The 82929-nt window shown below is 54.6% G+C and carries 93 protein-coding genes; 30 read left to right on the plus strand and 63 right to left on the minus strand.

Going from position 1 to position 82929, the window contains the following annotated elements:
• Positions 1–349 (plus strand): calcium-binding protein (locus HMPREF9098_RS11550; protein WP_306425523.1); only part of this gene is annotated, 349 nt, incomplete at its 5' end.
• Between the two features lie 331 nt (positions 350–680).
• Here the strand turns inward: HMPREF9098_RS11550 and HMPREF9098_RS09000 are convergent.
• The 4 genes from HMPREF9098_RS09000 to HMPREF9098_RS11815 form a co-directional block, all read right to left on the minus strand.
• The gene (locus HMPREF9098_RS09000) at positions 681–926 is read right to left on the minus strand and encodes a hypothetical protein (protein WP_003784112.1); all 246 of its coding nucleotides are present in this window, start codon (positions 924–926) and stop codon (positions 681–683) included.
• Positions 923–1651, minus strand: coding sequence for an AAA family ATPase (locus HMPREF9098_RS09005; protein WP_003784113.1), 729 nt, complete (start codon positions 1649–1651; stop codon positions 923–925). Before HMPREF9098_RS09005 ends, HMPREF9098_RS09000 begins: the two co-directional genes overlap by 4 nt.
• 99 nt (positions 1652–1750) lie before the next feature.
• The gene (locus tag HMPREF9098_RS09010) at positions 1751–3931 is read right to left on the minus strand and encodes a Mu transposase C-terminal domain-containing protein (protein WP_003784114.1); all 2181 of its coding nucleotides are present in this window, start codon (positions 3929–3931) and stop codon (positions 1751–1753) included.
• On the minus strand, positions 3928–4176 hold the full coding sequence (locus HMPREF9098_RS11815; protein WP_115324757.1) for a helix-turn-helix domain-containing protein: 249 nt from the start codon (positions 4174–4176) through the stop codon (positions 3928–3930). The genes HMPREF9098_RS09010 and HMPREF9098_RS11815 overlap by 4 nt, the downstream gene beginning before the upstream one ends.
• 584 nt (positions 4177–4760) lie before the next feature.
• Here HMPREF9098_RS11815 and HMPREF9098_RS09020 point away from each other — a divergent pair.
• Complete coding sequence (locus HMPREF9098_RS09020) at positions 4761–5354, plus strand: S24 family peptidase (protein WP_257004625.1); 594 nt, start codon at positions 4761–4763, stop codon at positions 5352–5354.
• Positions 5355–5650: 296 nt separating this feature from the next.
• Here the strand turns inward: HMPREF9098_RS09020 and HMPREF9098_RS09025 are convergent, their stop codons facing one another.
• Together HMPREF9098_RS09025 and HMPREF9098_RS09030 are read right to left on the minus strand one after the other, a co-directional pair.
• A complete protein-coding gene (locus tag HMPREF9098_RS09025) occupies positions 5651–6061 on the minus strand; it encodes a PepSY domain-containing protein (protein WP_003784117.1) in 411 nt (136 codons plus the stop codon).
• 78 nt (positions 6062–6139) lie between these two features.
• Positions 6140–6448, minus strand: coding sequence for a PepSY domain-containing protein (locus HMPREF9098_RS09030; protein WP_003784118.1), 309 nt, complete (start codon positions 6446–6448; stop codon positions 6140–6142).
• Between the two features lie 249 nt (positions 6449–6697).
• On the opposite strand from HMPREF9098_RS09030, the gene HMPREF9098_RS09035 reads away from it, so the two are divergent.
• From HMPREF9098_RS09035 to HMPREF9098_RS09055, 5 genes are all read left to right on the plus strand, one after another.
• On the plus strand, positions 6698–7666 hold the full coding sequence (locus tag HMPREF9098_RS09035; protein ID WP_003784120.1) for a hypothetical protein: 969 nt from the start codon (positions 6698–6700) through the stop codon (positions 7664–7666).
• A gap of 64 nt (positions 7667–7730) precedes the next feature.
• Positions 7731–8099 (plus strand): CrcB family protein, encoded by a 369-nt coding sequence (locus tag HMPREF9098_RS09040; RefSeq protein ID WP_040564413.1) that lies wholly within the window; start codon positions 7731–7733, stop codon positions 8097–8099.
• A 113-nt stretch (positions 8100–8212) separates the two neighbouring features.
• Complete coding sequence (locus tag HMPREF9098_RS09045; protein WP_040564414.1) at positions 8213–8815, plus strand: hypothetical protein; 603 nt, start codon at positions 8213–8215, stop codon at positions 8813–8815.
• Between the two features lie 84 nt (positions 8816–8899).
• On the plus strand, positions 8900–9142 hold the full coding sequence (locus HMPREF9098_RS11555) for a hypothetical protein (protein ID WP_003784123.1): 243 nt from the start codon (positions 8900–8902) through the stop codon (positions 9140–9142).
• A 29-nt stretch (positions 9143–9171) separates the two neighbouring features.
• Positions 9172–9993, plus strand: a complete 822-nt coding sequence (locus HMPREF9098_RS09055; RefSeq protein WP_081457179.1) for a YaeF family permuted papain-like enzyme — start codon at positions 9172–9174, stop codon at positions 9991–9993.
• A gap of 235 nt (positions 9994–10228) precedes the next feature.
• Here HMPREF9098_RS09055 and rpsT read toward each other — a convergent pair whose 3' ends face one another.
• Complete coding sequence (gene rpsT / locus HMPREF9098_RS09060) at positions 10229–10492, minus strand: 30S ribosomal protein S20 (RefSeq protein WP_003784126.1); 264 nt, start codon at positions 10490–10492, stop codon at positions 10229–10231.
• A 180-nt stretch (positions 10493–10672) separates the two neighbouring features.
• Here rpsT and rsmA point away from each other — a divergent pair, with 180 nt between their 5' ends.
• The 3 genes from rsmA to HMPREF9098_RS09075 all read left to right on the plus strand — a co-directional run bounded on the left by rsmA (position 10673) and on the right by HMPREF9098_RS09075 (position 13321).
• Positions 10673–11452, plus strand: coding sequence for a 16S rRNA (adenine(1518)-N(6)/adenine(1519)-N(6))-dimethyltransferase RsmA (rsmA, locus tag HMPREF9098_RS09065; RefSeq protein WP_003784127.1), 780 nt, complete (start codon positions 10673–10675; stop codon positions 11450–11452).
• Between the two features lie 49 nt (positions 11453–11501).
• On the plus strand, positions 11502–12389 hold the full coding sequence (locus HMPREF9098_RS09070; RefSeq protein WP_050781249.1) for a DUF6348 family protein: 888 nt from the start codon (positions 11502–11504) through the stop codon (positions 12387–12389).
• A 203-nt stretch (positions 12390–12592) separates the two neighbouring features.
• On the plus strand, positions 12593–13321 hold the full coding sequence (locus tag HMPREF9098_RS09075) for an amino acid ABC transporter ATP-binding protein (protein ID WP_040564907.1): 729 nt from the start codon (positions 12593–12595) through the stop codon (positions 13319–13321).
• A gap of 94 nt (positions 13322–13415) precedes the next feature.
• Here the strand turns inward: HMPREF9098_RS09075 and recC are convergent, their stop codons facing one another.
• The 10 genes from recC to HMPREF9098_RS09130 form a co-directional block, all read right to left on the minus strand.
• Complete coding sequence (gene recC, locus HMPREF9098_RS09080; protein WP_003784133.1) at positions 13416–16886, minus strand: exodeoxyribonuclease V subunit gamma; 3471 nt, start codon at positions 16884–16886, stop codon at positions 13416–13418.
• Positions 16887–16905: 19 nt separating this feature from the next.
• Positions 16906–17229 (minus strand): hypothetical protein, encoded by a 324-nt coding sequence (locus HMPREF9098_RS09085; protein WP_003784134.1) that lies wholly within the window; start codon positions 17227–17229, stop codon positions 16906–16908.
• 60 nt (positions 17230–17289) lie between these two features.
• On the minus strand, positions 17290–17706 hold the full coding sequence (locus HMPREF9098_RS09090) for a S24 family peptidase (protein ID WP_003784137.1): 417 nt from the start codon (positions 17704–17706) through the stop codon (positions 17290–17292).
• Between the two features lie 13 nt (positions 17707–17719).
• Entirely contained in the window at positions 17720–19996 is a 2277-nt protein-coding gene (locus HMPREF9098_RS09095; protein ID WP_003784140.1) for a Tex family protein, read from the minus strand.
• Positions 19997–20051: 55 nt separating this feature from the next.
• Positions 20052–21596, minus strand: a complete 1545-nt coding sequence (locus tag HMPREF9098_RS09100; RefSeq protein ID WP_003784141.1) for a DMT family transporter — start codon at positions 21594–21596, stop codon at positions 20052–20054.
• 145 nt (positions 21597–21741) lie between these two features.
• Positions 21742–23151 carry a surface lipoprotein assembly modifier gene (locus tag HMPREF9098_RS09105; RefSeq protein WP_003784144.1) on the minus strand — a complete coding sequence of 470 codons (1410 nt, stop codon included), beginning with the start codon at positions 23149–23151 and terminating at the stop codon, positions 21742–21744.
• A gap of 73 nt (positions 23152–23224) precedes the next feature.
• The gene (locus tag HMPREF9098_RS11560; protein ID WP_003784146.1) at positions 23225–23842 is read right to left on the minus strand and encodes a Slam-dependent surface lipoprotein; all 618 of its coding nucleotides are present in this window, start codon (positions 23840–23842) and stop codon (positions 23225–23227) included.
• A 564-nt stretch (positions 23843–24406) separates the two neighbouring features.
• The gene (locus HMPREF9098_RS09120; RefSeq protein ID WP_040564417.1) at positions 24407–25213 is read right to left on the minus strand and encodes a Slam-dependent surface lipoprotein; all 807 of its coding nucleotides are present in this window, start codon (positions 25211–25213) and stop codon (positions 24407–24409) included.
• A 151-nt stretch (positions 25214–25364) separates the two neighbouring features.
• Positions 25365–25709, minus strand: coding sequence for a DMT family protein (locus HMPREF9098_RS09125; protein WP_003784152.1), 345 nt, complete (start codon positions 25707–25709; stop codon positions 25365–25367).
• A gap of 118 nt (positions 25710–25827) precedes the next feature.
• Positions 25828–26742, minus strand: coding sequence for an FKBP-type peptidyl-prolyl cis-trans isomerase (locus HMPREF9098_RS09130; RefSeq protein ID WP_040564909.1), 915 nt, complete (start codon positions 26740–26742; stop codon positions 25828–25830).
• Positions 26743–26893: 151 nt separating this feature from the next.
• On the opposite strand from HMPREF9098_RS09130, the gene prmB reads away from it, so the two are divergent.
• Entirely contained in the window at positions 26894–27793 is a 900-nt protein-coding gene (gene prmB / locus HMPREF9098_RS09135) for a 50S ribosomal protein L3 N(5)-glutamine methyltransferase (RefSeq protein ID WP_040564910.1), read from the plus strand.
• Between the two features lie 332 nt (positions 27794–28125).
• Here the strand turns inward: prmB and HMPREF9098_RS09140 are convergent, their stop codons facing one another.
• The 10 genes from HMPREF9098_RS09140 to HMPREF9098_RS09185 all read right to left on the minus strand — a co-directional run bounded on the left by HMPREF9098_RS09140 (position 28126) and on the right by HMPREF9098_RS09185 (position 36278).
• Complete coding sequence (locus HMPREF9098_RS09140; protein WP_040564911.1) at positions 28126–28764, minus strand: alpha/beta hydrolase; 639 nt, start codon at positions 28762–28764, stop codon at positions 28126–28128.
• A gap of 79 nt (positions 28765–28843) precedes the next feature.
• Entirely contained in the window at positions 28844–29278 is a 435-nt protein-coding gene (locus HMPREF9098_RS09145; protein WP_003784160.1) for a hypothetical protein, read from the minus strand.
• 65 nt (positions 29279–29343) lie between these two features.
• Positions 29344–29787, minus strand: a complete 444-nt coding sequence (locus HMPREF9098_RS09150) for a hypothetical protein (RefSeq protein WP_003784161.1) — start codon at positions 29785–29787, stop codon at positions 29344–29346.
• Between the two features lie 53 nt (positions 29788–29840).
• Positions 29841–30857 (minus strand): UDP-glucose 4-epimerase GalE, encoded by a 1017-nt coding sequence (galE, locus tag HMPREF9098_RS09155; RefSeq protein ID WP_003784162.1) that lies wholly within the window; start codon positions 30855–30857, stop codon positions 29841–29843.
• Positions 30858–30905: 48 nt separating this feature from the next.
• Positions 30906–31313, minus strand: a complete 408-nt coding sequence (locus HMPREF9098_RS09160; protein ID WP_003784163.1) for a nuclear transport factor 2 family protein — start codon at positions 31311–31313, stop codon at positions 30906–30908.
• 84 nt (positions 31314–31397) lie between these two features.
• Complete coding sequence (gene nagZ, locus HMPREF9098_RS09165; protein WP_003784164.1) at positions 31398–32480, minus strand: beta-N-acetylhexosaminidase; 1083 nt, start codon at positions 32478–32480, stop codon at positions 31398–31400.
• A gap of 50 nt (positions 32481–32530) precedes the next feature.
• On the minus strand, positions 32531–33091 hold the full coding sequence (locus tag HMPREF9098_RS09170) for a hypothetical protein (protein WP_003784165.1): 561 nt from the start codon (positions 33089–33091) through the stop codon (positions 32531–32533).
• A 207-nt stretch (positions 33092–33298) separates the two neighbouring features.
• A complete protein-coding gene (locus HMPREF9098_RS09175; RefSeq protein WP_003784167.1) occupies positions 33299–34672 on the minus strand; it encodes a hypothetical protein in 1374 nt (457 codons plus the stop codon).
• Between the two features lie 89 nt (positions 34673–34761).
• The gene (locus HMPREF9098_RS09180; RefSeq protein ID WP_003784168.1) at positions 34762–34989 is read right to left on the minus strand and encodes a hypothetical protein; all 228 of its coding nucleotides are present in this window, start codon (positions 34987–34989) and stop codon (positions 34762–34764) included.
• A 254-nt stretch (positions 34990–35243) separates the two neighbouring features.
• Positions 35244–36278, minus strand: a complete 1035-nt coding sequence (locus tag HMPREF9098_RS09185) for an SEL1-like repeat protein (protein ID WP_003784169.1) — start codon at positions 36276–36278, stop codon at positions 35244–35246.
• A gap of 48 nt (positions 36279–36326) precedes the next feature.
• Here HMPREF9098_RS09185 and HMPREF9098_RS11820 point away from each other — a divergent pair, with 48 nt between their 5' ends.
• Positions 36327–36584, plus strand: coding sequence for a hypothetical protein (locus HMPREF9098_RS11820; protein ID WP_147285375.1), 258 nt, complete (start codon positions 36327–36329; stop codon positions 36582–36584).
• A gap of 139 nt (positions 36585–36723) precedes the next feature.
• On the opposite strand, the gene HMPREF9098_RS12405 is transcribed toward HMPREF9098_RS11820, so the two are convergent.
• The 3 genes from HMPREF9098_RS12405 to HMPREF9098_RS12410 form a co-directional block, all read right to left on the minus strand.
• Positions 36724–38832 (minus strand): SEL1-like repeat protein, encoded by a 2109-nt coding sequence (locus HMPREF9098_RS12405; RefSeq protein ID WP_003784171.1) that lies wholly within the window; start codon positions 38830–38832, stop codon positions 36724–36726.
• Positions 38833–39448: 616 nt separating this feature from the next.
• Positions 39449–40096, minus strand: a complete 648-nt coding sequence (locus HMPREF9098_RS09200; protein WP_003784175.1) for a hypothetical protein — start codon at positions 40094–40096, stop codon at positions 39449–39451.
• Between the two features lie 181 nt (positions 40097–40277).
• Entirely contained in the window at positions 40278–41321 is a 1044-nt protein-coding gene (locus HMPREF9098_RS12410) for an SEL1-like repeat protein (protein ID WP_040564915.1), read from the minus strand.
• A gap of 35 nt (positions 41322–41356) precedes the next feature.
• On the opposite strand from HMPREF9098_RS12410, the gene HMPREF9098_RS11825 reads away from it, so the two are divergent.
• A complete protein-coding gene (locus HMPREF9098_RS11825) occupies positions 41357–41719 on the plus strand; it encodes a hypothetical protein (RefSeq protein ID WP_147285374.1) in 363 nt (120 codons plus the stop codon).
• Between the two features lie 42 nt (positions 41720–41761).
• On the opposite strand, the gene HMPREF9098_RS09215 is transcribed toward HMPREF9098_RS11825, so the two are convergent.
• The 6 genes from HMPREF9098_RS09215 to HMPREF9098_RS09240 form a co-directional block, all read right to left on the minus strand.
• Positions 41762–42685: an SEL1-like repeat protein gene (locus HMPREF9098_RS09215; RefSeq protein WP_040564419.1), complete on the minus strand. Its 924-nt coding sequence runs from the start codon at positions 42683–42685 to the stop codon at positions 41762–41764.
• Positions 42686–42830: 145 nt separating this feature from the next.
• Positions 42831–44717 carry a tRNA uridine-5-carboxymethylaminomethyl(34) synthesis enzyme MnmG gene (mnmG, locus tag HMPREF9098_RS09220; protein ID WP_040564916.1) on the minus strand — a complete coding sequence of 629 codons (1887 nt, stop codon included), beginning with the start codon at positions 44715–44717 and terminating at the stop codon, positions 42831–42833.
• Between the two features lie 103 nt (positions 44718–44820).
• On the minus strand, positions 44821–45825 hold the full coding sequence (gene dusA, locus HMPREF9098_RS09225; RefSeq protein ID WP_040564420.1) for a tRNA dihydrouridine(20/20a) synthase DusA: 1005 nt from the start codon (positions 45823–45825) through the stop codon (positions 44821–44823).
• A 331-nt stretch (positions 45826–46156) separates the two neighbouring features.
• A complete protein-coding gene (locus HMPREF9098_RS09230) occupies positions 46157–46747 on the minus strand; it encodes a hypothetical protein (RefSeq protein ID WP_003784188.1) in 591 nt (196 codons plus the stop codon).
• 182 nt (positions 46748–46929) lie between these two features.
• Positions 46930–48291, minus strand: a complete 1362-nt coding sequence (locus tag HMPREF9098_RS09235; protein ID WP_003784191.1) for a CitMHS family transporter — start codon at positions 48289–48291, stop codon at positions 46930–46932.
• Between the two features lie 194 nt (positions 48292–48485).
• Positions 48486–48959, minus strand: coding sequence for an OsmC family protein (locus HMPREF9098_RS09240; RefSeq protein ID WP_003784197.1), 474 nt, complete (start codon positions 48957–48959; stop codon positions 48486–48488).
• Positions 48960–49172: 213 nt separating this feature from the next.
• Here HMPREF9098_RS09240 and HMPREF9098_RS09245 point away from each other — a divergent pair, with 213 nt between their 5' ends.
• Positions 49173–49580, plus strand: coding sequence for a hypothetical protein (locus HMPREF9098_RS09245; protein ID WP_232618006.1), 408 nt, complete (start codon positions 49173–49175; stop codon positions 49578–49580).
• Positions 49581–49670: 90 nt separating this feature from the next.
• On the opposite strand, the gene HMPREF9098_RS09250 is transcribed toward HMPREF9098_RS09245, so the two are convergent.
• The 5 genes from HMPREF9098_RS09250 to HMPREF9098_RS09270 form a co-directional block, all read right to left on the minus strand.
• Entirely contained in the window at positions 49671–50075 is a 405-nt protein-coding gene (locus HMPREF9098_RS09250; protein WP_003784200.1) for an SRPBCC family protein, read from the minus strand.
• Between the two features lie 45 nt (positions 50076–50120).
• Positions 50121–50777 (minus strand): DNA alkylation repair protein, encoded by a 657-nt coding sequence (locus tag HMPREF9098_RS09255; RefSeq protein WP_003784201.1) that lies wholly within the window; start codon positions 50775–50777, stop codon positions 50121–50123.
• 85 nt (positions 50778–50862) lie between these two features.
• Complete coding sequence (locus tag HMPREF9098_RS09260) at positions 50863–51228, minus strand: hypothetical protein (protein ID WP_003784202.1); 366 nt, start codon at positions 51226–51228, stop codon at positions 50863–50865.
• A gap of 42 nt (positions 51229–51270) precedes the next feature.
• Positions 51271–51735: an Imm63 family immunity protein gene (locus tag HMPREF9098_RS09265; RefSeq protein ID WP_003784203.1), complete on the minus strand. Its 465-nt coding sequence runs from the start codon at positions 51733–51735 to the stop codon at positions 51271–51273.
• Positions 51736–51968: 233 nt separating this feature from the next.
• The gene (locus tag HMPREF9098_RS09270; protein ID WP_003784204.1) at positions 51969–52823 is read right to left on the minus strand and encodes an EamA family transporter; all 855 of its coding nucleotides are present in this window, start codon (positions 52821–52823) and stop codon (positions 51969–51971) included.
• A 255-nt stretch (positions 52824–53078) separates the two neighbouring features.
• Between HMPREF9098_RS09270 and HMPREF9098_RS09275 the strand changes: the two genes are divergently transcribed.
• The 4 genes from HMPREF9098_RS09275 (at position 53079) to HMPREF9098_RS09285 (ending at position 56870) form a co-directional block, all read left to right on the plus strand.
• Positions 53079–54332, plus strand: a complete 1254-nt coding sequence (locus HMPREF9098_RS09275) for an SIR2 family protein (protein WP_003784205.1) — start codon at positions 53079–53081, stop codon at positions 54330–54332.
• Positions 54325–55089 carry a helicase HerA domain-containing protein gene (locus HMPREF9098_RS12130; RefSeq protein WP_003784206.1) on the plus strand — a complete coding sequence of 255 codons (765 nt, stop codon included), beginning with the start codon at positions 54325–54327 and terminating at the stop codon, positions 55087–55089. Before HMPREF9098_RS09275 ends, HMPREF9098_RS12130 begins: the two co-directional genes overlap by 8 nt.
• A gap of 351 nt (positions 55090–55440) precedes the next feature.
• On the plus strand, positions 55441–56049 hold the full coding sequence (locus HMPREF9098_RS12135) for an ATP-binding protein (protein ID WP_232618041.1): 609 nt from the start codon (positions 55441–55443) through the stop codon (positions 56047–56049).
• 458 nt (positions 56050–56507) lie between these two features.
• Complete coding sequence (locus HMPREF9098_RS09285; RefSeq protein ID WP_003778828.1) at positions 56508–56870, plus strand: nuclear transport factor 2 family protein; 363 nt, start codon at positions 56508–56510, stop codon at positions 56868–56870.
• Positions 56871–56958: 88 nt separating this feature from the next.
• Here HMPREF9098_RS09285 and HMPREF9098_RS09290 read toward each other — a convergent pair whose 3' ends face one another.
• The gene (locus tag HMPREF9098_RS09290; protein WP_232618009.1) at positions 56959–57369 is read right to left on the minus strand and encodes a carboxymuconolactone decarboxylase family protein; all 411 of its coding nucleotides are present in this window, start codon (positions 57367–57369) and stop codon (positions 56959–56961) included.
• A 296-nt stretch (positions 57370–57665) separates the two neighbouring features.
• Entirely contained in the window at positions 57666–58331 is a 666-nt protein-coding gene (locus tag HMPREF9098_RS09295; RefSeq protein ID WP_003784213.1) for an NAD(P)H-dependent oxidoreductase, read from the minus strand.
• 103 nt (positions 58332–58434) lie between these two features.
• Here HMPREF9098_RS09295 and HMPREF9098_RS09300 point away from each other — a divergent pair, with 103 nt between their 5' ends.
• From HMPREF9098_RS09300 to HMPREF9098_RS09315, 4 genes are all read left to right on the plus strand, one after another.
• A complete protein-coding gene (locus HMPREF9098_RS09300; protein ID WP_003784215.1) occupies positions 58435–58932 on the plus strand; it encodes a MarR family winged helix-turn-helix transcriptional regulator in 498 nt (165 codons plus the stop codon).
• 173 nt (positions 58933–59105) lie between these two features.
• Positions 59106–59867: an SDR family oxidoreductase gene (locus tag HMPREF9098_RS09305; protein WP_003784216.1), complete on the plus strand. Its 762-nt coding sequence runs from the start codon at positions 59106–59108 to the stop codon at positions 59865–59867.
• Positions 59868–60026: 159 nt separating this feature from the next.
• Positions 60027–60860, plus strand: coding sequence for a bifunctional transcriptional activator/DNA repair enzyme AdaA (locus HMPREF9098_RS09310; RefSeq protein ID WP_040564421.1), 834 nt, complete (start codon positions 60027–60029; stop codon positions 60858–60860).
• The gene (locus HMPREF9098_RS09315) at positions 60850–61476 is read left to right on the plus strand and encodes an alpha-ketoglutarate-dependent dioxygenase AlkB family protein (RefSeq protein ID WP_003784220.1); all 627 of its coding nucleotides are present in this window, start codon (positions 60850–60852) and stop codon (positions 61474–61476) included. The genes HMPREF9098_RS09310 and HMPREF9098_RS09315 overlap by 11 nt, the downstream gene beginning before the upstream one ends.
• 184 nt (positions 61477–61660) lie before the next feature.
• Here HMPREF9098_RS09315 and HMPREF9098_RS09320 read toward each other — a convergent pair whose 3' ends face one another.
• The gene (locus tag HMPREF9098_RS09320; RefSeq protein WP_003778834.1) at positions 61661–62341 is read right to left on the minus strand and encodes a type 1 glutamine amidotransferase domain-containing protein; all 681 of its coding nucleotides are present in this window, start codon (positions 62339–62341) and stop codon (positions 61661–61663) included.
• A 192-nt stretch (positions 62342–62533) separates the two neighbouring features.
• Positions 62534–62764 (minus strand): DUF2798 domain-containing protein, encoded by a 231-nt coding sequence (locus HMPREF9098_RS09325; RefSeq protein WP_003784226.1) that lies wholly within the window; start codon positions 62762–62764, stop codon positions 62534–62536.
• Between the two features lie 107 nt (positions 62765–62871).
• Here HMPREF9098_RS09325 and HMPREF9098_RS09330 point away from each other — a divergent pair, with 107 nt between their 5' ends.
• On the plus strand, positions 62872–63738 hold the full coding sequence (locus tag HMPREF9098_RS09330; protein WP_003784228.1) for a LysR family transcriptional regulator: 867 nt from the start codon (positions 62872–62874) through the stop codon (positions 63736–63738).
• A gap of 122 nt (positions 63739–63860) precedes the next feature.
• On the opposite strand, the gene HMPREF9098_RS09335 is transcribed toward HMPREF9098_RS09330, so the two are convergent.
• The 3 genes from HMPREF9098_RS09335 to HMPREF9098_RS09345 form a co-directional block, all read right to left on the minus strand.
• Positions 63861–64013 (minus strand): hypothetical protein, encoded by a 153-nt coding sequence (locus HMPREF9098_RS09335; protein ID WP_003784229.1) that lies wholly within the window; start codon positions 64011–64013, stop codon positions 63861–63863.
• 69 nt (positions 64014–64082) lie between these two features.
• The gene (gene ygiD / locus HMPREF9098_RS09340; RefSeq protein WP_003784230.1) at positions 64083–64868 is read right to left on the minus strand and encodes a 4,5-DOPA-extradiol-dioxygenase; all 786 of its coding nucleotides are present in this window, start codon (positions 64866–64868) and stop codon (positions 64083–64085) included.
• A 414-nt stretch (positions 64869–65282) separates the two neighbouring features.
• A complete protein-coding gene (locus HMPREF9098_RS09345) occupies positions 65283–65639 on the minus strand; it encodes a winged helix-turn-helix transcriptional regulator (RefSeq protein ID WP_003784232.1) in 357 nt (118 codons plus the stop codon).
• Positions 65640–65743: 104 nt separating this feature from the next.
• Here HMPREF9098_RS09345 and HMPREF9098_RS09350 point away from each other — a divergent pair, with 104 nt between their 5' ends.
• Positions 65744–66760, plus strand: coding sequence for a zinc-binding alcohol dehydrogenase family protein (locus tag HMPREF9098_RS09350; RefSeq protein ID WP_003784233.1), 1017 nt, complete (start codon positions 65744–65746; stop codon positions 66758–66760).
• A gap of 196 nt (positions 66761–66956) precedes the next feature.
• Here the strand turns inward: HMPREF9098_RS09350 and HMPREF9098_RS09355 are convergent, their stop codons facing one another.
• From HMPREF9098_RS09355 to HMPREF9098_RS09385, 9 genes are all read right to left on the minus strand, one after another.
• Positions 66957–68864, minus strand: a complete 1908-nt coding sequence (locus HMPREF9098_RS09355) for an ATP-binding cassette domain-containing protein (protein ID WP_040564422.1) — start codon at positions 68862–68864, stop codon at positions 66957–66959.
• Positions 68865–69040: 176 nt separating this feature from the next.
• Positions 69041–69532, minus strand: a complete 492-nt coding sequence (locus tag HMPREF9098_RS09360; RefSeq protein ID WP_003784236.1) for an Imm26 family immunity protein — start codon at positions 69530–69532, stop codon at positions 69041–69043.
• A 115-nt stretch (positions 69533–69647) separates the two neighbouring features.
• Positions 69648–70115: an O-methyltransferase gene (locus tag HMPREF9098_RS09365; RefSeq protein ID WP_232618013.1), complete on the minus strand. Its 468-nt coding sequence runs from the start codon at positions 70113–70115 to the stop codon at positions 69648–69650.
• On the minus strand, positions 70016–70354 hold the full coding sequence (locus HMPREF9098_RS12310; RefSeq protein WP_003784243.1) for a hypothetical protein: 339 nt from the start codon (positions 70352–70354) through the stop codon (positions 70016–70018). The genes HMPREF9098_RS09365 and HMPREF9098_RS12310 overlap by 100 nt, the downstream gene beginning before the upstream one ends.
• A 106-nt stretch (positions 70355–70460) precedes the next feature.
• On the minus strand, positions 70461–70694 hold the full coding sequence (locus HMPREF9098_RS12315; protein WP_003784245.1) for a hypothetical protein: 234 nt from the start codon (positions 70692–70694) through the stop codon (positions 70461–70463).
• Positions 70688–71113, minus strand: coding sequence for a class I SAM-dependent methyltransferase (locus HMPREF9098_RS09370; protein WP_003784246.1), 426 nt, complete (start codon positions 71111–71113; stop codon positions 70688–70690). The genes HMPREF9098_RS12315 and HMPREF9098_RS09370 overlap by 7 nt, the downstream gene beginning before the upstream one ends.
• A 60-nt stretch (positions 71114–71173) precedes the next feature.
• On the minus strand, positions 71174–71719 hold the full coding sequence (locus HMPREF9098_RS09375; protein WP_003784247.1) for a DUF4303 domain-containing protein: 546 nt from the start codon (positions 71717–71719) through the stop codon (positions 71174–71176).
• A 244-nt stretch (positions 71720–71963) separates the two neighbouring features.
• A complete protein-coding gene (locus tag HMPREF9098_RS09380) occupies positions 71964–73043 on the minus strand; it encodes a hypothetical protein (RefSeq protein ID WP_003784248.1) in 1080 nt (359 codons plus the stop codon).
• Between the two features lie 89 nt (positions 73044–73132).
• On the minus strand, positions 73133–73882 hold the full coding sequence (locus HMPREF9098_RS09385) for a class I SAM-dependent methyltransferase (protein ID WP_003784250.1): 750 nt from the start codon (positions 73880–73882) through the stop codon (positions 73133–73135).
• Positions 73883–74119: 237 nt separating this feature from the next.
• Here HMPREF9098_RS09385 and HMPREF9098_RS09390 point away from each other — a divergent pair, with 237 nt between their 5' ends.
• A complete protein-coding gene (locus HMPREF9098_RS09390) occupies positions 74120–74479 on the plus strand; it encodes a hypothetical protein (RefSeq protein ID WP_040564424.1) in 360 nt (119 codons plus the stop codon).
• Positions 74480–74504: 25 nt separating this feature from the next.
• On the opposite strand, the gene HMPREF9098_RS09395 is transcribed toward HMPREF9098_RS09390, so the two are convergent.
• The 4 genes from HMPREF9098_RS09395 to HMPREF9098_RS09415 form a co-directional block, all read right to left on the minus strand.
• Positions 74505–75698: a sugar transporter gene (locus HMPREF9098_RS09395; protein ID WP_003784252.1), complete on the minus strand. Its 1194-nt coding sequence runs from the start codon at positions 75696–75698 to the stop codon at positions 74505–74507.
• A 58-nt stretch (positions 75699–75756) separates the two neighbouring features.
• Positions 75757–76413, minus strand: a complete 657-nt coding sequence (locus HMPREF9098_RS11830; RefSeq protein ID WP_147285373.1) for a hypothetical protein — start codon at positions 76411–76413, stop codon at positions 75757–75759.
• Between the two features lie 443 nt (positions 76414–76856).
• Positions 76857–77534: a hypothetical protein gene (locus tag HMPREF9098_RS09410; RefSeq protein ID WP_003784255.1), complete on the minus strand. Its 678-nt coding sequence runs from the start codon at positions 77532–77534 to the stop codon at positions 76857–76859.
• A 16-nt stretch (positions 77535–77550) separates the two neighbouring features.
• Complete coding sequence (locus tag HMPREF9098_RS09415; protein ID WP_003784256.1) at positions 77551–78621, minus strand: hypothetical protein; 1071 nt, start codon at positions 78619–78621, stop codon at positions 77551–77553.
• Here HMPREF9098_RS09415 and HMPREF9098_RS11835 point away from each other — a divergent pair.
• The 4 genes from HMPREF9098_RS11835 (at position 78620) to HMPREF9098_RS09430 (ending at position 81145) form a co-directional block, all read left to right on the plus strand.
• Complete coding sequence (locus HMPREF9098_RS11835; RefSeq protein WP_003784257.1) at positions 78620–78775, plus strand: hypothetical protein; 156 nt, start codon at positions 78620–78622, stop codon at positions 78773–78775. The two genes, HMPREF9098_RS09415 and HMPREF9098_RS11835, sit on opposite strands and share 2 nt — an antisense overlap.
• A 136-nt stretch (positions 78776–78911) precedes the next feature.
• Entirely contained in the window at positions 78912–79988 is a 1077-nt protein-coding gene (prfA, locus tag HMPREF9098_RS09420; RefSeq protein WP_003784258.1) for a peptide chain release factor 1, read from the plus strand.
• Positions 79989–79991: 3 nt separating this feature from the next.
• A complete protein-coding gene (locus HMPREF9098_RS09425) occupies positions 79992–80366 on the plus strand; it encodes a hypothetical protein (protein WP_003784259.1) in 375 nt (124 codons plus the stop codon).
• A gap of 47 nt (positions 80367–80413) precedes the next feature.
• Entirely contained in the window at positions 80414–81145 is a 732-nt protein-coding gene (locus tag HMPREF9098_RS09430) for a tetratricopeptide repeat protein (RefSeq protein ID WP_003784260.1), read from the plus strand.
• Positions 81146–81220: 75 nt separating this feature from the next.
• Here the strand turns inward: HMPREF9098_RS09430 and HMPREF9098_RS09435 are convergent, their stop codons facing one another.
• The gene (locus HMPREF9098_RS09435) at positions 81221–81727 is read right to left on the minus strand and encodes a hypothetical protein (protein ID WP_003784262.1); all 507 of its coding nucleotides are present in this window, start codon (positions 81725–81727) and stop codon (positions 81221–81223) included.
• A 57-nt stretch (positions 81728–81784) separates the two neighbouring features.
• Positions 81785–82276 carry a hypothetical protein gene (locus HMPREF9098_RS09440; protein WP_040564429.1) on the minus strand — a complete coding sequence of 164 codons (492 nt, stop codon included), beginning with the start codon at positions 82274–82276 and terminating at the stop codon, positions 81785–81787.
• 76 nt (positions 82277–82352) lie between these two features.
• On the opposite strand from HMPREF9098_RS09440, the gene HMPREF9098_RS09445 reads away from it, so the two are divergent.
• Positions 82353–82874, plus strand: coding sequence for a hypothetical protein (locus HMPREF9098_RS09445; RefSeq protein ID WP_003784266.1), 522 nt, complete (start codon positions 82353–82355; stop codon positions 82872–82874).
• Positions 82875–82929 lie beyond the last annotated feature (55 nt).

An 82929-nucleotide genomic window follows, 5' to 3' on the forward strand; every position in this document is an offset into this window, starting at 1 on the left:
TGTCCATAACTACCATGTGGATAAAAATTCTGACACTATGCACTTTAAAGGATTTAAAGCAGCAGATGTTCATTTTATCCGTTCCGGAAGTGATTTGGTGCTTAGCACTTCTGAACAAGACAATGTACGTATTTCCGGATTCTTCTATGGTGAAAACTATCGTGTAGATACATTTGTCTTTGATGATGCAGCCATCAGTAATCCTGATTTTGCCAAGTATATTAATGCTGGCAATAATTTGGTACAGTCTATGTCCGTGTTTGGTTCCAAGACTGCTGCGGCAGGAGGAAATGTGGATGCTAATACACAATCCGTACAACAGCCGTTATTGGTAACGCCATCTGCATAAGGAGCCTAATTACATTAGTGGCTTAAACTGAAAAACAGCAATCAAGTTTATTTTGATTGCTGTTTTTTTAATATTGGGATAAGGGTCGTATTTTGATTAGCCTTAATCGATGCGCTTCTAGCAATAATTAAGTTAATGATAAATCTTTAATATTTTATGACTTTGCGGCTGTTTTGCCATTGCGTAATAAAACGGTGGGGAAGTGATGATAAAGTGATGATAAAGTGATGATAAAGTGATGATAAAGTGATGATAAAGTGATGATAAAGTGATGATAAAACGTGTGTGTAACTATAAAGGCCATATTTAAGATAAGCTTGTCGGATAACACTCATCGGCTCAGTTTCCTAAAAATCGGTGCCCGCGCGGGGGCAAAGCTGCTCAGTTGGTAATCGTTGCGGTGGCGGTGCAGCAGCCCCTGCGCCGCCAGCCGGTTCACATAGCGCGATATGCGCTGCGCGGTGCACGGGTGGGTCATGTTCACATGGCGGTGCAGGCTGCCCTTGTCAAACACCCGCAGGATTTTGATGGTGCGCCACATCGTCTCCTCAATCGGCTCTTTCCGCGGCGCACTCATGCCTTAACCCCCCGCTTCGGGCTCTCGCCGCGGTAAAACTCAAACCCCGGCAGCCGTTTCAGCCCCGCCATATCCAGCGTATCCACACCCGCCACCGCCGCCGCTTCGGCCAGATTGACCAAGTTCACGGTCACGCGCCGCACCGAGCCGTGGGCAATGTCCACAATATGCGCCAGCACGTCCGCGCCGATGGCCACGTCGGGCGCATACGCCTGCGCCAGCAGCGCGGCATCGTCCGCCGATACCGGCTGCGCGGGCAGCCAGTTGAGCACGCGCCCGTGGAAGCGCTCGTATTTTTTCAGCTTGTTGGGCAGCATCTCTTCGCCCACCAGCATAATCGGGCTTTGGCTGCCCTCGTAAATGTCGCGCACCAGCTCCACCATGCCCGCCTTGGCCACCAAATAATCCGCCTCGTCCAAAATCAGCGGCCGTTGGCTGGCGGCCAGCTGCTCGCAAATCAAATCCAGGTTGGCCGCGGTGGTTTTGGCGGCGGGAATGCCCATTTCAAAGCAGATTTTTTCCAGCAGGGTTTTTTTGCTCCACGCGCTCCTCAGTTGCACGTAATACGCCTGCGTGCTGTTGGCCACCGCCACCGTGGCCGTCGTCTTGCCGTAGCCCGAAGGGCCGTACAGCACGCCCAGGCCGGGCAGCCCGTCGGGGCGGTTCATCAGCCGCTCCATGGCAATGGCGACCAGGGACAAATTGTTGATATTGGCAATTTTCATGATAAAATCACTCCGTTGTTAAATGTTGATGCCCTTAGGGTTGATGCCCTTAGGCGGTTTGACACACGCGCAGAAAGTTCGGTTTTCTGCGCTTTTTCTTTAACCATACATCTGCCGCATCCGCTCCAGCACGGCCGCTTCCTGCTGCACCTGCGGCGTGGCCATAAACTTGGCCTGTTCCGCCGTCCAGCTTTCGCGCGGCAGCGCGGATAAGCGGGCAAACTCAGCAGCGCGCGCCTGCGGTGTGGCGGGGCGCACCCAGCCTTCGGGCGGCGGCTCGGACGGCCGGAAGGCTGTTACCTTGGCCTTGGGCGGTGCGGGTTCGTCCGCCTTCGGCTGCATTTTCGCCATCGCCAGCTGCGCCTGCTGTTGCAGCGCCTGCATGTCCAGCGTGCGGCCGCCCAAATTCATGCGGCCCTGGTGCTCCAGCACCCGCGCGGGACGTGCCGCCGCCAAAATGCTCTGCTTGTTGTCCAAACGTTTGATTTGTCCGGCCACACGCTTCTCTTTGGCCTGCTCAATCACGCTCACCGGCATATAGTCGATGCGGTTGCCGTTCCAATCGGCATGGCACACATAGCGCCCGTCGTCGTCAAACAGCCACACGCGCTCGGCGTTGTGCATGTCAAACGCCACCCGCAGCCGGTCGCCGTTGTATTCCTGCAATGCCGCGCTGTAATACACGTTGCGCCGCAGCGTCACCTGCCCGCGCTGTACCACGCGCACTTCCTGCGGCATAAACAGGTACAGGCTTTCGGCTTCGTCCACCGTTTGGATTTCCGCCCCCTGCGATTCCTTTAGCGCCCAAAGCTCGTTCGGCGTCATGTGGCGCGGACTGCCGGATATATCGGTTATTTTCGGCAGGCTGCGGTGCGGGCGGTTGTTGTAGTCCTCCACCGCCTGCGCCGCGATGCGCCGGAACTCGTCAAAGTCCGGCAGCAGGTTGGGCGACAGGCTCAAGATATTGCCCAGTGCGGGCACGCCTTTGAGCGCCGCTTCCTGCTTCATCAGTTTTCGCCCGGCCTTGTGCACCGCCTGACCCGCCTGCTTGTCCATATCCGCGCCGATATAGCTTTGCAGCCGCTTGGCCGCCTGCACCCACACCGTTTGGTGCAGCCGCTCAATCACGCCGCGCGCCTGCGAGCTATACGGCAGCGAGTGCCGCATGGTAATGCCCAACCGCCCCATTAGGCCGGTGGCTTGGTCGCTCATCAGCGCGTTTTTATAGCCGCCGCCGTTGTCCACATAAAACACCGCCGGAATGCCGCCCGTTTTAACCGCATGGCACACCGCCGACAGCACCGCATAGCCGCTCTCCGCCAAATCCACGCTCCAACCCACAATCTTGCGCGTCGCCACGTCCGCCACCGTCGTAATTTCAGGGCGGAACGGCTTGCCCGAATCGGGGTGCAGCACCTCCGCGTCAAACGTATGGCCGTCGGCGGTATAAATGTCCGTCGGTTGCAGGTTTTTAAAGTCGCGCACCTTGTAAGGCTTGACGGTTTTTAACTCGCGGCTGCCCAGCCGCCCGTCCTCGCGCGCCACATTGCCCAGCTTGTCCAGCCAGCGCCGCGCCTGATGCACGCTCGGCAGCTTCGCCAGCGGTTGCTGCGCCAATTCCGCGCGTGCAAACAGCTCGAAAGCAGCCTGCACACTCGGTTTTTGCGGCGTGCGGTAAAACACCAAAAAGCGTTTAAACCATTCCGGCAGCGACAAATCCTTTTGCGGCACCTTCGGCAGCAGGCTGCCCGATTCCTCGCGCTGCTTAAACCAGCGGTGGATGGTGCGCTTGCTCGGCAAAGCCGCACCGCCGCCGCGCCTGTCGTTGGCCAGCCGCAGCATGTGCGCCAAATGCGGCATGTCCGGATGCTGCGCGCTCACCAAAAAGCCCGTAATCGCCTCGTCCTTGCCCACCTTGGTTTCCGCCATCAGCCGCTCAATCGCATTCAGCACGCCCAAACGCGCCCCCTCGCGCTGCCGCTGCACCTCCGTGCTGCCGTCCGCCACCGGGGCGGTATCGGCATCAGGCAGCGCCGCCACCGGCAGCGCGGCAAATTGCGCCGTTGCCAGCACCTGTTCCTGCTGCTGCCGCATAATGGCCGCCTGCACCTCCGGCGGTGGCATATATTCGCGTTTCTTGCCGCCCTTGCCGCCGCGCCCTGCTACTTCGCGGAACTGCCACGCGCCTTCTTTCACACGTTTAATCATTCCTGATTTACTCATTGGTAATTCAGGCAGCCCCATATCCAGTAATTCCTGAATAGAAAAATACGCTTTCATACCGCACTCTCTTCATACAAATAACGGTAGCGCGGGCGGATACGCCGCCCGTCGGCCGTCCACCGTTCGGGGAACAATTCGTGCAGGGGCTTGCCCATAATCTGGGCAATCGCCTTTTCTCCCGCCAAACTTGGCTTGCGCAATGCCAGGCGCACCGTCGATGGGTCGGTTTGCGTTTCCCGCGCAACATCCGCCAGCGTGTAGCCCGCCATCCGCAGCCGTGCCTTAATCAACTCTGGGTGCATATTGCTACTCCTTAAAAACAACACATCTTTTATAAAGGTAAAAAACCACTCAATCGGCCGCCCGCCACATGCAGGCGGCCTGTTCAGTAGTCTCCAATCCCGGGGAACAAACAATCCCCGTTTATTCGGCTTTTTGTCCAAATTGTTAAAGAGCGGTGCAAATCGGTTATACTGTTTTAAACTTCCCGTTTGCGAGATGTAAACAATGATAAAGTAGTACACCAAAGTACGCAACTTAAATTTACAAGTATTTTGCATATATTTTATATACCATTGTTTTAAAACGGATTAAAGTTTACAACAAAGTGTACTACTTGGTGCACAACCTTGTGATTTAGTAGTACACCTTTTATTGAGAGATTAGTATGGAATTAAGCGCACAAGAAATTGTGAATTTAGTGAAGAGCGCCGCCGATAACGGCGTAATTATTGATTTGCCCGGTAGCAAAGTTGGTGTAAAGATACGTGCTGAAAATCAGAATTGGGAAAGAAAAACAGTACAGGGGAAGGGGGGCAAGGGTGGAATAAAAACTGTTTATACATTACCGCCTTATGTCATTCAAGAGCTTAAAGAAAAAGACCTATTGCACCTATTGGATACCCCCACCACCGCCCCACCACCGGCACCGGCCAAACTCCACCGCTCTTTCCCTAAAACACCCGCGCGCACCGGCGGCGGCATTCCCGAATTCATGCGCCCCATGGTCGCCGAATACGACGACTGGGCGGCGGAGCAGGGCACGGACAGCATCGTCCCCGTGCGCTACCACACCAACGTGTTCGGCAGCGCAGGCAATGGCTATGCGTTCGGCGAGGAGCTGCGCACCGAGGCCATGTGGTTTCGCAGCTCGTTCTTCGATGTGCTGGGCGTAAAGCCGGCGCATTGCTTCTGTACCCGCGTCAAAGGCGACAGCATGTACCCCACGCTCACCGACCGCGGCACGGTGCTCTGGCAGATGACCTCGCGCTATACGGGCGCGGGCATCTACCTGTTCCGGCAGGTGGACGAGCTGCGGATTAAGCGTTTGCAGCAGATTAACGGCCACACGTTCAGCGTGATTAGCGATAATGCCAACAAGGATATTTATCCGACCGAAACACTGGATTTGCGCGAAATGCAAGATTACGAGTTTGAGGTGTACGGCCGCTACTTGTGGGATTGCAGCATTAAGCCGTGATGGTGTTTTGATGGTTTTTGATAATTTGCTGATAGCTTTATGACAAAAAACGCGCAAAACCTGCCAGAAATCTGCTCATTTTTGCGCGTTTTTTTTGCAATTTGTTTTTTGCACGTCCATTAGGCTGCGTGCTTGTGTTTTCGGGTGTTTTGCGCCTTTTTTGGCGTGCTGTTTCTTATGACAAAACTATCACCCCCCCACACGTACTATTTGTACGCCTTGCGGCTCGCCGCCTTGTCTCATTTTTATTTTAATCCACTATAACGAGCCGCGAATACGGCGTGAAGCCGTCTGTTTTAATCATACGGGTCGATTTGTGCCCGGCCGCTCATCGCATCCACATCCACATCGTATTTCCTGCCGCCGCTGAGGATTTCGAATTCATAACGGCTGCCGTGTTTGCCGATGTCGAATTCTGCTTCGGTGATGATGCCGCCGTTGGTGGCCGAAAAAGCAGCCTGCGCGGCTTCCACTGCCGTAATGTTGCTTTGCCCTGCCAGCTTGGGCAGATAATTGGCGCCCGCTCCTGCGGCGATGCCGAGCAATACGGCCGCCGCACCGCTTTTCAGCAGCAGCGCGCGCGAGGGCTTGAGTTTCCGCACGGCGTGCCAAAGCCATAAACCGCCTTGTTTGCCGTATGCCCAACCTTTTTTGGCAGCCTGCACCGCTTTTTCTTTGCCTTTCGGATCAAATTGGATGTTTATCATTGCATCGCTCCTTAAATTCTGTTTCAGGCAGCCTGCAAAACCGTGCCGCTGCCCGAATATCGCGTGTCAATCTATTTCTCAATCGTCCAAGCGGGAAGACAAAACTTCGCCTGTTCTTGCATTGACTTCCACATCGTATTTGCGGCCGTCCGCCTTGCGTATTTCCACATCGAAATGGTCCGGTTTGCTGCGGCTGCGGTCAAATTCCACTTCTACTGCCGTGCCGCCGCCCACTTTATTCGAGGCGATTTGCGCGGCTTTTTCGCGTGTGATGTAGTTGCCGCGGTTGTGTTCGTAATACTGGCGGTCCGACCCTGCCGATGCGGGCAGTGTGGCGGCAATCAGAGTAGCGGCCAAGAAAGCGGCTGTGGTTTTTGAAGTTTTCATGGGATAATCTCCGTCGGTTGAAAAAAATGTTGTTGAACAACGCTTCGCAGTATAGGGCGCAAAAATTAGCTTAAAATTAGGCCATTGTTAAAAAAACGTAAACCGTTCTTCCAAACGGCATGCCATCCCGATAATGCAATTTCAATCCCCGCCAAAATGTCTGTACAAAAAGGTGCAGGCTGCTTTTTGGGATTCGGAAAGCAGCCTGCACGTTCACCCGCTCATGCCATGTTTTAGAAAGGCAAAACCATGTTGCCCGTCCCCAAAACCCCGCACGCGCTCTACCGCGCCATGTTCCTCTACATCGTTGCCGCATTCGGTATCGGCTGGCTTCTGCCCGTGAACGGCGCGCTATGGGGCATCTTGCTGGCGACTGCGCTGGTGCTGTATCTGCAAATCCGCTCGCTGGCACGCGGCGAAAACCGGCTGTACGACCGATTCCGCGCCAGCAAAAGCGGTATCTCTTCGCTGCAATGGCTTTATTTGATGATTGCCGTTACGGGTATGGTCATCGCCTTTTACGGCAACACGGCGGCCTCATACGGCGAATTGCGCGAAGCACGCGGCATCGTGCCCGCCAAACCGTATAAAGAAAGCACCGAATGTTATGCCCGGCAGGAGGCCTTATCCCAAAACGAGTTTGTCCAATTCCTACTCGGCCGCCCCTGCCGCCATGTGAGCGATACCAGCTACCTTCCTTTCCCCAACGGCGGCGAAACCCTGTATTTGAGCTGTTCTGCCGACCTGCGCGACGCCTGCGAATCCGCCTACGCCCACGCCGGCAAACCGGCCGTGGTGAAATACAGCGGCTCGCACCTGTATGAAATGGAAGTGGACAGCGTGCCAATCTACCGTTATGCCGACCAAGCCGCCCGATTCAACCGCGAGCGCAAATCCGCCCTGCTGGACGCGCTCATCGCCGTGCCGTTGTTCGCCCTGCCGCTGATGTGGTTCCACCGCCGCTTCGACGATTGGCAGAACGCGCTGGCCGAAGGCGAAACCGTGCCAGATGAAACGCCGCAGTGGTGGAAATACACCGTGTTGTGCTGCTGGTATCTGCCGCTTGCCGCCGCCTTTGTCTGGGCGGGCATCGGCTGGTGGCGCAACATTGACGAGCCGATTGCATTGACCATCGGGCTGCTGTTCATCGGCGCGTTGCTGTTGTTCACCCTGCGCGGCGCGTATCGCGTGTTTCATCCAAAGCAGCCTGCACGCTGACCGAACAAGTGCAGGCTGCTTGGCCATTGCCGTATATCTGCGGCCGAAATCTTGGAGAAACCCCATGCCTGTTTCCATTCCCCCAATCGTTCTCGTCTGCATTGGCGCGTGTTTCGGTGCGGCGGCGCGCTGGCAGCTCGGCATCGTTCTTAACCGTTATGGGCAGGTGGCAACCCTCGGCACGCTGGCGGCCAACTGGCTCGGCTGCTTTTTGGCGGGCGCGGTGCTCGGTTTGTCGCCGAACCAGATGTGCAGGCTGCTTTTGGTGACGGGATTTTTGGGCAGCTTCACCACGTTTTCCGCTTTTTCCGCCGAAGTGGCAGAAAAACTGCTTGCTGCACGATATGCGGAAGCGGCGGTGGTGTTGCTGCTGCACATGGCGGGCGGTATTGCATTGACGTTGTTGGGGTTTGCGCTGGCACGGCAGGTGTAGCCGTTTCGGTGGCAAAAAGCAGCCTGCACGTCGGCTGTGCCCGTCCGTCAACGGTGTGTGCGCCGACGCATCGGGTGCAGGCTGCTTTTTCATTGGCCAATAGGGAAAATATATTGAAAATATTATTAAAATTCAAAACGCTGATATTCCTTTCCGTGCTGTTTGTTGCGTTGGGTGGCTGGCTTTTGCCAAAGTATTACTATACGCATACCTACAACAAACCGGGCGACAAGACGGACGAATTTCCTGTGCTGATGTGGCGCAGGCATCCGCCATCACAGGCAAACCCACATCCGAACATGGGCGCTCGGCCGATTTTGGAAACTTTAGGCGGCGTAGAAGAGGCGCGGAAATACAACAACGGTGTGTCCCATTATGTGCCGTGGACAGGGCCGTTGGAAGATATGACGGTCAACAATAACCGCGTTGTCCTGCGGAGGCTCGCATCGGACAACGGGCAGTCGGCTTTCGAGCTGGACATCAGCAATGAGCTGTACACCGTCACGGCGGCGTACCGCGTAGAAAATGACGAGGTGTATCCCGAATTGACGCGCATTTCAGGGCCGTTCGTGTGGGGCGTGGCCTTTGTCCACACATTGATTGTGGCGGTGCTGATTGCCGTGCTGCAAGTTGTGCTGGGATTGGGGCGGTCGCTGAGCGTGCCGCCGCACAACCGGAAAAAGCTTCGTGCATACCAACATGGGAAAAAACGATGAGAAAACCGTTGGCCGCCTTAATGTGCAGGCTGCTTTCGGCCGTGTAGAAAAGCAGCCTGCACTTTGCAACACAGGGTTTGCCCCATGAACATGAAATATTTTTTATACATTACTGCCGCCGTGTTCCTGCTTTCGCTGTGGGTTTGGCCGCAAATCAGCATTTTGATACTGCTGGTCCTGCTGGCGGCTGGCGAACGATATGTCCGCCGCGCTCCGCTGCCCGATGCATGGCGGAAAAAGGCGTTGCAGGCGTATAAAATCATCGGGATATGCGTTTTGGTTTCGCTGGTTTGGGGCGTTTGGTATATGATGCGGCGGCTGGGATAAAAAGCAGCCTGCACTCGATAGGATGGAAGATGAAATGGAATAAATTGGCGGCTTTGTGTGCCGCGGTATGGCTATCGGCCTGTGCCACCGAATGGCAAAAAGGGCACGCGGAAGACGGTCGCGACGTGATGCGGCTGCAGACGGTGCGCAACAGCACGTTGCCCGAAAGCGGCATGATTAAAATCGGCGAACAGGATTTGCAGGCGGGCGACATATTGTTTTCGTCCGAAGCCAGCGTGCAGTCGCTCGGCATCCGCCTGTTCAGCAATGCCGCAGTGAGCCATGTGTTTCTGTATTTGGGCGACGGAGAAATTGCCGAAGCCGTCGGCGCGGGCGTGCGCATCCGCCGGTTGGACGAGGCATTGAAAGAAAGCAATCTCACCGCCGCCTTCCGCCGCCCTGATTTGACCGAGGAAAACATCGCCGCCCTGCGCGATTTCGCCCGGCAGCAAAACGGCAGGCGCTACAATTTTCTCGGCATTGTGAAGCAGGTGCCGTATTCCCTGGCGCGCAATGCGTGCGAACTGCCCGTGATTCCGCGCCGAATCCGCCGTTTCTGCCTGAATACCATGGCCGCCGTGATGATTCCGTCGTTCGGCAACCGGCGGTTTTTCTGTTCGCAGTTTGTGATTGAAGCGTTCAACCGCGCCGGCAAGCCGCTCACGTCCAAATCGCCCGAATGGCTCGACCCTGCCGACATCCTGCACATGCGCGAAGGCGACGTGGCCACGTTCACGCCCAAAGTGCGGCTGAATTATGTAGGGCATTTGCAGTGCAGCACGTCAATATGGAATGCGGATTGCCATGAAAACACAGCGCTGCCATTGTCGGCACGGCAGGCGAAACGATGATATAGTGGATTAAAATCGCAATGATACGGCGTTGGCTCGCCTTGACGTACTATTTGTACGCCTTGCGGCTCGCCGCCTTGTCTCATTTTTATTTTAATCCACTATAGAATCCACCGCAGAATAAACGTGCAGGCTGCTTTTCGGAACACGGAAAAGCAGCCTGCACTTTATGATGCGCACAAAAAAAATACCGCTGGCGGACAACGGTATTTTCATTGATGCGTCAATCGGCAAATTAAGCCATTGCTTTCACTTTTGCCGCCAAACGGCTTTTGTGACGGGCCGCTTTGTTTTTGTGGAACACGCCTTTGTCGGCGATGCGGTCGATGATTTTGGTGTTTTCTACAAAAGCGGCTTGTGCGGCAGCTTTGTCGCCGGCTTCAACGGCTTTCAAGATTTTTTTCACCGCAGTGCGGAACGCAGTACGCAGGCTGGCGTTGTGTGCGCGGTTTTTCACAGATTGACGGGCGCGTTTGCGTGCTTGTGCGCTGTTGGCCATAATGTTTACTCCTGAATTCGGGATAGTTGGATATTAAAAACGCGCTATTCTAAACGTTAAGCTATGGCAAGGCAAGTGTTTTATTTGCCGTCTTCGCGCCGCCGCGCACATCAAATTCGGGCAAAATCCCTGTTTTTCAGTATAATGCCGCCCAGTATCTTCAAAAACGGCCAATGATTGATGAGCACAGCACACAAAGCCCGCAAACGCTTCGGACAGAATTTTCTTCAAGACACGCGTATTATTACCGACATCGTGAATGCCGTCCGCCCGCAACCCGATGATATCGTGATTGAAATCGGACCCGGATTGGCGGCGATTACTGAGCCGCTCACACGTCATCTGCGGCAGTTGCACGTGTGCGAAATCGACCGCGACATTATCCGCTTTTTGAAAGAGCAGCCGTTTGCCGACAAGCTGGTGATTCACGAAGGCGACGTGTTGCAATTTGATTTCGGCAGCATTGCGGGGCGCAAAAAAATCGTCGGCAATCTGCCCTACAATATTTCCACGCCGCTGCTGTTTCATTTGGCGGAAGTGGCGGACGAAGTGGTCGATATGCACTTCATGCTGCAAAAAGAAGTGGTGGAGCGCATGGTGGCGCAGCCGAAAACTAACGATTACGGCCGCCTGAGCGTGATGCTGCAATATTTTTTCGATATGGAAATGCTGATTGAAGTGCCGCCCGAATCGTTCGACCCCGCGCCGAAAGTGGATTCGGCGGTGGTGCGCATGATTCCCGTGCCCAACCGCATCGGCACCGCCGCCGATTTTGCGCATTTCAGCAATTTGGTGCGCGATGCCTTCCACCAGCGCCGCAAAACCATCCGCAACAACCTTAAAGGCATTGCCGACGACGAAGATTTGCAGGCGGTCGGCATTTTGCCGCAGCAGCGTGCCGAAGAAATTGCGCCCGAATTGTATGTGCGCCTGTCGAACCATCTGGTGGCGAAAGGCTGAAAAAAGCAGCCTGCACCCTATTTTTATTTGAAAAACAAAGGATAATTCAATGTCCGAATCGATTCAAACACCTTCTTCACAAGATACAGAAAAGCAGCCTGCACCTTTGTTCCCACAGATGGAAAGCAATCCGGGGCAGGGCACGGAGCTCAAACTCACGCTCACTAAAGACAACGGCAACGAATCGTTCGAACATGTCGTCATGGCGGAAATCCTGCAAAACGTGTTGGCAGAAGAAGGCTGGGCAACCGAAATGATGGACACGGGCTGGCTGTACCAACCCGATACAGGCTATTATCTGTGGCCTTTGATTTGGGATTTGTCGATTGACGAAGACGATGGCAGCGTGCAAACCGCCAGCACCATTCAAATCCACCATAGAGAATTGTTCCCCAAAGGGATTTTTGAATACCAATATTCCTTCGGCCAATACGATACCGTGCACGAAGCCTTGGCCAGCGGCTTTGACACTTGGCTGAAAACTGATTGGGAAACCCTGCTGGATGCGGCCGACCCGCAAGAAGCCGCGCACCTGCGGCTGACCATCACGCCGAAGGGCGATGTGCCGAAACGCCTGGTTCTGCTCGGCTCGGTGGGCTTTTTCCCCGCGCGGGAAGACGATGGCGATGAAGCAGAAGCGGAAGAATGCAGCCTGCACGGCGAATTTTGCGAATGCTGCCTATTCACCCGCAGCATGGAAGCGTTCGAGCCGCTCATCAAATCGCAGGAAAACTACGCCATCCGCATTTTTGCTTCGCGCGACGATGAGGGCGAAACAGATGCCGATTGCCGCGTAAACGGCGAAGATTGGGACGGCGCGCTGGAATCGCTGAAAAATTATGCGGCCACCTGGCAGGGGAGCGGCACGATGTTCCGCAAGCAATACATCATTATCCGCAATGCGCCCGACGATTGGCCGGAAGAGGCGGAAGAATAAACGTGCAGGCTGCTTTTGAATATAGTGGATTAAAATAAAAATGAGACAAGGCGGCGAGCCAACGCCGTATCATTGCGATTTTAATCCACTATAAAAAGGCGGCTTCGGGAAAAATCCATTACAATAGCGCGCATTCAATGCAGGGCGGACGCCGCCTTCATCAACGGAAAGAGAAAATGACGATAACCAACGAACAAAAAATCATGGTGAGCTTCAAAAACGTTCACAAATATTTCAAAGATTTACATGTGATTAACGGTGTGAACCTGGACATTAAGCAGGGCGAAGTGGTGGTGGTATGCGGGCCTTCCGGTTCGGGCAAATCCACGCTCATCCGCACGGTGAACCAACTGGAAACCATTGCTTCGGGCGAAATTTGGGTGGACGGCGTGAACGTGGCCGACCCGAAAACCGATTTGAACAAAATCCGCACCGAAGTGGGCTTCGTGTTCCAGCATTTCAACCTGTATCCGCACCTGAGCGTGTTGGACAACATCACCCTGTCGCCCATCAAAGTGAAGGGCATGAACAAGGCGGACGCGGAAAAACTGGCGGTGGAGCTGCTGGAAAAAGTGGGCTTGTCGCACAAAAAAGACGCGCTGCCGACCCAATTATCGGGCGGTCAGCAGCAGCGTGTGGCGATTGCGCGCGGCTTGGCCATGCAGCCTGCCGTGATGCTGTTTGACGAACCGACTTCCGCGCTCGATCCGGAAATGGTGGGCGAAGTGCTGAAAGTGATGAAGGATTTGGCGCAATCGGGCATGACGATGATGTGCGTTACCCATGAAATGGGCTTTGCGCGCGAGGTGGCCGACCGCATTATTTTTGTCGATGCGGGGCAGATTTTGGAAGACCGCACGCCCGATGAGTTTTTCGATCATCCGCAAACGGAACGCGCGAAACAGTTTTTGAGTCAGATTATGTCGCACTGATAAAGCGGTAAATACACGCCGAAAGACGACAGATAAAAGCAGCCTGCACTTGAACATTCAAAGTGCAGACTGCTTTTTTGTTGTCTGCACTGCTTCAAACGTCTTTCATTGCTTGCAGGCATTCGGCCAGCGGTGCGAACAGTTGCTCGGTCAGCGTGTGGAACATGGGCAGCAGGTAGGGCGGGGTGCCGTCTTCCTGCCGGCCGAACACGAGTTTGACTTCGGGATAGTCTTCCTGCGCCATGCCGGTAAAGCCGCCGTGGTATTTTTCAATGGCTTGGCCCAGTGCGTCCTGCCATCGTTGTTCGGGCGGGGCGTCTTGTTTTTTTGCGTTGGGCGAGTAATAGGCGGTGGCGGCGGCCCAGTTCACGCGCGCGAAATAGGGCAGCGGGGTGTTTTGCCCGATGCGGTATGCGGTCAGCCAGATTTTTAAGGCTTCTTGCGCGTCGGCTTGGGCAATGGGCGGCAGGCTGCAGGTCTGGTTCAGGCCGATGTATTGGCTTTGGCGCGGCTCGGCGGCGTTGTCGGGCGTGGCGGCGCAATAAATCAGATGATGCAGCAGGAGTTCGATTTTGTCGGCGGCGGCGAGTTTGCCGTGCTGGTTGTGTTCGGCCAGGAATTGGTGGGCGAAGAAGATTTGGCCGGCGGCGTGGTTGTGCTGCAGTTGGTAGTGCAGGCTGCTTTCGCCCAAATGCAGCGTGCCGAAGCGGTGCGGCAGTGCTTGGCTGTGCAGGTCGCTGTCAAGCATGGCGGCGCGGATGGCGTAATCTTGGGCGGTGAGTTCGCCGATTTTTCCGGCGGGCAGCAGGCTTTGGGCTTTCAGCCGGGCGGCGGTGTCGGCAAAGTCTTGGTGTTGCAGGCGTGCGGTCAGATAGGCGTTGTCCAGGCGGCGCGGCTGGTCGGGTAGGAAGGGTTCGCTGCTGGGCAGTGCGTCGTTGAAATGTGGGCTTTGCCAGTTGAGATGGTGTTTGAGCCAATAGCGGACGGGGTTGCGCCAGAAACGCAGCAGGTCTTTTTGTTCGACGGGGTGTGCTTCGGCGGTGCAGGCTGCCTGGTTGGCAAACGGTGCATAGGCAGCCTGCGGATGGTTGAGCGCGTCGGCAAAATCTTGGCGGGTACTGAACAGTTGCAGGCTGCTTTCGTCTTGGAAATAGCGCGGGGAAAAGGCTTGCAGCGGGTGGTGGGTTACCCAGCGGCGCATGAGGTATTGGCTGCCCAAATCGGTGAGCGAGGCGATGCAGTCCACCAGTTCGCCCAAAAGTGTGGACGGGGCGCGTTCGGCATCGGTGCGGATGTCGCGGCCGATGTAGGACAGATACAGGACATGCCGCGCGGACAACACGGCTTCCAAAAACAGGTAGCGGTCGTCGTCGCGCCGTGCACGGTCGCCGGCTTGGGGCAGCTTGGCAATCAGGTCGAACGAGGCGGCTTTGGTTTGGCGGGGGAAGATGCCGTCGTTCAGGCCGAGCAGGCAGATGGCGTTGAAGGGCAGCGAGCGCATCGGCACCATGCTGCAAAAGGTAATGCCGCCGCGCAAGAAGCCGGCTTCGCTGGATTGGTGCAGGAAGTGTTGCGCGTGTTCGCAGGCGGTGTCGGCGTGAATCTGTTCGGTGAATTGCGCCACGTCGGCTTGTGCCTGCCAGTTGGCCAGCGAGCTTTCCCATTGCTGGTAGGCTTGGCGGTCGGCATCGTCGGCGGGGGCGAGCAGGTTCTGGCTCAACCGGCGCAGGCGGCCGCACCATTGTTCGATGGTGGCGGGGGTTTGCCATTCGTGTTTGGTGTCGAGCAGGAATTGTACGAACTGCACAAATCGGGCGAAGACGGGCAGGTGGTCGGGGTGGCTGTCGAAGGCGGCGGTATCGTGCCACAAGTTCTGTTGTGCAGGCTGCATCCAACCCAGCACCAGCCGGTTCAGCCCCTGTTGCCAGGTAAACAGCGGATGGTCGTCGCCGTATTGCGCGCGTTCGGTTTCGTCGCTGCCCCAGCGGATATTCAGCTGCGCCACGGCTTCGGTCAGCAGCGGCAAATCGTCGCGCGTGAGCTGCCATTGCGCCAGAATGGTCGGATTGTCCAGCAGCGCCAGCACTTTTTCCACTTCAAACCGGCTGCCCAGCACTTCCAGCGTTTGGGCGATAGCATCGAGTGCAGGCTGCTTGCGCGACAATTTCACATCGGCAATCGAATAAGGCAGCGGCGCGTCGGAATATTGCCCGAACACTGCTTCGATGAACGGCGCATACGGCTCGATATTCGGCGTGAGCACGGCAATGTCGCCCGGCTGCCACGACGGGTTCTGCTGCAACATCAGGCGGATTTGGTCTTTTAAAATCTGCAATTCGCGTAAAGGGCTGTGCGCGCTGTGGATTTGCAGGCTGCTGTCGGCATGGAGCTGGGCAACGAGTTGCGCGTCCGCATCGCCTGAAGCAGCCTGCACTTGCCGTGCAATGTTTTGCGCAATCAAATCATCGTGTTGCGCGCATTTCGATACATAGGCGAAATGCCGTTCGCGCCAGCCTTCACGGCACGCGTCGTCCGGCTGAATCAGGTTTTGGATATGGAATTGCAGGCTGTGCAGCAGGCTGTCGGACAGCGGCTCGGGCGCGAATTGTTGGTGCTGCTCTTCCTGATGCGCCTCCGCCTCGCTCAGGGCATTGAAAAAATCGCGCCCTTGCTTGCCCCAGGACGACAGCAGCGGATGCCCCTGCAACGCCAAATCCGCTTCATCGCTGCGTTGCAGGATTTGCGCGGGTTCCAGCAAGTCGCCCCAATACAGCGCGCACGGGTTGAGCGCGAAAATATGCACGTCGCGGTGCAGCGCAATCTGTTGGAACAAGGCCATATACATCGGCGCCAGCGTGCTCAAGCCGAACACGAACAAACGCGGCGGCAGGCTGCGGATATGCCCCTCCGCCAGCGCATCCATCAACGTGTGCCACAACTGCACGCGGTGCAGCGCATCGCCCGAACGGCGGTCCAATTCGCGCCAAAGCACCGCCTGCCAAGACTGCTCGTCCTGATAATGCGCATCCAGCGCCGCCACACGCCGCCCGGCGCTCCACGCCTCAATCCAATCGGGACGGTACACCAAATATTGGTCGAACACATCGGCAATCTGACCGGCCAAATGGTAGCGCGACAGGCCGCCTTTTTTCAGGTAATCATCCAGCACGCCGCGCACGCAGGCAAACGTTTCGTCCTGCATGAATTCGGGCGATTGTAACAGCTGCAACAGCCGCCATTGCATGATTTCGCTGGCGAACGGGCTCATTTCCGGCACGTCGGGTTTAGCCTCGCGCATCAGTTGCCACGCCAAACCGGCCGGTAGGCGGAATTGCAGGTTGGCGGCAATACCCAAATGCCGCGCCCAAAACTGGTGGATATAGCGGCGCATGCCTTGGCTCTGCACCACAATGTGCTCGGTGGCCAAAGGGTTGGGCAGGGGGTGTTCGTTTTGCACCGATAGCATCATGTCGGCCAGCGATTCGAGTCGGTTGGATTGGTAGAGGTGGAGCATGGCGGGGTGTTTGTCGGGGATGGGGTTGGGTGGGAAAAGCAGCCTGCACATTCAGTCTGCCGCTGGGCCGTTATCGGATATCGGTAAATATAAACAGGTTGAAATACAAAGAGATATCTATCAATATCACAGTGGCGATATATGCCGCCAATGTTGCCGCATGAACGGCCCGGTTTTTCTGGGTGCGGCACAGGAAAAATACGGACGTCAGGCTGCCGGCAATGATGATGTTCAGAGCCATCAAGGTGATGTATGCGCCAATCGTTACCCCGCTACTGTTGTCATATCCCGCAAATTTGTTCAGGAAATGGAGTGCGTCCCCTATGCGGCTCACCGTCGCCCAAAGTCCGAACAGCGAAATGGCCAAGTTGAGATAAGCGATGAAGGAATACATGATGTGCTCGTTATACGGAATGTTCGATATTTTACTCAATCTGACGGCGTGCAGGCTGCTTTACGGAAACGTCCGCCACACGCCACGTACGCGGCCGAGCACGTTCAGGCGGTTCAGGTCTTCGCCCGAGATTTCCATATCGGCATAGTCGGGGTTGTCCGCCATCAGGATGATTTTGTCCAACAGCACCTGCACGCGCCGCACCCAGCGGTGTGCGCCGATTTCGAGGCAGTAGATTTTGCCGTCTTTCAGAATGGTATCGGACAAATCGGCCAGTATCAGGCATTCGCCTTCAAAAGTCGGTTTCATGGCGATGCCGTCCGCCATAAAAAAGCCGCAATTCTCCAAATGGATGCCGAGCCGGTCGGCCAGTTCGTTGGAGAGTTCCAAAGGTGCAGGCTGCTTTTCCGCCTGGTCGATGGGTTTGCCGCTGTTGCCGATCAGGCGGGCGGGAATGGCGGAAGGGGTTTTGCTCATGTCTCTCTCCTGCCTATTTTTTCAACTTCGCAAACGCATCTGCCATCGCCGAATTTGCAGGCTGCTTTTCACGCTGCGGCTTGCCGGGGCGGCTGTTTACGCCGCGTTTTTCGATTTCAGGTAGCCTGCGCCCGCGTTTTTCCGCACCCGCCTCGTCATCCAAGCGCATGGTCAGCGCGATGCGTTTTCTGGCGGCATCGACTTCCAGCACTTTCACTTTCACCACGTCGCCGGCTTTCACGACTTCGCGCGGGTCTTGGACGAACTTATTGGACAGGGCGGAGATGTGCACCAAGCCGTCCTGATGGACGCCGATGTCTACGAACGCGCCAAAGTTGGCGACGTTGGAGACCACGCCTTCGAGTATCATGCCGACTTGCAAGTCGCTGATTTCGTGGATGCCTTCGGCGAAGGAAGCCGTCTGAAACTCGCCGCGCGGGTCGCGGCCGGGTTTTTCCAGTTCGGACAGGATGTCCAGAATGGTCGGCAGGCCGAAGCGTTCGTCGGTGAAGTCGGACGCTTTGATTTGCTTCACGCGCTCGCGGTTGCCGATGAGTTCGGCGGCAGTAATGCCTTGTTGCGCCAGCATTTTGGCGACGACGGGATAGGCTTCGGGGTGTACCGCGCTCGCGTCCAGCGGTTCTTTGCCGCCGTTAATCCGCAAAAAGCCCGCCGCCTGCTCGAAGGTTTTTTCGCCCAAGCGCGGCACTTTCAGCAATTTTTTGCGGCTGTCGAACGCGCCGTTTTCATCGCGGTAGGCGACGATGTTTTGGGCAAGGGTTTGATTCAAACCGGAAATCCGCGCCAAGAGCGGGGCGGAGGCGGTGTTCACGTCCACGCCGACAGCGTTCACGCAGTCTTCGACCACCGCGTCCAGCGATTTGGCGAGCTGGCTTTGGTTCACGTCGTGCTGATATTGGCCCACGCCGATGGATTTGGGGTCGATTTTGACCAGTTCGGCAAGCGGGTCTTGCAGCCTGCGGGCGATGGACACTGCGCCGCGCAGGGAAACGTCCAAGTTGGGGAACTCGCGCGCCGCCAATTCGGACGCGGAATAAATCGACGCGCCGGCTTCGGAAACGACGATTTTGTGCAGGCTGCTTTCGGGCATTCCGCGCACCAGTTCGCCCGCGATTTTGTCGGTTTCTCGGCTGGCGGTGCCGTTGCCGATGGCGATGAGCTTCACGCCGTGTTGTTTAATCAGGCGCGACAGTGTTGCCAACATATTGTTTTCTTGATGCAAATAGACGATGACGGTATCCAGCAGCTTGCCCGTGTCGTCCACCACGGCACATTTCACGCCGTTGCGGTAGCCGGGGTCGAGACCCAAAGTGGTCAGCCGTCCGGCGGGCGCAGCGAGCAGCAAGTCTTTGAGATTGCGGGCGAACACGGTAATCGCGTCGGTGTCGGCGGCTTCTTTCAGACGGCCTAAGGCTTCGAGTTCCAGCGACAAAAAGATTTTTGCGCGCCAAGTCAGGCGCACGGTGTCGCGCAGCCATTTGTGGCCATCTGAAACCTTGAAACGGCGGGCGATGATTTGCTCGTATTCGCTTTGCTGCGTAATCGGCGTGTCGTCGGGCTGGTATTTGAGCGCGATGTTCAACACGCCTTCGTTGCGGCCGCGCAAAACCGCCAGCGCGCGATGGCTGGGCATGGCGCGGACGGGTTCGCGGTGGTCGAAATAATCGCTGAATTTTTCGCCTTCGGTTTCTTTGCCTTCAACGACTTGCGCGTGGATTTCGGCTTCGTTCCACAGCTTGTCGCGCAGCGTGCCGATGAGTTCCGCGTCTTCGGCAAACTGCTCCATCAGAATCGCGCGCGCGCCGTCCAGCGCGGCTTTGGCGTCGGGGACGTTTTCGTTCAGGTAGCCCTGCGCGGCGGCTTCCACGTCTTGCGGCTGCTCGGCAAGCAACATATCAGCCAGAGGCTGCAAACCGTGTTCGCGCGCGATTTGCGCTTTGGTGCGGCGTTTGGGCTTGTGGGGCAGATACAGGTCTTCCAGCGCGGTTTTGTTGTCGGCGGCTTCGATTTGCGCCCTGAGGTCGTCTGAAAGTTTGCCTTGTTCTTCAATGTTTTTTAAAACAACGGCTTTGCGCTCTTCCAACTCGCGCAGGTATTGCAGCCGCTCGGCAAGCTGGCGCAGCTGCGTATCGTCCAGCCCGCCCGTGGCTTCCTTGCGGTAGCGGGCGATAAACGGCACGGTCGCACCGTCGTCCAAAAGCTCGACGGCGGCGGTGATTTGGGCGGCGGTGGCGGAGAGTTCTTGGGAGAGGATTTGGGTGATGTTCATGGAGGTCCTTTGGATGGGTGCAGGCTGCTTTTGAGGCTACCTGAAAAAATATATATCAAATTGGGTTGATAAATACGTTTATATCTCCGCGATTGGTCGGAATAACCAGTGCCGCATCTCCGCAATCTTTGCTTGCGTCATTATTGCACGGTTTGGGAAGGTAGCGCGTCAAACGGGTGTTTTGGAAATTGATTCCGGGAGGGAGTTCGCCGCTGTCGGTCAAAGCTGGATAATCTGTATTGCTTTTGCTTTTGTAAGTAAAATCTATATCTGCCAATGCTTCTGATGTATTCCTATCCAAAATCCAGCCGCGAAACACACGATATTCTTCTTCGACGTTTAAACCTGAGTAATAGTACAAAAATAAAGCATAGTGTTTCGAGCAATAGACAGGAAGCAAATCGCCAGGTGTCTCATTGTGTTGGTTGTGTCTGCCGTGACTGCGCACAATTTTCAAAATTCTTCCCTGCCATTGAACCGCATCGTGGATTTCAGGGTCTGCCGTATAGGGCTGGGAGGGGCAGGATTGATTGAAAACTTCTTCCTGCCAAACGTGCTTTTCCCTTCTTATTTCAGGTTTGATTTTTGGATTGAACAGCGCATCCAGGTCGTAGTCCGGATACTTATCGTAGGTGTCGCGGAAATTTACGGGTGCCTGCCATAGGATTCGGTTGGTGCGTGCATCGGTCAAAACATGTTCAAACTGATTGGGATTGACTAAGCGGGCACGGTAAATGTAATCCGGCTGCCGTTTTAGGGTTAATTCATACAGGTCAAAAAAATCCCTATGGATAATGAAGCGCCAAGAATAATTGCCGTATTGGAATTTTCTTGGCAGATCGTAAATAGCAAGAGGTTTGTCTTTACCCGAAACTTCTTTAATGAGCAGGTACATGTTTTCCTGCCCTTCAATCAAATTGCCTTGCAGTTCGAATACAGTGTCTGGTGTGATGTTTAAATTTTCGGGCGGCTTGATATAGGGAAGCCCTGAAAAGCGTGCAACGGAAAAGGCGGCAAAAGTCGGCAGGTAGCGGCGGCGTTCGTCATCATTCGCCCGTTGGTATTGGATATATTTCAATATGAATAAGCCGGATGCAACAGCTGCGAACAGGGCTAGCAATGCCAATGTTGCAGGCAGCATATATCGGCGGGATTTGAACCTTTCGGGCAGCCATGCCGCACAGGCCAATGCCACCAGCGACATTGCCCAGACAACTGCACCCCAGCCCCATGCGAAGACAGGAGCATAACTGGGGAGTTCGCTGACCATAACAACCTGAAGAAATACCGATAGACTGGCAAACAACAGCATCAAGATAATGGAAATACGCGGTGTTTTATTGGCAGACAGTTTGCGAAAGGCATAGTAATAAAAAACATTGGCATAGACCGCCAATCCGGCCAGTCCTGCGCCCAGCCAACCTAGCGGCAGCCCCACCAAGAGTACGAATATGCCCAGCCATAGGGAATTTTCTTCATCAATATAAAAAGCGGGCAAAGGCAGGGATATCAGCCATAAAATAAGGGACAGGCGCAACAGCGGGCGCGTAGGCGGTGTCTGTTTGCTCTCAACCTTGTCAGTAGGAGGCCTGTGTTTCATTGTATTTTCTCCTTATGTTCATGCTTCCCGAGATTATCGTTTCAATGCGTCCAATTCAGCAATATCTTCCGCCTGCCGCTTAATATTTCCAACCTGCAACCCTGTTGATTTTACTGTAACCGACAAAGTGCAGGCTGCTTTTTCATCAGAACTGCTTGAATACATCCAAAAACACGCGGTGGTTGTTATAGCGGTAATAGAAATGGTTGCTGTGGATGTGCGACCAGGTCCAGTTCAGGCGCGGGGTGAAGCCTTTCCAGGAGAGGCGGCTGTGCGACAGCGCCAGGCGGGTGAAGTATTCGGTGTCGCGGCGCTGGATATTGAAGATGTCGGGGCCGCGGTAGTTTCTGCGCTGCACGCTGATGTTGAGCGATGTGGCGAAGGCGCGGCTGCTGCCCCAGTGGCGCGTCCAGCCGCCGTGCAGGCTGCTTTTGCGGTATGCGTCCGACAGGTCTTTGGCGTTTTCCTGCCCGCCGCCGATGCCCATCACGAAATATTGCTGCGGCGATGTGCGGTAGAGCAGGGTGAGCGAACCGGTGTGGCTGGTGCCGTTGAGGAAGGTGCGCTCGTTGTGTTGTTTGTAGCCGGACTGCCAGGCGGCATACATTTGCCAATTCGGCGACAGGGTGCGCGAATAGTGGATGCTGCCGCCGAATTGGCGGGAAAAGGGTTCGGTGCCGTACCAGCGTTGTTCGTAAAACGGGGCGGCATAGATTTCCTGCCGTGCGTCGCGCCACACGGGGCCGGCTTCGGCGCGGGCGACCAAGTCGTCGTAATCATGTGCATCCCAGTAAAATTTGCCGTAGAGGGCAGCCTGCACGCGTGCCGCCCAGTGGCCTTTGACGGGCGTGGTTTTCTGTGCCGAAAATTCGTAGCCGATGCCGTGCGCGGATTGGGGTTCGTTAAACTGCCATGCGCCGTAGGTGCGCTGTTCGGGGGCGCGCGCCACGTTGTTGTCTTGCAGGTAATAGGCGTTGCCGCTGAATTGCCAGGCGCGTTCTCGGTTCAGGTATTGTTCGTATTGGTCGAGGTATTGGGCGACGGGGGCGGGCAGTTCGGGCGTTTGCCGGATTCGGGCGATTTCGGCGGCGGCTTCGCGCTGTTTGCCGTTTTGCGATTGGGTTAGCGCCAGTTGCAGGCGCACGGGGGAAAATTCGGGGTTTCTTTCCAGAATTTGGCGCAGTTTTTGTTCGGCGGCGTCATGGCGGCCGTCTGCGCGTAGGAGGATGGCTTCGGCATATTCTGCCAACACGGGGTCTTGCTGTTCGGCAGGCAGCCTGCGGTAAAGCGGCAGCAGGAAGCGGATATTGTCGGTGTTTTGCTGGCCCACGGCGGTGTCCAAGGCATTGAGCAGTAGTGCAGGCTGCTGCAAAAGCTGCTCTTCGCTCATTTGGACGGGGGCTTGTGGTTCGGGTGCAGGCTGCTTTTCGGTGTCCTGCACGTGTTCCCGAATGCTGTTTTGGTTTAAATCGGGAATGGGGTTGAGCGGTGTGCCGACAGGCGCGGCAGACACGGCGGATGCGGCGGCGAGCAGAAGAAAAGGAATGTAACGCATTGGGAAATGAAGGTGTCTGAAAATAAAAAAGCCCACCTGGCGGCTGCAAAGTGGGCTGCTTTCTGATTAAAGATTATCGTTTTGCGCCAAACGAACCGACAACGGATTTGCCGTTTGAGGTGCCGTTATACACACCGCCCAATTCGGCAGCGTTCGGGCCGTAGAAATTGCCGCTCATATTAACGCCATTGTGCGCGCCGCTGAAAGCTGCGCCGCTGATGGTACCGCGCAAATCCGCGCTGTATGCATCGTTGGTCACCGTACCGCTAATGGTTTTCGAGCCAAAATCCACGTTGAATGTGGAAGTGCCTCGCTCATAGAGATTGCCGGTGGACGAACCGAGAGACAGGCCGTTGTATACCGCTGTGCCGGTGGTCGGCATATTGGTGGTAACCTGACCCATGGAGAATAAATAATTAGTTGGGGTAGCCTGCGCCCCGTTTGCGATTTCAGCATCGGTTTTATCCAGCCCGAAATAAGCACCGAAGCGAGAATAGCTCAATCCGCTGTCGGATGCGATGATTCTGGTTCCGCTCGAGAGCATAGTGATGTCGGTAAACGCTCCCGTTGAAATGTTTGGGTATTTCACGGTAATGGTTTTGGAGCCGACTTGGATTTCGTCTAACGTATTGCTGTTGAACGATTGCGCTGTAGCTGTATGCGCACGGTTGCTTGGAGCCGTCAAATTCACGCCTTTGTATTGTGCGGAAGGCGTGGGAGTTGGAGTTGGAGTCGGAGTCGGAGTCGGAGTCGGGGTCGGGGTTGGGGTTGGGGTTGGAGTTGGAGTTGGAGTTGGAGTCGGGTTGAGAGTAGGGTTAGACGATGACGAAGAGGTGGTTATACCGCTTCCGCCATTGCCGCCACATGCAGCGAGGCTCAAAATAACAGCCAATACAGCACCTGTTTTAATGGGAGATTTTGTCATGATAATTCCTTTTGAATGTTTTTCAGATGAGTGAAAACAACAACTTTTGTAACGTGGCGAATTGTAACATATTTTTACAAATGAACCGTGTAGGGCAGTGTGAATGGAGGTGCAGGCTGCTTTTGCGTTGCAGTGGCACAACAGGGCAGGGAGTTATTTTTTTAACGTAAAATACACGGCGTCCAAAATGCAGGTAGAACTCATAAATATAGCGTGGCGGATGCGGTGGCGAGCAGAAGAAAAGGAATGTATCACATTGGGAAATAAAGGTTTATGAAAATAAAAAAGCCCACCTGGCGGCTGCAAAGTGGGCTATTTTCTAATTAACGATTATCGTTTTGCGCCAAACGAACCGACAACGGATCTTCCGTTTGAGGTGCCGTTATACACACCGCCCAATTCGGCAGCGTTCGGGCCGTAGAAATTACCGCTCATATTAACGCCGTTGTGCGCGCCGCTGAACGATGCTCCGCTGATGGTACCGCGCAAATCTATGCTGTATGCAGCGTTGGTCACCGCTCCGCTAATGGTTTTCGCACCAAAATTCACATTGAATCGGGATGTACCTCGATCGTAAGTGTTGCCGGTGGACGAACCGAGAGACAGGCCGTTGTATACCGCTGTGCCGGTGGTCGGCATATTGGTGGTCACCTGGCCCATGGAGAATACTTTGTTGGTTTGAGTGGAACGGGATCCATTTGCAATTTCGGCATCGGTTTTATCAGCGCCGAAATAAGCACCGAAACGCGAATAGCTCAATGAACCGTCTGATGAGGTAACGTTTTGGTTTCTCGTGTTAAATGTGCCGAATGTTCCGGCTGAAATGCCCGGGTATTTCACGGTAACGGTTCTGGAACCCACTTGGATTTCGTTCAACGTATTGCTGTTGTAGGCTTGCGCGTGGGCAGTATGTGCTTGGTTGCTGCCTGCGGTCAGATGCACACCTTGATATTGTGCGGAAGGAGCGGGAGCAGGGCTTGGCGTTGGACGCGGAGATGGCGCCGGTGTTGGACGTGGTGTCGGAGTGGGCGTTGACGATGAAGAGGTGGTCACGCTGCTTCCGCCGCCACCGCCACATGCAGCGAGGCTCAAAATAGCAGCCAATACGGCACCGATTTTAATGGGGGATTTTGTCATGATGATTCCTTTTAAATGGTTTTTCAGATATGTGTAAACAACTGCTTTGTAAAGCGGTGGATTGTAACATATTTTTACAAATGAACCGTGTGGGGCGGTGTGAATGGGGGTGCAGGCTGCTTTTGCGTTGCAGTGGCACAACAGGGCAGGATTATTTTTTAAACGCGAAATACACGGCACCCAAAACGCAGGCAAAGCTCAGTAAATAATTCAGTGTGATTTTTTCGTTTAAATACAGCGCGGCAAACAGGGCGAATACGCAGAGTGTTATCACTTCCTGCATGATTTTGAGCTGGAAGGGCTTGATGCCCCATTGCGCGCCGAAATGATTGGCGGGGACGACGAGGCAGTATTCCAACAGGGCAATGCCCCAGCTGATCAGGATAATCTGCCACAACGGCAGCGGCGCGGCGGCGGGTTTGATGTGCCAATACCACGCAAACGTCATGATGAGGTTGGACAGGGCGAGCAGGGCGATGACGATGAGGATGTGCATAGGAATGTGCTTTCACCGAAGTCGTAAGGAGAAATGGTGTGAGCATACAATGCCTTGCGGATGCCGTAAATAAAAAATGCAGACTGCCCGAAAGCAGCCTGCACTTTGTTTTGCAGATTTATTTTGCAGCGGATGCGCCTGCCGGAGCGGAAGCGGCCGCTTGGGCTTGTGCCTGCGCCTTTTGGAGTTCTTCCAATTGGGCTTTTTGTGCAGCCTGCATTTGCTCTATCATTTTGGTACCTTCGCCTTTGCGCACGGCATTGACTTTGATGTCGAACACTAAAACGGAACCGGCAGGGATTTTCGGGCTGGGCGATGCGTTGCCGTATGCCAAATCGGCCGGGATGTACAGTGTGTATTCGCCGCCTTGTTTCATCAGTTGCAGGCCTTCAATCCAGCCTTTAATCACGGTGTTGTCCACCACGGGCACATCGAAATCTTTGCCGCCTTTGTTGGAGTCGAACACTTCGCCGTTGGTCAGGCGGCCTTCATATTGCACGCTGACCAAGTCGCCTTTGGCAATGGCGGCACCCGTGCCTTCTTTTTTCACGCTGTATTGCAGGCCTGAAGCGGTGGTTTGCACGCCTTCTTTGGATTTGTTGGCTTCCAGCCATTGTTTGCCTGCGGCAGCAGTGGCTTCGGCTTCTTTGGCGGCGGCAGCCTGCATTTTTTCGGTAACGGCTGTCATAACGGCTTGCACTTGCTCAGGCGTCATTTTGGAAGGTGTGCCGGCCATTTGGTCTTCAATGGCGGCAAAAAGCGCGTCTTTGTCAATGGTAATGCCGCTTTTTTTCAGGCCGGCCAAATCCAATTGGGTCGAGATTTCATAGCCCAGCATGTAGCTCAACTGTTTTTCCGTGCCTTCCAAGCCGGCAGGTGCGGAAGCGGTGGCAGAAGTACCGGCGGAAGAAGCTGCGGCAGAAGAAGCTGCGGCAGTGCCGCTGGCGGCTGATTTGCTGGTATTGGCTTGCTGGTTGCAGGCTGCCAGCGCAAACAGGGCTGTCAGGCTCAATGCGAGAACCGATTTTTTCATGTGATAAAACCTCGTAGATAAAAACAAAAGATAAAACGTGCTGATTATAACGTTTTTTGCCTTCATAACAAAAGCAGTTATAATCCGATTTTTCATTTGCTTACAAAATACCATGCCTTTTCCATCCAATTCAGACGAAAATTTAGACACATTGTTCCGCCAAGCCGAAAGCAGCCTGCACACGCTGCGCGATTTCCTGCGTTTTGCCGTGAGCCGTTTTCAGCAGGCCGGGCTGGTGTTCGGGCACGGCAGCGACAACGCCCATGACGAAGCCGCCTATCTGATCCTGCACACGCTGCATTTGCCGCTGGATATGCTGGAACCGTATTTGGACGCGGCGTTGCTGGCCGATGAAAAAACCGAATTGCTGGGCAAACTGCGCGAACGCATCGAACAGCGCGTGCCGGTTGCCTATATCACGCAGCACGCGCGGCAGGGCGATTTCGATTTTTATGTCGATGAGCGCGTGATTGTGCCGCGTTCGTTTATTTACGAACTTTTGGGCGAGCCGTTGTCGCCGTGGATCGAATATCCCGAGCTGGTGCACCGCGCGTTGGATTTGTGCACCGGCAGCGGCTGCCTGGCCATCCAGATGGCGGCGCATTATCCGGCGGCGCAAATTGACGCGGTGGACATCAGCCTGGACGCGCTGGAAGTGGCGGCCGTGAACGTGGAAGATTACAGCTTGCAGGAGCGCATCCAACTGGTGCATACCGATTTGTTCGAAGGGCTGGAAGGCACTTATGATTTGATTGTCTCCAATCCGCCGTATGTGGACGCGGAATCGGTGGACGCGCTGCCGGAAGAATACCTGCACGAACCAGAATTGGCATTGGGCAGCGGAGAAGACGGCTTGGACGCAACGCGCGAAATCCTGCTCCAAGCCGCCAAATTCCTGAACCCGCGCGGCGTGCTGCTGGTGGAAATCGGCCACAACCGCGACGTGCTGGAACGCGAATATCCCGAGCTGCCGTTTGTGTGGCTGGACACCAGCGGCGGCGACGGCTTCGTCTTCCTGCTGACGCGCGAACAGCTTTTGGGCTTGGAATAACGGGCAGAACCAAAAAGCAGCCTGCATCTTGAAAGTATAGGTGCAGGCTGCTTTTGAATTCTGGAAATATATTTTTAATCAATCAGATATAGTGAATTAAAATCGCAATGATACGGCGTTGGCTCGCCTTGACGTACTACTTGTACGCCTTGCGGCTCGCCGCCTTGTCTCATTTTTATTTTAATCCACTATAAATTATCTGTTCAACCGTTGCGCTTGCTGCGAAAGCTGTGCCACGGGGATGCATATCGGTTGGTTAAGCCAAAGATTCGAGCCGATGGCAGCCTGCACTTCAAAACCGAAAGTGCAGGCTGCTTTTATATCGAACCGCTTTAGTCCAATGCCAAAACGCCGGGCACGAAGCGGTTAATCGCATCGCGCAGCTCGATGAGTTTGCCGTGGAAAAAATGCGAGCTTTGCGGAATCACAATCAGCGGCAGGTTTTGTTCGCCGCACCATTGCAGCGGCTTGGCCAGCTCGATGACTTCGTCGTCCGCGCCGTGGATAAATAGGGTTTTGCGGATATCGGGGACGTGCGGCGCGGGCACGGGGTAATGCGCGACGGCCGCGCCAATCAGCAGCAGCAGGTCGGGCGTGTGTTGCTGGGCGGCAAAGGTGGATACATAGCCGCCGAACGAAAATCCGGCAATCGCCAGTTGCGGCGCGTTCGGGTGCTGCGCGCGCGCATGGTCGATTACGCGGACAACGTCATCGGTTTCGCCGCGCCCGTAGTCGTGTTCGCCTTCGCTGTTGCCCGTGCCGCGCAGGTTGGGCAGGTAGCAGTGGAAACCCATTTGGGACAGGGCTTTGGCGGCAGTTTGAATGACTTTGTTGGTGAACGTGCCGCCCTGCGTGGGGTTGGGGTGGTTGATGACGGCCACGCCGCATTCGGCGTTTTGGGCGGGGAGATACAGCGTTTCCAGCTTTCCCGCGCTGCCTTGGATGAAGAAAATGTGTTGTTTGTTCAGCATGGTTTCGGTGGGTGATGGGGTGGGAAAAAGCAGCCTGCACGGCATGTGTAATCAAAAAATTTCCTGAAAACAGCGGCGGTTAGAGTCGGCGCAGGCTGCCGGGGCTGATTTCGAAGCCTCGTCCTTCTGGGTTGGTGCAGGTCATGCTGCCGGCGCGGCTGGTGCACTGCCAGTCGGATTGGTTGAAGAAAATGTACGATTTTCCTTCGGTCAGGATAACGCCGTTACCGTGCAGGATGTTGTTGCTGATGCTGCAGTTGAGGCGGGAGGGGCCGGTGATGTTTAGGGAAACGCTGCCGCTCCAATGGCCGGGGTTGCCGCTGTTTTGGCAGTCTTGCGGTTCGGGGGTAACGGGTATGGGTTTGGACAGGCGGGGGATTGCGCAGGTAATTTGCGGTATGAAGCCGCCGTGCGTGCAAATGATTTGGCCGTCGGCATTTTGGAAGTGGCCGTACTCGGCGCGGGCGGTGCCGGCGGCGAGCAGGAGGGCGGCGGTGAGGAATAAAGTACGCATGGGGGGGAGTTCCTTTTGGCGGGGAAGTGGGTGGGGAAAAGCAGCCTGCACATCCGGCGGCGGCTTTAATTATCGGGCAAGTCGGGCAATTCCAGTGCCATGTCCCGATTGACGAATGCGCCACGTTGTTTACAGGTCATTTCGGGTTCTGTGCCTGAGCGTTCGGCAGATAAGCTGTATATGGTCTTGCGGATGATGTTGGTTGCGGCGGCTATGTAGGATACGTCGCCGTTACGCAGATGGATTTCGATAATTTCGCCACGGCGGTCATTGTCCAGAAGCGGTGTCAAACGGTTTAGGAAAACTTGGTCTTTGGGCCGCTCGAACACCAATTCTGGGCGGGCAAGGTTTTTGCCGAAGCGGTAGCGGATTTTGTCGCCGTGCTGCTCAATGCGGACTTGCTTGCCGTTGTTGAATTGGCAATAAAACAAGGTGTCTTTGTTGGCGGGAGCGGCGAAGGCGGTGCCGGACAGCAATAGTGTGAAAACAAATAATGCTTTGATATTCATGATATTTTATTTTGGTGGGTTAAAGAGGGCAGGGTGCAGGCTGCTTTTTCGGTTCAATCGTCATATCCGTTCGGGTTTTGCGATTGCCAACGCCATGCGTCCGCCATCATGGTCGGCAAATCACGCTGTGCCGTCCAGCCCAATTCGGCTTCGGCTTTGGCGGGGTCAGCATAGCACACGGCAATGTCGCCCGCACGGCGCGGTTTGAGCGCATAAGGGATTTTTTGGCCGGTGGCGGCTTCAAAGGCGTGCACAATGTCCAGCACAGAATAGCCTTGCCCCGTGCCGAGGTTGTAAATATGCACGCCGGCGGTTTGTGCTTTGGCATTCAGGGCTTTGATGTGGCCGATGGCCAAATCGGTGACGTGGATATAGTCGCGCACGCCGGTGCCGTCGGGGGTGTCGTAGTCGCTGCCGAACACGGACAGTTCTTTCAGTTTGCCCGATGCGACTTGGCAGACGTAAGGCAGCAGGTTGTTCGGAATGCCGTTGGGCTGCTCGCCGATTTTACCGCTTTCGTGTGCGCCGATGGGGTTGAAATAGCGCAGCAGGATGACGCTCCATTCCGGGTCTGCGTGCTGCATGTCCATCATCATGCGCTCCATCATGATTTTGGTGGAGCCGTAGGGATTGGTGGCGGTGCCGATGGGTGCGGATTCGGTGAGCGGCATGGGATTTTTGTCGCCGTACACGGTGGCGGACGAGCTGAAAATAATGCTTTTCACGCCGGCTTTGTCCATTTCCTGCAATAAAACCAGGCTGCCGGCCACGTTGTTGTCGTAATAACGCAAAGGCTGCGCCACGCTTTCGCCCACGGCTTTGAGCGCAGCAAAGTGAATCACGCTGTCGATTTTGTGTTCGGCGAAGATTTTTTGCAGCAGCACGCGGTCGCGGATGTCGCCTTCGATAAACACGGGGGCTTGGCCGGTGATGGCTTCAATGCGCCGCACCACTTTGGGCGATGCGTTGCACAGGTTGTCCAAAATCACGGCGCGGTGGCCTGCGTTCAGCAGTTCCACCACGGTGTGCGAACCGATAAATCCGGCGCCGCCGGTAACAAGAATGTTCATAATATATTGTCCATAAATGAAATTTTAATGTGCAGGCTGCTTTTGGGGTCAGCGTGCCGTTGCCGAGCGAATCAGCATTTGCGTGCCGAACCAGCCCCAATAAATGCGGTGGTGCACAATTTTACCGCCGCGGATGTCCATCAGTTCCAAAATGTCCACTTGGTCGCCTTCGGGCGTTTGGCGCGGATATTCCCACACCAGCGTGTTGCCCGACACAAAATGCGTGCCGTCGCGATACCAGCGTACCAGTTCGTTCGGGCGGCGGCGCGTGCCTTCTTCCAGAAACGCCAGAATTTCCGCCTTGCCGCGCAAAATGCCGCTGTCCCGTTGCAGAATCACGGGGACGAGCGGGCTTTCCAGCACGGCGTGCTCGTCATACAGCGCGATGAGCCGTTCGGTGTCGCGTGTTTTGGCAAATTCGTGCCAGTCGCGATAAATGCGTTCAAAATCGTTCATGATGGTTGCCTTGAAAACGGCGGCTTCATGTGCAGGCTGCTTTTGGACGGTTGGAAAGCAGCCTGCACGTTCGCATGCCGATGGTTAAAACGCTTCGCCCACTTTCACGCCGCCCTGCGTGTCTTTCGGGCTGGCCAGTTGCGCGGTCAATGCTTGGGCGGCGCGGAATTCGTCGCTTTCCATCATGGCTTGCGCTTCGGCGGCGGAAACAGTGCAGGCCATGTTTTGCCAGCGTGCCGCCAGCGCATCGTTGTGCGGGGCGGTGAAATTGCGGCGCAGTTCATCGACCAAATCAGGGCGGTTGCACACCAGCACGATGTCGCAGCCTGCTTCGAACGACAGGCGCGCCCGTTCGCGGATGCCGCCGACACCGCACGCGCCTTCCATGGTCAAATCGTCCGAAAAAATCACGCCGTCAAAGCCCAGTTGGCCGCGCAACACGGTTTTGAGCCAGTATTCGGAGAAGCCTGCAGGCTGCTTGTCGATATTCGGATACACCACGTGGGCGGGCATCACGGCCGCCATGCCCTGTTGCGCCAATGCGGCAAAGGGGGCGATGTCGTTGCGTTGCAGTTCGTCCAGGCTGCGGCGGTCTTCGGGCAGGACGTGGTGGCTGTCGCCTTCCACAAATCCGTGTCCGGGGAAGTGTTTGCCGCACGATTTCATGCCGCCGCGGTTCAGGCCGCGCTGCAAGGCGAGTGCCAGTTCGGTGACGATGTCGGGGCGGCGGTGGAAGCTGCGGTTGCCGATGACGGCGCATTGCCCCCAGTCCAAATCCAGCACGGGCGTGAACGATAAATCCACACCGCAGGCGGCCAATTCGGCAGCCAGCACCCAGCCGATTTGTTCGGCGGCGCGTTTGGCGGTTTCCGCGCCGTCTTGGTCCCACATTTCGCCCAGCACGTTCATGGCGGGCAGGCGCGTGAAACCGTCGATAAAGCGTTGGACGCGGCCGCCTTCGTGATCGACGGCGATGATGAGTTCGGGTGTGCGCAGGGCTTTGATGTCGCGGCAAAGCTGTTTGAGCTGTTCGACATTTTGGAAGTTGCGGCGGAACAGAATCACGCCGCCGACGGCCGGGTCGAGCAGGCGTTGGATGTCGTCTTCGCTTAATGTGCAGGCGGCGATGTCGGCCATGACGGGGCCGCGCGGAAGGGTGTGTGGCATGGGGTTTCCTGTGTGTGGTTTGAGGGTTGTCGGAAAGTGCAGGCTGCTTTTTAAGGCTGCGGTTCGGTGATGGCGAGCTGCCGTTTTGCCACCATTTTGCGTTTGTAGTGCGGATTGCCGGCGCGCACGCTGCACGGCAGGCACAGGCACATGGCGTTGTCGCGGCTGCGGGCGAACTGGTTGTCCCGCCGGCGCAGGGTGGCACGGGCCAGCGTGATATTGCGGCTGCAAAAGGCGCATTGGCGGTTCTGCCGGTCCCAAGTGCTTTGCTTGATGGCGGTGTATTGCGCGAAATAGGGCTTGGTCCACCAATACAGCGCTTCCAGCTCGTCTTTGATGTGCGCCGGCACGGGCAGATTGCGGATTTGCGCCACGTTCGGCAGGTGCGAATCTTTGGCCAGATTGCAGTGCTTGTGCACGACAAACAAGTTGGCCGGGCTTTCCAGCCGTTCTTCCAGCTCCGGATTGGGCAGCCATTTGTAGATGGCGCGCGGCAGGAAATGCTCCAACGACCAATGTGCAGGTTGCTTTTCAATCATTTTGCGGCAAATAATGCAGATTCCCTGCGTTTTTTCGTACGTTTTAATTTTCAGGTTAAGGGATTTGCTCATAATTCGGTCTGCAAAGCTTGTGCGGCGGAGGAATCCGTCCGCGTTGTTTATTGTTATAGTGGATTAAAATAAAAATGAGACAAGGCGGCGAGCCGCAAGGCGTACAAGTAGTACGTCAAGGCGAGCCAACGCCGTATCATTGCGATTTTAATCCACTATATTTCGGGCGGCGGAAAAAGCAGCCTGCACTTGCGCGGCCGTTTTCCTTTATTCCGGCAAAGAGGGCAGTTTACCAGCCATTCCCCCCTGTTGTCTTTGCGGCAGCGCAATCGGTATGCGCCATTCTTCCGACGGGTAGTCGCCGTATACGGAAAACATGATGGCGTTGTTTTCGGGGTCGTAACTCAGTTGGCGCGACGGGCTGCTGTGTTGCGCAAGGATTGCGGGCAATTCGGCGGCGCGCCGGTGTTCGGGCAGCCGGTATAAGGCGAGGGCGGCCTGAAAAGCGCGCTGCTGCATGTGCGTGTCTTGCAGGCGGTGGGCATAAGAAGCGAAATCGGCACTTTCTGTATAGGTAAGTGTGCAGCCCACCAAATTGCGCAGGCAGGAGAAGCTGCCGTATTTCCGCCACGGGTCGGGTGAAGGGTCGGCTTCGGGCGGCGTGCGGACGGGAAGGTCTTTGGCAAAGGCTTGCCGCGCAGGTTCTTCGCAGGCAAAGGCGAGTTGTCGGGCGGCCAGCGTTTTCGAGTGTTCGGCCGAGAACAGGACGGGCACGAGCCACGCAGGCATTTCTTCGCGCAGTTGGGACGGATGGTGGGCAATGTTGGCCGCTATGTAATGATATTCGAACTGTATGGTGCGGCAGAAGTTTTCCGCATGGTCGGCGGAGGGAGCGAACGCATCGGCACAGTGTGCAGGCAGCTTGCCGGCCCATTGCGGCTGTTCGGCCAGCATGTCGGCGGCAAGCTTTGTGTTTTGCCGAACCATAGCAGCGCCAACCATGGTGGAAATGAGCCCGCCGCGCGATTGTTGCAGCGTTTTGCCCGTGCGGATATTGCGGCAGATTCGGGCAAATGCGGCTTCGGATTTGCCGTCCAGCCAATCCACGGCGGCAGGTGTTGTCTGGTAAAAGAGATATTGGTATTTTGGAAAGGCGTCGGTCACAATGTCTAGGATGCGCACGTCCAAATTGTGGTATTGCGACACGCGGTCGGCATTGGCAAAGAGTTTGGCATGCTGCGTCACCGCCGCACGGTAGGCATCGGCGTGGTCGCGCACGTTTTGCAGGCAGCCTGCCACGATTTTCCATTCCTGGAATTTGGGAGCGCAGCTCAGTGTTTGGTCTTCGCCGTCCGAAATCAGTTTGCGGCGGCGGAGGCTTTCCGGCAGCTTGTCGTCCGCAGGCATGTGGTTGCCTAGCTGTGCCATGATTTGGCGGCGTTCGGCGGCATCGGGAATATCGTAAGGCAGCAGCCACAGCACATCCGACCCTTCGCCGTCGCCGCGCGGTGCTTCGCTTTGCAGCAGGCGCAGGGCAGGTTCGGCGGCACGGTTATCGCGCTGCACGGACAGTAAGGACAGGATGACAACCATGAGCAGGATGGCTGCAATCGTGGTCAGTAGGATTTTCATTTTTTTCATATGCTTATGAATGTGTTTCGGATTGCCGATGGTGTTCAGGCAGCCTGCAAACGGTGTTCGCCATGCCGTGCAGGCTGCTTTGCTTACGGCTAACCGAAGTTGTGATACACCAACGCGCCCACTCCGATACTAATGCCCAGCCACACCAGCAGCTTCAATTCCGCCCATGCGTCTTCCCAGTATTTCCCGCGAAACATGCTGACGATGTCGGGTATGAGCCAGAATTTTACGCATTCGAGAAAGTCGTCCCAGTCTTTAAACAGCAACATATACAGCAGCACGGCGGTAAGCAGCGCGGCGGCAATGGCAAAAATCATGATTGTCCTCCTTTTGGAAGTGAAAGTGTGTTGATGGGATGTTTGATGTGCAGGCTGCTTTTGGGGCGTTTTATCGCATTGAAAAGCAGCCTGCACTGGCTGAGTGTCAAACGGATTAAGGCGGTTGAGGAAATTCTCAACCGTTGAACGAGAAGGGCATTGGATGATGAGATACCGGGTGATTTGTTTTTAGCGGCGCACGCCAATAGCATTTAAGCATTGCGTTTGAAGTACGAATGCAAGGGCATCACAAATCATTCATCAATAACCTTTTTTAAATAGCGGTATTGGTTGCAGGCTTCTTGAACTCCACGATTACATGCTGTACCGAACCATTCCTTGCTAAGATGCAAATCTTGGTGCACACCTTGTCCGTTGTGATACATCCCACCCAAATGATATTGGGCATCGGCATTCCCCTGATCCGCCGCTTGGCGATACCATTTGACTGCTTCGGCATAGTCTTGGTGCACGCCGCGTCCGTTGTCATACAGCAAACCTAGATTATATTGAGCTTTGGCATTCCCCTGATCCGCCGCTTGGCGATACCATTTGACTGCTTCGGCATAGTCTTGGTGCACACCTTGTCCGTTGTCATACATCGCCCCCAAATTAAATTGGGCTTCGGCAAACCCCTGCGCTGCCGCCTGGCGATACCATTTGACCGCTTCGGCATAGTCTTGGCGCACGCCTTGTCCGTTGTGATACATCTCACCCAAATGATATTGGGCTTCGGCATCCCCCTGTTCCGCTGCTTTACGATACCATCTGACTGCTTCGGCATAGTCTTGGCGCACGTTGCGTCCGTTTTCATACAGCAAACCTAGATTATATTGAATTGCGGCATTTCCCTGTTCCGCCGCTTTGCGATACCATCTGACCGCTTCGGCATCATCTTGGCGTACACCAAGTCCATTCTCATACATTGCCCCCAGATTAATTTGGGCTTCAGCATGTCCCTGCTCCGCCGCTTGGCGAATCCATCTGAGCGCTTCGGCATAGTCTTGGTGCACGCCAGATCCGGTGTAATACAGCATACCCAGATTATTCTGGGCTGCGGCAACCCCTTGTTCTGCCGCTTGGCGAATCCATCTGAGCGCTTCGGCATAGTCTTGGCGTACGCCTTGTCCGTTGTAGTACATCAAACCCAAATTAAATTGGGCATCGGCAACCCCCTGTTGCGCCAACTGCCGGGTTTGCCGGAAATCCGATGCGTCATCCGCCCAAACTGCCTGATTCAAACCCAACGCCAGCAATGCGGCTGCCATTAATTTTGTCAAATGCTTCATTTTAATTCTCTTATATTTTGAAAATGTTAATGGATAGGCGCGTTGTATGTGCCCGAAATCTTCGTGCCGTCTGAAAAACGGATTTCATTCCCTGCATTTCATGGCGGGTTATTTTTTCCCACCGTTGGGATTCCTGCCTGCTGCGCCCTAACCCGCAAAACGCCTGTGCGCAACCTGCGTCATGCTCTTGTTTGGCACAGAATTCGGTTTATGCGTTCTTTTGTGATGTGCAGGCTGCTTTTGGGGCGTTTCATTGCATTGGAAAGCAGCCTGCACTGGTTGAGGGTTGAGCGTCAAACGGATTAAATCGGTTGAAGAATACCCTCAACCACTGGACGAGAAGGGCATTGGATGATGCGATGCCGGGTGATTTGTTTTTAGCGGTGCTCGCCAAAGCATTTAAGCATTGCGCTTAAAGTGCGAATGCAAGGGCATCACAAATCGTTCAATAGCCGGCTTTCAGGCGTTGATAATTGTCGCAGCCTTTTTGGTATCCGTTTTGACAAGCCTTACCAAACCATTCTTGGGCAAGGGTGCGGTCTTGGCGCACACCCCGTCCACTGTAATACATTATGCCCAAATTGTATTGGGCTTGGGTTAACCCCTGCGCAGCTGCCTGCCGAAACCATTTAACCGCTTCAGTATCATCTTGGCGCACACCACGTCCGTAGGCATACATCACACCCAAATTATATTGGGCTTGGGGGAACCTCTTCTCAGCTGCCTGCCGAAACCATTTAACCGCTTCGGTATCATCTTGGCGCACACCGCGTCCGTAGGCATACATTGCACCCAAATTATATTGGGCTTCGGCGTACCCCTGTTCCGCCGCTTTACGAAACCATCTGAGCGCTTCGGCATAATCTTGGCGCACGCCATGTCCGTTGTCATACATCACCCCTAGATTATTTTGAGCTTCGACATTCCCCTGTTCCGCCGCTTTACGATACCATCTGAGTGCTTCGGCATAATCTTGGCGCACGCCAGATCCGTTGTAATACATCACCCCCAGATCATTTTGGGCTTCAGCATACTCCTGTTCAGCCGCTTGGCGATACCATCTGAGTGCTTCGGCATAATCTTGGCGCACGCCATCTCCGTTGTCATACATCGCACCCAAATTATATTGGGCTACGGCAACTCCCTGTTCAGCCGCTTTACGAAACCATCTGAATGATTCGGCATAGTCTTGGCGTACGCCATATCCGTTGTAATACATTACCCCCAGATTATTCTGGGCTTCGGCATATCCCTGCTCTGCCGCTTTGTGAAACCATCTGAACGCTTCAGCATAGTCTTGGCGCACGCCATCTCCGTTGTCATACATCGCACCTAAATTAAATTGGGCTTCGGCATGTCCCTGCTCCGCCGCTTGGCGATACCATCTGAATGCTTCAGCATAATCTTGGCGCACGCCGCGTCCGCTGTCATACATCGCACCCAAATTAAATTGGGCTGCGGCATGTCCCTGCTCTGCCGCTTTACGATACCATCTGAGCGCTTCGGCATAATCTTGGCGCACGCCATCTCCGCTGTCATACATCGCTCCCAGATTATTTTGAGCTTCGGCATTCCCCTGTTCCGCCGCTTGGCGATACCATTTGACTGCTTCGGCATCGTCTTGGTGCACGCCATGTCCATTGCCATACATTGCACCCAGATTATTCTGGGCTTCGGTATGTCCCTGCTCCGCGGCTTTCCGATACCATCTGAGTGCTTCGGCATAATCTTGGCGTACGCCGCGTCCGTTTTCATACAGCAAACCTAGATTATTTTGGGCTTCGGCATTCCCTTGATCCGCTGCTTGGCGATACCATTTGACCGCTTCGGCATAGTCTTGTTGTACATCTTGTCCGTTGTAGTACATCGAACCCAAATTAAATTGGGCTTCAGCATGTCCCTGCTCTGCCGCTTGGCGATACCATCTGAGCGCTTCAGCATAGTTTTGGCGCACGCCTTGTCCGCTGTCATACATCGCCCCCAGATTATTTTGGGCTTCGGCATCCCCCTGTTCCGCCGCCTGCCGATACCATTTGACCGCTTCGGCATAATCTTGGCGCACGCCGCGTCCGGTTTCATACATCACACCCAAATTATATTGGGCTTGGGCAAACCCCTGTTCTGCCGCCTGCCGATACCATTTGACCGCTTCGGCATAGTTTTGGCGCACACCATATCCCTTGTCGTACATCACACCCAAATTGGATTGGGCTTCGGCATCCCCCTGTTCCGCTGCTTGGCGATACCATTTGACCGCTTCGGCATAGTCTTGGCGTACGCCATATCCGTTGTCATACATCAGACCCAGATTATTTTGGGCTGAGGCATCCCCCTGTTCCGCCGCTTGGCGATACCATTTGACTGCTTCGGCATAGTCTTGGCGTACGCCTTGTCCGTTGTAGTACATCAAACCCAAATTAAATTGGGCTTCGGCATCCCCCTGTTCCGCCAACTGCAGGGTTTGCCGGAAATCCGATACGTCATCCGCCCACACTGTCTGATTCAAACTCAACGCCAGCAATGCGATTGCCAGTAATTTTGTCAAATGCTTCATTTTAATTCTCTTATAGTTTTTAAAACGTTAATGGATGGGCACGTGGTATGTGCCCGAAATCTTTGTGCCGTCTGAAAAACGGATTTTATCCCCTGCATTTCATGGCGGTTATTTTGTCCCACCGTTGAGATTCCTCCCTGCTGCCGCCCCGACCCGCAAAACGCCTGTGCGCAACCTGCGTCATGTTTCTGTTTGGTACAGAATTCGGTTTATGTGTTCTTTTGCGATGTGCAGGCTGCTTTTGGGGGCGTTTCACCACATTGAAAAGCAGCCTGCACAATATTCAGTTTCTTGTTCTTCTTATATATTCCAATAAGGTCAGTATCATTGTTAAACAGAAAGAACCTATCATGCCCATCCAGGCGACATAATAAAAATCGTTGATATTAAAGCCATCTGGTAGTTTATAGTCATTAACGACCCATACGATTAACATGCCGGTAAACAAAAAAGCGATTGAGGATATCAAGAATATATATATTGCAACCATCGCAATGGGTAATTTGCAGCGTTTTTGCATAGTAATTCCAATCTTTATCCGTTGTTTAATTCAACAATAATAGATTTCTGTAATTTTATCAGTATTCCATACCAACTGCTGTTGGAACAGAAAACATTACCCTGCCAAACCGATTTGCCAAGAATTTACCAGTATGCCTTTGTATTTCGAATGAATGACGAATTCCGAATCGTTTATCCATTGGAAATCCAGCCGGTAGATTTCATCCATATTTGACGGCGGCCACCATGCCAATTCCCCTTTGTATTGGATATTCTTTTTTCTATCCGAAACCTGCCAAGAAATCTTCAAATGTGAAAAATCGCAATACGCAAATACCGATAAATACTGTTTTTTATTGGGGCTGAGTTTGTTTTTTCTTAATTGCCGATAAAAAATCAAATCGGAATTCAAGCATTGCCCGTATGCCGTTTCCAGCGGTTCCGTATCCCACCCGTAGCGGGCCGCCATATCCAACATGCCCGCATGGATAATGTCTAATTGCATTGCAGCCTTATCCGCACGATTCAGTGATACATATTTATCAAAATCAAATAACTGGTTGGTTTCCCCGCATCCGACAATGTCTTCTATTTTTTGAAAATCTTCCTGTTTCTCGTGAAGATAGATAATACATTTTCTTATTTTTCGGCTATCAAATTGGGGTAGGGCGGCCAGATAGCATTCGGGAACGGCATACAGTTCTTGTGCGATATCAGCAAATTTGGCCATATCCTTATACCGCAAATCAATTTCGTTAATCATCACCGTTTCCTATGATTGCCAATGTGTTCTTTTGCGATGTGCAGGCTGCTTTTGGGGGCGTTTTACCGCATTGAAAAGCAGCCTGCACTGGTTGAGCGTCAAACGGACTAAGGCGGTTGAGGCAATTCTCAACCGCTGGACGAGAAAGGCATTGGATGATGAGATGCCGGGTGATTTGTTTTTATCGGCGCTCGCCACGCCTGTCGTTATATATCGTGTCCAACAAGACTTGAGCTGGGGCAAACCCCTGTTCTGCCGCCTGCCGATACCATTTGACGGCTTCGGCATCATCTTGGCGTACTCCTTGTCCGTTTTTATACATCGCGCCCAACAAGACTTGGGCTGGGGAATATCCCTGTTCTGCCGCCTGCTGAAACCATTTGACGGCTTCGGCATCATCTTGGTGCACACCACGTCCGGTTACATACATCACGCCCAAATTGGTTTGGGCTGGGGCATCCCCCTGCGCTGCCGCCTGCCGATACCATTTGACGGCTTCAGCATCGTCTTGGCGAACTCCTTGTCCGTTTTCATACATCGTACCCAAATTATATTGGGCTTGGGCAAACCCTTGCGCTGCCGCCTGCTGAAACCATTTGACTGCTTCTGCATCATCTTGGCGCACGCCGCGTCCATTGCTATACATCAGACCCAAATTATATTGGGCTGAGGCAACCCCCTGTTCCGCCGCTTGGCGAAACCATTTGAATGCTTCGGTATAGTCTTGGCGCACGCCTTGTCCGTTGTCATACATCACACCCAAATTGGATTGGGCTTGGGCAAACCCCTGTTCTGCCGCCAGCCGATACCATTTGACCGCTTCGGCATCATCTTGGCGTACACCGCGTCCGTTGTAATACATCACGCCCAAATTGGATTGGGCTTCGGCTAACCCCTGCGCTGCCGCCTGCTGATACCATTTGACCGCTTCGGCATCGTCTTGGCGCACGCCTTGTCCGTTTTCATACATCACGCCTAAATTGGATTGGGCTGGGGCATATCCCTGTTCTGCCGCCAGCCGATACCATTTGACCGCTTCGGCATCATCTTGGCGCACGCCTTGCCCGTTTTCATACATCATGCCTAAATTAAATTGAGCTTGGGCATTTCCCCGTTCTGCCAACTGCAAGGTCTCCCGAGAGTTCGATACGTCATTTGTCCATGCCGCTTGGTTCAAACCCAAAGCTGACAATACGGCTGCCAGTAATTTTGTCAAATGCTTCATTTTAATTCTCTTAATGGTTTTTAAAACACTAATGGATGGGCGCTTCGTATGTGCCGGAAATCTTCGTGCCATCTGAAAAACGGATTTTATCCCCTGCATTTCATGGCGGCTATTTTGTCCCGCCGTTGGGACTCCTTCCTGCTGCTGCACCAACCCGTATAACGCCTGTGCGTAATGTGTCTATTTCTGTTTGGTACAGAATTCGGTTGATGCGTTCTTTTGCGATGTGCAGGCTGCTTTTTGGGTGGCGTTTTACCGCATTGAAAAGCAGCCTGCACTGGTTGAGCGTCAAACGGACTAAGGCGGTTGAGGAAATTCTCAACCGCTGGACGAGAAGGGCATCGGATGATGAGATACCGGGTGATTTGTTTTTATCGGCGCTCGCCAATAGCATTTAAGCATTGCGCTTGAAGTGCGGATGCAAGGGCATCACAAATCGTTCAATAGCCTTTCTGATTTAAATAGCGGTATAGGTCGCAACCTACTTGAATTCCACCATCACATGCTTTACCGAACCATTCCTTGCTAAGATGCAAATCTTGGCGCACACCTCGTCCGGTGAAATACATCGCACCCAGATTATATTGGGCTGCGGCATACCCCTGTTCCGCCGCCTGTCGATACCATCTAATCGCTTCGGCATCATTTTGGCTCACACCATATCCGGTGGCATACATCGCACCCAGATTATATTGGGCTGCGGCATACCCCTGTTCCGCTGCCTGGCGGAACCATTTGCCCGCTTCGGTATAGTCTTGGCGTACACCGCGTCCGGTGGCATACATCGCACCCAGATTAAATTGGGCTTCGGCATACCCCTGTTCCGCCGCTTGGCGATACCATCTGAGCGCTTCGGCATCGTCTTTGCGCACGCCTCGTCCTTTGGCATACATCACACCCAGATTATTTTTGGCTTGGGCAACCCCCTGTTCCACCGCCTGGCGATACCATTTGAGCGCTTCGGCATAATCTTGGCGCACGCCATCTCCGTTGTCATACATCACACCCAGATTATATTGGGCTTCGGCATGCCCCTGTTCCGCTGCTTGGCGATACCATCTGAACGCTTCGGCATAATCTTGGCGCACACCTTGTCCGTTGTCATACATCAGACCCAAACTAAATTGGGCTTCGGCAACCCCTTGTTCCGCTGCTTGGCGATACCATTTGACCGCTTCGGCATAGTCTTGGCGTACGCCTTGTCCGTTGTAGTACATCCAACCTAAATTATATTGGGCTTCGGCATTCCCCTGTTCCGCCAACTGCAGGGTTTGCCGGAAATCCGATGCGTCATCCGCCCAAACTGCCTGATTCAAACCCAAAGCCAGTAATGCGGCTGCCAGTAATTTTGTCAAATGCTTCATTTGAATTCTCTTATAGTTTTTAAAACGTTCATGGATGGGCACGTGGTATGCGCTCAAAATCTTCGTGCCGTGCCGTCTAAAAAACGGATTTCATTCCTATTGTTTCATGACGGTTATTTGTGTGCAGCCTGCACTTTCAGGCAGCCTACTTCGCCCCCTTAAACCCGCGCTTCAAATGTACCATCAGCAACGCCACTGCCGCAGGCGTTACGCCGGAAATGCGGCTTGCTTGCCCGACGGTTTCGGGTTTGTGCTGGTTGAGTTTTTGCTGCACTTCGGCGGATAAGCCTTTGACTTTGCTGTAATCAATGTTTTCAGGTAGCCTCAAGGTTTCCAAATCGCGGCGGCTGTCGATTTCTTCGTTTTGGCGGTCGATATAGCCTTGGTATTTGACTTGGATTTCGACTTGTTCAATCACGTTTTCAGGCAGCCTGCACTCGGGTTGTGCGCCTTCGAGCGTCATTAGTGCGGTGTAGTCGAGGTTCGGGCGGCGCAGGAGGTCGTGCAGGTTGGCTTCACGGCTGAGTTTTTGTCCGAACACGCGGATTTGTTCGTCTTCGGCGAGTTTTTGCGGCGTGTACCACGTTGTTTTCAAACGTTGGATTTCGCGTTCGATGGCTTCGCGTTTTTCGTTGAACATGCGCCATTGCGCTTCACCCACCAAGCCGATTTTGTGACCGTCTTCGGTCAGGCGCATGTCGGCGTTGTCTTCCCTGAGTTGCAGGCGGTATTCGGCGCGGCTGGTGAACATGCGGTAGGGTTCGTTCACGCCTTTGGTGATGAGGTCGTCCACCAATACGCCGAGATAGGCTTGTTCGCGGCGCAGCAGGAGCGGGTCTTGTCCGCGGACGTATTGCACGGCATTCGCGCCTGCGAGCAGGCCTTGTGCGGCGGCTTCTTCGTAACCGGTCGTACCGTTGATTTGTCCGGCGAAGAAGAGGCCTTGGATGGTTTTGGTTTCGAGGCTGGCTTTGAGGTTGCGCGGGTCGAAGTAGTCGTATTCGATGGCGTAGCCTGGGCGCAGGATATGAGCGTTTTCAAGGCCTTTCATGCTGCGCACGAGCGCGATTTGGATGTCGAACGGCAGGCTGGTGGAGATGCCGTTGGGGTAGTATTCGTTGGTGGTCAGGCCTTCGGGTTCGAGGAAAATCTGGTGGCTGTCTTTGTCGGCAAAGCGGTTGATTTTGTCTTCAATAGACGGGCAGTAGCGCGGGCCGACGCCTTCGATTTTGCCGGTGAACATGGGGCTGCGATCGAAGCCTGAACGGATAATGTCGTGTGTTTTCAAATTGGTATGCGTAATCCAGCAGGACACTTGGCGCGGGTGCATTTCGGCGTTGCCGCGCACGGAGAAGACGGGCACGGGCGTGTCGCCGGGCTGTTCGGTAAGTTGGGAGAAATCAATCGTGCGCCCGTCGATGCGCGGCGGCGTGCCGGTTTTCAGACGGCCTTGTGGCAGGTTCAATTCGCGCAAACATCCGCCCAGCGATTTGGCGGCGGGGTCGCCGGCGCGGCCGCCTTCGTAGTTTTCCAAACCGATGTGGATTTTGCCGGACAAAAACGTGCCTGCGGTCAGCACGACGGCGCGGGCTTTAAATTCCACGCCCATCGCGGTGATTACGCCTGAAATGCGGTCGCCGTCGAGCGTTACGTCGTCAACCGACTGCTGGAAAAGCTCCAGATTTTCTTGGTTTTCCAGCATTTCGCGGATGGCGGCTTTATACAGGATGCGGTCCGCCTGCGCGCGCGTGGCACGCACTGCTGCGCCTTTGCTGGCGTTCAGACGGCGGAACTGGATGCCGGATTTGTCGGTGGCCAATGCCATCGCGCCGCCGAGCGCGTCGAGTTCGCGCACTAAATGGCCTTTGCCGATGCCGCCGATGGAGGGGTTGCACGACATTTGTCCGAGCGTTTCGATGTTGTGTGTGAGCAAAAGCGTCTGCGCGCCCATGCGGGCGGCGGCAAGCGCGGCTTCCGTGCCTGCGTGGCCGCCGCCGACGACGATGACGTCGTAGGTTTTGGGGTAAATCATGTGGGTTTCGCGTGTGTTATTGAAATGGTCGGAATTATACGCGATTTGCGGCAAAGCAGCCTGCACTTTGATTTTGAAGGTGCAGGCTGCTTTTTTGCGCAGACTATGGTTGTGCCGTGCCGTTGCCGCCGCATGCCTGCCAGGCCTGCAAAATCAGTTCGGGGCGGTTCGGGCGCAGCAGGTCGGCATCGGAGAGCATCCGCCGCCACACGCGGGCTTTGGGCAGGCCGTGCAGTAGCCCCAGATAGTGCCGCGCCATGTGCCGCAGGATGGTGCCTTGGTTTTTGGATAATTGCTGTTGCGCGTATTCGTATAAACGCTGCACGATTTCGTCGCGTTCGGGTGCAGGCTGCTTTTCGCGGTAGAACAGGCGGTCCCAATCGTGCATGACAAACGGGTTGTGATAGGCTTCGCGCCCCACCATCACGCCATCGACATGCTGCAAATGCAGGGCGATGTCTTCATTGGTGCGGATGCCGCCGTTGATGATGATTTCCAAGTCGGGAAATTCTTGTTTCAGGCGGTACACCAGTTCGTAGCGCAGCGGCGGCACTTCGCGGTTTTCTTTGGGCGACAGGCCGTCCAGCCAGGCATTGCGCGCGTGGACGACAAACGTGCGGCAGGGCGTGTGGCGCACCAAATGGCCGACAAAGTCTGCCAGCGGCGCGTATTCGGTTTGGCGGTCGATGCCGATGCGGTGTTTGACGGTTACGGCGGTGTCGGGCGCGGCATCCTGCATGGCGTTTAGGCAGTCGGCCACCAGCGGCGCGTCCAGCATCAGGCATGCGCCGAATGCGCCTTTTTGCACGCGGGGGCTGGGGCAGCCACAGTTCAGGTTGATTTCGTCATAGCCGTATTCGGCGGCTTTGCGGGCAGCCTGCGCCAAAAGGTTCGGTTCGCTGCCGCCCAGTTGCAGGGCGACGGGGTTTTCGCATTCGTTGCGCGCCAAAAAGCGGTCCGGGTCGCCGAACACAATCGCGCCTGCGTTCACCATTTCGGTATAAAGCCAGGTGTGGCGGGTGATTTGCCGTGCCATGTAGCGGTAGTGGCGGTCGGTCCAATCCAGCATGGGGGCGACCGAAAGCGTGTGTTTGGGGAGGGTGTTCATAAGGCTGTGCGGTGGTGGAAACGGGTGGGCATGATAAAGGAGTTGCGCGCTTTGTGCAAAGCAGCCTGCACTTGGGCGGGGCATCGGGATTTTGCAGGCTGCTCCTTTTCTGTGGGAAGAGGAGAGGGCTTTGGGGTCTTGCTGCAAACTTGGGTGCAGGCTGCTTTTTAGAGTGGGTATGGCGGCGATACGCCATGTCCTGCCGTTGCATTTGCCGCTGCCTGCGGGGAGGTGGGGTGCAGGCTGCTTTTGATGTTTCAGGCGGATTCAAAAGCAGCCTGCACTCCTCAAATTCAAGGTGCAGGCTGCTTTTTGGTTTTTGGCATGGCGGCTACACCAATCCGGCGGCGTGAAAGAATGCGCGGTAGGCTTCGGCTTTTTTGGCCAGCGCCAACGGATAGGCGCGCGATGTGGACGGCAGCCGCGTTAGTTGCAGGCTGCGTTCGCCGCAGGGGTAGGGCACGGTTTCGCCCGTTTTGGGCAGCTTGGTTTTTTGCGGCAGCTTGCCGATAAGGATTTCCGTGGCTTTGCCGCCGGTGGTGCCGATGCGCGACACTTGCGGCATTTGCGCCAGCACGGCGGGTAAATCCACGCTTTCGACAACGTGCAGGAATTCGTCCGAAGCATTGCCGTGCATGCGGACGGCTTTGAACACGGTGGGGCAGGAGGCGATGCCGCGTTCCCACAGGAAAGCTTTGATTTTTTCGGCATCGAACGCTTTGCCCGATGCGGCGATGAAATGCGCGGGGTCGTTGAAAAAGACGATGCCGTACACGCGCCACATGTCGTTTTGGAAATTGGGGTAGTGAAACGCCATGGCGCGTTTGTCGGGCGGCGGCGGGAACGTGCCCATCAGCATCACGGTGGCGTGCGGCGGCAGCACGGGCGGATAGGGCAGGGTTTCGATGATTTGGGTGTTCATGGGATTCGGTTTTGGGTTAGGCGGTTGGGTGCAGGCTGCTTTTGCTTTGCCGTGTGGAAACGGGGATTGTACTGCCGATTTAAACGGAATGATACCGTGCAGGGTATTTGAATCGGCCATAAAAAAGCAGCCTGCACATCAGAATTGAACGTGCAGGCTGCTTTTTGCATAAGGCAAACTGTTTATAAGGCCACGCCGGCAAATAAAAACATGCTCAATGCAAACAGCACGAAAATCCCAATGGCCCATTTTGCCGATTCAAGCTGCCATTTACCCATGTCCACCCCCGTTTGCTGCAAGAGCAGATAAATAAAGCCGACCAATGGGCTGAGCAGGTGGAATGCCTGCCCAGCGGTGGAGGCAAGGGCAATGTCCAGCGCGCTGAAACCGTTGCGCAGCCCCACTTCGTTCAACACGGGCAGCACGCCCAAATAAAAAGCATCGTTGCTTAAGAAAAAAGTGCCGGGCACGGAGAGCAGCGCTACAATCAATGCCCAATGGCTGCCGAACCGTTCTGGAATCAGCGTGGCAAGCGAATGCCCCATTGCCTGGTTCATGCCGGTGCCGGACAACACGCCCATGAACACGCCTGCCGCCAGTACCATGAAAATGACCGGAACGGCGGCGGCGCCATATTTTTCCACAATGCGCCGCTGGTTCACGGGGCGCGGATAGTTCACGGTCAGGGCAATCGCCAATCCGGTGGCGAAAATCAATGCGGCGTGGATTTTAGGCAAACCGAACATGCCGCCGAAAATCAGCTGAATCATCAGAATGGCGGTTAAGATAAAGTTGAACCACACCATTTTGGGGCGCGCCAAATCTGCGTCTTCACGGTATTGTTCCGCCATAATCGCCGCCAGTTCTTTGTGGGTGAACTCGCGGATGCCCAAGCGTTTGCGCTCCTGCATGCCGCGGATGACTGCCACGGCGATGACCCAAACCGAAGCCATGACCATGCCCGGAATCAGCAGGCGCATCAATTCGCCTTCGTCCACGTTCAGCGCGGTGATGATGCGCGCGGTGGGGCCGCCCCAAGGCAGCAAATTCATGATGGAATTGGACAAAATCACAATCACTGCCAAATCCATCATTTTCATGTTTAATTTTTTATACACGGGGATTAGCGCAGAACAGACGACCAGCGTGGTGGTGGAGCCGTCGCCGTCCACGGAAACTGTCAAAGCCAGCAAGGCCGTGCCCACCAGTACTTTCAGCGGGTCGCCTTTAATCACTTTCACGATGAAATTGACCGCCGGATTGAACAAACCCGCCGTGAGCATCATGCCGAAATACAGGATGGCGAACAGCAGCATCAGCGCCGTGCCCGCCACGCCGTTAATGTCCAGTTTTGCATTGCCAATCATGCCGGCAATGGCGAATTTGGGGATGTCCGATGCCGTGTAACCGAATTCGCCGAACCAGCCCGTGCCCAGCCCTACTGCCAAAGGCACGAGCACGAGCGCGGTGAACGGTGGGGCTTTGCGCGTCATAATCAGCAGCATGAAGCCTGCCACAATCAAAACACCGAATAGTGCCAACATAAAATCTCCGTTTCTTATTCTTGAGTGGTTGCAAATACGTTAAGCAATTTAAATTTCACGTTGGGATTTGTAAAATCCAATGTTGTGATGATGGGAATTTGTTTTTTTGATTGGCGCGGTGCAGGCTGCTTTTTCGGACATAAAAAAGCAGCCTGCACATTCACAAAACGAAGTGCAGGCTGCTTTTCAGCCCCTCATTCCACCGTAATCTCACACTCACATTCCACTTCGAAATTCAACGAATTGGCGATAAAGCACAAACGGTGCGCTTCGTGGTGCAGGGCTTTGGCTTGTTCGATGTGCTGCGCTTGGGTGATGGTAACCTGCGGGCGCAGTGTGGCTTTGACGAATCTGCCCGGCTGCGTGCGGCTGCCTTCGTCCATCACGGCTTCGGCGTGGTCGGTGTAGGCGGTAACGGTAATGCCTGCGGCGCTGCACAGGTGCAGGTACCAAAGTTTGTGGCAGGCGGAAACGGCGGCCAGCAGCATGTCTTCGGGGTTGTGGCGGTGTTCGTCGCCGCGAAAGGCGGGGTCGGACGAGCCAAATAGATCGGGTTTGCCGGCGATTCGGACGGTGTAATCACGCGAATAGGCGGTGTAGGACGATGTGCCGCTGCCCAAGTTGCCCGTCCATTCGACGGTGGCGAGGTAGGTGTGTTGTTTGCTCATGGGTGTCTCCTTGTGGCTTGGTGGTTTTGCTGCGTTGAAACTGCGCTTTGCAGGCAGCCTGCACGGATTATACCGAACGGGCGGCGCAGCCGAATATCCGGATTTGCCGTGGGTTGATTGAATGTGCAGGCTGCTTTTTCAGGTGGCCGCCTTGCCCGATTTATTTTCTTTCTTTATTATCCCGCACTTTGTTTTACCCGAAGAAAGAACGCCATGTCTGTCTCCTTTGTCCGCACCGCGCTTCTGGCCGGCCTCGTTTGCCTGTCCGCCGCCTGCTCCAGCCTCGATTCCAGCATGAAACGCTATGTCGGCAAACCCATCGATATTGTTTACGAACGCTACGGCCGCGAACCCGACGTCGCCCGCAAAAGAGTGGGCGAAAACCGATATTCCTATTTCTGGCGATTCACCTACTACTACCCCGGCGGCCGCGAATACCAAGGCAGCAGCCAAAACGGTCCCGTCATCACCAATTATTACAGCAACGTCTGCTACGGCCAGCACAGCGACCGCACCTTTTTCACCGATTCGGAAGGCATCATCATCGATTACCATTGGGCGCTCAGCAATTCATGGCGCGTGAATTGTAACAATCATGTTTTGGGACGGCCGCCACGATAAGGCCGCCTGAAAACGCGAGCTTCCACGGTGTTGGAACACAAAAGCAGCCTGCACATTTATAAAACAAAGTGCAGGCTGCTTTTTGCATGCTTAAATGTTTTGCAATTTGCGGCATAAATCGCGGCGGTATTTCTGCTGCTGCCGGCGCAGATAAAATTTGACCAGCCAGCGCGGCAGCCATTTTTTCAGCGTAATGTCTTCGGCAAAATCCAACTCGGTGCAGTTGTCGTCCAATGCGGTAAAACGCCCCGTCCAATGTCCGGAAAAATAGTCGTTTTCCATGTCAAACGCCCATAAATGCGGCGGCTGCATTTGGGTAACGCGAAACAGTGTGGCAGCACCGGATTGGGTGTGCTCGACAAACTGTGTGTCGTCCAGCCGTTCGATTTTGGCCAAATCGCTGCGCCATGCGTAGTCGGTCAGTGAAGTAACGGTGCGCCACACGGTTTGGATGTTGGCGGGGACGGTGTAGCGGATGCGGGATTGGACGGTCATGGGGATTCCTCTGCGTTCGGGTTAAACGGGATTTCAGGCAGCCTTTCACAGCAAATATTTACCCGCTTCGCGCAGGCTCAGTTTGGCCATTTTGTGCCGGTGGCGGTCGATAAAGTCTTGTACCCATGCGGGGTTGTTTTTGCTGTAATCGCGCAATGCCCAGCCGATGGCTTTGTTGATGAAAAATTCTTTTTGCCCCAGATTGTTGCAGATGATTTTTTCCAGCAGCGCGGTGTCAGTGTGCTGTTTGCGGAGCAGTTGGTGATCGATGGAGACGCGGCGCAGCCAGATGTTGTCGTCGGTACTCCATGCCAATAGGATGGTGTTGACTTCGGGGTGGCGCAGGGCAATGCCGCCGACAATGCGGTCGAGTACGTCGGAGCTGTCCCACCATGATTTTTCGGTAATCAGCGTCTGCAAACGCGGGATGTCCTGCGGGGTCAGGTGCTGCTGCATTTTTTTCAGATATTCGAGCGCGGCGTATTGCAATTCGCGGTGCGGGTCATCCCAGCAGCGGCGCACAAAATCCCAATCGACCGGCTGTTTGGCGGCGTCTTTGAGAAACGGGCGGCACAGGCGGGCGAGCTGGGGTTTGCCGATACCGAAATAGGCAAAACGGTGTTTCATGTATGCCTGCATTGGCACGGCGCGTTCTGGGTTGGCGTGTTGTTGCAGGACGGCGAGCAGGGCTGGGTAGTCCATAGGGTTTTCCTTATCTTGGGAACGGGCGGGGTTCGGGTCGTCTGAAAGGGTTTTGAATTGGGATGCAGGCTGCTCTTTTTTGTTTTCAGGTAGCCGGGAAACGCTTGGCCGCTACTTCCAGCATTTTCCATTCGCCACCGCTGCCGTGGTAGGTTTCGGCATCAATCTCGAACACGGCGTTGCAGTGCGTGCATTGGAAATAGTGGGTCAGGCAATCGTACCAGCCGTGCAGGCGGCGGTTGCCCTGCGGGTCGGTGTCGATGATGTAACCGCTGCGGGCGAAGGTTTCGACATAATCGGTGTTGATGTGTTCCGCTTGGGAATAGGAGAGCGTGATGTCGGCCAGCGTGCCGTCTGCCAGGCGGTCGGCGGCGCGCAGCAGTATTTTCGACAGTTTTTGCGGGGTTTGGATGCGGACGGTGGGGCGCAGGTCGGCGCAGTAATCGCACATGGTTCGGGCCTTTCGTGGGGAACATTGGGTGCAGGCTGCTTTTTAGGCTGCGTTGTCGAGATAGGGGTGTTGTTGCAAGATGGTGTCTATTTCCGCTTTGCGCCATGCGGCGTAATCGGGGTGGATGGCGGCCAAAAGTTCGAGCTGTTTGGCAAACAGGATGCGGCGGAAGTCTTGGTCGGGCAGGCGGTGGTCCAGTTCGTATTGTCCGGCGATATAGTGGGTGATGTCTTGCAGCGGATAATACAGGAAACGGTGCAGGTCGGCGGCGCCTTCGTCGCAGTAAATTGTGCCGCGTTCGGCGATGATGTAGCGGTATGGGGCGTGCGGGTTGTCATCGCGGTAGGTGATGGTGGTGCCGTCTGAAAAGGCTTCGGTGGTGCTGTCGGCGAAATAGAGCCAGTTCAGGCAGTCGTCGGGCAGCCCCGCACGGCGCACGGCGGCGAGGAGTGCATCGCGAACTTGGCGGATTTTTTGGCGCAGGATGACGAGGGAGTTGGCTGGCATAATATTCTCCTTGCGGGTTTACAGGGTGCAGGCTTCAGGTTCTTCCCCGTCGGTTCAAAATGGCCGTTTCGTTGAAATAGAGTTTGGCGGTGGTTTTCTGCATGGGGGATTCCTTGACGGGATTGGGACAGGCTGTGCTTGATTGGTGAAGTGCAGGCTGCTTTTAAAGTTGCAGACGGCTTCAGGCTACCTGAAAATGGAGTTCCTGCGAAGCCAAAAAGCAGCCTGCACTTTCAGCCAGCCTTCCCCACTGCCCGTTGCACCCCGAAAATCGAAGCCAGCACCAGCGCGAAGCCCGCCAGCGATTTCGCGTCCATGTCCTGGCCGAGGAACAGCCAGCCCAGCACGAAGGCGCAGACTGGGCTGAGCAATCCCAGCGACGACACGGCGGCGGGCGGCAGTTTAGCGATGCCGTCGAACCACAGCACATAAGCCAGCACCGCGCCGAACAAGCACAGATACAGGTAGCCGTCGATGTTGGCCGCGCTTAACGTTTCCAGCGGCGGTTCGGCCAGCAGGGCGACGGGCAGCAGGCACAGTCCGCCGATAAACAGCTGCCAGCCGGTGAACGCCAACACGGGCAGCGAAGTGCGGCGGTGTTTCGACAAATACACGCCCAAGGCCATCGCCGCCGCGCCCGCCAGTGCCGCCAAAATGCCCAGCGTGTCATAGCGCGCCTGCGGCGACAGCACCAACAGCGCAATCCCCGCCACGCCCGCCGCCGCCCAGCCCCAAGCCGCTTTCGGCGGCATGGTTTTGCCGATTAACCAAGTGAACACCAGCACCATCAGTGTCTGCGTGGAACTCAGCACCGCCGCCAATCCGCCCGGCAAACGGTACGCCGCCACAAACAGCATGGCCTGGAAAAAGCCGATGTTCAGAAACCCGAGCAGGGCGACAAAGCCCCATTCGCCGCGCCGAGGCAGCCTGCGCGTCCACGCCAACAGCAACAGCCCGGCGGGTAAAACACGGATAAGCGCGGCGGTGAACGGGCGGTTCGGCGGCAGGAATTCGGTGGTCACGAGATAAGTGCTGCCCCAAATCAGCGGGGCGAGTGCGGTGGTGAAAATGGCAACGCGGCTTGTCATGACGTTGTTCCTGAAGGTTTGGGGTATTTAACTTGAAATCGAGATAAATAATAAAACATAATTAGCTTGAAATCAAGATAATTTAAGCCGCAGGTTTGGGAAACGCGTTTTCAGACGACGTTTTTCTTTTAATAATAATTTAGTAATGGTCATTTAACACAGTCATCATCACCTTCTTTTGGTTACTTAGAAGGTTTATAATAAGGGTACTCTAACAACTTGTCTAAATTAGAATATTTCATCTAAGGAAGCGATATGACTATTAAATTTCTATCGTCTGATATTTTAACAAAAGAGCCTGTTGAGATAACTATTGATAGTACAACAGATAATGAGCAACAACAGAAATATCAAGCACTATTACAAAAATCATTCAATCAGATTTTGGATGCAGAAAATATCCTTATTCTTGCTGGTTCTGGAACATCGTTAACGTTTAATACAGACGAAGAAGGGCATGTAGCTCCTAGCATGTCAGATCTTTGGAATGCTTGTCGTGAAATGAATGAAACAATTTTTGACGATATTAGAAATTATACAAAATACGATAAATTTGCCAGCAAGTGGAAAGATGAAAACGACAACACACAAATTGATTGCAATATCGAATTACTTTTATCCCTTTGCGACACTTTCTTATCTCTAAAAAGTCAACTATCTGAACGAAAATTAAAGCGATTAGAGAAATTCGTTGCCGATGCTAAAAATAAAATATTAGAGAAAACGGATTTTACCGAGGATATTAAATACCCATCAAGTTGGCAACACCATGATAAACTTCTGCGCGTTTTTGGGAAAAGACAAACCAAACAAAAACGTTTAAAAATATTTACGACCAATTACGATTTGGCATTTGAAACTTCCGCCTCAAATATTGGCATGACTGTTATAGATGGTTTTGAATATTCCAGACCATATCGCTTCAATCCATCTTGGTTTCATTACGATATTGTTCACAGATCCCAAACTACCGATAAATCGAGTAGTTATCTGCCAAATGTATTTCATCTTTATAAAATTCATGGTTCTGTTGATTGGATTAGAACCGAACAGGGTATTCAAAAAAGAAGAACCAATAAACAAGAAGGTGAGCCAGTTATTATCTATCCAAGTAGCAATAAATACCAAACTTCTTATGAATCACCATATTTGGATATGATGTCTAGCCTGTTAAACTCAATTCAACAGCCTAAAACAGCTATTATATGCTTGGGTTTTGGTTTTAACGATAAACATATAAACAATGCAATTACTATGGCATTAAGAACAAATCCTGAATTATTGCTAATGGTTGGAACACGTTCTTTATTTGATGAAAATGGTTCTTTCAATAAAGAAATAAGAAAGTTATTTATGGATGCCGTAAAAGTAGGAGATTCAAGAATTTCTCTTATAGATAGTAGTTTTGCTGATTTTGTTAATCTATTGCCGAAAAGAAACAAGGAAACACCTGAAGAAAATATATTCAAAGTATTCCAACAAATGGCAATGGGAGGCTCCCATGATTGATTGGTTTTCACCGTATGATGCGCAACGAAGAGTTGGCAGCCTAATAGAAATTTCCGCTACGGAAGCTAAGATCAATTTAACTAAAGCTGGAACAGGTGAGCAAGTTTGGCTACTTGGCAACAAAATTCCGATTGGTGAAGTTAATGAATTTATCTTCATTGACTGTGGGCAGACTGCTATTTTAGGTCGTGTTATCAAGGTCTGGCTTGAAAACGGTGAAAGACTGAGTGTTGATAGCTTAGATGATTCTTATGCCAATAATAACCCGATAGGTCTGGTTCAATTATTGGTCAGCATTGATGTTGAGACAGGTTTTAATCACAGAGGGATTAAACAATACCCTAAATTGGGGGCACAAATTTATGCGGCACATCCACAATTAGTGTCTTTACTCGCTGAAGGAAAAATCAATAACCAAAATGATGATATTCAATTACCCGTTGCCGAAATATCAGGTGATTCATCGGTTACAATACATTTAACGCCGGAAAAGCTATTTTCCCGTCATTGCGCCGTATTGGGCTCAACAGGCGGCGGAAAAAGTTACACAATAGCAAATCTTATCAGCAATGTGCACCAACATGGCGGTAAGGTATTACTGATAGGTGCAACCGGAGAATACGAAAATCTTCTTTGTGAAAGTTATTATGTCGGAGAACATCCTTATGCAACACTGCAAAATAAAGTAACTTATCCACATTGGATGTTTACCGATTCCGATATAAGAGCTTTACTTAGACCGTCAGCTCAAAGCTAGGCTCCGAAGCTTGAAGAAGCAATTCGCAGTCTAAAAGTTGTTACGCAATATCATAATCAGCAAAACCATGAATTATCAATAACCCAAACATATAATTTAGAAAAGGCAGAAAAAGCCAAACAGCCTTTTGAAACAGCTGTTAGAAATATCCAACAAAATTTCTCAATTATCCCTTGGAAATTTTATGCGCTAGCAGAACAAATTATTGCAGAGTGTGTTTTCCCAACAGGCGGGACATATCAAACACCTAACCCATCAATTTGGGGAAAACGAGCAGATAACGATGTAGGCTATTGTTTAAGTCTAATTTCTCGTATAAAAGCAATGCAAAATAACATTCACTTGAAATGGATGTTGGACTGTGATTCTAGTCTAAAAACCATTCCAAGTATTATTGATAACTTATGCCAACCTTCAAATAAAATCGTACGATTAGATTTATCTGCCGTTCCCTTTGAAGCAAATGCCAGAGAATTACTGGTTAATGCAATTGGCAGAAAATTGCTTGCTTGTGCGAGAGACAATCAAATCAGTCATGAAAATCCATTGCTCGTATTTATTGATGAATCACATCAATTTTTAAATAAATCTATTGGTGATGAAATCAGTAAAATGAATCTGACTGCTTTTGGCGATATTGCCAAAGAAGGTAGGAAATATGGATTAAATGTTGTTATTGCAACCCAAAGACCAAGAGATATTCCTGAAGATGTGCTAAGCCAAATCGGTACGCTTATTGTTCATCGCCTGACTAATGAAAAAGATCAGGATATTGTGAAAAAAGCCGTTGGCTCAATTGATAACAGGTCTGCCGCATTTCTACCTGTCTTAGGGCAAGGAGAAGCATTATTACTAGGCATTGATTTTCCTTTCCCTATGAAAGTCAAAATGAAGACACCTGATACCAAACCAAGCTCTCGGAGTGCATCCTTCTCTACAGTATGGAAAGTGAGTAGCTAAATAATTTAAATAAGAAAAGTCTGTGCATGTGTATGCTTTGCACATTCTATATTGTTGTGTTAAAGCAATGTCAGGCAAAAGCCAACAGATATTGCTTACAGACGACCTTTAAAGACTACCTGAAAACATTATCTTCTACGAAGCAAAAAAACAGCCTGCACGTTTAACACCATGTGCAGGCTGCTTTTTTAGAGTGGGTATGGCGGCGATACGCCATGCAAATCTTTAATACTGGAAACTTGAAGGGGTTTGCTCTCTCTCAGGATAAGGGGGTTCGGGTGCAGGCTGCTTTTAAATTTTCAGGTAGCCTTTCAGACGGCCTGAATATCTGTCCGAAGGCCGTCTGAAAGCCTTATTGTTTCGCCGCCCCGCCTTGACGGCAGCTTCGTTTCGCTGCATTATGGCACAGCCGAAAGGCAATGATATTCCTTGTAATCCAATACATTAGGAGATAAAACATGACCGACGCACACAAAATCTACACCGCATGGACGCAGATGTGGAACGGCCATCTTGATATTGCCGACGAATTGTTGTCGCCCCATTTCAAAGCGCACCTGACCGCCGACTCCACCCCGCCGCCCGCACCCGTTACCGACATTGCCAGCGCGAAGGCCTGGATTGCCACCATCCGCGCCAAAGCCGATTTGCATTACGAACTCGTGCTCGGCCCGTTTTGCGACGGCGACATGATTTCCGCCTATTGGCGCGTTACCGCCACGCTCGGCGACAAAACCGCCGTCAAAGTCGGCACGGATTTCCTGAAAGTCAAAGACGGTAAAATCACCGACTGCTGGACGATGAACAACAACGCCGCATAAAGCGAAGCCCGATGGGTTTCAAGCAGCCTGCACTTGGATTTTGCAAAGTGCAGGCTGCTTTTTTTGCACGTTCGGCTTGTAGGCCAGGCTAAATCAGCCCTGCCTTCTCCAATCCCATCAGACCGTCCATGCTGCCTGCCGGGGTGGCAAAAGCCACGTTCAGGCGGTTCCAGACGTTGATGGTGTTGATGACGTGGGTCAACGCCACCAGTTCTTCTTCATCAAAATGGGCGCGTACCGCTGCGTAGTCCGCATCGCGGACACCTTGTTCGGAGATGCGGATCAAATTTTCCGCCCATTGCAGCGCGGCCCGTTCTTTTTCGGTAAACAGGGTTGATTCGTGCCAAACGGCCAAATGGTGCAGGCGCAGTTCTCGCTCGCCGTACAGCTTGGCTTCTTTGACGTGCATATCAACACAAAAAACGCAGCCGTTGATTTGTGAAACACGCAGTTTCACCAAATCTTTCAGGGTACTATCCAGCGTGAGGCTTGCTTCCAAGGCCAGCAGTGCCTTATAGGTATTAAGAGCATATTGGGAATAGTGCAAGCGCATAAGTCCTCCAAATAAATGAATGAGCGGGTGGGAAATTTGGCCTATCGGAAGCCTTCTTTTTCAAGTGCAGGCTGCCATCAGTCAAAACTCTTGATTTTATAGTGGATTAAAATAAAAATGAGACAAGGCGGCAACGCCCGCCGTGTACGGGTAGTACATAAGGGCGTTGGCAACGCCGTATCATTGCAATTTTAATCCACTATACCAACCGGGGAATGTCTGTGTTGCTGATTTTCAGGCGTTTATTCAATCCAATCAACCACATCGTCTACTGCCTGCCGCGTTTTGGCGCGCTTGGGTTCGCCTGCGCGATAGCCAAACGCCGCCATGACGCTGACGCGGTATTCGTCAAGATTGATTAAACCTTTTTCCAACAGCAGTTTTTCCACATTTTCTTTTTGAAAGCCTTCCATCGGCGTGGAATCCACACCAATCAACGCGGCAGCGGTCATCATATTCGCCAACGCGATATAGGTTTGCTTGGCTGCCCAGTCGTTAAATGCGCGCGGATTATCGGCAATGGCAAAATCGGTTTCGGCAAACTGTTTGAAAAATTTTTGTATCATTCCAACGGTTTCAGACGGCATTCCATGCACGCTGCCCCAGATTTTTTCTTCATAATCCGCCTGCATGGCAGCCTGCGTGCGCGCCAACAAAATCACAAAATGGCTGCAATCCATGATTTTTTCCGCCGCGCCCCATGCGATGCCGCGCAACTCTTCGCGCAGCGCAGGGTTTTGCACCACCAAAAACCGCCAAGGTTCCAGCCCGAACGAACTGGGCGACAGGCGTGCGGTTTCCAGAATATAAGCAAAATCATCGGCAGGGATTTTCTTCGCCGCATCATAACTTTTGCAGGCGTGGCGGAAACGGAAGGCGTTTAAAACGGCTTGTTTATTGGCAAACATGGTTTTTTCTGTAAATTTATCTTGACTTCAAGTTAAATATAAATGGAGATTAACTTGAAGTCAAGATAAAATAATCGCCATTGAAAACCGAACGGAGCATTCTATGACCGAACACCTTGATGCAGCCGCCCGCGCCATTGCCCAATGGAAGCAGGAACTGCCTGAATTGGCCGCCGAAAATATGCTGTTAATCGGCCGTCTGAAACGCGCCGCTGCCGTCATCGCGCGCGAATTGGAAAAAATTTACGGAGAATACGGTTTAACCGAAGGCTCGTTCGATGTGCTGGCCACTTTGCGCCGCAGTGGCGCGCCTTATACGCTGACCCCGACCGAGCTGTTCTCATCGCTGATGGTAACGTCCGGCACCATGACCACGCGCCTGAAAAATCTGGAAAACCAAGGCTTAATTGACCGCCTGCCCAATCCAGACGATGCCCGCAGCCTGCTGGTCCGCCTGACGGATAAAGGCAAAGAATTGATTGAAAAAGCCGTGTTCCCGCATGTGGAAAACGAAAAGCGGCTGCTGGAAAAGCTGGATGCGGACACCCGCACGCAACTCGAACAAGGATTGGCGGCATGGCTGAGGGCTTTGGAGACGTGAAGGCCGTCTGAAAACATAAAGTCGGCACAATAAAAAGCAGCCTGCACTTTGTTTGCCAAATGTGCAGGCTGCTTTTTCTGCCCGAACTGCAATCCCATCAATAATCGGGTCGCTTTCACCTAGGTCTTTCCCTAAACTTGAGCCGTTTTCAACAGCAATACTGGGAAAAGACTATGTCAAACCTATTGGATTTAAAAGATAAAACAGCCGCCGTCATAGGTGCGTCGTCAGGCATCGGGCGCGCAGTTTCGCTACTGTTGGCGGAACACGGTGCCAATGTTGTTTTGTGTGCCCGCCGTACCGACAAACTGGAAGAAACCGCCGCCCTGATTCGTGCACAAGGCGGACGGGCGGTTACCGTGGCAGGCGATGCGGTGTTGCCTGAAACGCACGAAACGGTTGTCCGCACGGCGCAGCGCGAGTTCGGCGGCTTGGACATCGCAATCAACAATGCAGGCATGCTTGGTGCGTACAAGCCTCTGGCGGAGCTTTCTCCCGAAGAATGGCGGGCTACGCTGGACGGCAATCTGACTGCCGCCTTCCTCGGCGCACGCAGCCAAATCCCCGCCATGCTGGCACGCGGCGGCGGTGCGATGGTATTCACGTCCAGCTTTGTCGGCACCAGTTGCGCCCTGCCGAACATGGGTGCATACGGCTGTGCCAAAGCCGCACTTTCCGCATTGGCCAAAAGCATTACCGCCGATTACGCCGCCCAAGGCATCCGCGCCAACGCCCTGCTGCCCGGCGGCTCGGACACGGAAATGATGTCTGCCGACCCTCAACAGCGCGCGTGGGCAGAAGGGCTGCACGCGGTCAAACGCATTGCCCGCCCGGAAGAAATCGCTGCCGCGATTTTATTTTTGGTCAGCCCGATGAGCAGTTTTATCACGGGTGCGGCAATATCTGCGGATGGGGGAAATTCGGCGGTAAAATAGGTTTTCAGACGGTCTGAAAGCGTAAAAAAGCAGCCTGCACTTTGTGTTGTGAATGTGCAGGCTGCTTTTTTATGCCCGAACCGCAACCCCATCAACAATCGGGTCGCCACCCGGCTGCTTTGTGCGTATCCTAACGCTATGAAACTTCAAAACAACTCCATGTCCCCGAATCAAACCCGCCAATTCCTCCGCATTGCCCGCGCCATCGAATACCTTTACGACCATGCCGCCGAGCAGCCCGATTTGGCGCAAGTGGCGGCGGCAGTGCACGTCAGTCCCGAGCACTTGCAGCGCGAATTTTCCGCATGGGCGGGCATCAGCCCGAAAAAAATGCTGCAACACATCAGCATCAGCCGCGCCAAAGCCGCCCTGAAAAACAGCGAAAGCGTGGCGGAAGCGGCGCACAGCGGCGGACTGAGCGGCACGGGGCGGCTGCACGACTTATTTGTCGGCATCGAAAAAATGACTCCGGGTGAATACAAAAACGGCGGAGCAGGCCTGCAAATCCATTACAGCCTGATTCCCGGCCCCTTCGGCGACCTGTTGGCAGCGGCAACAGACAAAGGCATCTGCTTCATGCGTTTTTCAGACGACCCCTCCGCCGCACTGGACGAATTGCGCGCCGAATATCCGAACGCTCGCCTAACCGAACGGGAAACCGCATTCCACCGACAAGCCGCCGATATCTTCCGCACACAGCGCGGCTGCGTTACCCTGCACATCAAAGGTACACCCTTCCAGCTCAAAGTGTGGCAGGCCTTGCTCGATATTCCCGCAGGCAGCCTGCAAAGCTACGGCACGGTGGCGCAGCGCATGGGTTCGCCCACCGCCGCGCGTGCCGTAGGGACAGCCATCGGGCAGAATCCCGTTGCATTACTCATCCCCTGCCACCGCGTTATCCGCGAAAGCGGCATCATCGGCGGCTACCGCTGGCAACGCGGGCGCAAAATGGCGATATTGGCGCACGAATTGGGAGACACTGATGACGCTTGACCTCTTCCCCGAAACCGCCAACCCGCACGCCAACCTTCTGCCCTACGACGGCATCGTCAGCGATTTCGGACGGATTTTCACCATCGCCGAAGCTGACCGTTATTTTGAAATTTTGCAGCGTGATATTCCCTGGCGGCACGACGAAGCCGTGATATCCGGCAAGCACATCATCACTGCCCGCGAAGTCGCGTGGTACGGCGACACGTCCTACAACTACGGTTATTCCGGCACAAACCGCATCGCCCTGCCGTGGGGCGGCATCTTGCCCGAACTCAAAAACCGCGTGGAAGCCGCCATCGCCGACATCTGCCCCACCCGCTTCAACTCCTGCCTGCTCAACCGCTACAACAACGGCAACGAAGGCATGGCGTGGCACAGCGATGAAGGACAAGGTCTAGCCAAAGACAGCGCCATCGCCTCCCTCAGCCTCGGCGCAACGCGCAAATTCGCCTTCAAACACAAAGAAAGCAAGGAAAAACGCGAAATGTGGCTGGAACACGGCCAGCTTATCGTCATGCATGGCGAAACGCAGAAACACTGGCTGCACACCATCCTGAAAAGCACCCGCATCCAAGAGCCGCGGATTAATCTGACGTTTCGGGTGATGGCGGGATGAAGGGGAAGAAGCCGTCTGAAAACTGAAAAGCAGCCTGCACTTCAAATTTCAAAGTGCAGGCTACTTTTTTCAATATAGTGGATTAAAATTGTAATGATACGGCGTTGGCTCGCCTTGACGTACTATTCGTACGCCTTGCGGCTCGCTGCCTTGTCTCATTTTTATTTTAATCCACTATACTTCATCAACCCAATGCCTTTGCCAACGCCACCCCTACGCCTTTGGCGGATGCCGGATTTTGACCGGTAATCAGACGGCCATCCACCACCACGTTTTCCGCCCAGTTCGGTGCGGCATGGTGTTTTGCGCCGTGTTCAACGAGCGCGGTTTCCAGCAGGAAGGGGACGATTTTAGCTCCGCCCGTTGCTTCTTCTTCGGCGTTGGTGAAAGCGGCAACGTTTTTGCCGCTGACCAGATATTCGCCATTAGAAAGTTTTGCGTCCACCAGTGCGGCAGGGCCGTGGCAGACGGCGGCAACGATACCGCCGTTTTCGTACACTTCGCGGATAAGGCGTTGCGCGTCAAGGCTTTCGCGGAAATCCCACATCGTACCGTAGCCGCCGGTAAACAGAATGGCGGAATAGTCCGCGCCGTTCAGACCGCCCAGCCCGGGCGCAGCTTGCAAACGTTGTTGCAGGTCAGTTTGCTGCCAGTAATGGGCGTTCACGGGGTCATCCATATTCAGGCTGTCGGCATCAACGGGGGCGACTCCGGCTCGGATGGCGGCGATTTCGCTTCGGTGCCCGGCGGCTTCGGTTTCGTGCATGGGGTGCGTGAGTTCGGACAACCAAAAGCCGGTGGGCTGGCCGCTTGCACCTTTAACGGCATTGCTGGTTACAACGTAGAGAATGGGTTTGTCGGACATGTGTGTCTCCTGTCTGCAAGGTTGGTAAATAAAGGCTGGTTTTCAGAGGAGCTTTTGGCTGTATTCAGCCGTCTGAAATTTAAAAACAATATTAGTTTGTCTATGAAAAGCGGAGCTTTTGTGAAACTGAAAGCAGCCTGCACTTTGATGCAATTAGGGTTGTCACTGCTTTATTCATGTTTTCAGGTAGCCTCAATCCGCCACCGAAGCCGCCACCCATTTCACCACCAACGGCCGCACGCCGAGCAGGCTGGCGAATGCCACCGGCCAAGTAATCAGATACGATTTCAACAAGCGCTGCAGGTAGCCCGCGTCGATACCGGTATTCAGCGCCACCAGCACCGCGCTCACAATCAGCACCATCACCGCCGAAGCGTAAAAAGAAAACAGTACGCCCGCGTATTTTTTCGGCAATTTTTTCATCTCGTTCCCCTCAAAAAATCCATATCGTGCAGTTTAAACCGTTTATAAAAACACGAAAATAAGATAAATTGGCAAACACAGCTAAAAAATGCACAAAGGAAGCAATAATGGATTGGGACTGGAACGGCATCCGCCACTTCACCACCCTCGTGGAAAAACAAACCCTTACCGCCGCTGCCGAACACCTGGGCGTGCAGCACAGCACCGTTTCGCGGCAAATCGCCCAGCTGGAAAACGCACTCGGCCTGCGCCTGTTTGACCGCATCGGCAAACGCTACCTGCTCACCCCCGAAGGTGAACGGCTTTACCGCCATGCCTGCGAAATCTGCAAAGATATGAGCATGTTGCAGCGTACCGCGCGCGAACAGGCCGAGCTGCGGCACAGCGTCGTCATTTCCGCACCACCATTCGTCGCCCGACTCCTGCTGATGCCCCACATTGCCGATTTCTACCGCAAACACAACGATATACGTCTTATCATTCAAAGTGATGCCGCACTCGCCGACCTGCACGGCCGCCAAGCCGACATCGCCCTGCGCCTCGTCCGCCCCACCCAAAACGACCTTGCCGTGCGCCGCATCACCCATTACTCCTACCGCATCTACGGCCATGAAGGCTACCTGAAAACCATCCGCCGCGAAAACTGGCGTTTTGTACAAATTGCCGTAAACACCCGTTTTTCCCGCTGGTTTGCCGAACAAATCGGCGAAGATGCTGACATTTCCTTCGCCAGCAACGACTTCGCCGCTGTCAAACAAGCCGTGTGCGAACAAATCGGCATCGGTATCCTGCCTGATTTCGCCGTGTTCCCCGCCGACAGGCTGCATCCCGTCTCACTCAATCCAGATGCCCCGCTACCTGAATTCGCAGCGGAACTCTTTCTGGTGATGCACGAAGACGTACGCCGCAGCCCCAGCGTAAGAGCAGTGGCGGATTATTTCGCGGAGGCATTGGAACACATGTCGGCAAGATAAAAAAGCAGCCTGCACTTGAAAATTCAAAGTGCAGGCTGCTTTTGCGTTTGGGCGATACTGCTTTCGCCCTAGTCCTTTTCCTTCGGCGGATCGGTTGCCGGAAACCATCAGCACAATGGCGGTTAGTGCCCAAACTGTCCGAAGCAATCTGCGCCTTCGGCAATGCGCTGCTTGGCTTGCGCTTCGGCGGCGGGTTCGGTCAGAATTTCTGCTGCCTGCGTGCAGCCGATTTGTCGCAATACGTCGGCCAACACGTCCAATTTTGCCGTGTCCAAGCCGTCTTCGTAGCGGGCTTTTGGGCAGGCGCGCAGGGGTTCCGACCCGCGTTATTTTGTCATGTTCTCTTACCCTATCAAAACGGAAGTCATGCTGATTGAGCCAAAGGCGAGTTCGTCATTGAATATTTCCATATCGTCCTGCGGTTCGCGCAGCGCGGCGGTGTAGAGCAGCGGCAGGTAGTGTTCGGGCGACGGCACGGAGAGCTCGGCGGCGTCCCCCAGCCGTTCGTAATGCACCAGCGTGTCGTTGTCCCGCGCGGCAAGGGCGCGGTTGATGGCATCGCGGAAGTCTATTGCCCAGTCGTAGCCCGCATCGGCTTGGTCGGCGGGTTCGCGGCGCATGGCGCGCAGATTGTGCACGATGTTGCCGCTGCCGACCACCAGCACGCCTTGTTCGCGCAGCGGGGCGAGTTTTTTCGCCAAATCGAAATGCCATTGTGCAGGCTGCATCAGGTTCAAGCTGAGCTGCACTACGGGAATGTCGGCTTCAGGATACAGGTGTTTCAGCACCGCCCACGCGCCGTGGTCGAAGCCGCGTTCCGGGTTCATTGCCACATTTTCAGGCTGCAACAGCGAGCGCACCTGCCCCGCCAGTTCGGGCGAGCCGGGCGCGGGATATTGCACTTGGCTGAGTGCTGCGGGGAAGCCGTAAAAATCGTAAATCATTTCAGGGCGTTCGCCGGACGTTACCTGCAAACGGTTGCCGTACCAGTGCGCCGAAATCATCAGAATGGCTTTGGGCTTGGCAAATTTCTGCGCAATGCGGCGGAAGCCTTGGTTGAACGGGTTTTCCGCGTCCAGCGCGTTCATCGGGCTGCCGTGTCCGACAAACAATACGGGCATTTTGTTCATGGTGTTTCCCAATTCGTTTTGAAGCGGATGATTTTACGGGAAACTTTTGCGCGAACAATCCCGTTTGGAGAAGAATATATTTTCTTAATGGGAAATCATCGGGCGGTTTTTGGCTTTTGTGTTTTATTATTGTTGTTTAAAGGCTACCTGAAAGTATGGGTGATGGTGTGGTTGGCGTATGAAAAGCAGCCTGCACCCCTGTTTGTATGAGTGCAGGCTGCTTTTTATTTTTCAGGTAGCCTTCCAAACGCCCTTTCAGGCTGCCTGAAACCCAAATCACCCCCCGTTCTGCTTCCCTTCCAGCATCTCCCACCGCGCCAATTTCTCCAGCAGCAACGTTTCAATTTCTTCCGCGCGTGCAGGCTGCTTTTTCGTTGTCTTTGAAAATTTCGGAAGCCTTTCGGTGTTGTCGTTCTACACCTTGCCTGCCGCGCGTTTTCCTTTTAAGCCGTCGCCCCATGCCTTCAATGCCAGCAGCACGGGGGCAAGCGTTTTGCCGTAATCCGTTAGCCGGTATTCCACGCGCGGCGGGACTTCGGGATACACGGTGCGCGAAATGATGCCGTCGGCTTCCAATGCGCGCAGTTGGGCGGTCAGCGTGCGCTGCGACACATCGGGCAGGATGCGGCGGATTTGGTTGAAGCGCAGCATGCCGTCCGTGTGCAGGCGATAGAGTATCGTGCCTTTCCATTTGCCGCCGATAACGGAAAGCGCAGCTTCCACCGAGCAGCCTTCGGCGCAGTCGTAGCTTGGATGCGGTGTGCGGGGCATGGCAGTATCCTTTATGTAACTATATGAAAAACAAGTGCGTTCTTGTTAATGGTGTGCTTTAGGCGCATGATACACGCTTTCAGACGACCTAACAGGAGAACATCATGAAAGCCATCGGTTTCAACCGCCCTTTGCCCGTTTCCAACCCTGAAGCCCTGCTCGACATCGAACTGCCCGAACCCGAACTGCGGCCGCACGATATTTTGGTTGCCGTGCAGGCGGTTTCGGTGAATCCTGCCGATGTGAAAGTTCGGGCGGCGCATACGCCTGCGGCAGGGCAGTACCGCGTATTGGGTTACGACGCGGCAGGCATCGTTCAGGCGGTCGGCAGCGAAGTGCGGCATTTCAAAGTCGGCGACGAAGTGTATTACGCGGGCGCCATCAACCGCCAAGGTTCGAACGCACAATTACAGGCGGTGGACGCGCGCATTGCCGCCAAAAAGCCGCGTTCGCTGGATTTTGCCCAAGCCGCCGCGCTGCCGCTGACGGCGATTACCGCATGGGAAACGCTGTTCGACCGCTTGGATGTGAACAAACCCGTGGCAGGCGGCGCCAATGCGCTGCTCTTAATCGGCGGCGCAGGCGGGGTCGGCTCGCTTGCCATCCAGTTGCTGAAAAAGCTGACCGACATCCAAGTCATCGCCACCGCTTCCCGCCCCGAAAGCCGCGCGTGGGTGAAGGAATTGGGGGCGGATTTCGTCATCAACCATCATGAAAACATGGCGGAACAGGTTGCCGCGTTACATATCGGCGCGCCGTCGTTTGTTTTTTCCACCAACCATACCGACCGCCATCTGCCGCAAATCGTGGAACTCATCGCCCCGCAAGGCAGAATCGCACTGATTGACGACCCCGAAACGTTGGACGTGAACCCGCTCAAAGGCAAAAGCCTGTCGCTGCATTGGGAATTTATGTTTACCCGCCCGCTGCGCGAAACGGCAGACATCGAACGGCAGGGCGAAATCCTGGCAGAAACTGCGCGGCTGGTGGACGAAGGCATCATCCGCCCGACCGCCACCCAAATCCTGAACGGCATCAATGCCGCCAACCTGCGCCGCGCGCATGAGCGGGTGGAACGCGGGGATATGGTCGGCAAGCTGGTGGTGGCAGGCTGGGAATAGGTTTGCAGGCGGAAGCCCGTATGTTCAGCTTTGCAGAAACCGGGCTTGCTTGAAAAGGCTTCGTTTTTAGAGAGTCTTTGATGGCATAGTTTGGGGCTACCTGAAAGCAGCCTGCACTTCAATTTTAAAAGTGCAGGCTGCTTTTGCGTTTTCAGGTAGCCTTTCAAACGCCCTATCAGGCTACCTGAAACCTAAATCACCCCCCGTTCTGTTTCCCTTCCAGCATTTCCCACCGCTCCAATTTCTCCAGCAGCAGCGTTTCGATTTCTTCCGCGCGCGCTTGCAGGCTGCCGGCTTTTTCGTAGTCTTTGAAGATTTCGGGATCGGAAAGCTGGGCGTTCAAATCGGCCTGTTCGGCTTCCAGCGCGGCGATTTCGTCGGGCAGGGCGTCGAGTTCGCGCTGTTCTTTGTACGACAGCTTGGCCGTTCGGTTGGGCTTGGGTTTGTCTTTTTCAGGCAGCCTTTCGGGCTTGGCGGCGGGGGCGGAGGCAGCCTGCACTTTCTCTTCGCGCGCCTTCGCGTCGGCATAGTCCTGATAGCCGCCGATGTATTCTTTCAGACGGCCTTCGCCTTCAAATACAATACTCTGCGTAATCACGTTGTCCAAAAACATGCGGTCGTGGCTGACGAGGAACACGGTGCCGGCGTAGTCGCGCAGCAGTTCTTCCAGCAGTTCCTGCGTGTCGATGTCCAAATCGTTGGTCGGCTCGTCCAGCACCAGAATGTTGGCGGGGCGGGTGAACAGTTTGGCCAGCAGCAGGCGGTTGCGCTCGCCGCCGGAAAGCGACGACACGGGCGACTGGGCGCGGGCGGGGTGGAACAGGAAGTCTTCCAGATAGCCCATCACGTGCCGCTTTTTGCCGCCGATTTCCACATAATCGTTGCCCTGGCCGAGCGTGTAGAACACGGTGTCGTTTTCGTTCAGCGCGCTGCGGAATTGGTCGAAATACGCCACTTCCTGCTTGCTGCCGAGGCGGATTTTGCCGCTGGTGGGCGCGAGTTCGCCCAAAATCAGCTTCAAAAACGTGGTTTTGCCGATGCCGTTCGCGCCGATGAGTCCGATTTTGTCGCAGCGCTGAATCACGGCGGAAAAGTTTTTCATAATCAGTTTGTTGTCGTACGCAAATGAGGCGTGTTCCAGCTCGGCGACGATTTTGCCGCTTTTTTCGCCCGAATCGAGCTTGAACGACACCTGCCCCTGCCGTTCGCGCCGCGCCGCGCGTTGTTTCCGCAATTCTTCCAAACGCTTAACGCGGCCTTCGTTGCGCGTGCGCCGCGCTTCGATGCCTTTGCGAATCCACGCCTCTTCCTGCGCGTGGAATTTGTCGAACAGGCGGTTGTGTTCGGCTTCCACGGCTAGTTCTTCCGCCTTTTTCTCGCTGTATTTGGCGAACGAGCCGGGGTAGGAGCGCAGGCTGCCGCGGTCAAGTTCGACGATGCGGTTGGCCACATTGTCCAAAAAACGGCGGTCATGGGTAATCACAATCAGGCTGCCTGAGAAGTTGTTCAGCAGGTTTTCCAGCCACAAAATCGCGTCGATGTCCAAATGGTTGGTCGGCTCGTCCAGCAGCAGGATGTCGGGCTTCTGCACCCACGCCTGCGCCAGCGCGACGCGCTTTTTCTGCCCGCCGGACAAATTGGCGATTTTTTCGTTTTCAGGCAGCCCCAGCTCGCCGATGGTCTGGCTGACCAGCGCGTCGAACTGCCAGCCGTTTTGCGCTTCGATTTGGTTTTGCAGTTCGTTCAATTCTTTGATAAGGCTGTCGTTCTGCCCGTTCGCCAGCTCGCGGCCGATTTCGTGGTAACGCCGCAGCACGCCGCGCAGGCTGCCCAGCCCTTCGGACACGATGTCGAACACGGTGGCCGCGCCGTCGAAAAAGCTCTCCTGCGGCACATACACGGTTTTCAGCCCGTTTTGCAGGATGAGCTGGCCGTCGTCGGGCTTCTGCACGCCGGCGAGGATTTTCAGCAGGCTGGATTTGCCCGCGCCGTTGCGCCCGATCAGGCCGACTTTGTCGCCCGCGGCCAGTTGGAAAGACGCTTTGTCGAGCAGCGCGACGTGCCCGAAGGCGAAGGATAGGTTTTCGGCTTGGAGGATGGTCATGGTAAGTCCTTGTTTTATTGGGGTGCAGGCTGCCATCGGTCCGAATCTGCGATTCGGCGAACCGATGTGCGTGCCCGCGGTACTGGTTTTTTGGGGTTTCAGACGGCCTTTAAAAGCAGCCTGCACTTTCAGGTAGCCTTTTGGCGGGCTGTCGGATTTGCCCGCCCGTCATGCGGCTACTTGCTATAAATTAAATTCGACGGTTTTTTATCGGGAGAGACCAGCATATCATCATAAAAATGCGGGTCATAGCATTCGTCCCAGGGCGTTAAGCCGAAATAGGCATTGAGGAACATTTCTGCAATACCAGTTTGGTCACTTTCCATACCGACCACATCCCCCTGCTTAAATCTTTCGTTTTCGGGAAAATATTTTTCTAACAGATGGGGGTCTGCCTCTCCCGTGTGCACGATTGGAAAGTAACGCCTAAGCAGCTGGGCGACCAGATACCTTGCCGCAACAATATTGTCGGGCGTGACCGTAATCGGCGCTCCGAGGACAAACTTTTGGTCAAACAGCACGCACGCGGCGTTATCAATAAATTCAACCATATCCAATATCTGCCCCAATCCATATTCCCCGTTTTCCAGCGGCACGGCAAAGTAATCCCCCGCTTTGAGCTTTTTCCTGATGCTGGTTTTCGGCATGGTCGGTTGTTTTTTGGTCATTTTTTAATCCTTTGTTTTTGATGGGGGATATGGTTTCTGCCGCTCCGTTTGGGTTTCTCCCACACACGGGAGAAGGAACGGTGTGCAGGCTGCTTTTCGGGGTTTCAGGTAGCTTTCATTCGGCATCCGCCCCGCCTGTTTTCACGCTGTATTCCAAGGCCTTATGCGGCTTTAAGGTGGCGGAAACATAGCCGTTGGCGGGATTGCGGATGTAGTCTAGATAATCCTGCATGGCGGGGGTGTAGCCTTCTACGTCGTCCACAGCGATGGCGGCACGCGGGGCGAGTTTGGGTTCGAGCAGTTTGAACACGGGGTAAACCAAGTTCGGCCAGCCGTCGAGCAGCACGAAATCGATGCCGCCGGGGATGTCTTGCAAAGTTTCCAGCGCATCGCCTTCGCGCAGTTCGATGTAGTCTGACAGCCCTGCGGCGGCGAAGTGGTGGCGGGCGGCTTCGGCTTTGTGCGGCAGGTATTCGGTGGTTATCACGCGACCGCCGTTTTTCTTGGCCGCTGCGGCCAGATAAAGCGTGGAAATGCCGTAAGACGTGCCGAATTCGACAATGTTTTTCGCGCCTTTGGCCAAGGCCTGATATACAGGAATGCGCCCTGCTGCGGGACGATGGGGATGTATTTGTCGTCGAAATAGGCTTCGTTTTCGCCCGTCCAGCCGCTGCCTTTGCCCAGCAGTTTGGGCAGTTGGGGCAGAAAATGCCATATCAGGCCGGGAATCTGGCGTACGGCGGCGGTGTAGAGGTCGAACAATACGGCTTCGGTTTTTGCATCGTTTAAAAAAGCGAAGTCTTGTCGGGTGGGTTTGGGCATGGTTTTTCCTTTCCGAGGGGGCTGCCTGCAGGCTGCTTTTAGGCTACCTGAAAAATACAAAAGCAGCCTGCACTTTGGGTTGATACAAACGGCGGGGTGCAGGCTGCTATACGCGTTCAAACGCCAAATCGACAAATTCGCGCCGCACCAGTTTGCCGCTTTTGCTGACCGCCCAATCGCGGCTGCGTTGTTCCAAAATGCAGCGCAGCGGCAGGTTTTTAGCCAGGGCGCGGATGTCGGCGGCGTCGTAGAGCGTGAAGCCGTGCGCCGCGAACGGCAGTTTGGCCATAAAGTCTTTTTCGCAGAAATTCAGGCACAGCCGCCCGCCGGTTTTCAGCACGCGGCAGAGTCGGCCAGCATGAAGGGCGCGTCGTCCCAAAAATAGACGGTGTTTACCGACACGGCTTTGTGGAACACGGCATCGGCAAAGGGCAACGCACCGCCGTCATACAGCCGGTAATCCGCCTGCCCTGCGGCGATAAACGGTGCGTTGAACACCTGCGCCTGCTCGTGCATCAGCGGCGAAATTTCCAGGCCGGTGTAATGCAGGCCGTCCGCCTGCGACAGGATGTAGCCCAAAAGGCCGCCGTTGCCGCAGCCGGTTTCCAGTATGTTGTCGCCGTTTTGCAGGCGGGCGGCGGCGAACGCGCTGACGATTTGGGTCAGGTTGCGCAGGTTCATCGCCTGCCCGAATGCCGTGCCTGCTTCGTTGTGCGGGCAGCGCAGTTGGGCGGCGGTTTGTTCGGCGGATAATTCCATGATAACTCCTTGTGTTGATGGGGTGCAGGCTGCTTTTTGGGGTTTCAGGCTGCCTGAACGTTACATAAATTCGGGGAAATGCCGTTGCAGTTGTTCGGGCGTGAGGCTCGGCGCAATCAGTTCTTCGTCTTCATCGCAGGCAACGGCGACAAAATCGGGGGCGACGAGCTTGGCGCGCAGCAAATCTTCGGTGGCGCGGCGGCAGGCGCGGGGAAAGCATTGGCGGAAGCGGTCGTATAAATCATCCCAATCGGCTTCTTGGCGCACGGCAGCCTGCACGCTTTGCGCCGCCGCGTTGCCCGCTGCACCGCCGTCAAACAGATATTCCGCCAAGTCCGCACCCGACCAGCGCAGCGACCGCTCCAGTTCGGCGCGGCTTGCAGTCGAACCGTATTCGCTTTGGTATTTTTCCACTACGCGCACGAGCAGCTCTTCCGTGCCGACCGATAGCGAGGGGAAGTAGAGGTGGACGTTGTCGCAGTAGAAATTGTGGAAAATGGCGGCATACACGGTTTCGCGCGGGTGCTGCCTGCGGATGCTGTGCACGGCATCCACGATGATTTGATAGGCGATGTTTTCGATAGATTGCCAATCCGGCTGCGGCATGGGGCGTCCTTTCAGGCTGCCTGAATAATGATGAAGGCAGTTTCGCGGGCATCGGGTTTGGTATTTTAATGGCGTTGGCGGGATTCAGGAATCGGATAGGGTTGGGCATGTGCAGGCTGCTTTTGGCTTTCAGGTAGCCTTTGGGCTGTGCAGAAACTCGGCTTCTTTCGGAAACCTCGTTTTAACTTCGTTGAAGCTGCGCTTTAGCTTCGCAGAAACTCGGCTTCCTTCGGAAACCTCGTTTTCAGACGGCCTGGAAGGCGGCTATCCGTTTCATCGGCCAAGATTCCGTTGTCCAAACGCGTTCAAATTCTTCGGCGAAACCGTGTTGCGCGGCGTAGGTTTGCAGTTGTTGCAGCCAGGTTTTCGGGGTGATGTCGGCGGCGGCGCGGGTGGTATGCAGCAGGTAGGGGCGTGTGTCGTAGGCGCGGATGATGTGTTGGCTGACGGCGTTTAAGGCTTGCGGATTGTGGTCGGTTTGTCGGGCGATTTTTTCGTATTGCGACAAAATGGCCGTCCGCACGGTTTCGCGTTCGGCAGCGGTGCGCGGGTCGGGTCGGGCGGTGGTGGCTTGGATGACGATTAGGGGCGGCAGTTGCCCTTCGGCGAGCGCAGCGGCGAGGCGCAGGTGTCCGTCTAAAATCAGCCAGCGGTCGGGCAGGGCGGTGAGTTCGTACACCAAGATGGGTGGCAGTTGGTTTTGCCGTGCGCGTTTGCGCCAATATTTCAGACGGCCGTCTTCGGCGTGGTGGGTTTTCAGGGCGACGAAGCGTTCGGCTTGGGTATAAAAATTGTTGTCCAGCGCGTCGAAACGGCTGCCTGAAAACAGCCATTGGGCGTAGTTTTCGTCGGTTTCAGGCTGCCCTACGGCGGTGTCGTGCCAGCATCCGCCCCATTGCTTCGGCAGGGTTTGGGCAGGGCGGTAGTCGAAGTGCCATTCGCCGATGCCGAGCAGCCTTGCGTTGTGGGCGGCGAGTTGTTCGATGAAATATTTGTTCCACAACAGGCCTTGCTCTGCGGCGGGCCGGCGGGCGATGTGTTCGTTTACGCGGCTGCCGATGTGCCCGACGGGTTGGTATGCCTGCCAGCTTTCGGCGTAGCTGCGGACGAGGTAAACGTCGTATAAATCTTGGCTGTGGAACGACCAGAACACGGGTTCATCGTTGTAAGTCAGGCTGAGGCTGATGCCGTCGGGCGTGTGGAGTTTCAGGCAGCCTGGCATTTGACGTTCGATATGCAGGGCGAGGCTGTTGGGGGAGGCGGGATTATGGGTCAGGTTGCCGCTGTATTGTTCCAGCGCGGCGTTGAGTGATTGGTAGTGCATGGGGTGTCCTTTGTGCAGGCTGGTTTTTATTTTTCAGACGACCTTTTCAGATTTCGAGGTCGTCTGAAAAAGCAAACGCGGCGGCTGTTTTAAGCAGGTTTGCGGAAGGTAATGCAGTAAAAGCGGTTGCTCCACAGCAGCCGCGTTTTCTTTTCCTGTACGGTTTCGGGAATGCAGTTTTCGATTTGTGTCAGGTCGAAATCGGTGTCTTGGAAGTAGTTCCGCGTGAATAGGCTTTGTTTGTATTGTTGTTGGATGAAGTCGGTGGTTTCGTCTGCAATCATGATTTTGGTGCCGGGCTTGGCGACGCGCAGCATTTCGTTGACGGCTTTTTGTTTGTCGCTGAAAAAATTGATGCCGCCCACATGGAATACGACGTCGAACATATTGTCGGCAAAGGGTAAATCTTCAGCGTTGCAGTGTGCCAAGTCCAAGCCTGCCGCTTTTTTCCGCCATACGTCGCGGCAGCGTGCCAACATGCCGAGCGACAGGTCGGCGCCGGTCAAATCCAGCGCGGCGGGGTCGATGTCGGCGGGCAGGTGGTTTAAATCGGTACCTGTGCCGATAGAGACGTAGAGCGCGGTGCAATCCTGCCGCCATTCCAGTTCGCCCATCAGGCTGCGCCGCATTTCGTTGATACTGTTGCCGTATCTGAGGCGGGCTATCCAGCGTTCGCCGAAATCGTACCAACGGGCGAGGCGGTTGTACATGTTCATGTATTTGGCGTTGTCGCCCGTTACGTTGTCGGAGTCGAGGCACAGTAGGATGCCGTCTTGTTCGGGCGGAAGCGGGTTTTGTAAGGCGGGTTTGAGCTTTTGGATGAGTTTGGCGGAAGGCATGAGGCTTCTCCTGTTAGGGGTTGAACAATGTGTATCTTGAAGTCGGGATTTGAAAAAATGTTGAATCTGTGGTTCGGTTCGGGCCGTCTGAACGCGCAGTTTCAACGTGCAGGCTGCTTTTGAATGGCTAAAAAGCAGCCTGCACTTTCAACAGCATTGGTAAATTTGGCCGCGCAATGGGTTTATTCTTCGCCATAGTCGCTTTTCGTGATGTTGAGAATGGCAACGCATAAGGCAATGAGCAAGGACATTATCAGTACGTACTTCAATGTTTTCAAAGAGAAAAAAGACTGGAAATACCAAGAAAGCGCAAGCCTTTTGTTTTCAAGGCGGTCAAATATGGGTTTCACTGCCAGGTCGGTGAGGGCGAAACAGATACATAAAGTAATGAAAACTTGGATATATGCCCCAATAAAAAGCCGAATCCTGTTTTTTAACAATGGGATGATGTTCATCGGTTGCCCCTTTGGTTTGCGGGAAGTGTTTTTGTTCGGCGGATTTCATGCGGGAAAAGGGAAACGTATGGGGTGCAGGCTGCTTTCGGGCTTTCAGACGGCCTTAAAGGCAGCACCGCAGGTATGCACATCGGTTGAATGAATCGGGCAGCCTGCACATTGCCCGTTCACGGCTTCGCCGGTGCGGTGTGGCGGAATTTTTGGTACACGGCGGCAAACACCAGCGCGGCAAACGCCGCCAGTGCCGCGCCCACCCAGCCGATGTGCGCCAGTCCGTTTTCGCTGTGCCGCATCACCAAGCCGCCCAAAAGCGCGCCGCCGCCGATGCCGATGTTGAAAATCGCGGAAAACATGGACGTGGCGACATCGGTCGCGTCGGGCGCGAGTTGCAGCACGCGCATATTCATGGCCAGCCCCAGGCAGGCAATGGCCACGCCCCACACGAACACCAGCCCGAACAGCGCGGTTTGGTTGCCCGAAAGCGGCAGGAGCAACAGCAGCGAGGCGGTCAGAAACGCCAGCGCGGTCATCAGGAAGGGCTGCGGATATTTGGGGTGGAAACGCCCGAACAGCCAGCTGGCCGCCATGCCCGACACGCCGAACACCAACAGCAGCATGGTGGCCGCGCCGCCGCCCATGTGCGCAATTTGCAGCACGAAGGGTTCGATGTAGCTGTACACGGCGAAATGCGCCGTTACCGCCGTCATCGTCAGGAAATACAAGCCCAGCAGCAGCGGGCGTTTGAGCAGCACTGGCACGGATTTGAGCGAGCCGGAATTGCGGCTTTCCAGCGTGGGCAGCAGGCGGTACATCAGCACCATCAGCCCGAAGGCCATCAGCGCAATCAGCCCGAAGGTGGTGCGCCAGCCCAAGGCCTGCCCGATCATGCGCCCCAGCGGCAGCCCCAAAATCATCGCCATCGACGTGCCCAGCGACAGCCAGCCCAAAGCCTGCTGCCGTTTGCCCTTGGGCGCGACACGCATCACCAAAGCCGCCGTCAGCGCCCAAAACAGCGCGTGCGACAGGGCAATCACCGTGCGCGACAGCAGCAGGATTTCAAAATTCCAGGCACATACCGACAGCACATGCCCGGCAATGAACACGGCAAACACGCCCATCAGCAGTTTTTTGCGTTCGATATTCGCCGTGAGCAGCATGAAGGGCAGCGACATCAGCGTTACCACCCAGGCGTACACGGTAATCATCAGTCCCACTTGCGACACGGGCAGGCCGAAACTCTGGCCGATGTCGGAGAGCAGGGCGACGGGGATGAATTCGGTCGTATTGACCACGAAGGCGGCGCAGGCAAATACCAGCACGCGCAGATAGGCCACTTTGAGAGCGTTGATTTTTTTAGACATTGTTATGGTGATTTCAATTCAAAAAGGGTGGTGTGTGTGCAGGCTGCTTGAAACGCGGTCAGCCTTCGCCGTATTCCTGCCAGATTTCGCGCATTTCTTCGTTTTCGCGTTGGCGGTGGGGCGGCTGGATGCGGCCGCTGCAACGGGCTTTGTCGGAACTGTGCCTGTTCATTACCCACACGGTGCGCAGCCCTTGTTCGGGGTGTTTGCGGCGGATGCTCAACCATTGTGATTTGGTCATGCTGCCGACGCGGTGGTTACGGATGCCTTTTGCTTTGGCGAGCTTTTCGCCCTGTTCGCGGATTTTCCAATAGTATTGGCGCCATTGCGCGTCGCTTAACGGCGGCTGCCCCAGCAGGGAGAGTTCGAAATAGGTTTGCGGGTCTTTGGCGGGGAGGAAATCGTAAAAGCGTTGGAAATATCGGTTGGCGAGCGCCAGCACTTCCTGCTTGGCGGCTTCGTCCAGCTTGCGGTTTTCCACAATGGAGCGGTAGAGCGCGAGCGGGTTGAAGTCGGCATAGGCGGCGTGGCGCGGTATTCGGCCAATGTGAGCGTGTTGAAGGGGCGGTTGAGTTTCATGGGGTGTCCTTTGGGCGATTGCAGGCTGCCTGCACGCGGCGTTGGTCGTACACGGAATAATCCGGCATTTCGTCTTCGGCGGTGAAGGGGATGCCGTCTTGTCCGCCGATGGTGCCGTCTGCAATGGCTTGGGCATAAAACGCGATGCGCCGCGCCACTTCCTGCGGGTCGCGCGTGCAGAAGTTTTCCAGCACGCTGCCGCCCAGAAAATCGCCGCGAGCCACCACCAGCCCGAAGTTTCCCTTTCTGTCTGAAAGGTAGCCGCCGTAAAAACCGGCGTCGATAAAGTAATCCTGATAGGTCAGGTAGGTCAGGTCTTCGTCAAAATGGAAAAAGACTTCGTCCGGCGGATAGTCGTTGTCGGGTGGCAGCGCGGTAAGGTGGTGCCAGTGGGTTTGCCAACCGTGCGGCAGGTTCAGGGGGATTGGGTCGGTGTCTGTCATCAGCGCCTTCTCAAATGAAAGGGGAATGTGCAGGCTGCCATCGGTCTGAATCTTTGATTCGGCTAACCGATGTACGCACCTGCGATACTGCTTTTGCGGCGATTTGAAAGCAGCCTGCACAGTGTAACCGATACGGCTACCGCTTCCGCAGCCGCCAAAGCAGCGCCAAACCCGTGCCGAGCCACAGCACCGCCAAAGCCGCCGTGATGGCGATGCTGACGGTAAGCGCGTTGAATTTCCGCCGGTAGAGCGCTTGTGTCGCCGCTTGGCTGTCGGCGCTGCGGAAGGTGCGGATTTCAGGCTGGCCGGGCAGGGCGTAATCCGCGCTGTCGAGCACGGCGATGTGGCCGTGTGCCAGCACCAGCCGCGCCTGCCGCACGTCCAGCCGCATGGTGTCGTGCGCAAATTGCGGTGCATCGCAGCGGCACAAGGGGTCGCCTTCGTCTTCGCATTGCACGCTGATGCTTTGGCCGGCGGCCAGCAGGGCGAGGTGCAGGCTGCATTTGCGTGCCGTGCGGCGTTCGCGCAGCAGTTGCACGTCGGCATAGGGTTGCACTGTTTGCACGGCAACGGGTTGGTGGGGATACACGTCGCGCATGGGCTGCCACAAGGCCAGCGACACCAGCAGCGCAGCGGTCAGCGCAAACAGACAGGCAAACCAAAGCCCAGGCAGCGTGAATATCAATGCGGCCAATTCTTTTTGGCTTTTCGCCACGCTTTGGCGGTGTTGGCGGTAGTTCTTGGACAACAGGGGCATGGTGTTCGGTCCGATAAAGTGCAGGCTGCTTTTGAATGGGTAAAAAGCAGCCTGCACAATAGTTCATTTCAATTCAATATTTCTCCGTTAAGGCCGCCGCCCATTTTGCCGGCAGGCAGGCGAGCAGTTTGCGGCGTATTTCTGCTTCGCGTTTCTGCCACCACACGCCCAGCATCACCACCGCCAGCCCAATCAGCGAAAGCGCAATCGGGAACAGGATGCTGTCTTTAAACACGCTGTGTGCCAAGTGGCCCAAATAAAACATCATGCCCAGCGCGCCGAACACGGTGAACACGCGCCGCTGGATGATGGAGCCTGCCAGCACCATGGTGGTGTTGATGCAGAAATAAATAAATTTGCTCAATTCTCTGTCCGAATCCATGCTGCTCAGCCCGCCCCAGAAGGTGAGCACGCCGAAGAGGTACAGCCAGAAGGCATAATCGCGTTCCGATTTCGGGCGGCGGAAATCGATTTTGAACGCAGGCAGCAGCATGAGCAGCCCGAAAGCCACCGATACCCACGATTTCACGGTTTGGCGCTGGCTCCATGTCGGCCAATCGTTTTGTTCGCTGCCGCTGGTCAGCCAGTCGAACAACCAGTCGGCGCAGTCCATCGACATATACCAAAGCGTGAACGCCACGGGCATGAGCAGGAAGGGGTAGCGGTAGCGTTTGAACATGGCCGCGCCTGCCACGAGGGTGGCGCTTTCCATGGTGAGCCAGCGCCAGTCAATCCAGGTATGGTAGTCGCGGTAAAGGGTGCCGCTCGGCCAATAGCCCATCATATCCTGCACGGTAAACACGAACAGTGGCACGAGTGCCACGGCCAGCGTGGCGCAGATGCCGGACGGGATGGGCATGCCTTTCTTTTGGAAATATTCGGCCAGCCCGACGGCAATGGCGGCATACACCGCGCTCACCACGGCCACGAACCCGCTGCCGAACTGCATGAACCCGATGGTGACAAACAGCGTCATGGCGGCGATGGCAATCATGCCGCCCAAATAATACAGGACGTGGATGAAGGTGAAGTGCGGCGTGTCGTACTGTTGCGACTGCCAGAATGCCCAAAGTTCTTCGGCCTGCGCGGGGGTGATGATGTTCTGCGACACGGCTTGTTCCATGCGGCGGTGGTCAAGTTTCATGATGAACACTCCTGGTGGTGGACGGGACGGCGTGGTGCGCGGCAAGACGCGCGCTAACGTTGCAACGGGCAAAACGGGCGTGCAGGCTGCTTTTTCGGCAATGCAAAAGCAGCCTGCACCACGATTGCCGGATACAACAGAAAACCGTTGCTAGTGAGCATTCTAGCATTAAACAGGCGGACAAATCGGCTATAATCACAGTTTTACGATTCTGAATATTGAACGTGCAGGCTGCTTTTGGCCGCCACCTTTGCCGATGGGAAAAGCAGCTTGCACGCCGTTTGCGATTTATGAAACCCAGTATATTAGACAAACTCCAAAACCTCGCCCACCGATTGGAAGAAGTGACCGCGCTTTTGGGTTCGCCCGAAGCCACGTCCGACATGGACAACTACCGCCGCCTCAACCAAGAGCACGCTGAGCTGACCCCGATTGTGGAAACCTACCGCGCCTATACCCAAGCCGAAAGCGATTTGGCGGAGGCGCAGGAAATGCTGTCCGACCCCGAAATGAAAGACTTTGCCGCCGAAGAAATCGAAGCGGCGAAAGCCAAAATCGAAATGCTGGATTTGGCACTGCAAAAGCTGCTGCTGCCCAAAGACGCGGACGACGACAAAAACATCTTCATCGAAATCCGCGCGGGCACGGGTGGCGACGAAGCCGCGCTGTTTGCGGGCGATTTGCTGCGCATGTACAGCCGCTATGCCGAGCGCAACCGCTGGCAGACGGAAATCGTGTCCGCCAACGAAAGCGATTTGGGCGGCTATAAGGAAGTCATCGTGCGGCTGGTGGGCTTGGGCGCGTACAGCAAACTCAAATTCGAGAGCGGCGGCCACCGCGTGCAGCGCGTTCCCGCCACCGAAAGCCAAGGCCGCATCCACACCTCCGCCTGCACCGTGGCGGTGATGCCTGAAGCGGACGAATTGGCGAAAATCGAATTGAACGACAAGGATTTGCGCATCGACACCTTCCGTGCCAGCGGCGCGGGCGGGCAGCACATCAACAAAACCGATTCCGCCGTCCGCATCACGCACCTGCCCACGGGATTGGTGGTGGAGTGCCAAGACGGCCGCAGCCAGCACACCAACAAGGAAAAAGCCCTGAAAGTGCTGGCGGCGCGGCTGAACGATATGCAGAAACGCGAAGCGCAGGCAAAAGAAGCGGCGGAACGCAAATCGCTCATCGGCAGCGGCGACCGCAGCGAGCGCATCCGCACCTATAATTATCCGCAAGGCCGCGTCACCGACCACCGCATCAACCTGACGCTGCACAAGCTGGATTTTGTGATGGACGGCGACATGGAAGAGATTACGGCCGCGCTAATGGCGGAACATCAGGCGGAACAACTGGCTGCAATGGGAGACTGAATCATGCAAGAAACGGCAAAATTATTCGGATTGGCATTCGGCGTATTGTTTTTGTGCGCTTTAATCGGCGGCATCGGCACGACGTTGCTGTTGCACACATCGTTTTCAGGCACGTTTTTGCGCACGCTGTATCTCGGCTTTTTCGGCGCGCTGCCGGTGGCGGTATTCCAAGGCCGCGCGGTTTTGGACGTGCAGTGGGGCAAATATCTGGCGCTGTTCGGCGTGATTGGCGGCGTGCTGTCGGTGCTGGTGTTCGGCTATATTGCCGTTTATTTGGATGTCCATCTCGGCTGGAAAATGGGCTTTCTGGAAGAAGCCGTGCTGCTGATGGTGCTGCCGTTCGGCGTGAATGCCTGGAAGCTGGCGCAGAAGAAATAAAGCAGCCTGCATATCAATCTGATTAACCATTATTGAAGGAATAATCCATGAAAAAATCTTTGTCTGCCATCCTATTGCTGGCGCTGCTGCCCGTGCAGGCTGCTTTTGCCGAACCGCGTTCCGAAGTGGTGCGCGTGGACGTGCCGGCCAATAAAACGGCGCAAAACGGGCTACCGGCTGCAATGCAGCGCGAATTGGAGCGGGCGATGGTGCTGGTGCGCAACCACCAAACCGCAGAAGCCATGCCGCTGCTGAACCGCTTGGTCGGTCAGGCCGATGCCGAATTGCGCCGACACAAAAACGTCCGTGCGGCGGGCAACCGCGTGCATACGCTGCGCCTGCTGCTGGAAGCGGCCAACAGTGGCCGGGATACCGAAGTGGTGTCGTCCGAATGGCTGATGCCGCGTTATGTGCGTGCGTTTGCCCATGTGGAGCAGAAAAATTATGCAGCCGCGGCGGCGGAATTGGACGCGGTGCTGGCGGTTGCGCCGTATGAGCCGCAATTTCTGGCCGAGCGCGGCCAGGTGGCCAATGCGATGAAGGATTTTGCCGCCGCCGAACGCACATTCAAGCGTTTGCAGGAATCCGCCAAAACGCTGCCCGACCCAGCGCAGGCTGCTTTTTACCAAGGCGCGGCATTGCGCGGCTTGGGCTATGGGGCGGTGGAACGCGGACAATGGCAGGCGGCGGAACAATATTACCGCCAAGCCTTGCAGCTGAACCCGAACGACCGCGCGGCGCAAAACGAATTGCAGTTTGTGCGGCAGCACCGGCGGTAATGTGCAGGCTGCCTGAGCCAGGAAAAAGCAGCCTGCACTTCCTAAATATCAGGGTGCAGGCTGCTTTCGGACGGGTTATTTCGGTTGTTGCGGCGAATTCAATTGCTGCCAATTATCGCGGATTCGTTGCAGCAAATCGGGTGCGTCTGCCAGCGTGTTTTCCAAAATGCCCCACATCTGCCGCTGCCGCGCCTCGGTGCGGTAAAGCTGCGTCAGGACGTAGGCATAATAGCCGACCGTGTCGAAATCGGCGGCGGGCGGTTGTTGGATTTTGCCGCTGTGGTAGTCCAAATTTTTAGGACAATTACTGCCTCCTGGTGCCATTATCCAGTGGATGAATAATTTGTTGTTATTACTGAGCCTTAGAGGCGGAACCGATACAGCTGATTTGCCGAGCTGATACCGTTGCAACAAAACTTGCGCCGATTGTTTGGCAAACTGATCAATGTGTGCTTCGTCTTCCTGATGTGTGCATAGGGCTGGATCCACAATCCTATTAAAAAAATAGACCTCGCCATGTGCCAACGGCGCGCCAATCAGGCAGAGCATGGAAAACAGATACAGGGTTTTTTTCATCATCATGACTCCTTATTGAGTGTCATTGATAGGGCAGTGAAGTGCAGGCTGCTTTCGGACGGATTATTTCGGTTGTTGCGGCGAATTTAATTGCTGCCAGTTGTCGCGGATACGTTGCAGCAAATCGGGCGCGTCTGCCAACGTGTTTTCCAAAATGCCCCACATTTGCCGCTGCCGCGCTTCGGTGCGGTAAAGCTGTGTCAGGACGTAGGCGTAATAGCCGACCGTGTCGAAATCGGCGGCGGGCGGTTGTTGGATTTTGCCGTTGTGTTGGCTTAAACTGTTAGAACAGAATCCCTTTCTCGCATCCAGCCAATGGCTGAAAAACCTATTTATGTTTAACGGCGAAGACGGTGCGGGCAATGTGCCGGCTTGTTGCTGCTGCAATAAGAATTGCGCTGCCTGTTCGGTAAATCGGTCAATGGGGGCTTCGTCTTCTGCGCGTTTGCAAAAATCCGAGTTTGTGATTCCGGAAAAAATAACGATCTCGCCATGTGCCAACGGCGCGCCAGTCAGGCAGAGCAGGGAAAATAGATACAGGGTTTTTTTCATCATGGTCTCTCCAATATTGGATATGTGAATTGACTGTATCATTTTTATCAATTTATTTCAAAGAATTAGAGGTAAAATCATGAACGACAACGAAATCAAAACTATGCTGGCGCGTTTGCAGCAAGATTTGTCCGACCCGTCCGCGCCAATGGCCGAATGGACGCACGCCGAAGTTATCCCCTTGGACAAGCGTAAGAAAAACGTCAAAATACTCAACATGGGCTATTGGCTCGGTAATGCGGCAATGGTGGCGGGGAGCGCGTATTCTTGTCTGACCATATTTGCCGGCGCTACGTTCATGCAGCTGGTGCTCATCGGCTTGGTTTCTTTTTTGATATTGGCGAGTACTTTCAGCTGGTACAAATATGTGTTACCGGCCGTGCTGAAGCGCGAATATAAATTGACGCAATATAAAATGGATTTCAAAAAAGCAAAATTGGAAATTTGGCAGCGGGGCGAAAAAATTGCATACAAATTCCACCGTGCGAACATCACGCTGCCGCCGCTGCCCGTGCCTGAGGGGGACAAAGAGCAATACCGCTCGTTGTGCCAAAAGCTCCAACAGCAGATTCAATACCGCACGGGGTTTGCGTTCCGATAAGCGCAAAAAGCAGCCTGCACTTTATAGATGGGGCTGTACTAGATAACTAGGAAAA

This window comes from Kingella denitrificans ATCC 33394, from assembly GCF_000190695.1.
In the GTDB taxonomy this organism is placed as follows: Bacteria; Pseudomonadota; Gammaproteobacteria; order Burkholderiales; family Neisseriaceae; genus Kingella_A; species Kingella_A denitrificans.

Coding starts and splice junctions, on each gene's coding strand:
- HMPREF9098_RS09000 (WP_003784112.1), bottom strand. CDS start 926: ATGAGTGCGCCGCGGAAAGAGCCGATTGAGGAGACGATGTGGCGCACC.
- HMPREF9098_RS09005 (WP_003784113.1), bottom strand. CDS start 1,651: ATGAAAATTGCCAATATCAACAATTTGTCCCTGGTCGCCATTGCCATG.
- HMPREF9098_RS09010 (WP_003784114.1), bottom strand. CDS start 3,931: ATGAAAGCGTATTTTTCTATTCAGGAATTACTGGATATGGGGCTGCCT.
- HMPREF9098_RS11815 (WP_115324757.1), bottom strand. CDS start 4,176: ATGCACCCAGAGTTGATTAAGGCACGGCTGCGGATGGCGGGCTACACG.
- HMPREF9098_RS09025 (WP_003784117.1), bottom strand. CDS start 6,061: ATGATAAACATCCAATTTGATCCGAAAGGCAAAGAAAAAGCGGTGCAG.
- HMPREF9098_RS09030 (WP_003784118.1), bottom strand. CDS start 6,448: ATGAAAACTTCAAAAACCACAGCCGCTTTCTTGGCCGCTACTCTGATT.
- HMPREF9098_RS09035 (WP_003784120.1), top strand. CDS start 6,698: ATGTTGCCCGTCCCCAAAACCCCGCACGCGCTCTACCGCGCCATGTTC.
- HMPREF9098_RS09040 (WP_040564413.1), top strand. CDS start 7,731: ATGCCTGTTTCCATTCCCCCAATCGTTCTCGTCTGCATTGGCGCGTGT.
- HMPREF9098_RS11555 (WP_003784123.1), top strand. CDS start 8,900: ATGAACATGAAATATTTTTTATACATTACTGCCGCCGTGTTCCTGCTT.
- HMPREF9098_RS09055 (WP_081457179.1), top strand. CDS start 9,172: ATGAAATGGAATAAATTGGCGGCTTTGTGTGCCGCGGTATGGCTATCG.
- rpsT (WP_003784126.1), bottom strand. CDS start 10,492: ATGGCCAACAGCGCACAAGCACGCAAACGCGCCCGTCAATCTGTGAAA.
- rsmA (WP_003784127.1), top strand. CDS start 10,673: ATGAGCACAGCACACAAAGCCCGCAAACGCTTCGGACAGAATTTTCTT.
- HMPREF9098_RS09070 (WP_050781249.1), top strand. CDS start 11,502: ATGTCCGAATCGATTCAAACACCTTCTTCACAAGATACAGAAAAGCAG.
- HMPREF9098_RS09075 (WP_040564907.1), top strand. CDS start 12,593: ATGGTGAGCTTCAAAAACGTTCACAAATATTTCAAAGATTTACATGTG.
- recC (WP_003784133.1), bottom strand. CDS start 16,886: ATGTGCAGGCTGCTTTTCCCACCCAACCCCATCCCCGACAAACACCCC.
- HMPREF9098_RS09085 (WP_003784134.1), bottom strand. CDS start 17,229: ATGTATTCCTTCATCGCTTATCTCAACTTGGCCATTTCGCTGTTCGGA.
- HMPREF9098_RS09090 (WP_003784137.1), bottom strand. CDS start 17,706: ATGAGCAAAACCCCTTCCGCCATTCCCGCCCGCCTGATCGGCAACAGC.
- HMPREF9098_RS09095 (WP_003784140.1), bottom strand. CDS start 19,996: ATGAACATCACCCAAATCCTCTCCCAAGAACTCTCCGCCACCGCCGCC.
- HMPREF9098_RS09100 (WP_003784141.1), bottom strand. CDS start 21,596: ATGAAACACAGGCCTCCTACTGACAAGGTTGAGAGCAAACAGACACCG.
- HMPREF9098_RS09105 (WP_003784144.1), bottom strand. CDS start 23,151: ATGCGTTACATTCCTTTTCTTCTGCTCGCCGCCGCATCCGCCGTGTCT.
- HMPREF9098_RS09120 (WP_040564417.1), bottom strand. CDS start 25,213: ATGACAAAATCCCCCATTAAAATCGGTGCCGTATTGGCTGCTATTTTG.
- HMPREF9098_RS09125 (WP_003784152.1), bottom strand. CDS start 25,709: ATGCACATCCTCATCGTCATCGCCCTGCTCGCCCTGTCCAACCTCATC.
- HMPREF9098_RS09130 (WP_040564909.1), bottom strand. CDS start 26,742: ATGAAAAAATCGGTTCTCGCATTGAGCCTGACAGCCCTGTTTGCGCTG.
- HMPREF9098_RS09140 (WP_040564911.1), bottom strand. CDS start 28,764: ATGCTGAACAAACAACACATTTTCTTCATCCAAGGCAGCGCGGGAAAG.
- HMPREF9098_RS09145 (WP_003784160.1), bottom strand. CDS start 29,278: ATGCGTACTTTATTCCTCACCGCCGCCCTCCTGCTCGCCGCCGGCACC.
- HMPREF9098_RS09150 (WP_003784161.1), bottom strand. CDS start 29,787: ATGAATATCAAAGCATTATTTGTTTTCACACTATTGCTGTCCGGCACC.
- galE (WP_003784162.1), bottom strand. CDS start 30,857: ATGAACATTCTTGTTACCGGCGGCGCCGGATTTATCGGTTCGCACACC.
- HMPREF9098_RS09160 (WP_003784163.1), bottom strand. CDS start 31,313: ATGAACGATTTTGAACGCATTTATCGCGACTGGCACGAATTTGCCAAA.
- nagZ (WP_003784164.1), bottom strand. CDS start 32,480: ATGCCACACACCCTTCCGCGCGGCCCCGTCATGGCCGACATCGCCGCC.
- HMPREF9098_RS09170 (WP_003784165.1), bottom strand. CDS start 33,091: ATGAGCAAATCCCTTAACCTGAAAATTAAAACGTACGAAAAAACGCAG.
- HMPREF9098_RS09175 (WP_003784167.1), bottom strand. CDS start 34,672: ATGAAAAAAATGAAAATCCTACTGACCACGATTGCAGCCATCCTGCTC.
- HMPREF9098_RS09180 (WP_003784168.1), bottom strand. CDS start 34,989: ATGATTTTTGCCATTGCCGCCGCGCTGCTTACCGCCGTGCTGCTGTAT.
- HMPREF9098_RS09185 (WP_003784169.1), bottom strand. CDS start 36,278: ATGAAGCATTTGACAAAATTAATGGCAGCCGCATTGCTGGCGTTGGGT.
- HMPREF9098_RS12405 (WP_003784171.1), bottom strand. CDS start 38,832: ATGAAGCATTTGACAAAATTACTGGCAATCGCATTGCTGGCGTTGAGT.
- HMPREF9098_RS09200 (WP_003784175.1), bottom strand. CDS start 40,096: ATGATTAACGAAATTGATTTGCGGTATAAGGATATGGCCAAATTTGCT.
- HMPREF9098_RS12410 (WP_040564915.1), bottom strand. CDS start 41,321: ATGAAGCATTTGACAAAATTACTGGCAGCCGTATTGTCAGCTTTGGGT.
- HMPREF9098_RS11825 (WP_147285374.1), top strand. CDS start 41,357: ATGGGCGCTTCGTATGTGCCGGAAATCTTCGTGCCATCTGAAAAACGG.
- HMPREF9098_RS09215 (WP_040564419.1), bottom strand. CDS start 42,685: ATGAAGCATTTGACAAAATTACTGGCAGCCGCATTACTGGCTTTGGGT.
- mnmG (WP_040564916.1), bottom strand. CDS start 44,717: ATGATTTACCCCAAAACCTACGACGTCATCGTCGTCGGCGGCGGCCAC.
- dusA (WP_040564420.1), bottom strand. CDS start 45,825: ATGAACACCCTCCCCAAACACACGCTTTCGGTCGCCCCCATGCTGGAT.
- HMPREF9098_RS09230 (WP_003784188.1), bottom strand. CDS start 46,747: ATGAACACCCAAATCATCGAAACCCTGCCCTATCCGCCCGTGCTGCCG.
- HMPREF9098_RS09235 (WP_003784191.1), bottom strand. CDS start 48,291: ATGTTGGCACTATTCGGTGTTTTGATTGTGGCAGGCTTCATGCTGCTG.
- HMPREF9098_RS09240 (WP_003784197.1), bottom strand. CDS start 48,959: ATGAGCAAACAACACACCTACCTCGCCACCGTCGAATGGACGGGCAAC.
- HMPREF9098_RS09245 (WP_232618006.1), top strand. CDS start 49,173: ATGTCTGTCTCCTTTGTCCGCACCGCGCTTCTGGCCGGCCTCGTTTGC.
- HMPREF9098_RS09250 (WP_003784200.1), bottom strand. CDS start 50,075: ATGACCGTCCAATCCCGCATCCGCTACACCGTCCCCGCCAACATCCAA.
- HMPREF9098_RS09255 (WP_003784201.1), bottom strand. CDS start 50,777: ATGGACTACCCAGCCCTGCTCGCCGTCCTGCAACAACACGCCAACCCA.
- HMPREF9098_RS09260 (WP_003784202.1), bottom strand. CDS start 51,228: ATGTGCGATTACTGCGCCGACCTGCGCCCCACCGTCCGCATCCAAACC.
- HMPREF9098_RS09265 (WP_003784203.1), bottom strand. CDS start 51,735: ATGCCAGCCAACTCCCTCGTCATCCTGCGCCAAAAAATCCGCCAAGTT.
- HMPREF9098_RS09270 (WP_003784204.1), bottom strand. CDS start 52,823: ATGACAAGCCGCGTTGCCATTTTCACCACCGCACTCGCCCCGCTGATT.
- HMPREF9098_RS09275 (WP_003784205.1), top strand. CDS start 53,079: ATGACTATTAAATTTCTATCGTCTGATATTTTAACAAAAGAGCCTGTT.
- HMPREF9098_RS12130 (WP_003784206.1), top strand. CDS start 54,325: ATGATTGATTGGTTTTCACCGTATGATGCGCAACGAAGAGTTGGCAGC.
- HMPREF9098_RS12135 (WP_232618041.1), top strand. CDS start 55,441: ATGTTGGACTGTGATTCTAGTCTAAAAACCATTCCAAGTATTATTGAT.
- HMPREF9098_RS09285 (WP_003778828.1), top strand. CDS start 56,508: ATGACCGACGCACACAAAATCTACACCGCATGGACGCAGATGTGGAAC.
- HMPREF9098_RS09295 (WP_003784213.1), bottom strand. CDS start 58,331: ATGTTTGCCAATAAACAAGCCGTTTTAAACGCCTTCCGTTTCCGCCAC.
- HMPREF9098_RS09300 (WP_003784215.1), top strand. CDS start 58,435: ATGACCGAACACCTTGATGCAGCCGCCCGCGCCATTGCCCAATGGAAG.
- HMPREF9098_RS09305 (WP_003784216.1), top strand. CDS start 59,106: ATGTCAAACCTATTGGATTTAAAAGATAAAACAGCCGCCGTCATAGGT.
- HMPREF9098_RS09310 (WP_040564421.1), top strand. CDS start 60,027: ATGTCCCCGAATCAAACCCGCCAATTCCTCCGCATTGCCCGCGCCATC.
- HMPREF9098_RS09315 (WP_003784220.1), top strand. CDS start 60,850: ATGACGCTTGACCTCTTCCCCGAAACCGCCAACCCGCACGCCAACCTT.
- HMPREF9098_RS09320 (WP_003778834.1), bottom strand. CDS start 62,341: ATGTCCGACAAACCCATTCTCTACGTTGTAACCAGCAATGCCGTTAAA.
- HMPREF9098_RS09325 (WP_003784226.1), bottom strand. CDS start 62,764: ATGAAAAAATTGCCGAAAAAATACGCGGGCGTACTGTTTTCTTTTTAC.
- HMPREF9098_RS09330 (WP_003784228.1), top strand. CDS start 62,872: ATGGATTGGGACTGGAACGGCATCCGCCACTTCACCACCCTCGTGGAA.
- ygiD (WP_003784230.1), bottom strand. CDS start 64,868: ATGAACAAAATGCCCGTATTGTTTGTCGGACACGGCAGCCCGATGAAC.
- HMPREF9098_RS09345 (WP_003784232.1), bottom strand. CDS start 65,639: ATGCCCCGCACACCGCATCCAAGCTACGACTGCGCCGAAGGCTGCTCG.
- HMPREF9098_RS09350 (WP_003784233.1), top strand. CDS start 65,744: ATGAAAGCCATCGGTTTCAACCGCCCTTTGCCCGTTTCCAACCCTGAA.
- HMPREF9098_RS09355 (WP_040564422.1), bottom strand. CDS start 68,864: ATGACCATCCTCCAAGCCGAAAACCTATCCTTCGCCTTCGGGCACGTC.
- HMPREF9098_RS09360 (WP_003784236.1), bottom strand. CDS start 69,532: ATGACCAAAAAACAACCGACCATGCCGAAAACCAGCATCAGGAAAAAG.
- HMPREF9098_RS12310 (WP_003784243.1), bottom strand. CDS start 70,354: ATGCCCAAACCCACCCGACAAGACTTCGCTTTTTTAAACGATGCAAAA.
- HMPREF9098_RS09370 (WP_003784246.1), bottom strand. CDS start 71,113: ATGGAATTATCCGCCGAACAAACCGCCGCCCAACTGCGCTGCCCGCAC.
- HMPREF9098_RS09375 (WP_003784247.1), bottom strand. CDS start 71,719: ATGCCGCAGCCGGATTGGCAATCTATCGAAAACATCGCCTATCAAATC.
- HMPREF9098_RS09380 (WP_003784248.1), bottom strand. CDS start 73,043: ATGCACTACCAATCACTCAACGCCGCGCTGGAACAATACAGCGGCAAC.
- HMPREF9098_RS09385 (WP_003784250.1), bottom strand. CDS start 73,882: ATGCCTTCCGCCAAACTCATCCAAAAGCTCAAACCCGCCTTACAAAAC.
- HMPREF9098_RS09390 (WP_040564424.1), top strand. CDS start 74,120: ATGAGCAAGGACATTATCAGTACGTACTTCAATGTTTTCAAAGAGAAA.
- HMPREF9098_RS09395 (WP_003784252.1), bottom strand. CDS start 75,698: ATGTCTAAAAAAATCAACGCTCTCAAAGTGGCCTATCTGCGCGTGCTG.
- HMPREF9098_RS11830 (WP_147285373.1), bottom strand. CDS start 76,413: ATGCCCAAGCCATTGCAGACGGCACCATCGGCGGACAAGACGGCATCC.
- HMPREF9098_RS11835 (WP_003784257.1), top strand. CDS start 78,620: ATGATGAACACTCCTGGTGGTGGACGGGACGGCGTGGTGCGCGGCAAG.
- HMPREF9098_RS09415 (WP_003784256.1), bottom strand. CDS start 78,621: ATGAAACTTGACCACCGCCGCATGGAACAAGCCGTGTCGCAGAACATC.
- prfA (WP_003784258.1), top strand. CDS start 78,912: ATGAAACCCAGTATATTAGACAAACTCCAAAACCTCGCCCACCGATTG.
- HMPREF9098_RS09425 (WP_003784259.1), top strand. CDS start 79,992: ATGCAAGAAACGGCAAAATTATTCGGATTGGCATTCGGCGTATTGTTT.
- HMPREF9098_RS09430 (WP_003784260.1), top strand. CDS start 80,414: ATGAAAAAATCTTTGTCTGCCATCCTATTGCTGGCGCTGCTGCCCGTG.
- HMPREF9098_RS09435 (WP_003784262.1), bottom strand. CDS start 81,727: ATGATGATGAAAAAAACCCTGTATCTGTTTTCCATGCTCTGCCTGATT.
- HMPREF9098_RS09440 (WP_040564429.1), bottom strand. CDS start 82,276: ATGATGAAAAAAACCCTGTATCTATTTTCCCTGCTCTGCCTGACTGGC.
- HMPREF9098_RS09445 (WP_003784266.1), top strand. CDS start 82,353: ATGAACGACAACGAAATCAAAACTATGCTGGCGCGTTTGCAGCAAGAT.